Source organism: Agromyces tropicus (assembly GCF_039531345.1).
GTDB classification, from domain to species: domain Bacteria; phylum Actinomycetota; class Actinomycetes; order Actinomycetales; family Microbacteriaceae; genus Agromyces; species Agromyces tropicus.
Map to the genome: position 1 here is coordinate 56,222 of NZ_BAAAPW010000006.1, position 112,710 is coordinate 168,931.

Sequence of the window (112,710 nt, forward strand, 5' to 3'; positions counted from 1 at the left end):
GAGCGCGGCGGCCGACCGGCTGACCCGACTGCTCGACGGGTACCTCGACCTGCTGCGGTGACCGTTCCCGATCCGTCTTCGCGCTGCTCGAACGCGCGAGGATGATGGAGGCATGCCCGCGCCCCACCGTCCCGGCCTCCGAGTCGACGCACGGCTCACGATCCCCGAGTCCGAGCTGTCCTGGCGGTTCTCCCGGTCGTCCGGTCCCGGCGGGCAGGGGGTGAACACGGCCGACTCCCGAGCGGAACTCGTGTGGAGCGTCGAGGACTCGGCCGTGCTCTCGGAGGCCCAGCGGGATCGACTCCTCGACCGCCTGGGCGGCCGCATGGTCGACGGGGCCCTGACGATCACCGCATCCGAGCACCGCTCCCAGTTGCGCAACCGGGACGCGGCGCGCGCACGGCTCGCCGCACTCGTGGCGGACGCGCTGCGTCCGCCGTCGCCGCCGCGGCGACCGACGAGACCGACCCGCGGCGCCGAGGAGCGGCGCCTGCAGGCGAAGAAGCGGCGCACCGACGTCAAGCGCCTGCGCCGCCCACCTGCCGACTAGCACTCCGCGTGCCGTGGGCCGGAGCAACGTCGGCGTGCGTCATCGCGCCCGTCCGGTCAGCGGCGCACCCGATAGCGCAGGTGGAGCACGCGGTCGCCCCGGATCACCTCGTCAGGGTCCTCCAAGAGGTGCTGCGCGTGGACCGACCCGAAGTAGCGCTTGCCGGAACCGAGCACGACGGGTGCGACGTCCATGCGCACCTCGTCGACCAGGCCCGCGGCGAGCGCCTGGCCGCCGACGTCGCCGGCCGCGACCTCGACGATGCGCTCACCCGCCAGTTCCTGCGCCGCGGCCACGGCCGCCTCGACCCCGTCGACGAAGTGGAACGGCGCACCCGGGTCCCATCCCCGGGGTTCCGGGCGATGGGTCACGACGACCACGTGGTCGACGCCGCCGGGCGGCGTCCCGTCCCAGCCGTCGGTCAGGTCGAAGACGTGGCGGCCGACGACGGTCGCCCCGATCCGGTCCCAGTACGGCCTGACGTAGTCGAAGGACGTCTTCGACACGCGCAGCACGCCGCTGTCGTCCAACGGGACGTCACCGCTGGTCAGCCAGTCGAAGAGGGGCCCGGGCTGGTCGTGCTCGTCCGCGATGAAGCCGTCCACCGACACCGAGCCGTACATGACGACGGTTCCCATGAGCGCTCCTCTGCCTCGGGATGCCCCGAATCTAGCGCTGCCGGCAGCCGGCCCGACATCCCGTGTCGTGGGCGACGGGCGGATGCCGCGCCCCGCGACATCCGCCCGCCTCGATGCGATCGCCCGGCCGTCAGGCCCCGTGCCCGTGCCCCGAGCACGTGCACTCGCCCGCCTCGCAGTGGCATCCGCCGGCCGCGGCATCCGTGTGGCACGCCATGCCCATCGCTTCGGACGAGGGCACGTTGAGGGTGGGGTTCCGGCCGAAGAAGCCGTAGGGCTTCAGGGTGAACTTCGCGTAGTCCACGGGCATGACCGGCCAGTCCTCCACGCGCGGGAAGTGCGTGGGCCCGAAGGTGTGCCAGAGCACGATGTCCTCGCCGTCGATCGAGCGGTCGGCCTCGGTGTAGCGCGGGAGGCCGTCGCCGCCCGGGTTCTGGTTCACGAGGTCGCCCGCCGGGTAGCGCTCGTCCTGGTCGTAGCGGGTCACCCAGAGGTGCTTGCGGGTGAATCCGGCGCGCTTCGCGATCACCGACTCCGAGTCGGCGAGCAGCGTCGGCGAGCCCTGCGCGAGCAGCTCGTAGGCGACGGGGCGACCGAGCCGGTTCTGCTGCTCGGTGTTGACGATGTGCCAGGCACGGCCGGCGAGGGGGTCGGCGTCGCGCGCGCCCTCGGCCTCGGTGCGCAGGCGCGTCGTGCGCTTCGTGAAGGCGTTGCCGTACGGGTTGCCCTCCCCCATCGGCACGCGCACCGCGTCGACCTCGTCGACCGCGTTCGCGACGCCGTCGACCATCATGTCGAGCCGCGCGCTGAACAGGTGCTGGTGGTAGGGCGCCCCGAGCCCGGGCGCGACCTCGCTGGCGTGGTCGCCCGCCTCCGGGTCGTACGCCGAGGAGAACAGCACGCCGGTGAGCTTCGCCTCGCACTCGATCGTGCCGTCGAGGTAGAGGTACCAGTAGAAGCCGTAGTCGTAGTTTCCGACCGTGGTGAAGAAGCTGATCACGAGGCGCCGCTGGCGGCGCACCTCGTTCGACCCCGTGTAGATGTCGGTGTGCTTCCAGAGGGTCCCGTAGTCCTCCTCGTGCATGCAGATCGCGTTCGGGATGACGCGGGGGTGGCCGAACTCGTCGGCGATCGTGGCGTCGAAGTAGCGGATCTCGCCGAGGCAGTCGCAGCCGAGCTGGAGCGAGTTCGCGTAGCGGCCGAAGACGTACTCGCCGGTGTCGAAGTAGTTCTGCCAGAACCGGGCGGGCGACGGATCGCCGTAGGGCACGACCATCTCGGCGATCGAGGCGCGGTACACGATGTCGCGCTCGGCGCCGCCCTGGTCGGCGTCGACGTAGCGGATGCGGCGGAGCACGAGCCCCTCGCGCGCGTCGAACGCGAGCGAGAAGCGCCAGTTCGCCCAGCTCACCCGGTCCTCCTCGACGGTGAAGCTCGGCCCCTCGGGCTGGGTGATGCTGATCGGCTTGAGGGTGTCGAGCGGCGCGCCCTGCACCTCGGGGTCGTCGAAGTTCCCCGACTCGGCGGGGATGTCGTAGACCTTGTGGTCGACGAGCTCGAACATGTGACCCTCGATCATGTCGACGTAGGCGCAGAGGCCGTCGATGGGGTGCGCCCAGCAGTGGTCCTGCTCGTCGTGCCGCATGAAGGCGAGCACGCGGATGACGCGGCGCCCCCGCTCGGCCTCGAACCCGTACTCCCCCGCGGAGAGCGGGGCGAGCGCGACCTGCTCGTGCGTGATGCCCCGCTCGGCGAGGGCCTCGTGCCACTCGGGCTCGGCGCCCAGCAGGTCGTAGATCGCCTCGAACTCGACGTCGAGGATGGGGACCTGCCCGTTCGCGCCGTCGATCTCGTCGCGGCGGAGGATCGACCGGTCGCTGATCGAGACCCGGACGTCGGAGGACGCGCCGGTGGCCCGGTCGAGCAGGAGCACGCGTGCGACGCGCGGGAGCTCGACGCCGGCGAGGACGTCGGGCTTCGCGGGCTCGTCGAGCCCGACGTAGACGAAGCGCGTCTGCTCGGTCAGCAGGCCCGCGTCGCCGAGGACGTCGCGCGTGAGGTCGATCTCGTCAGCGGACAGGCCGCGCATGGGGTCTGCGGCGGCGCTCGGCCCGGTGGCGGGCTCCTGCCGGATCTGGTGGGTGGTCGACATCGTCGTCATGCTGCACCTCGTTTTTCTCTACGTTTGTTGAGTAATATAGCCCCACTCACCGGAACAGGGAAGATTCGGGGACGACGGATGGGCGAATTCGCGCACGGGGTCATGCTCGCCGGGGCCGTGGCCGGCACCGGGGCGACGTTCGCGCGCGGACGCGGCGTCCGCGCGCTCGACGCCGCCACGACCGTCGCCATGCTCGCCGCGATGCTCGACGCATTGTTCACACACGCGGTGTCCCCGCTCGCCTGGGCGGTCGTCCTCGTGATCGCGGGCCTCGCGATCGGGGTCCGGGCGCGCCGGGACCGGCATCGCCGCGACTCGCCCGACCGCGCACCCGACCTCCCGCTCGCCGACCTCCACCATGGTCTCGCCCTGATCGCGACCGGCTGGCTGCTGGTCGGCGCGGACCACGGAGGCGGCTCGGTGGCGGCGACCCACGCGCACGCGCTTCCGCTCGCGGCGGCCCACCTCGTCATCGTGCTCCCCGTGCTCGTCCTCGGCGCCTGGGTGAGCGTCCACGCGATCCGCACCGGAACCGAGCGCCTCGGCCACGGCGCCGCGGCGGCGAGCATGACCGTCATGCTCGCCGCCATGGCCGCTCCCGCTCTCGTGACCGCGCGCGGGGGCTAGATGCCGCGGTGCGGCTCGCCCGAGACGGCGGCGGCCTCCGCCTCCTCGATGCCGTGCCCGATGCGCGCGTAGAGCTCGGGGTTCCTGCGACGGATCGCGATGCCCCACACGACGCCGGCGATGCCCGGGACGATGAGCAGCGCGGGCAGCACGAACGTGACCGCGGTGGTCTCGGCCTGGCCGAGCAGCACGTTGAAGTTCGCGAGGATGAGCACGAACACGGCGAAGAGGACGACGACCGAGATCGCCGGCGCGACGAGCGTCTGCCAGGCGCCGAGCCCTCGCCGGTCGCGACGGAAGAACCCGATGACCGCGATCGCGATGATGCCCATCAGCAGCACGAGCCCCATCGCGCCCGTGTTCGTGAGCCAGGTGAACATCGTGAGCACGGGATAGAGGAACTCCACCGGCGCGAAGTCGGCCCTGAGCCCCATGACCTCGCCCGCGACGACGAACCCGAGCGTCACCACGATCGCGATCGCGCTCTGCGCGACCGAGCCCGCCCATGGCGCACGCGAGCGGGCGCGGACCGCCCCCAGGCCCCGGTGCAGCACGCCCTCGCGCCCGAGCGAGAAGAGGTAGCGCGCGACCGCGTTGTGGAAGGACTGGAGTGCGGCGAACAGGCTCGTGAGGAAGAGCACCTGCATGAGGTCGCTCACGATGACCGGCGCGTGCTCGCCCATGAACACGAACATCAGGTCGGGACCGTAGGCGGCCGATGCCTCGACGATCTGCGAGGGCCCGATGCCCACCGTGAACGCCCACGCGCTGAACGCGTAGAAGACGCCGATGATCGCGACGGCCGAGTAGGTCGCACGCGCGACCGTGCGCTTGGGGTCCTTCGACTCCTCGCCGTAGATCGCCGCCGACTCGAAGCCCATGAACGCGGCGACGCCGAACGAGAGCACGGCGCCGACGCCCGGCACGAGGAACTCGGCGGGCTGGAGGCCCGCGGTGCTCACGCCCTCGGGCGCCACGGCGAACGAGACGAGGTCGAACACGAGCACGGCCGCGAACTCGAGGGCCACGAGCGTGCCGAGCACCTTCGCCGAGAGGTCGACGCGGTTCACGCCGAGCGCGGCGACCACGGCGATGCAGGCGAAGATCCAGAGCCACCACGGCGTGGTGATGCCGAACTTCGCCTCGAGGAACATCGACATCTGGAACCCGAAGAGGCCGTAGATGCCGACCTGCATGGCGTTGTAGGCGACGAGCGCCACCAGCGAGGCGCCGACGCCGAAGGGCCGTCCGATGCCCTGGGCGATGTAGGCGTAGAACGCGCCGGCGTTCGTGACGTAGCGGCTCATCGCGGCGTAGCCGACGGCGAACACCGCGAGGGCGGCGGCGAGCACGATGAAGCCGACCGGCACGCCGATCACGCCGGTCACGGCGAAGGTCGTGGTCACGCCGCCCGCGACGACGGTGAGCGGCGCCGAGGCCGCGATGATCATGAGGGTGACGGATGGCACGCCGAGGCGCCGATGGCTGAGCCCATCGGTCGCCGCAGGCGTCGACGTCGTCGTTGAGGTCATGTCTGGGGATCCCTTGTTCGACGGAAGGGCGCGCCACCGCGGCGTCGCCCGGTTCCGGCCCATGGTTCCGTGCGCCGGCCGCAGCGGGCTTGTCCCTGAGCGTACGTCCGTTGTCCGGGACCGCAGGCTCCCCCTGTCGAATTTCACTCAACGAGCGTAGAGTTTCCTCCCGACCCGGACATCGACGTCCATCCCCGAGAGACGAGGTGCATCCCAGTGCCCCAAGGATCCTCCCCCGCCCCCGCCGTCGACACGTCGGAGCTGCCGCTGGACTTCGCGGAGTTCAGCGCCCTCGTCTCCCGCGCGTTCGTGCCCCTGCGGGTGCGTTCCGATCACCCGGACGAGTTCCGCGGTGAGATCCGCGCCGCGGAGGGCGACGACGTGCACCTCTCGGTCGTGACGGCCGCCGGCCACGAGATCCACCGGACCCCCGAACTGGTCGCCCGCTCCGAGCACCGCTGCTTCAAGCTCGGCCTCCAGCTCTCCGGGACCGGGCTGCTCATCCAGGACCGCCGCGAGGCCGTGCTCCGCCCGGGCGACCTGACGATCTACGACACCGACGCGCCCTACACGCTCGTCTTCGAGGAGGCCTTCAGCACCCTCGTGCTCATGGTCCCCCACCGCATGCTCGAGCTGCCGACCGACGCCGTCCGGGGCATGACCGCGGCGACCATCGACGGCGACCACGGCCTCGCGCGCGTGGTCGCCCGCTTCCTCGGCGAGCTCTCCGGCGACCTCGACCAGCTCCGCGGACCCATCGGCTGCCGGCTCGCCCGCAACGCGGTCGACCTCGTCACCACGCTCTACGCCCGCGAGCTCGATGTCGCGCGCGACGCCGATCGACCGCACCGGGCGATGCTGCGCCGGGTGCAGGCGTGGGCCGACGCACGACTCGGCGACCCCGACCTGTCGCCCGCCGCGATCGCGTCGGCGCACTACATCTCCACGCGGCACCTGCACGCGATCTTCCACGAGGAGGGCCTGACGGTGTCGAGCTGGATCCGCTCGCGCCGACTCGACCGCTGCCGACGCGAGCTCGCCGATCCGCTCGCGGCGGGCCGACCGGTCGCCCGGGTCGCCGCACGCTGGGGCTTCGCGGATGCCGCGCACTTCAGCCGCGCGTTCCGCGCCGAGTTCGGCGAGCCGCCGAGCGCGGTCCGGTCGCGCGCCGTCGGCGCCTGAGGACGGCCCGGCGCCGCGGCGCGGCGGGCCGTCGACGTGGGGCGCGGCGCGACGAGGGCGCGACGGGGCCGCTCAGGCCAGGAAGTCGATCGCCGCGTCCTTGAAGGTGCGCGACGTGAGCGTGGAGACGTGGTCGCGGCCCGGGATCGTCACGAGATCGCTCTCCCAGTCGAGCGCGAGCTGCTGCACGCCGGCGGGCACCGGGTCCTCCTCGCCCGCGACGAACAGCACCGGGATGTCGCCCGGGATCGCGAGCGGTGCACCCGAGACCCCGCCGACGCAGGCGAGCAGCGCCTCGCGATCGGCGCCGGCGCGGATGGCTGGACCGAGCACCTGGGCGATGACCGGATTGCGCGGCGCGACGTCGTCGACGAGGTACGCGCGGATGCCGGCGACGTCCCACGTGGCGAACAGCTCGGTCGGCCCCGCCCCGCCGATGACGACGCGCCGGACCCGGTCCGGCGCGAGCTCGCAGAGCGCGGAGACGACGCGATTGCCGAGCGAGTAGCCGATCGCGTCGCAGCGCGCTGCGCCGGCGGAGTCGAGCACCGCGAGCAGGTCGGCGCCGAGCCGGTCGGGAGCGTAGGCGTCGACCGTCACGGGCTTGTCGCTCGCTCCGTGGCCGCGCAGGTCGGCCGTGATCACGCGACGACCCGACTCGACGAGGGCGCGCACCCATCCGGTGCCGTCCCACGTGATCGACGAGTCCGAGGCGAAGCCGTGGACGAGCAGCACGGGCGGCCGCCCGGACTCGGCGTCGTCGCCGTGCACGCGGTAGGCGATCAGCACGCCGTCGGGCGATTCCGCGTGCAGGACGGGGGCCGACGACTCCCGCGGCATCACGCCTGGTCCGCCTCGGCCTGGTCCGCCTCGGGCTCGTCCGCCGCGACATCCGCTTCGGCCTCGACCACCTCGCCCGGCGGCAGCTCCGACGAGTCGACGATGGCCGCGCCGGCGTGCCCGAGCTCCGCGATCGCGGCCTCCGAGGTCTCGGCGGCGACGCCGGCGACGAGGTCCTCGAGCACGCGGACGTGCCGGCCGTGCTCGATCGCGTCGAGCGCGCTCGCGCGGACGCAGTAGTCGGTCGCGATCCCCGCGACATCCACCTCGGTGATGCCGTGCCGGTCGAGGAGCTCGGCGATCGAGGCGCCCTCGTCGTCGGTGCCCTCGAAGATCGAGTAGGCCGGGACCCCCTGGCCCTTGCGGATGTGGAGGTCGATCCGGTCCGTGTCGAGCGCCGGGTGGTACTCGGCGCCCTCCGTCCCGGCCATGCAGTGCTTCGGCCACGTCGTCACGAAGTCGGGCTCGGCGTCGGTCGCGAAGTGCCCGCCGTTGTCGTCATCCGGGTTGTGCCAGTCCCGCGAGGCCACGACGAGGTCGTACCGGTCGGCGTGCTCGGCGAGGTACGCGGTGATGCCCGCGGCCACGGCGGCACCGCCGTCGACGCCGAGCGCGCCGCCCTCGGTGAAGTCGTTCTGGACGTCGATGATGAACAGGGCCCGACTCATGACCGGCTCCTTCGCTCCTCGGGTCTGGGGGCGGGCCGTCTCATCCCGCCGCCTCCATTCTGTCCCGGATCCGGTTCGGTCGCGCGGGCCCTCGGTCACTCGTTCGAGAGGTCGTCGCCGCAGCGGTAGAAGCCCGCGGTCAGGGTGTCGATCGCCTGCTTCGCCCCCTCGGTCACGTCGCCGAGCGCGTAGATCGCGAAGGTCAGCGTCGTGCCGTCCTGCGCGTGGATGATCCCGGCGAGCGTGTACCCGGTGTCGATCCAGCCGGTCTTCGCGAAGACCGCGCCGTCGGCGACCGCGTTGTCGCCCGCGAAGCGATCGGCGTACGAGAGCGAGCCGCGCTGGCCCGCGACCGGGAGCCCGTCGCGGAGCACGCCCAGGTTCCCCTCCCGCGCCTCGACCTTCGCGAAGATCCGGGTGAGGTACGCGGGCGGCACGGTGTTGTCGGGCGAGAGCCCGGATCCGTCGACGACGCGGATGCCGCCGCGCGCGACGCCGTAGGCCGCGAGCGCCTCGCGGATCGCGGGATCGATCGCCTCGAACGTGTTGCCCGTGCCGAGCTCGATCGCGACCTGGCGCGCGAGCATCTCGGCGACCGTGTTGTCGGAGACGATGAGCGCCTTGTCGACGAGCTGGGCCACCGTCGGCGACCAGACCCGGCCGAGCTCGGTCGCCCCGTCGGGGGCCGTGCCGCGCTCGATCGTCGCGATCCCGCCGAGCTCGGCGGCGAACGCATCGCCGGCGCGCCCGACCGCGTCGTACCCGCGGGCCGACGTGTTCGCGTACGGATCCGCGCGATCGCCGTCGACCATGAGCGCGGTGATCTCGGGCATGTACCCGAGGTCGCGCTCGGTGGGCGCCCAGCTCGCGTGCCACGTCTCGCCGCCGAAGTACGACGCGTCGAGCACCAGCTTCGTGAGCGGCGGGTTCGACGGATCGGCGTTCCACGCGTCGCGCACCTGCCGCGCGAGGTCGTCCAGGTGGGCCGCGCCCGGGTAGACCGTGTCGTTCCCGCTCGCGGTGCGCGACAGGGTGAGGTCGCCGCCGCCGACGAGCACGGCCGATCCCGGTTCGGCGCCCTTCACGACCGTCGTCGCGAATCGGTGGTCCGGCTCGAACACCGCGAGCGCGGCGGCGGTCGTCAGCACCTTCATGACGCTCGCCGTGCGCGAGGCCGTCAGCCCCCCGCGGTCGTAGAGGATCTCGCCGGTGGCCGCGTTCATCACCTGCGCCTGGAACTGCGCCAGCCGCGGGTCCGCGGCGAGGGCGGCGACCGAGCACGTCCGCTCACGGGCGACCGGCTCCGGCGTCGGGGTCGGCGTGGGCGTCGGAGTGGGCGTGGGCGTCGCGGTCGGCGTGGGCGTCGGCGACGGGGTCGGCACCGGGTCGCCGCCCGGCATGGTCGCCGCGAACGCGACGGCGGTGCCGAGCAGCGCGACGGCGGCCACGCCCGCGACCGCAGCGAGCACCCGATGCTCGGCGATCAGCGAGCGGATGCCGCGGCGTCGGCCGGGCTCCGGCGCAGCGGGGTCGGCGGAGCCGGCCGCAGCGTCGGGTCGCCCGGGCTCGGACTCCGCGCCCGGGGCATCCGTCTCGTCGCTCATCGGGGCATTCTACGAAGGCCGCCCGAGCGGGACCCGAGTGCGGGGCCTCGCGGCGAGCTCGCCAATCGGGTCCCGCGTGCCCGTCAGTCCGAGGGTCGCGTCGCGGGGTCGCCGCCGCAGAACCCCCGGATGACGCGGCCGAGCACCGCGGCGAGCGTCTCGAGCGACGCGATGTCGACCCATTCCTCGTCGGCGTGGGCACCGCCGCCGGCCGGGCCGAGGAGCACCACCGGGATGCCGGCGTCCTGGATCAGTCCCGCGTCGGTCCACCACGGGTCTCCACGGAGCACGGCCGGCCGGCCGGTGACCTCCTCCAGCGCGGCGACGACCGTCCGGGAGATCGCAGCGTCCGCCTCGGCCGACATCGCGGGGCGCGAGACGAGCGGGACGACCCGAGCGGGCGACGAGGGGGCGAGCACGCGGTCGAGCTCGGCTCCCGGGTCGGGCTCGCCGGGGAGGGTGCGTCGCTCGACGACGAGCACGCAGCGATCGGCGACGGTCGCGGCATCCGTGCCGCCCTCGATGGTCGCGACCCGCACGCTTCCGGTGCCGAGCAGTGGATGCCGCGGCCGAGCCGCGAGCTGCCCGCCGAGTGCTCGCAGCGCGATGAGGCCGTCCAGGGCGCGATCGATCGCGTCGACACCCAGCTCGGGCTGCGAGCCGTGCGCGGCGAGGCCCTCGTACTCGACGCGGTACCAGGCGAAGCCGCGGTGCGCGAGCGTCACCTCGAGGTCGGTCGGCTCGAGCACGACGGCGCCGTCGGGGCGTCGCTCGGGACGATCGGGGCGCGACGCGTCCGAGTCGACCTCGGCGAGGAGTTCCTCCATGCCGAGCGAGCCGTACTCCTCGTCGGCGGCGAAGGCGAGGACGACGTCGCCGGTGAGCTCGGCGGGCGCCGCCGCGACCGCGACCATCGCCGCCGCGAGCCCCCCGGCCATGTCGTACGCGCCGCGCCCGGAGATGCGCCCGGACTCGACGGCGGCGGGCGCGTCCTCCCTCATCCCGGCGCCGCCGACGGTGTCGAGGTGCCCGGCGAGGAGCAGCGTCCGCCCGCCGCCCGTGCCACGGCGTCGCGCGAGGACGCTGGGGCGTGCCGGGTCGGTCCCGATGACCCGCACCTCGAGGCCGCGGTCCGCGAGCCAGTCCGCGACGACCCCCGCGAGTTCGCGCTCACCCGCCCCGCCGTCGACGAGGGACGGGTTCGTCGCGTCGATCGCGACGAGCCGCCGAGCGAGGTCGGCCACCGGCGTGCCGGTCGGCATGGCGACGGTCGCCCGGCCCGCTCAGGCCTCGCCGGGGTACCGCAGGCCGATCTCGCGACGCACCCGGTCGAGCGTGCCCATGATCGCGACCGACTCCGCGGTCGAGAGCACGTCGCCGCCGTCGACCCGGCCCTCGGAAACGAGCCGTTCGAGCGCCTCGGCCTGGTAGTGCATGCCCCGCCCGTTCACGTCGGCGCGGAACTCCTCGATCACGACGTCGTCGTGGCCGACGAGTCGGAGCGTCGTCGGGGTGTACCAGACGCCGTCGAGCTCGGCGCGCGCGTCCGTCCCCATCACGACGGCGCGGTTGGGCCCACGGGCGTCGCTGGCGGAGAAGGTCGAGGCGATCCGACCGTCGGCGTAGCCGAGCTGGACCGCGATCCCGGCGTCTGCTCCGGTGGGCTTGAACACGGCGGTCGACTGGATGACCGCCGGCTCGCCGAAGAGGTCCCACGCGAACGAGATCGGGTAGATGCCGAGGTCGAGCAGGGCGCCTCCGCCGAGTTCGAGCGCGTTGAGCCGGTGGGCCGGGTCGTCGGAGAGCTTCTGGGTGTGGTCGGCCTGCATCGAGCGCACCTCGCCGAGTGCCCCCTCCGCGATGAGCTCCCGGAGCCGCACCATGTGCGGCAGGTATCGGGTCCACATCGCCTCGAGCGCGAGGACGCCGCGATCGCGAGCGGCGTCGGCGACGAGCCGCGCCTCGCCCTGCGTGAGCGTGATCGGCTTCTCGATGAGCACGTGCTTGCCGGCCTCGATCGCGGCGATCGCCGTCTCGGCGTGCCACGGATGCGGCGTGGCGACGTAGATCACGTCGACCTCCGGGTCGGCGTACAGCTCGGCGTAGCTGCCGTACGCGGTCGGGATGCCGAAGTCGGCGGCGAAGGCCCGAGCCGAGTCGATCGAGCGCGAGCCCACGGCTCGGACGTCGAAGCCGTTGTCCACGAGGTCGGAGGTGAAGAGGCGGGCGATGCCGCCGGTCGCGAGGATGCCCCATCGGAGTCGTGCCGTCATGCGCGCCAGCCTATCGGCGCGCCGCGCTCGTCGATCGGCGCCCGATGGGCCCGCGTTCCGGAGAGCACGGTCCAGATGACACCCGTTCGGGGACTGCGGCATCCGCGCATTCGGCGCTACGGTGCGGCCATGTCGGCACGTTCGAACCGAAGGAGCCGCATCGTCGGCTCGACCGCCGGGGCCATCGTCGCCCTCGTCGCCATGCTCTTCGGCGCCACCGCACCCGCCACCGCCGCACAACCCGACCCGATCCAGCGCTACGTCGCCCTCGGTGACTCCTATGCCGCCGGGCAGGGCGCCGGCATCCCGCTCGACGCATGCCTGCGATCGGATGCCGCCTATCCCGTGCTGCTCGACGCCGTGCCGCGTATCAACCTGCTGCGGCAGCCCGCGTGCAGCGGCGCGACGATCTCGGATGTCGCATCCACCCAGCTCTCGCAGGTCAACCGCGGCACGACGCTCGTGACGCTGACGGTCGGCGGCAACGACCTCGGCGCCGGCGAGGTGTTCGCGGTGTGCGCACCCGACCCCGAGTCGTTCGCGTGCGCGACCGCGGTCGCCGAGGCCCAGCAACTGCTGGCCTCCGGCGTCATCGGCCAGGAGCTCGGCGGGCTGCTGCTGGCCATCGCCGAGCGTGCACCGAACGCGCGCATCGTCGTGACCGACTACCCGATCCCGTTCGTGGCGGGATGGAGCACGCTGACCGACACGGTCAATGCCGCGACCGCCGCGTTGGATGCGCAGATCGCCGCCGCGGCCACCGGCGCCGCCGGCGCCGGTGCGAACGTCCACTACACGAGCCTGACCCTCGCCTACCTCGGCCACCAGGTCGGCGACGTCGACCCGTGGCTCGGCAGCGATCAGTTCGACGCGCTGACCTTCCTGCACCCGACCACGACCGGCCAGGGCGTCTACCGCGACGCGATCCTCGTGGCGATCGGCTGAGGTCCGGAGATGACCTCGAACATGCGGCTCGACGCCGCAGGCCCGTCCTTCCCTGCGCGGCGCGCCGCGCTCGTCGCCGCCGCAGTGCTCGCCGCGCTCGGCCTGCTGCTCGGCTCGACGCTCACCGGTCCCGCGGATGCCGCCCATGCGGCGGTCTCCGCGGCCAAACCCGACAAGCCCGGCAAGCCCGGAGGCGGCGGCGGGAACGGCGGTGGCGGCGGCAGCGGCGGCGGCGGCTCGACCGAGCTCGAGTACGCCGCGGTCGGAGACTCGTTCGCCGCGGGCGCCGGTGGGGGGAGCTACCTCGACACCACCTGCTATCGCAGCTCGAAGAGCTACCCGAAGCTGCTCGACGGCGACGCCGACAAGGTACTGGTCGCCTTCCCCGCGTGCTCGGGCGCCGACACTTCCGACGTGATCGCGCAGGCGGCATCCGTGCCGACGACCGCGAAGGTGATCACCGTGACGGTCGGCGGCAACGATGTCGGCTTCGCCGACGTCATGCAGAACTGCTTCGTGTTCGTGACCTCGTCGTGCGCGTCGAAGATCGCGGCCGGCGCGGCGATCGTGGACTCGCAGGAGTTCGCGGACGACATCGCCCTGGTCGTCACGACCCTGCGGCAGCGCGCACCCGACGCGAAGGTCATCGTCGCCGGCTACCCGCTGCTGTTCTGGGAGAACGGCAGCGGCGTGAACCCGAAGTACGCCTGGGCCGACGAGGTCAATGACGAGACGGTCGCGCTGAACGACCGCATCCAAGGGGTCGTCGAGGTGAACGGCGGCGTCTTCGTCGACGTCGAGGATGACTTCGACGGCCACGGCATCGGCAGCTCGGATCCGTGGATCAATGACCGGAACTGGTTGAGCCTCTCGACCAGCTTCCACCCGAACGCCACGGGGTACCTCGCGTACGCCGCGGCGATCCGGGAGGTCCCGCTCCAGTAGCCGCATCGCGGCGAACGGAGGGCCCGGGTGACCGGGCCCTCCGCATGCGGGATCGGAGCACCTCACTGCACCCGCGTTCACGGGCGCCGAGCGATCAGGCCGTCGCGTCGGTCGGGACGGATGCCGGTCCAGGCGTTCGCGCGACCCTGGACTCGAGCACCGTCGTCCACGCGCCCGATCCGCCGCGCAGCACCGCCACCGCGGCGCCCGTGAAGGCGACCAGGCCGAGCACCAGCGACGTGTACGTGACCCACGCACCGTCGAGGAAGTTCGGCAGCACGAACTCGACCACGGTCCAGGCCAGCAGCGCGATCGCCACCCATCGCGGCGCGACGGCGGAGCGCAGCAGGGCGACTGCGATCAGGACGACGCCGAGCACCGTGCCGCCGAGACCCGCGAGCAGGAACGGGACGAAGTCCCCGCCCTGGGTCGCGCCGAGCGCGGCCTGAGCGGCGTCGACGTCGCCCGATTCCACGGCATACCGGGCCATGCCGAGCGTGACGAGGCTCGCGCCGCCGAACGCGGCGTGGCCGAAGGCACCGAGGCCGCTGAACAGCGCGCCGAGCGTGCCGAGCACGGGCGAGCGGTGACTCGCGGCGTGCGCGAGCCCGATCAGGCCGACCGCCCAGAACACCTGCGACCAGAGGAAGAGCTGGAGCCCGATCGCCGCGGTGGCCGAACCGGCGAGGAGCTCGACGTACTCGCTCGGCTCCTCGGGGAACGCGGGGTGGAGCAGGATCCCCACGACCGCGGTGGCGATGGCGACGACGAGCGATCCGGCGACGAGCGCTCGTCGGACGGACGGCAGTGCACTGGACGTGGACATGGGTGGATTCCCCTCGTTCGGCCGCGGCCCTTCCGCGGCGACGGCAGGACGCTACGGGCGCCGCGACGTCGGCGGCATCCCTCCCCGAGCCCGTCCCGATCATCCGGAGTCGACGCGCCGATCACCCGACGGTGATTCCCCCGGCGGCATGCGGACCGCTAGCCTGCGGTCGTGGACCGCCGCGCGCGCTGGCATCTCGCCCAGGACGTCGCCGTCGCCGCCCTCGTCGCGGCGCTCGGCCTCGCCGAGGTGTGGATGCCGTTCGAGTCCGTGCAGGGTGCCGGTTCCCCGGTGCTGAGCACGGTCGCCATCCTCGCCTGCGCAATCCTCCTGGCCCTGCGCCGGCTCGTCCCGCTGGCCCTGGTCGGCGTCCCGCTGACGTGGGTCGCGTGCTTCGTCGCGACGGGCGGTGACACCCAGGTGCTGTTCTTCGGAGGGTTCCTCCCGCTCGCGATCGCGCTCTACTCGGGCGCGCGCCACGGCGGCGTCCGGGTCTCGGCGACCGTCTGCGGTTCGGTGTTCGCGTCCGTCATCCTCGCCGACCTCTTCGTGCCCGAGCTCCAGGGGCCGAGCGAGGTGTTCTTCCACTGGGGTGTGCTCCTCACCGTCTTCCTCATCGGCATCGGCATGCGGGTCTCCGAGCGACGGGCGGTGGATGCCGCCGTGCGAGCCACCGCCGCGGAGGCCGACGCCCGCGAGGCCGCCCTCCGCGCCGTCGCGGAGGAACGCGCGCGGATCGCCCGCGAGCTGCACGACATCCTCGGGCACTCCGTCAGCGTCATGGTCGTGCAGGCGGGGGCGGCGTCCGAGGTCGTCGACGTCGACGCCGTCGCCGCCCGGAAGGCGCTGGAGGCGATCCGGACGACGGGCACCGACGCCCTGGCCGAGGTGCGCCGGGTCGTCGAGCTGCTGCGCGAGGACGACCACGGATCGCTCTCGCCGCAGCCCGGCATCGCCCGCATCCCCGAGCTGATCGAGCAGGCGCGTGGCGCCGGGCTCGCCGTGGACTTCCGGATGGACGACACGAGCGACCTGTCGGCCGGTCGTCAGCTCGCCGTGTACCGGGTCGTGCAGGAGGCGCTGACCAACGTGCGGCGGCACGCAGGGGCGGCCTCGGCATCCGTGCGGATCGATCGCAGCGCCGACCGCGTCGACATCACGGTGTCCGACGACGGCGACACCGCCGGCGCCGTGCGCCCCGCCGGACACGGGCTCATCGGGATGCGCGAGCGTGTCTCGCTCTACGGCGGCACGCTCGAGGCGGGGCCGGGGCCGGGGCCGGAGCCGAGCGGATGGCGCGTGCATGCGTCGTTCCCGACCGGGGCGGGGTCATGACCGCATCGGCCCCGACCCGCGTCCTGCTCGTCGACGACCAGGAGCTCGTCCGCGTCGGGTTCCGGCTCATCCTCGAGCGCGCCGGCCTCCGGGTCGTGGGAGAGGCCGGCGACGGCGCAGCGGGCGTCGCGGCCGCCGCCGAGCTGGACCCCGACGTCGTGCTGATGGACATCCGCATGCCCGTCATGGACGGCATCGAGGCGACGAGGCGCATCCTCGAGGACGACGCCTCGCGTCGCGTGCTCGCGCTCACGACGTTCGACCTCGACGACGTCGTGTTCGCCGCCGTCCGTGCGGGGGCGTCGGGGTTCCTGCTCAAGGACGTGCCGCCCGCGGATCTCGTGCACGCCGTCGGCGTCGTCGCGCGGGGCGAGGCGATGCTCGCGCCGACGCTGACCGCGCGCCTGCTCGAACGCTTCGCCTCGGCCCCCTCCCCCGACTCGGCACTGCCTCCCGGCGTCGAGCTCACGGATCGGGAGGTCGAGATCGTCCGGCTGGTGGCACGGGGCAGGTCGAACGCCGAGATCGGATCGACGCTCTTCCTCAGCGAGTCGACCGTGAAGACCTACGTGTCGCGCCTGCTCTCGAAGCTCGGCGCGCACGACCGCGTGCAGATCGCGATCCTCGCCTACGAGTCCGGGCTCGTGCGGCCGGGCGACCGCACCGGTTGACCGGACGCGGATCGTCCCGGCGCGGGCGGCGCTCGAGGCCGGACCTGCGTCAGACCCGACCCGAGCTCGGCTCAAGCGGACCGCCCTGACGTCCTCAGGCGCATCGAGCGGGTTCCCATGATCGATCATGGGGAGTAGCATGGTGCTACTCATATTAGCGCCATAGCCAGCAAGGGGACGCTCATGTCGGTCTCCACCCCATCCCGTCCGCCCGACGTCGCACCGCCGCCCCAGCGGCCCGATCCGCCGAAGATCGAGCACGAGCCGGAATCCCGGCCACGGCCGATCCGTTCCGCGCCCGCCGGGGGCGCACGAGCTCTCATCGAGGAGGCGTGGCGTCGCACCGGGCGCCGTCGCGTCCTGATCGCGGCGGTGTGGACCGCCGCGGCGGCCGGAGCCATCGCGCTCGCACTCGGGCTCCTCCGTCCGTCCGGACTCCCCGGCGGCTCCGAGTCCTCCGTCAGTCTCAGCGGCCGGCCGGCCGCGGCGGCGACGCCGATCGGACGGAACGGGACCCTGGCCATCGTGGGCACCTCGGCGGCAGGAGCTCGGACCGACATCTACGTCCTCCCGACCGGCGACACGGTGCCGCGGCAGCTGACCTCGACACCCGAGCTGGACGAGTACGCGCCCTCGTGGTCGCCGGACGGCAGCCGCCTCGCGTACATCCGGTCGGATCCGCCGGACCGCGAGCTCTCGGAGCAGCTGATCCGCACCCGCGGTGTCGCGTACGCGGCGTCCTGCGCGACGCTGTGCGAGCTCGTCGTCGCCGACGGGACGTCGGGCGCGACGATGTTCTCGCTCGACATCGGCCACACGTTCCCCGGCCCCGAGCCCGGCTTCGACGGATCGATGGTGCCGGACGCGATCGCGTGGGCACCGGGTGGGACAGCGCTCATCGTCGACCGGAGCTCCTGCGGGATCGGCGGATGCGGCGGCCACGACACCGTCGGGTCGGTCCTCGTGGACGTGGCGAACGCACGGACCGTCGAGGTCGCGCCGGAGATCTCCGTCCTGGGCTGGTCGCCTGACGGACGTTGGCTCACGCTCGCCGAGGAACGACCCGGGTCCCGACGCGCGACGGTGGTGGTTCCCAGCGACTCGCTGGACGAGACCTCCCTCACCGCACCCCTCAGCCGCGACGGATGGATCGTGCTGTCCGAGGCGCCGTCATGGCCCCTCAGCGTCGACTGGGCGGCGGACTCGTCGGCGGTACTGGTCAACGAGGGCATGATCTTCGGGGCAGGCCCCAGCGAACGATGGGAGCCGGCGACGATCGACCTGATCACCGTCCCGGACGGCCGCCGGCGCACCGTCATCGCTGACGGGGCTCAGCCGATGCTGTCCTCCGACGGTCGCCACCTCGCGTATCACACGGGATACGAGCTGGACGGTGACGGCGATATCCTGACCGACGTCTGGATTGCCGACATCGACGGCGCCGACGCGCTCCGGATCGCCGAGAACGCCGTCGCGGACTCCTGGTCACCGGACGGCCGATTCCTGGTCGCCCACGACGACCGAACCTGGTTCACCGTCGCCGCGGACGGCACCGGCCGGGCCGATCTGGCCGTCCGCGCCGTCGGAGACGGCGTGCCGTGGGGCCCGACCGCATCGTGGCAACCGGTCACGGCCGCCGAATGACCGAACGGCGACACCTCCGCGAGCGCTGAGGCCCGGATACGGAGACGCCGAAGGCCCCCTCCGCCGGAGGGGGCCTTCGTGGTGGAGCCGCCTGAGGGAATCGAACCCTCGACCTATTCATTACGAGTGAATCGCTCTGCCGACTGAGCTAAGGCGGCGTGGCATCCGTTGCGTTGCGCACCGTACGGCACGAGAGACCATGTTAGCGGGTTTTCTGAGTGCTCATGACCACTCCCCGCCCCCGGTCAGCACTGCGGGTCGGATGCCGGCACGGTGCCGTCGACGAGGAAGTCCTCGACGGTGTCGTCGATGCACGCGTTCGACTTGCGGTAGGCCGTGTGGCCCTCGCCGTCGTAGCTGACGAGGACGCCGGAGTCGAGCTGGTCGGCGAGAGCCTCGGCCCACTGGTACGGCGTCGCCGGGTCGCCGGTCGTGCCGATCACCATGATCGGGTTCGCCCCGTCGGCCGTGATGGCGGCGCGCTCGGCCCGCGCCGCGTACGGCCACTGCGCGCAGCCGATGTCGCCGTAGCCGAAGTAGGGGCCGATGACGGGCGCCGCCTCCGCGAGCTCCGCCGCGTTCGCCCGCATGAGGTCCACGTCGTCGTCGTACGTGTAGTCGAGGCAGTTGACCGCACGGAACGCCTCGGTGGAGTTGTCGCCGTAGCTGCCGTCCTGCTCGCGGCCGTTGTAGAGGTCGGCGAAGGCGAGCGCGGTGTCGGCCTCGCCGAACATGACGGACTCGAACATGTCGCTGAGGTAGGTCCACGTGTCAGCGCTGTAGAGCGGGAAGATGATCGCGGTGACGAGCGTGTCGGCACCGACCATCCGACCGTCCGAGGCGCGCAGCGGACTCTGCTCGACCGACGCGATCAGGCGGGAGACCTCGTCGACCGCGTCGTCGACCGAACCCGAGAACGGGCAGTCCGCGCCGGCGAGGCAGTCCTCGAGGTAGGCGCGCAGTGCGTCCTCGAAGCCGACCGCCTGGGCGACGTTGACCTCCTGGTTCGACGCGGCCGGGTCGATGGCGCCGTCGAGGACGAGACGCCCGACCTTCTCCGGGTAGAGCCCGGCGTACGTGGCGCCCAGGAAGGTGCCGTACGAGTAGCCGAGGTAGTTCAGCTCGGTGTCGCCGAGGATCGCACGGAGCAGGTCGAGGTCGCGCGCCGCGCTGACGGTGTCGACGTTGGCGAGCAGATCGCCGGTCTCGTCGGCGCACGCCTGCCCGAACTCGCGGTTGGCCTCCGTGACGTCGCCGATCCACTCGTCGCTGCCGCGCTCGGCCGGCACGACGGAGTAGAGGAAGTCGTCCATCCCCGCGGCGTCGAGGCAGCGAACGGGTGTGGATCGTCCGACGCCGCGCGGGTCGAAGCCGACCACGTCGAACCGTTGCTGGAGCCGGGGGCCGACGGCGTAGTCGATCGACTCGGCGATGAAGTCGAAGCCCGATCCTCCGGGACCGCCGGGGTTCACGAGGAGGGAGCCGATCTTCTCGCCCGTCGCCGGCTGGCGCACGAGCGCGAGCTCGATCTCGCCGGCCGCGGGATCGCTCCAGTCGAGCGGAGCGGTCGCGGTGGAGCACTGCAGGTCGCCGCACGACCGCCACTCGAGCACCTGCGCGTAGAACGGCTCGAGCTCGGGCGCGACCGATTCGCCGGTGGGCTCCGAGCGGTCGGGCGGACCGCCGAGGAACGACGGCACCCCGCATCCGGTGAACAGCAGCGTCGCCGCGGCAAGGGTCGCGACGAGCGCGCTCGCGCGCCGGACCCGGCTCATGCCCGTGCTCCCCGGGGTGCGGGCTCGGGCCGGCGGATCGCCGAGACGAGCATCGCCTCGAGGGCGAGCGCGGGCTGGACGTTGGCGTCGATGCGGATGCGGGCCTCCTGGATGGCGTCGAGCGTGGCGAGCGTCTGCGCCGGCGTCGCGGCTGCCGCGGCGCGGGCGATGTGGTCGGCGACCTCCAGGTTGACGAGGTCGACCTGCGCGCCGAGCTGGGTGACGAGGATGTCGCGGAAGAGCGAGGCGAGGTCGACGAGGATGCGGTCGATGCCGTCGCGGAGGCTGCGCGTCGCGCGACGCTTCTGGTCCTCCTCGAGGGCGCGGATCTGGGAGCGCAGTGCCGCGGGGACCGCCTGCCCCGGCGCGACGCCCAGGGAGCGCAGCGCGTGCTCGCGCTCCTCCGCGTCGCGCAGCTCGGTGATCGCCTTCGCGTCGTCACCGGCGATCTCGAGCATGCGGGCCGCGGTCATCACCGCGGTCGGCGTCGAGCGCACGCCGAGCGCGAGCCGCAGGGTCTCGTCGCGCCGCTCTCGGGCCTCGGGGCTCGTCGCGAGCCGGTGCGCCATCCCGATGTGGCTCTGCGCCTCGCGCGCGGCGCGCACCGCCAGTTCGGGCTCGACGCCGTCGCGGCGCACGAGCAGGTCGGCCACCGCCGAGACCCCCGGCACCTGGAGCCGCACCGACCGCACGCGTGAGCGGATCGTCGGGATCAGGTCGGCCTCGCTCGGCGCGCACAGGATCCAGACCGTGCGCTCGGGCGGCTCCTCGAGTTCCTTGAGCAGCACGTTCGAGGTCTGCTCGGTCATGCGGTCGGCGTCCTCGACGACGATCACGCGGTGGTGGCCGACCGACGGGGCGTAGTGCGAGCGCTCGACGATCTTCCGGACGTCGGCCACCTTGATGATGACGCCCTCCGTGGCGAGGACGTGCAGGTCCGGGTGGCTGCGCGCCATCACCTGTGCGTGCACCGAGTCGTCGCCATCCGGATCGCCCGAGAGGAGCGCCTCGGCGAACGCGTAGGCGAGGTTCGACCGCCCGGAACCGGGCGGCCCGGTCAGCAGCCACGAGTGCGTCATGTCGGACGAGCCGCGGGAGTCGGCGGCGGCGGCAGCAGCAGCACGCAGCACGTCGATCGCGGCGTCCTGGCCGGTCAGGTCACTCCAGACGGTCACCGTCACACGCTATCGTCGGCGGCGGACACGGGGCTGTGAGTGCGCACGGAAGCCGGGCTCACGCGATCGCCGCGATCCGCTCCCGGATCCGCTCGGCGATCCCGTCCATGGGCAGCGTCGCATCGACGACGAGGAAGCGCGCCGGCTCGGCCGCGGCGAGCGCGAGGTAGGCGTCGCGCACCCGACCGTGGAACTCGCCGGCCTCGGCCTCGAGGCGGTCGTAGCGCGTGCGCGCGCCGTCGAGGCGCCGCCGCGCGACCTCCCACGGCAGGTCGAGCAGGATCGTGAGGTCGGGGACGAGTCCCTCGGTCGCCCAGTCGGAGATGCCGCGCACCTCCTCCGCGTCGAGCACCCGCCCGGCGCCCTGGTAGGCGACCGACGAGTCGATGTAGCGGTCCTGCACGACGACCTCGCCGCGGGCGAGTGCCGGGCGCACGACGGTGGCGACGTGGTGCGCCCGGTCCGCCGCGTACAGCAGCGCCTCGGCCCGAGGTGCGACGTGGCCGCGGTGGTGGAGGACGATCTCGCGCACCTCGAGGCCGACGTCGGTCCCGCCGGGCTCACGGGTGCGGACGACGGTGCGCCCGCGCGCGACGAGCCACTGCTCCAGCAGTTCCGCCTGAGTCGACTTGCCCGATCCGTCGCCGCCCTCGAGGGTGACGAACAGGCCGCGCGTCACGAGCTCTTCTTCGCCGTGCGCGTGCTCGTGCGCTTCGTCGAGGTCGACTTCGCCGCGCCGCGCTTCGCGCGCGGCGCCGCCGGGCCCTTGTCGCGCTTGACCTGCAGCAGCTCGACGGCGCGCTCGAAGGTGATGTCTTCCACCGACTCGCCGCGCGGGATCGTCGCATTCGTCGTGCCGTCGGTCACGTACGGGCCGAACCGGCCGTCCTTGACCTTGATCGGCTTGCCGCTCACCGGATCCTCGGCGAACTCCTTGAGCGCGCTCGACTGCCGGCGCGCGCCGTACTTGGGCTGGGCGAAGAGTTCCTGCGCTCCGGCGAGGTCGATGTCGAAGATCGCGTCCTCGCTCGGCAGCGTCCGCGTGTCGGCGCCCTTCTTCAGGTACGGGCCGTAGCGGCCGTTCTGCGCGGTGATCTCTTCGCCCGACTCGGCGTCGAGGCCGACGATGCGCGGCAGGTCGAGCAGCTTCAGGGCCGTCGCGAGGTCGACCTCCTCCGGCTGCATGCTCTTGAACAACGATGCGGTGCGCGGCTTGGGCGCCGCGGCCTTCTTCGCGCCGCGCTTCGCCGCCTTCACCGGCTGGTTCTGCGATTCGACGACCTCGCCGGTCGCCGGGTCGACGGATGCCTCGGCCGACTCGGGTTCCGGCTCGAGCTCGGTGACGTACGGGCCGAACCGGCCGTCCTTCACGACGACCTGCTTGCCGGAGTCGGGGTTCAGGCCGAGCACGCGGTCGCCCTGGACGGGTGCGTCGATGAGCTCCTGCGCCTTCTCGGCGGTGAGCTCGTCGGGCGCGAGCCCGTCGGGCAGGTTCACGCGACGCGGCGTCGCATCGGCCGCGGCCTCGGCGTCGGCGACCTCGAGGTACGGACCGTAGCGGCCGATGCGCAGTGTCACGCCGGGCGTGATCTCGATCGAGTTGATCTCGCGCGCGTCGATGTCGCCCAGGTTGTCGACCACCTGTCGCAGCCCCTTGTGACGGTCGCTGCCGAAGTAGAACTCGTTGAGCCAGTCGACGCGGTCGGCCTCGCCGGACGCGATGCGGTCGAGGTCGTCCTCCATCTCGGCGGTGAAGTCGTACTCGACCAGGTCGCCGAAGTGCTCCTCGAGCAGCCGCACGACGGAGAAGGCGACCCAGCTCGGGACGAGGGCCTGCCCGCGCTGCGTCACGTACCCGCGGTCGAGGATCGTCGAGATGATCGAGGCGAACGTCGACGGCCGGCCGATGCCGAGCTCCTCGAGTCGCTTGACGAGGCTCGCCTCGGTGTAGCGCGGCGGCGGGCTCGTCTCGTGGCCCTTCGCCTCGAGCTCGGCGAGCCCGACGGCCTCGCCCTCGGCGAGCTGCGGGAGCTTCGCCTCGCCCGGCGCCTCGTCGACGTTGCGCTCCTCGTCGCGGCTCTCCTCATAGGCGGCGAGGAAGCCGCGGAACGTGATGACCGTGCCGCTGGCGGTGAACTCGGCCGTGGTGCCGGCGACCGGGGCCGTCGGCGACTCCGGCGCGGCGGCGTCCGTCGCGGTCGGTCCGACCTCGATCGTGACCGTGGCGGTCTGGCCCTTCGCGTCGGCCATCTGCGAGGCGACGGTGCGCTTCCAGATCAGGTCGTAGAGCTTGAACTCCGTGCCGCGGAGCACGCTCTGCAGCTCGGAGGGGGTGCGGAACACCTCGCCCGACGGACGGATGGCCTCGTGCGCCTCCTGCGCGTTCTTCGACTTGCCGGAGTAGGCGCGCGGCTTCTCGGGGACGCTGTCGGCGCCGTACAGCTTCACGGCCTGGGTGCGGGCGGCCTGCACGGCCTGCTGCGACAGCGACACCGAGTCGGTGCGCATATAGGTGATGTACCCGTTCTCGTACAGCGACTGCGCGACGCGCATGGTGTCGCGGGCGGAGAGCCGGAGCTTCCGCGCCGACTCCTGCTGCAGGGTGGAGGTGGTGAACGGCGCCGCCGGCCGGCGCGAGTAGGGCTTGGACTCGACGCGGGAGACGCGGCGCGGCACGGCGTCGTCGCGCACGGCCTCGGCGAGCGCGTGCGCGGTCGCCTCGTCGAGCACGACGGCCTTGCCCTTGAGCCGCCCGGCGTCGTCGAAGTCGCGACCGGTCGCGATGCGCTCGCCCCCGACGCGCACGAGACGGGCCTCGAACGACGACGCCTCCTTGGTGAAGCGGCCGATCAGGTCCCAGTACGAGGCCGCGACGAACGCGAGGCGCTCGCGCTCGCGGTCGACCACGAGCCGGGTCGCGGCGGACTGCACGCGTCCGGCCGACAGGCCGGGGCCGACCTTGCGCCAGAGCACGGGCGAGACCTCGTAGCCGTAGAGGCGGTCGAGGATGCGGCGGGTCTCCTGGGCGTCGACGAGCGCGGTGTCGAGCTCGCGCGTCTGGTCCTTCGCCTTGAGGATCGCGTCCTTCGTGATCTCGTGGAAGACCATTCGGCGCACGGGCACCTTGGGCTTGAGCTCCTGCAGCAGGTGCCACGCGATGGCCTCGCCCTCGCGGTCCTCATCGGTGGCGAGCAGGAGTTCGTCGGCGTCCTTGAGCGCCCGCTTGAGCTCGGCGACCGTCTTCTTCTTGGCGTCGGAGACGACGTAGTACGGCTCGAACCCGTTCTCGACGTCGACGGAGAACTTGCCGAGCGAACCCTTCTTGAGCTCGGGCGGCAGGTTCTTCGGCTCGACGAGGTCGCGGATGTGGCCGACCGACGAGAGCACCTCGTAGCCGTCGCCGAGGTACTGGGCGATCGACTTCATCTTGGTCGGCGACTCCACGATCACGAGCTTCTTCGCGCCAGACACCGGACTCCTCTTGCTTGATTCGGGAACGAGAAACGCACAACGTCGCCGCGCCCCCGAGCGGTGTGCCTATCGGTCGGCTGGGTGACCGCCGACAAGGCACACCATACACATACCGGCCGAGAGGATACCCACCGTGACTCCGGACGCGCCGGGACGTCAGGCCCTTGCGGTTGCGGAGGACGGGTGGAGAATGACGGCATGGACACGTCATCGGGCACCTACACCGCCAAGCTCATCGACGGGCCACTCGAGGGGAAGACGGTCTCGACCGGGTTCCTCGACTCCGGCGATCCGCAGCCGAGGATCAGCTTCCCCGGAGACGGCGGCAAGCACTACGTCTACTCCCGCGGAGCCGGGCTCGAATTCGACGCGCCGGGCGACGACCGTCCGTCCGCGGTCGAGTACCGCTTCATCGAGACCGTCTTCGACTGAGGACGCGCAGGGCAGGGCGGCGGCTCGTCACGGTCCGCCCCGCCCGGCGCTCGACGGCGCCGTCGCGATCCGCGACGGCGCCGTCGTCGTGTGCGCGTTCGCTCGCCTACACGTGCCGCTCGCCGACGCCGTCGTAGTGGGACAGCGGCCGGATGAGCGCGTTCGCCGCGGCCTGCTCGATGATGTGCGCCGTCCAGCCCGTCACCCGCGACGCGACGAAGAGCGGCGTGAACGTCTCGGTGTCGTACCCCATGAGGTGGTACGCCGGTCCCGACGGGTAGTCCAGGTTCGGGTGGATGCCCTTGCGCTCGACGAACTCATCCGAGAGCGCGTCGTAGAGCTCGGCGAGGTCGGGCCGGTCGTAGTGCGCCACGAGCGTGTCGAGCGAGGCCTTCATGGTCGGCACGCGCGAGTCGCCGTTCTTGTACACCCGGTGGCCGAAGCCCATGATCTTCCGCTTGCCGGCGAGGGCGTCGTCGAGCCACGGCACCACGTTCGACGCGTCCCCGATCTCGTCGAAGATCCGCATGACCGCCTCGTTCGCGCCGCCGTGCAGCGGACCCTTGAGCGCGCCGATCGCTCCGGTCACGGCCGAGTACAGGTCCGAGAGCGTCGAGGTGATGACCCGCGCGGTGAAGGTCGACGCGTTGAACGAGTGCTCGGCGTACAGGATCATCGAGACGTCGAACGCGTCGACGACGACCTGGTCGGGCACCTCGCCGAACGACATGTGGAGGAAGTTCGCGGAGTAGTCGAGGTCGTCGCGCGGCGGCACGAGGTCCTGCCCCCGGCGGCGACGCTGGTCGTAGGCCACGATCGCGGGCATCGCGGCGAAGAGCGCCGTCGACTTGGCCAGGTTCGCCTCGCGGCTCGCGTCGTCGGTCGTCGGGTCGGAGGCGCCGATGACGCTGACGGCCGTCCGGACGACGTCCATCGGGTGCGCCGTCGTCGGCAGCAGGTCGATCGCCGCCTTCACGTTCGGCTGCAGCGCCCGTCCGGCGCGTTCCTCCGCGCGGAAGGCGGCGAGCTGCTCCGTGTCGGGGAGTTCGCCGTGCCAGAGCAGGTAGGCGACCTCCTCGAAGCGCTTGGTCGCCGCGAGCTCCTGCACCGGGTACCCCCGGTACAGCAGCGAGTTCGTCTCCGGATTGACCTTCGAGATCGCCGTCGTGTCGACCACGACGCCGGCAAGGCCCTTGCGGATCTCGGGCGCGGGCGGCGGCGCGAGGGTGGTGTCGGTCATGTCGGTCTCCTCTCGGGTCGCGCCTCAGCGCGCGACGGTGAAGTTGAAGATGGAGGTGTCGAAGTGGTTGTAGCCCTCGTAGTCGATGAGCTCGTAGAGGTCGGCGCGGTGCTGCATCTGCGGGAGCAGGTCGGTGAGGGCACCGGCATCCGTCAGCTCGTCGAGGCCGCGCTCGGCCGCACCCATCGCCAGGCGCAGGAGCGAGACCGGCCAGATCACGAGGTTCATCCCGACGTCGGCGAGCTGCTGCACGGTGAACAGCTCGCTCTTGCCGAACTCGGTCATGTTCGCCAGCAGCGGCACGTCGACGGCGGCGCGCATGGCCGCGAACTCCTCGAGCGAGCGCATCGCCTCGGGGAAGATCGCGTCGGCGCCCGCGTCGACGAGCGCCTTCGCGCGGTCGATCGCGGCGTCGAGCCCGTCCACGGCCGCGATGTCCGTACGCGCCATGATCAGGAAGTTCGGGTCGCGCCGGGCGTCGACCGCGGCGCGGATGCGCTGGAGCGCGGTGTGCTCGTCGACGACCTGCTTGCCGTCGAGGTGGCCGCAGCGCTTCGGGTTGACCTGGTCCTCGATGTGCAGGCCCGCGAGGCCGGCGTCCTCCATCTCCTGCACGGTCCGCGCGACGTTCATCGGCTCGCCGAAGCCGGTGTCGGCGTCGACGATCGCGGGCAGCTCCGTCATCCGCGCGATCTGCTTCGCACGGCCGGCCACCTCGGTGAGGGTCGTCAGGCCGATGTCGGGCAGGCCGAGGTCGGCGGAGAGCACGGCGCCCGAGATGTAGACGCCGTCGAAGCCCTTGCGCTCGATGAGCCGGGCGGAGAGCGGGTTGAACGCGCCCGGGAAACGGAGCAGTTCGCCGCCCCCGAGGCGCTCGCGGAAGCCGGCGCGCTTGTCGGCCGGGGTGGTCTGGGCGTAGAGCATGGGTCCTCCTAGAAGATGCCGCGGGGCGTCTCGGACTGGGCGAGCACGCCGGGGGCGGCGACGATGGTGAGCAGGCCGAGCTCGTCGGGGCCGAGCCGCGGGAGCCGCTGGGCGAGGTCGAGGAACCGCTCGATCTCGGCCGCCTCGAGCACGCCGTCGGCGAGCGTGCGGAACTTCTCCACGTACTGCTCGCGTCCGAACGGCCGGGCGCCCAGCGGGTGGGCGTCGGCGACGGCGATCTCGTCGACGACCTCGGTGCCGTCGTCGAGCGTGATGACGACGCGGCCGCCGAACGCCTTCTCGGCGATGTCGAGCGAGTGGTAGCGACGCGTCCACTCCGGGTCCTCGACCGTGGTGACCTTGCGCCACAGCTCGACGGTGTCGGGCCGCCCCGCCCGCTCCGGGGCGTACGAGTCGACGTGGTGCCAGGCGCCGTCCTGCAGCGCGACGGTGAAGATGTACGGGATCGAGTGGTCCAGCGTCTCGCGCGAGGCCGTGGGGTCGTACTTCTGCGGGTCGTTCGCCCCGGAGCCGATCACGTAGTGGGTGTGGTGCGAGGTGTGGATGACGACGCTCGCGATGCGCGACGGACCGGCCGCGAGCTCCGGGTGCTCGCGGTGGAGCTTGCGCGCGAGGTCGATCCACGCCTGCGCCTGGTACTCCGCCGAGTGCTCCTTCGTGTAGGTGTCGAGGATGGCGCGCTTGGCCTCGCCCGTCTCGGGCAGGGGCACCTCGTACGCGGCATCAGGCCCGTCGAGGAGCCAGGCGATGACGCCGTCCTCGCCCTCGTAGATCGGGACCGGGCTCGTCTGCCCGCGCATCGCGCGGTCCACCGCCTCGACGGCCATCTTCCCGGCGAAGGCGGGGGCGTGGGCCTTCCACGTGGAGATCTCGCCCTTGCGGGACTGCCGGGTCGCGGTGGTGGTGTGCAGGGCCTGCCCGACGGCCTGGAAGATCGTCTCCCGGTCGAGGCCGAGGAGCGTGCCGATGCCCGCGGCCGCGGAGGGGCCGAGGTGCGCGACGTGGTCGATCTTGTGCCTGTGCAGCGAGATGGCCTTCACGAGGTCGACCTGGATCTCGTAGCCCGTCGCGATGCCGCGCACGACCTCGCGGCCCGTGAGGCCGCGCTGCGACGCGAGGTGCTGCGCGACCGCGACGATCGCGGGGATGTTGTCGCCCGGGTGCGAGTACTCGGCCGCGAGGAACGTGTCGTGGAAGTCGAGTTCGCGGACCGCGACACCGTTCGCCCACGCCGCCCACTCCGGGCTCGTGCGGCGTGCCGGCTCGAGCCCGAACACGGTCGCACCCTCGCCCCCGACCGACACCGGGTGCGCGGTGGCCTGCGAGCGGGCGGCGATGATCGGCCCGCGGGTGAGGGATGCCGCGGCGACGGCGGCGTTGTCGATGACGCGGTTGACGACCATCTCGGCGACCTCGTCGGTCACCTCGACGGGGTCGGCGGCGACCTCGGCGATCTTCCAGGCGAGCTGGTCGGGTCGGGCGAGGTTCTCCTCGCTGCGGTGCATGCGCACGTGGTGGAGCTGCACTTCGTGCCTTTCGTTCGATGGTCTCGGGAGGTCGTGCTGGGCGCGCGATCGCGGTCGTCCGCCGCAGGTCAGGCGACGCGCGGGCCCCCGGCGGGATCGGCGGTCGGGACGGGATCGGCGGTCGGGACGGGATCGGCGGTCGGGACGGGATCGGCGGTCGGGGCGGCCTCGTCGGCCGGGACGGTCGCGAGGGCGTTCGTGAGGCTCATGTGGAGGTGCACGTGCGTCGCGTGGGAGGCGAGCTCCGCATCGCCCGCGAGGATCGCGTCGACGATCAGGAGGTGCTCGCCGGCTGCGGCCCTCAGGCGCTCGTGGTTGTGGCGCGAGAGCCGGCGGATGCGGGCGGAGTGCAGCTGGACACTGCGCAGCGCTGCGCCGAGGAACGCGTTGTCGGCGGCCGCCTCGATCGCGTCGTCGAGGTCGTCGACGATCGCGAAGTACCGGACCAGCCCGGCCTCGCCCTCCGCCAACAGGCTCGGGGCCTCGAGCAGTCGCTCGCGGATCCCGGCGAAGTCGGCCGCGTCGCGGCGCTGCGCCGCGAGCCCGGCGGCCCGGGCCTCGAGCGCTTCGCGGAGCTCGTAGAGCGACACGATGTCGTTGCGCGAGATCGCGGTGACGACGGTGCCGCGGCCGGATGCGGCGACGAGCCCGTCGGCGATGAGCCGGCGCAGCGCCTCGCGCACCGGGGTCCGGCTCACGCCGAGGCGGACCGACTGCTCGACCTCCTGCAACACGCTGCCGGGCTCGAGCACGCCGTCGAGGATCTCGGTGCGGAGGGTGTCGTACGCCCGTTCTCCGGCTCGCATGGCATCCCTCCTTGACCGCATCGGCGACGAGTCATGTATACACGGACTGCACCGAGATCGCAACGAAGGACCACGATTCTGCGGATTTTGGATGATCCCTCGCCTTCCGGCAGCTTCGTGTATACATTGACGCCGTCGGTGGCGACGCCGACCAGTACCGCCCGACGGTGCCGACCGACCCTGGAGGCCGCACTCGACCGGTAGGCCGTCCCGCCGTCCGGGGGACGAAGGCCCCACCTCGCTCGTCGGACCCGTGCCTACGCTCGGCCCATGGAGGGGACGACGACGTCACCGGTCCGATGGGCACCCATCGTGAAGGAGGTCGCGGCGCTCAGACCGCGACCGAACCTCGTGGACTACGAGGGGGAACGCGCCCGGTTCGACTGGGACGAGGCGCGGGCCGAACTCGACGGCCTGCCCGACGGCGGCGTCAACATCGCGCACGAGGCCGTCGACCGCCACGCCGCGGGCGAGCGAGCGGACCGCGTGGCCCTGCGCTTCGTCAGGGCCGACGGCTCGACGCGGTCGCTGACCTACCGGGACCTGGCCGCCGAGATCGCGCGATTCGCGAACGTGCTCGCCGGACTCGGCGTCGGACGCGGCGAGCGCGTGTACTCCCTCCTCGGGCGGATGCCGATGCTCTACGCCGCCGCACTCGGCACGCTGAAGCACGGCGCGGTCTTCTGCCCGCTCTTCTCGGCGTTCGGCCCCGAGCCCGTCCGACAGAGGTTCCGGATCGGTTCGGGCCGCGTGCTCGTCACCACTCGGGCCCTGTACCGCCGCAAGGTCGCCCCGATCCGGGACGAGCTCCCCTCGCTCCGGCACGTGCTGCTGGTCGACGCCGACGGCGACCCGGAACCCGGGACGCTCGACCTCGCGGCGCTGCTCGAGCGCGCGCCGACCACCGCGCCCACGGCGCCGACGGACCGCGAGGACATGGCCCTGCTGCACTTCACGAGCGGCACCACCGGCCGCCCGAAGGGCGCGATCCACGTCCACGACGCGGTCGCCGCCCACTTCGCGACCGGGCGGTACGCGCTCGACCTCCACCCCGACGACGTGTACTGGTGCACCGCCGACCCCGGCTGGGTCACCGGCACCTCCTACGGCATCATCGCGCCGCTCGTGCACGGCGTCACCGTCGTGGTCGACGAGGAGGAGATGGACGTCGAGCGCTGGTACCGCATCCTCGGCGACCAGCGGGTCACCGTCTGGTACACGGCGCCGACCGCCCTTCGCATGCTCATGAAGGCCGGGGCCGACCGCGCCGCCGGCCACGACCTCTCCGCACTCCGATTCGTCGCGAGCGTCGGTGAGCCGCTCAACCCCGAGGTCGTGGTGTGGGGGCGGGAGACCCTCGGCCTGCCGGTGCACGACAACTGGTGGCAGACCGAGACCGGGGGGATCATGATCTCCAACTACCCGGCGATGGACATCCGGCCGGGTTCGATGGGCCGCCCGCTCCCGGGCATCGATGCCGCCGTCGTGGCCCGCGACGAGGCGGGCGCCCCGGTCGTCCGCGACGGCGAGGCGGTGCTGTGCGAGACGGATGCCACGGGCGAGCTCGCGCTCCGGCCGGGCTGGCCCTCGATGTTCCGCGGCTACCTCGACGAGGACGAGCGCTACCGGAAGTGCTTCGCCGGCGGCTGGTACCTGACCGGCGACCTGGCCCGGCGCGACGCCGACGGGTACTTCTGGTTCGTCGGCCGCGGCGACGACGTGATCAAGTCCTCCGGCCACCTCATCGGCCCGTTCGAGGTCGAGAGCTGCCTCATGGAGCACGAGGCGGTCGCCGAGGCCGCCGTCATCGGCGTGCCCGACCCCGTCGCCGGCGAGGTCGTGAAGGCGTTCGTCGAGCTGAAGCCCGGCCGCGAGGCATCCGACGAGCTCCGGCTCGACCTCATCGGATTCGCCCGCAAGCGGCTCGGATCCGCCGTCGCCCCGCGGCGACTCGACTTCGCCGCCTCGCTGCCCAAGACGCGCAGCGGCAAGATCCTGCGCCGCCTGCTGAAGGCGCGCGAACTGGGGCTGCCGGAGGGCGACACCTCCACGTTGGAGGCGGGACGATGAACGACGAGGAACGCGCGAGGGCGATCGAGGCGCAGCCGGAGCGGGCGGTCGACCTGCTGCGGCAGATGATGCGCGTCCGCCGACTCGAGGAGCGCTGCGTCGAGCTGTACTCGGCGACCAAGATCCGCGGCTTCCTGCACGTCTACATCGGCGAGGAGGCCGTCGCCGCCGGGGTGATGTCGGTGCTGGGGCCCGACGACGCCGTCGTCGCGACGTATCGCGAGCACGGCCATGCGCTGCTCCGCGGCGTTTCGGCGCGCGCAATCATGGCCGAGATGTTCGGCCGCGCGGAGGGCTGCTGCCGCGGTCGGGGCGGGTCCATGCACCTGTTCGACGCGGCGAGCCGCTTCTACGGCGGGAACGCGATCGTCGCCGGCGGCCTCCCACTCGCGGTCGGCCTCGCCCTGGCCGACAAGCTCGCCGGGCGGGAGCGGGTGACCGCCTGCTTCTTCGGCGAGGGGGCCATCGCCGAGGGCGAGTTCCACGAGAGCATGAACCTCGCGGCGCTCTGGGACCTCCCGGTGCTGTTCTGCTGCGAGAACAACCTGTACGCCATGGGGACCGCACTCGAGCGCTCCGAGTCGCAGGTCGACCTCGCGCTCAAGGCCGCCTCGTACGAGATCCCCTCCTGGGCCGTCGACGGCATGGACGTGCTCGCCGTCGAGGAGGCCGCGAGACGTGCGGCCTCGGGCGTCCGCGCCGGCGGTGGGCCGCACTTCCTGGAGCTGCGCACGTACCGCTTCCGCGCCCATTCGATGTTCGACCCCGAGCGCTACCGCGACAAGGCCGAGGTCGAGCAGTGGATGGAGCGCGATCCGATCCGCCTCCTCGGCGAGGCGCTCGAGGCGAGCGGCCGCATCGACGCCGAACAGCGCGCGAGGATCGCGGACGAGGTCGAGGCGGAGATCGACGACGCGATCGCGTTCGCCGAGGCCGGGACGCTCGAGCCGATCTCGGAGCTCACGCGGTTCGTCACCTCCGAACGGGCGGGAGCGGGCGCATGAGGACGACGTACCGCGAGGCGATGCGCGCGGCGATGCGCGAGGCGATGCAACGCGACGAGCGCGTGTTCCTGATGGGCGAGGACGTCGGGCGCTACGGCGGCGGGTTCGCCGTGAGCCTCGGGCTGCTCGAGGAGTTCGGCCCGCGCCGCATCCGCGACACCCCGCTCTCGGAGGCCGCGTTCGTCGGCGCCGGCATCGGCGCGGCGCTCGGCGGCATGCGGCCGATCGTCGAGGTCATGACGGTCAACTTCAGCCTGCTCGCGCTCGACCAGATCGTGAACAACGCCGCCACGCTGCTGCACATGTCCGGCGGGCAGTTCAACGTGCCGCTCGTGATCCGCATGACCACGGGCGGCGGCCGCCAGCTCGCCGCCCAGCACTCGCACAGCCTCGAGGGCTGGCTGGCGCATATCCCGGGCCTGCGGATCCTCGCGCCGGCGACGCTCGAGGACGCCCGCGGCATGCTGTGGACCGCACTCGAGGACCCGGATCCCGTGCTGATCTTCGAGCACGGATCGCTGTACAACGTCGAGGGCGACCTGGCCGACGACGCCGGGGCCGTCGACATCGACCGCGCCGTCGTGCGGCGCGCGGGCGCGGACCTCTCGCTCATCACGTACGGCGGCACGCTGTCGACCGCGCTCGACGCCGCCGAGGCCCTCGCCGCCGACGGGATCGACGCCGAGGTGCTCGACCTGCGCTCCCTGCGGCCGCTGGACGATGCCGCGATCCGGGCGACGGTCGCGAAGACGCACCGGGCCGTCGTCGTCGACGAGGGATGGCGCAGCGGCAGCCTCTCGGCCGAGGTCAGCGCACGCATCACGGAATCGGCGTTCTTCGACCTCGACGCGCCGGTCGGACGCGTCTGCAGCCTCGAGGTCCCGATCCCGTACGCGCGCCACCTCGAGGAGGCGGCGCTGCCGTCGGTCGCGCGCGTGGCCGAGGCGGCACGCGAGGCGGTGGGTGCGGGTGCCTGACCTGCGCATGCCCTCGCTCGGGGCCGACATGGAGCGCGGCAAGGTCGTCGAGTGGCTCGTGCGGCCCGGGGACTACGTGCACCGGGGCGACCTCATCGCCGAGGTCGACACCGAGAAGACCGTGATGGAGATCGAGTCGTTCGAGGAGGGCGTGCTCGCCGAGTACCTCGTCGAGCTCGGCCAGACCGTTCCGGTCGGGACGCCGATCGCCAGGGTGACCGGGACCCCGGCGGACGTCCCCGCCGGGCCGCCCGCGACACCGATCGCGACGCCGCCGGACGTCGCCTCGCCCGACGGCGCCGCGGCGACGGCCGCGGCCGAGCGCGCCGTGCCCCCGCCGATCCGGCACCTCGCGCACCGATTGGATGTCGACGTCGACCACATCGACGGCACCGGTCCCGCTGGGGCCGTCACCCGCGCCGACGTCGAAGCCGCGGCGTCGGCCGGGCCTCGGTCCTCGGCGCCGCCGGAGCCGGCCGCGGCCCGACCGCCCCGATCGTCGCCTCGCGCCCGGCGCCTCGCGGACGAGCTCGGGGTCGACCTCGCGCGCCTCACCGGCACCGGTCCGGACGGCGCGGTCATCGGGGACGACGTGCGACGGGCCGCGGAAGGGCGACTCGAGGAGCGGCCGGCCGGCGCCGTGCCCGCTCCGACCGCCGGTGGCGACGGCGCCGACGTACGCGGCGAGCGCGCACGCGCCGCCGAGCGGACCGCGAGCCTCCGTCGCGCGATCGGATCGCTCATGGCGCGGTCGAAGCGCGAGATCCCGCACTACTACCTGAGCACGACGATCGACCTCTCCAGCGCCCTGGAGTGGATGCGGGACGAGAACGCCGACCTGCCGCTCGCCGAGCGACTCGTCCCCGCCGCCCTGCTCCTCGCGGCGAGCGCGCGGGCCGCGAAGCAGGTGCCCGAGATGAACGGACTCTTCGTCGACGGCGCGTTCCGTCCGAGCGACGCGGTGCACCTCGGCGTCGCGGTCGCGCTCCGGGGCGGCGGACTCGTCGCCCCCGCGATCCACGACGCCGAGCGGCTCGCCCCGGGCGAGCTCATGTCGGCACTGCGCGACGTCGTCGCGCGAGCCCGTGCCGGACGGCTCCGGCGCACCGAGATGAGCGACCCGACGATCACCGTGACGAACCTCGGCGACCTCGGCGTCGAATCGGTGTTCGGCGTCATCTACGCGCCACAGGTCGCGCTGGTCGGATTCGGGCGCGTCGTCGAGCGTCCCTGGGCGATCGAGGGGCTCCTCGGCGTGCGCCCGGTCGTCACGGCGACGCTCTCCGCGGACCACCGCGTGAGCGACGGCCTGCGCGGCGGCCGGTTCCTCGCGCTCGTCGACGAACTGCTGCAGAAGCCGGAGGAACTGTGAACGAGACCGATGCCCGTTCGGCGGTGCTCCAGGCACTGCGGGAGGTCGCGCCCGACGTCGAGGCGGAGGACCTCGACCCGGGCGCGCGCCTCCGACAGGACCTCGAACTCGACTCGCTGGACTTCCTCCGCCTGCTCGAGCTGCTCGCGGCGTCGACCGGCGTCGCGGCGCAGGAGGAGGACTACGCGAGCCTCACGACCGTCCAGTCGCTCGTCGACTACGTCGCGGCGCGTGCCTGACCCGAGGCGCGACGCCGCCGGAGCGAGGAGCGATCCGCGCCTCACCCGGCCGGACCGGCGCGCGACGCCGCGGTCGCGGAGATGGCGCCGCGGTCGACGACGACCGACACGAGCGCGTCTGCTCCGGTGACCTCGCACGTGGCGAGCCGAGCACCGTTGCGGCTCGCGACCTCGGCGGCCAGCGCGCACGGCTCCCCGGGCACGGCCCCGGAGACCGCATCCGCCGCGGCGAGCGCGGCGGCGTCGGCCGCGTGCGCCGCCGACTGCGAGGCCAGGGACGCGAGGAGCACGACGACCACCGCCGCGGCCAGCGCGACGACCACGCCGACGAACGACACGGCCACGACGCTGGCGGCGCCGTCCTCCGCGCATGGGCAGGGACGCCGTCGCCCGCGCCCGCCGACGCCGACCCGATCCCCCAGGGTCATCGCCCGCCCCGGAGCGCGCACGACTCCATGCGGAGTTCCACGGCCGCGAGGATCCCCGCGCCGCGGCCGCTGACCGTCGCGCACACGAACGGGTCCTCCACGCTCGTCGACAGTCGGGCTCCCGGCGCGTTGCGCGCGGCGAGGTCGGCGGCGACGCCCTCGGCCTCGCCCCGCCCCAGCGCCCGCGCCGCATCGGCGGCCGCGTCAGCCAGGCGGACCTGCACGGCGGCGAGGTGGATCGATGCCAGGGCGATCGCGAGCACGAGCGCGACCGCGGGCAGCGCGACGGCGAACTCCGCCGTCACGCTGCCCCGCTCGTCCTCAGCCGACCGTGAGCGCATTCCGCACGAGGTCGGTCAGGATGCCGCGCACCTCGTCGCCGCGCAGGATCACGACGAGAAGCCCTGCGAAGCCGACGGCCGCCATGGTCGCCACGGCGTACTCCGCGGTCGCGGCGCCGCGCTCCCGCGCGACGGATCGGACGCGGCGCACGATCGCGCGGCGGAGCCGGCCGTGCCTCAGCTCGGTGGTGGGACGGGCGTGGATCATGGGATACCTCCTTCTCGGAGCCGCCGGAGCGGCGATGGGCGGCACGAGTCGTGGGCCGTCACGCGGCACCGCCGAGGGTGCCCGTGACGACGGAGATCATGAGCGGCGCGACCCCGAGCAGGACGAACGCCGGCAGGACGCAGCAGCCCAGCGGGATCATGAGCCGCACGCCCAGCGCCGCGGCCCTCGCCGCTCCCTCGGACCTCGCGGTGCCGCGCATGCGCGCGGCCTCCGCTCGGAGCAGGTCCGACACCGGTGCCCCCGCCCGTTCCGCCAGCGCGACGACGGGCGAGGCGGGGTCGGACGCCGCGAGTTCGGGCAGGTGCCGCTGGAGGCCCTCGGCGACCATCTCGCGCGCCCGGTCCGGCGACGCGCCGCTCGAGAGCGCGACCGAGAGCAGCTCGAGCCGCAGCCCGGCGGCGGGCGGCGCGGCCGACGCCCGCCGCACGAGTGCCCGACTCCAGCCGGCACCGAGCCAGAGCAGGCCGCCGCCGCCCACCAGGCAGGCGAGGCCGACCGGACCGCCGAGCAGCACCCCGATGGTGTCGAAGCCGAGCAGCATGCCGAAGACCACCGCGATGACGGGGAGCGCGGCCACGAGCCGAGCCGAGGCCGCCGGTCCGGCGAGCATCGCGGCGGCGTCGCGGCGCAGCTGCGCCTCGTCGCGCAGCGCGACGGCGAGGACGACCAGCGTCCGGGCGAGCGGCGCCCCCGCGGCATCCGCCACCGCCCAGGCCGCCGCGAGGACCGACCAAGAGGGGGCGTCGCCGCGGGCCGCCTCGATCGCGTCGGCGACGGAGGCTCCTGCGGCCGCCGCGTCCGCGGCGGCGGCGACGACCGCACGCATCGCCGGGTCCGGTTCGGGATCGTCCGCACCGGGCGCCTCGCGCAGCGCCGCCCAGGCGGCGGCCGGCGCGAGGCCCGCGGCGAGCAGCGCGGCGAGACGTTCCGAGGTGGCGGCGACGTGGTCGAGGGGCGCGGCCGGGTCCGCCCGACGGAGCCGGTGACCGAGCGCACCGACCAGGTCGCGCGGACGCGCCGTCGCCGTCAGCACGGCTCGACCTCCAGGCGGTCGCGCTCCACCCGGAACCGACCGATGCCCGCGACCCGTCGGCGCCCGTCGACGCGTTCGAGGTGGACGACGAGGTCGAAGGCGCTGGCCGCCTGCCGCGCGACCGCGTCGGGCCGCATGCCCGCTGCCGCCCCCAGCGCCTCGAGCCGCGCGGGGACGTCGGCGAGCGAGTTGGCGTGCAGCGTGCCCGCACCGCCGTCGTGGCCCGTGTTCAGCGCGGCGAGCAGTTCGCGCAGTTCCGGCCCACGGCACTCGCCGACGACGAGGCGGTCGGGTCGCATCCGGAGCGCTTCCCTCAGCAGCCGGTCGAGGCCGATGCGCCCGGTGCCCTCGAGGTTCGCCTGGCGCGCCTCGAGGGCGACGACGTGCGGATGGTCCGGCCGAAGCTCCGAGACGTCCTCGAGGAGCACGATCCGGTCGGTCGGCGGCGCCTCGCCGAGGAGGGCCGCGAGCAGCGTGGTCTTGCCCGTGCCCCCCGCGCCGGTCACCAGCAGGTTGCGCCGTTCGAGGACGGCGGCCCGCAACCGCTCCTCGGTCGTCGCATCGAGCATCCCGCCCGCAGCGAGTGCGGACAGCGGCACCCCGGCCGCGCGCGGGAGCCGGATCGACAGCAGCGTGCCGGTGGTGGAGACCGGCGGGATCGCCGCGTGCACCCGGATACCGCGGCCCAGCCGGACGTCGACGGCGGGCGTCGCCTCATCGACGTGGCGCCCGCCGCGCGCGACGAGCCGTACGGCCAGCGCCCTGACCTCCGGTTCGGTCGCGCGCCACGCCGGCTCACGCTCGGCGCCCGCACCGCGGTCCACCCACAGCCCCCGGTCGCCGTTGACGAAGAGGTCGGTGACGCGCGCGTCTGCGGCGAAGGGACCGAGCGGACCGAGCGCGTCGACCGCGTCGGACACCTCCGCATCGTTCCGCGCGGCGTCCGCGGGGACGTCGGGCACCGCGGCCGACCCGGCGGCGCGCCCTGCGTGCGGGCCGGCCGCCCCGCCGACGGCGCGCGACGGCGGCTCGTCCGGCGGCGCCCATTCGAGCGCCGCCTCGGCCTCCCAGGACGGGACGGCGACGAAGGGTGCGGGCATGCCGACGACGCTAGGCGCGCGGTCGTGGCGGGACGGACGCGCAGGCCCCGCGAATGCGGCGAGCCCTCCCCCACGTCGTTGTGGAGGAGGGCTCGTGCCGTGGCATCCGTCTCGGACTGCCGGTTAAAAAGAAGGGGGCGGTACCCATTGGGGGGAACAGGTGCCGCCTCGGCAGCGCGCGGATTGGGGGGAATCGCGAGCGCTGCAGGCCTCGAATCGGATTCGTTCGGGCGGTACCCAGTGTATGGGCTGGAGATCCATGCGCAAGTACTTTTTGTCCTCATTTGTGCCGACGTACAGAAATCTCTGCGAGATCCTCCAGTTCGGCGTCGGACATCCACTGAAATCGAACGCGAAGCGGAGCATCGACCACGGTTTCCGTGGTCGGGGGCGGTGACGATCGTCCCGGCGAATCCCCCGGCTCCGGTCGGCGCTGCGACGCGCCGGGGCCCAGCGTACGCCCGCGCGGCCCCCTCCGCGAACGACACGCGCGGCCCGGCCCCGACGGACGCCCGAGGACACACGCGACGACATCGACGGCCGCGGACGCTAGGGTGCTGTGTGGGGCAGGCGACCCGTCATCCACCACTTCGCGAAGGAGCGATCGCACCACTATGAACGCGCAGATCGATCACGCGCTCGAGGAGATCCGGCGCTTCCGCCCGAGTCCCGAGTTCGCCGCCCAGGCCGTCGCCGACCACGGCCTCTACGACGCCGCTCGTGCCGACCGGCTCGCATTCTGGGCCGACCAGGCCCGCACGCTGCTCCACTGGGAGAAGCCCTTCACCCGCACGCTCGACTGGTCGAACCCGCCGTTCGCGAAGTGGTTCGACGACGGCGAGCTCAACGTCGCCGTGAACTGCCTCGACCGCCACGTCGAGGCCGGCCTCGGCGACCGCGTCGCGCTCCACTGGGAGGGCGAGCCGGGCGACTCCCGCGACATCACGTACGCCGAGCTCACCGAGGAGGTCAAGCGCGCCGCGAACGCCCTCGCCGACCTCGGCGTCCGCTCCGGCGACCGCGTCGCCATCTACCTGCCGATGATCCCCGAGGCCATCGTCTCGATGCTCGCGGTCGCGCGCCTCGGCGCCATCCACTCGGTGGTCTTCGGCGGCTTCAGCGCCGACAGCCTCGCGTCCCGCATCGACGACGCCGAGGCATCCGTCGTCATCACGGCCGACGGCGGGTACCGCAAGGGGCGCGTCTTCCCGCTGAAGCCCGTGGTCGACGAGGCGCTCGGCAAGACCGCCGGATCGGTCCGGCACGTCCTCGTCGTCAAGCGCGGCGAGAACGAGGTCGAGTGGGACGACGCCCGCGACCTGTGGTGGCACGAGACGGTGGCGACCGCCTCCCCCGAGCACGAGGCGCAGGCGTTCGAGGCCGAGCACCCGCTGTTCATCCTCTACACCTCGGGCACCACCGGGAAGCCGAAGGGCATCCTGCACACCTCCGGCGGCTACCTCACGCAGGCGGCGTTCACGCATCGCAACGTGTTCGACCTCCACCCGGAGCGCGACGTCTACTGGTGCACCGCCGACGTGGGCTGGATCACCGGGCACTCCTACGTGGTCTACGGGCCGCTCGCCAACGGCGCGACCCAGGTGATCTACGAGGGCACCCCCGACACGCCGCACCCCGGCCGCTGGTGGGAGATCGTCGAGAAGTACGGCGTCACGATCCTGTACACGGCGCCGACCGCCATCCGCTCGTTCATGAAGCTCGGTCGGCAGATCCCGCACGAGTTCGACCTCCGCACGCTGCGCCTGCTGGGCTCGGTGGGCGAGCCGATCAACCCGGAGGCGTGGATCTGGTACCGCCACGTCATCGGTGGAGGCTCGATCCCCGTGGTCGACACGTGGTGGCAGACCGAGACGGGCGCGATCATGATCTCGGCGCTGCCGGGCGTGACCGACCTCAAGCCGGGCTCGGCGCAGGTGCCGGTCCCCGGCATCTCGATCGACATCCTCGACGACGACGGCGTGGAGGTCGAGGGCGAGGGCGGCGGCCTGCTCGTCGTCACCGAGCCGTGGCCGTCGATGCTGCGCGGAATCTGGGGCGATCCGGAGCGCTTCAAGGAGACGTACTGGGAGAAGTTCGGCGACAAGTACTTCGCCGGCGACGGCGCACGCCGCGACGAGGACGGCGACATCTGGCTGCTCGGCCGCGTCGACGACGTCATGAACGTCTCGGGCCACCGGCTCTCGACCGCCGAGATCGAGTCGTCGCTCGTCGCGCACCCGTGGACGGCCGAGGCCGCCGTCGTGGGCGCGTCCGACGAGACCACGGGCCAGGCGGTCGTCGCCTTCGTCATCCTGAAGTCGAGCCAGGCGGCGCACGTGACCGACCCGGCCGAAGCGAGCGAGGAGCTCCGCCGGCACGTGGCGACGCAGATCGGCGCGATCGCCCGGCCGCGGCAGGTCTTCATCGTCAACGAGCTGCCGAAGACGCGCTCGGGCAAGATCATGCGGCGACTGCTGCGCGACCTCGCCGAGGGCCGCGAGGTCGGCGACACCACGACGCTCGCCGACACCTCGATCATGCAGATCATCAGCGCCCAGGTGCGCTGACCGGCCGAGACGACGGATGCCGCGGCGGGACTCCCGCCGCGGCATCCGCGTGTGCAGGCCGGCTCGGCCGGCCGTCGGCTACTCGAACTCGGCGATCAGCTCCACCTCGACGGGCGCGTCGAGCGGCAGCACCGCCACGCCGACCGCCGACCGCGCGTGCACGCCCGCGTCGCCGAAGACCTCGCCGATGAACTCCGACGCGCCGTTGACGACACCGGGCTGGCCGGTGAAGGCGGGGTCGGAGGCCACGAAGCCGACGACCTTGACGATGCGCGTCACCCGGTCGAGCGAGCCGAGCTGCGACTTCACGGCGGCGAGCGCGTTGAGCGCGCAGAGGCGCGCGTACTCCTTCGCCTCGTCGGCCGGCACCAGGCCGTGGCCGTCGCCGACCTTGCCGGTCGCCGGCAGCGCGCCCGAGACGAAGGGGAGCTGGCCCGACGTGTACACGAGGTTGCCGGTCACGACGGCCGGCACGTAGGCCGCGACGGGCGCGGCGACGCCGGGCACCTCGACCCCGAGCTCGGCGAGCCGGGCCTCGACGGCGCCCATCAGGCGTCCTCCTCGAACTGCTTGGCGGCCTGCGCGGCCGCGGCCTGGCCGGCGGATGCCGCCGAGGAGGCCTGCTCCCCCACGGGTCGCTTCAGGTAGGCGACGAGCCCGCCCTCCGGCCCCTGGACGATCTGGACCAGCTCCCAGCCCTCGGATCCCCAGTTGTTCAGGATCGCGGCGGTGTTGTGGATCAGCAGCGGGGTGGTGATGTACTCCCAGGCGGGCATGGCGACTCCTCGGTGTCGGAACGGGCGGCTATCCTGAGGGTCGAGCCGGCCGTGGGCTCTGCGGCCGTGCGGCATGCCGGATTTTGCCAGCCTTCCTCAGTTAGGCTCCACTCTATGTCTGCCCAAAAACGAACGATGAGCGATGCCGCCGGGGGGGTCCTCGGCTTCGTCGGCATGAGCGCACTCGCCGGCGTGCTGGTCACCGCCGCCGTCACCCCTGCGCTCGCCGTCACGGGCATGGCCGCGAACAACAGCATCACGATGTTCGAGAACCTCCCCGGGTACCTCGACATCGGCGAACTCTCCGAGAAGTCCTCCGTCCTCGCCAAGAACGGCAACGGCGAGTGGGTCGAGCTCGCGTCCTTCTTCGACGAGAACCGCGAGGAGGTGTCGTGGGACTACATGTCGCAGTACCTCAAGGACGCCGCGGTCGCCGGTGAGGACCCGCGGTTCTACTCGCACGGCGGCGTCGACATCCAGGGCACCGTCCGCGGCGCCCTGAGCACCGTCCTCGGCCGCGACACCCAGGGCGGGTCGTCGATCACGCAGCAGTACGTCAAGAACGTGCTCATCAACAACGGCGTGAACGAGGCGACGACCGAGGAGGAGAAGCAGGCCGCGTACGAGGCTGCCACCGAGGTGAGCGCCGAGCGCAAGCTCAAGGAGATGCGCTACGCGATCACCCTCGAGAAGAAGTACTCGAAGGACGACATCCTTCGCGGGTACCTGAACATCGCGGCCTTCGGCGGACGGGTCTACGGTGTGCAGGCGGCCGCGCAGTACTACTTCGGCACCAACGCGCAGGACATCTCGCTCGCACAGGCCGCGAGCCTGATCGCGATCGTCAACCACCCCGAGAAGTTCCGGCTCGACATGCCGGACGACGAGGAGAACGGCGAGGCCAACGGCTACGCCGCGAACAAGGTGCGTCGCGACTACATCCTCGAGCAGATGCACAAGGAGAAGAAGATCACGCAGGAGGAGTACGAGACGGCGATCGCCGAGCCCGTCGCTCCGAACATCTCGCCACCCAGCACCGGCTGCGCATCGGCCAAGGGCCACGCCTTCTTCTGCGACTACGTCGCCTGGGAGATCCGCAACAAGTTCGACGACCCGTCGACGCCCGACGTCAACGAGGGCAAGAAGCTGCTCCAGCAGGGCGGCCTGCAGATCTACACGAGCATCGACCTGTTCGTGCAGGACGAGGCGATCCGCGCCCTCAACGACAACGTGCCGAAGGTCGCCGACGGCGTCGACATCGGCGGCACGGTCGTCAGCGTCGAGGTCGGCACCGGGCGCATCCTCGCCATGGCGCAGAACAAGGACTACTCCGACGATCCGGACGTGCTCGCGTCGGGCAGCAACTACACCGCGGTGAACTACAACACCGACATCGACTACGGCGGCTCGAGCGGCTTCCAGCCGGGTTCGACCTACAAGGTCTTCACGCTCGCCGAGTGGCTCAAGGAGGGCCATGCGCTCAACGAGGCCGTCGACGCGCGCTTCCGCGAGAACTGGGGCAGCTTCAACAACAGCTGCCAGGGCACGATGAGCGGCGACGGCTGGGGTCCGAAGAACGACGACTTCAGCCCCGGCGGGTACTGGACCGCGGTCGAGAACACCGTGAACTCGTACAACACCGGTTTCGTCGCGATGGCCAAGCAGCTCGACCTGTGCGGCATCGCGAAGACGGCCGAGGCGCTCGGCGTCCACCGCGCGGACTACGACCCGCTGTCGCAGTTCCCCTCGGCCGTGCTCGGCACCAACGAGGTCGCGCCGCTGTCGATGGCCACGGCCTTCGCGGGCATCGCGGGCGGCGGCAAGTCGTGCTCGCCGATCGCGATCGACAAGATCACCAAGCAGGACGGCACCGAGATGGAGCCGCCGAAGTCGGAGTGCAAGCAGGCCATCACCCCCGAGGTCGCGGCCGGCACCGCGTACGCGATGCAGAAGACGATCCAGGGCGGCACCGCCGCTCCCTCGGGCTACCGGACCGACCCGTACGTGCCGATGATCGGCAAGACGGGAACGACCGACAACGCCGAGGCGACCTGGATGAGCGGTGCGTCGACGAAGGTCGCGACCGTCGTGGGCGTGTTCAACGTCACGGGCCACGTCAACCTCCGCGACACGTACTTCGACGCCGGCCAGGCGGCCTCGCTGCGACACCAGATCTGGCCGCGGGTCCAGTCCGTCGCGAACTCCCGCTACGGCGGCGACGCCTTCCCGGAGCCCGAGGCCTCGATGCTGAACGCGCCGCAGGTCTCCGTGCCCGACGTGCTCGGTCTCTCGCCCGAGGCCGCGCAGCAGGCGCTCGAGACGGCCGGGTTCGGCTGGCGCATGGACGGCGACGTCGACTCCGACCAGCCGAAGGGCACGATCGGCGCCCAGTCGCCGTCCGGCACGGCCGGCCGCGGCGCGGTGATCAGCCTCCAGGTCAGCCGCGGCAACCTCGCCGGGCTGCCCGACGTCGTCGGCATGTCGGCCGACGAGGCGGAGAGCACGCTGAAGGACGCCGGCTTCAAGGTGAACAAGCAGGAGCAGGACGTCAGCGACCCGTCGCAGGACGGCGTCGTGATCGCGCAGTCGCCGGAGCCCGGCAGCTCCGTGAAGTCCGGTGCGCGCATCCAGATCACGATCGGCAGGCTGCAGAACGGCGGCGGCCCCGACCTTCCGGGCGGCGACGGCGGCGGCGGCAACGCCGACCAGGCCGGCTGATGGGTCGTGGCCTCCCGCCCGTCGCGCGGATCGCCCTGGCGATCGGCGCGGCGGGCGCCGCCGCGTTCGCGTACGGCTCACTCGTCGAGCGCCGGCGCTACACGCTCCGGCGCGTCGACGTCCCGGTGCTGCCGCCGGGCGCGGAGCCGATCCGGGTGCTGCACCTCTCCGACCTGCACATGGCGCCGTGGCAGCGCGACAAGCAGGAGTGGATCGCAGCGCTCGCCCGGCTGCAGCCCGACCTCGTCATCGACACCGGTGACAACCTCGGCCACCGTCGCGGGCTCGAGGGCGTGCGACGCGCGCTCGAGCCCTTCCGGGGCGTCCCCGGCGTGTTCGTGAACGGGTCGAACGACTACTTCGGTCCCGTGCTGAAGAACCCGTTCGGGTACTTCGGCGGGCCGTCGGGCCGCGTCGCACGAGCCGAACGGCTCGACATCGGCGCGCTCCACCGCTTCTTCGACGGCCTCGGCTGGATCGACCTCGACAACGCGGCCGCGTCGCTCGAGGTCCGCGGGACCCACCTCGAGTTCTTCGGCGTCGACGACCCGCACCGCGGGTACGACCGGCTCGAGGTCGTCGCCGCCGCGATCGACGACCTCCGGGCCGACGACCCGTACGGCGACGAGACCTGGCCGGACCCGGCCGACTCCGGGCCGCACGGTCGACGCAGCGTCACGATCGGCGTGGCGCACGCGCCCTACCGCCGCGTGCTCAACTCCTTCGTCAACCACGGCGCACAGCTCCTCGTCGCCGGCCACACGCACGGCGGTCAGGTCTGCGTGCCCGGCTTCGGCGCGCTGGTGACCAACTGCGACATCCCGCGCGAGCAGGCGAGCGGCCTGAGCATCTGGCGACACGGCCTGCGCACCGCCTTCCTCAACGTGTCGGCCGGCCTCGGCACGTCGATCACGGCGCCGGTGCGGTTCGCCTGCCCGCCCGAGGCGACGCTGATGACGCTCGTGCCCACACCCTGACGCGGGGCGGCCGACCCGTCGGCACCGGCCCGGAGGTGGTCAGGAGCACTCGAAATGTCGGCTATGCTTGTTGAGGCCTTCGGGCCCCCGGGGTGTGGCGCAGCTTGGTAGCGCGCTTCGTTCGGGACGAAGAGGTCGCAGGTTCAAATCCTGTCACCCCGACCGGGAACCCGGGCCGCAACGCGACCCGGACGTCGAGCCCCCTCCGATCAGGAGGGGGCTCGACGCGTCTTCAGGAGGACGGCCGGCCGCCCTCGCGCTCGGCCGGCTCGCCCGTCGCCGTCGCCTCGTCGACGCGGCTCCGACCGCTCGCCCACCGGAAGGCGCGCTCGAGCGGTCCACGGCCGAGGAAGCGCCGCCAGACCCACGCGAACACCGCCGACCCCACGACCAGGCTGACGAGCAGCGGCCACGAGTCGTCGCTGACCACACCGTCCGGGCGCACGTACTTCGCGTTCGCGATGACGACGAGATGACCCGTGTAGATCGTCAGCGGCATCGAGCCCATGGCGCTCACGGGTGACAGCACGGCACTCGCGACACGGCGCACGCGCGGGACCGCGAGCGCGGTGAGGGCGGTCGCCGCCGCGACCACGAGCACCCCGATCGCGGTGTTCCCGAGCGTCTCCAAGGAGATCGCGACGGGGATGCTCCAGAGCGTCGCCTCGGGGCTGCTCGCGACGTCCTCCGCGCCGGGGAGGAGCGCGGAGGCCGGCAACGCCACGCATGCGACGACGGCGGCCGCGAGGGCGGCCGGGGCGAGCGTGCTCGCGCGGGCGACGCCGAGGCGGGCCAGGCCGAGCCCGACGAGCATCACCGGCACCCAGATGATCACCGGGTAGGCGCCGACCAGGAACCAGTCGGCCACGAGGCCGAGCACCCCGCCACCGCCTCGGGTGAGGCCCGTGTCACGCTGCGCCACCTCCGCGATCGCAGGCGTGACCGCGAGCAGGACGGAACCGACGACGAGGGCCGCCCGTGCCGGCACGAAGAGCAGCGGCAGCATGACGAGGAACGCCACGCCGTAGACGTCGAGGATGACGAACACCAGTGGGCGCAGCACCGCGACCACGAGGAGGCCGAGGGCGATGAGCAGGAGCGCCCGCACGGCGATCTGACGCCGGAGGAGGCCCCGGGTCGGGCCGTCCACGACCACGCGGCTCCCACCGGTGAGCAGGCCCAGGCCGATGCCCGCCGTGAGCGCGAACAGGAGACGAGGGCGCTCGTCCGCGAAGCCGATCACGGCGGCGACGTCGGGATCGGCCACGGCGGGCGCCACATGGGCGACGAACATGCCGATCAGCGCGAGCCCTCTGGCCGCATCGACGCCGTCGACGCGTCGCGGCCCTCGCCGCGCGGCGTTCGGGACGGGATCGGCCATGCGCCATCTTCGCATCCCGGCCGCCGTCTCGAGGTCAGCGGGGTGCGGCGCAGACCGTGTATCGGCCGGTCGTCAGCTCGACGTCGCAGTCCTCGATGCGCGGCGTCCCGGACCAGATGGTCGGGTCGTCGGCCGTCGCCGCGCCGGCATCCGTGAGCCCGGCGTGGGCGCCGGACAGGACGGCGAGGCTCACGCCGGCACCCCACCACGTGGCGAGCTCGTCATGCCCGAGTGCGGCGACCTCCTCGGCCGCCGCTCGCTGCTCGGGCAGCGTCTCGCCCGAGACGCCCGCACGGCTGCCGACGGTCGCCACGCGACCGACGACGGACCAGGCGAGCGCCACCACCGCGACGAGCGCGAGCCCGGCGACGAGCGTGCGCACGACGAGCGAGCGCAGGCCCTGCCAGGCGACCCTGGTGGCGGGCACGAACCCCGCGGCGAGCACCGGCGCGAAGGCCAGCACGCCCGGAGCCGGGTGCCGGATCCACGCGGGGGTGTGCCGTGAGACCAGCCACCATGCCAGGTACGTCCCCAGCCCCAGGGCCGCGACGAGGAGGACGGTGCCGAACTCCGCGAGTTCCATGCGGCTGCGGCCCCGAGTCGCCAGCAGCCGCGGCGCGCGCCGGAGCCGGCCCCACGCGACCACCGCGATCACGACACCGGCCGCGAGCAGGAGCACGGCGAGCAGGCCGACGAGCTCCGGAGGCAGGTTCCAGGAGGCGAGCATCGTGGCGACCTTGTCGGCCGGCGTCACCTCGTAGCCGCGCTGGCCCCCGGAGAGCAGGAAGTAGGCGAAGTTCCGGAGGTTCGCCCAGTACCCGGCGGGGCCGAGGCTCACGAGCTTCGCCAGTTCGAACACCACTGTCGGCGCGGCCGCTGCGAGCGCGGCGACGAGCACGCGCGGCACCGTCACCCGCAGACGCGCCAGGAGCGGACCGGAGGCGTCGAGCAGCACGGCGACCGCGAACGCGGGCACCGCGAGCAGGGCGATGAACTTGACCTGGATGCCGAGCCCGATGAGCAGCCCCGCGAGCCACGGACGGCGATGGACGAACAGGAGCGCCGCGGCGAGGAAGGCCGCCGCGGTCACCTCGCCCAGGACGTCGGCCGGCGTCTGGATCGGGGACGGCAGCGCGCCGGTCTCGAACGCCAGCGGCACCGCGGCCGCGACCAGTGCGGCCCAGCGGCCGCCGAGCCGCCGCCCGACGAGGACGAGCGCCGCGAGCAGACCGGCATATCCGAGCGTCGCGACGAGTCGTCCGGCGAGCACCGGGTCGACGCCGAGCGCGATCAGGCCGGCGGTCGGCAGCAGGATGACGGGTCCCGTCGAGATGCGCACGTCGAACGGCGTCAGCGTGCTGCCCGAGAGCGTGCCGTCGCTCGCGTAGCCGAGCCCCCGCACCAGGTTGAGCGGGACGGTCAGGTTGAGTGCCTCGTCCTCCCAGAGGCGGACGGACGCGATGCCCGGGACGACGACCGCGAGGTTCGCGACGACGAGTGCGGCGAGCAGGAGCCACCAGGCGACGCCGAGCGCGGTCCGGCGCACGTCGAACGACGGCGTCGCACGATCGGCGGTCGCCTCGGCGGTCACCGCGCGGCCCCCGGACGGAGCGACACCCGCCACAGTTCCGCCGCCGACGCGACCGCGAACTGCCGCAGGCGCTTCGGCGGGAGCTTCGGCGGACGCTCGACGCCCCACATGGTGCCGGTCTGGTTCGATCCGCGTCGCGGAAGGCTCGCGACCTCGACGTAGCGGACCAGGTCGTCGCGGCGCACCTCTGCGAGCGAGAAGTGCACGTGCGGGACGAGTGCGTCCGCCGGCACCCCCTCGAGCAGCGCGGTGAGCGTCGCCGGCCGATAGGCGCGCAACGGCGTGTTCACGTCGGGCACGCGGCGTCCGACGGCCGCGGCGACGACGAGCCCCACGGCGCCCGTGAGGACGCGACGGAACCACGGGTCCTCCCGCCCCCGGCGCACGCCGTGGACGACGTCGGCCCCGGTCGACCCGGACGCCCGCACGACGCGCGCGAGGTCCGCTCCGTGGAACTGGCCGTCGCCGTCGACGTGCAGCACGAGGTCGGGCGAACGCTCGAGCCCGGCGCGGTACGCCGCGAGGGCCGTCGGGCCGTGCCCGCGGTTGACCTCGGCGTCGACCACGACCAGGCCGGGCAGGTCGGCGGCGAGGTCGTGCAACACGCGGCTGGTGTCATCCGTCGACCGGTCGTTGACGACGACGATCTCGAGCCGCTCCGCGAGCGGCGCGAGGTGCTCGTGGATCTCCGCGAGGAAGCCCGGCAGTCCCTCAGCCTCGTTGTAGGCGGGCATCACGACCACCAGATGATCCAGTCGCACTCGGCCTCCCGACGTCGATCGCCGCACGCGGGGGACGCCGGCATGCGTAGTAGCGTAGTCGAGATGTCGCAGCATGCTCGTTGGCGGCGCCTCGCCGGACTCGGGGCCCGATTCCTCACGGTGGGGGCGATCAGCACGCTCATCGAGATCGCGGTGTTCAACCTGCTGTTCTACGTGTTCGGCGTCGACATCGTGGTCGCGAAGATCGCCGCCTCGCTCGTCGCCCTCGTGAACGCGTACCTCGGCAACCGCGAGTGGACGTTCCGCGACCGCGGCGGTCACTCCCGCGCGGTGGAGATCACGCTGTTCGTCATCGTGAACGCGGCGTGCACGGCGCTCGGCGCCCTGATCGTGTGGGCGGGCGTCGAGTCGGCGTCGGCGTTCCTCGGCCGCGAGGCCGGGCCGTTCGCGGTGAACGTCGTCAACCTCGGCAGCATCGCGATCGTCGTCGTCGTCCGGTTCCTGCTGTACCACTTCATCGTGTTCCGCGGCGAGCGCCGGCCGCGGCCGACCGAGACCGTCGACGCGACCTGAGGCCGCGCGCGCCGGACCGACGAGTGCGCGGGGCCGACGTCCGATGCCGCCTGCGCGGAGGCCGCTGCGTCAGTCCGCGGCGTCGCAGCCGGGGGCGTCGACCGTGATCTCCGACGTGCGCACGAGGGGCGTGTGCCGGACCGCGAGCGGGCCGTAGGCCTCATCCGGGGCTCCGGTGAACGTGGCCTCGATGACGCGGGTCGACGCCGGCACGTTGCGGATGTTCACCTTGACCGCCGGCCGGCCGAGGTGCTCGAGCGGCGTCACCGTGACGGGCTTGCCGTCGGCGGTCAGCTGCTGGAACGTCGCACCGACGGGACCGTAGAACACGAGGTCCGTCGAGATGTGGCCGCGCGGGAAGTACTTGCCCGTCGCGACGTACTCCGCCAGCCCGTCGACCTGGTCGGGTTGGACCGTGTTCGTGACCGTCGCGGTCGTCGTGAAGGTGGGTGCCGTGCCGTCCGCCACCGTGCAGGCGTCGGTCGACGCGTCGACGTCGAGCTGGAGGTAGTAGTCCATCTTGCCCTGCGTGACGTCGTTGACGTAGACGCCCACGACGCTCGCGTCGTCGTTGCCGGACGGCAGCGTGCCCGTGATGCGGGACCCGGAGATGTACTCCGCCTCGCCCTCGTCGGACGGCACGTACATGAGGCGGTCCTCGTCGATCGCGCGCGTCAGCGCCTCGATCAGGGCGTCGGTGTCGCCGGAACCGGACGTGAGCACCTTGAAGACGGATGCCGCGGCCGCCGCGAAGAACGCGTCCTGGTCCTCGGGCTCGGAGTACGTGGAGTACACCTCGTTGAGCACCATGCTCGCGGCGTTGTCCTTCGTGAGCTTCTCACCGGTCGGCAGCTGGACGGGGCCGGTGGCGCCGAGCAGGTAGCCGAGCGCGACCGGGTCGAACGAGACGACGCCGTCGACCTGGTCGCCGAACGACTCCGCCCAGAAGGCGCGGATGAGCTCGGACGTCTCCGGGAAGTCGGGCGTGAGCGTGACGTCCATCATGTAGCGGCCGATCTTGTCGCCGTACAGCGCCTCGGTCTGCGGGTCGAGCGCGATGATGGGCTCGGCGCGACCGTTCTGGAAGTCGCTGCTGGAGGCCTGGCGCCCGATGCTGATGCGGCCGTCGGTCACGTTCACGAGGAGCAGCGCGGCCGGGTTGCCGCCGGTGCCGCGCGCCTCCGCGACGTTCTGGAACAGCACGAGGTAGTTTCGCGGGCCGTCGGCGCCGAGCGCGCCCGGCAGGACGGCGAGCGCCTGCTGGGCCGGGCCGATCATCGGCTCGAGTTCGCCCACCGCGCCGTCGAGCTGGTCGATGCCGTCGCGGACCGGGCCGATGAGTGGCTCGCGGTCGACGGTGTCGAGCTCGGCCGACACGTGGCCGATGGTGTCGGCGACGCCGTCGACGGTGTCGGAGAGCTGGGTGAGGGCGGCGAGGTCGATCGCGCCGTCGACCGGCTTCAGTGCCTCGATGCTGAGCGTCGTCGCGGGCTCGACGACGCCGTCGACGAGTTCCTCGACCGACGCCGCCGTGATGCGCACCGCCTGCAGGTTCGCGCCGACGGTGGGCACCCATTCGAACGCGCGCCACGTGGGGTCGTCCGTCAGCTCGCGCGCCGTCGCCGCGTGCGTCCGGAGCTCCGCGACGGTCGCGATCGCCGCCTCCTGGTCACCGGCCAGCACCTGCTGCTGCGCCTGCTTCGCCAGTGGGATCGCCTGCTCGAGCTCGTCCTTCGCCGCGAACCCGCGCTCGGCGATCTGGGCGCCGGCGAACCCGACGCCGACGAGGGCCAGCACGATGACGCCGAGCGTCACCGGAACCCACAGTCGTGCGCTCCGGATCAGCGGCTTCCTCGGCCGGTCGCTCCCTCGTCTACCCACGCCAGCCATCGTATTCGCAGATGGCCGGGAGATCGCCGCGCATCAGTACGCGCCCTGCGCCTGGAGCACCGCCCGCGACGTGCGGTAGAGGATGATGATGTCGCCCGTGAGCGACCAGTTCTCGACGTAGTACAGGTCGAGGCGCACGCTGTCGTCCCACGACAGGTCGGAGCGGCCCTGCGTCTGCCAGAGCCCGGTGATGCCGGGCCGCACGAGCAGGCGGCGGCGGGCCCAGTCGTCGTAGCGCTCGACCTCCGCGGCGAGCGGCGGCCGAGGTCCGACGAGCGACATCTCGCCGCGCAGGACGTTCACGAGCTGCGGGAGCTCGTCGAGGCTGTACCGGCGCAGCACGGCGCCGATGCGCGTCACGCGCGGGTCGGCCCGCATCTTGAAGAGCACCCCGTTGCCGTCGGTGCGGTCGAGCAGCGTGGGCAGCTGCGACTCGGCGTCGACGACCATCGAGCGGAACTTCAGCATGTGGAACCGCTCGCCGTTCAGGCCGACGCGCTCCTGGGCGAAGAAGGCCGGCCCGGAGCTGTCGCGGCGGACGAGGACCGCGATCGCGAGGAACACGGGGCTGAGCACGAGCAGCGCGATCGCCGAGACGACGATGTCGAACGCGCGCTTGGCGGCGTACTTGCGCCCGGCGAACTCCGGGTAGTCGACCTGGATGAGCGGGAGCCCCGCGACGGGCCGGGCGTGGATCCGCGGGCCCGCGACATCCGTCAGCGCGGGGGCGACCACCAGGTTGGTCGACGTCGCCTCGAGCTGCCAGCCGAGCTCGCGCATGCCGCGGGGATCGATCGTGTCCGCCCCGGTGAAGACGACGGTGTCCGCACGGGCCTCGCGGAGCGCACGGTCCAGCGCCTCGTAGTCGCCGAGCACCGGGATGCCCGGGGCGAGCTCACGCGACGATTCGCCGTGCTCGGTCACCGCGCCGACGATGTGGATGCCGGAGATGCCGTCGCGCTGGATCTGCTCGGCCACGTGCGCGGACTTGCCGCGCTCCCCCATCAGGATCGCCCGATGCAGGAAGGTCCCGGCGGCGCGTCGCCGCAGCAGCCACTTGCGCCACGCCCAGCGCCCCCCGATGAGCAGGCTCAGTCCGAACGGCAGCGCGACCAGGACGTAGGCGCGACCGACCTCGGAGCGGAGCAGGAAGGCCAGGATGGCGAGGATCGCGAACACCCTGATGCTGGCGTCGGCGATGCGCCGGTACTCCGCCGTGCCGGCGCCGACGATGTTGCGGTCGCGCGTGGCGAAGATGGCGAGGGAGGTGAACCAGCCGGCCGCGAGGATCGCGGAGACGATGGCGTAGCTGATCAGGATCTCGGGCCGCTCGCCCTCGCCGGGGATGCGGAGGGACGTGCCCGTCGTGCCGAACCGGATGAACTGCGAGCCGTAGACCGCGAAGACGATGACGATGAGGTCGGTGACGAGGAGCCGGCGCGTGTACGCGCGCTGCCATTCCGCGACCACCTCGGCCGGGCTCGCCTGCGTGGATTGCCGCGTGAGGGTCATGCATCACCTCCGCCGGACTCGCATCGGGTTCGGGCCCCCGTGCGCCCGCCGTCGGGCCGACGGGCACCCACAGGCTAACGCGAGGATGTCCCCCTATGTGAGGACTGCTCCGAAAGTGTCCCCCGAAGTGGGGCGCGGACTCCGGATCCGACCGCCCGGACGATCGGGCGGGACAGCGCGTCGGGCGCGCAGGACGCGACGCTAGACGACGCGGCCGGCGAGATGGCCGCCGCTCTCCTGGAGGTAGCAGACGCCGCAGAGCGACTCGTAGGCCACCTCGACGCCGTCGATGGCCACCTGGTCGCCGTCGAAGGTGTAGCGCCCGTCGACCCGGCGGCCGTTGAAGATCGCCTTGCGTCCGCAGCGGCAGATCGTCTTCAGCTCCTCCAGGCTGTGCGCCACCTCGAGCAGCCGGCGGCTGCCGCGGAAGGCGACCGTCTGGAAGTCGGTGCGGATGCCGTATGCGAGGACCGGGATGTCGTCGAGCAGCGCGATCCGCAGCAGGTCGTCGACCTGCTCGCTGGTCAGGAACTGCGCCTCGTCGACGAGCAGGCAGCTGACGTCGCGGCCGTGGGCCTCGATGACGGGGGTGCGATGCTGCTGGAAGACCTCGAGCACGGGGTCGTCCGGGGCGATGGTGAAGTCGACCTGGCGCACCACGCCGAGCCGGGAGACGATGTCGCGGTCCCCCTTGGTGTCGACCGCGGGCTTGGCCAGCAGCACGCGATGACCGCGCTCCTCGTAGTTGAACGCGGCCTGCAGCAGCGCGGTCGACTTGCCCGAGTTCATCGCGCCGTACCGGAAGTAGAGCTTCGCCATCTACTCGAGCAGTCCGTCCTCCGCCGCACGGCGGATCAGTTCGGCACGGCGCCCGGCGGGGCGCCCGGCCTTGGCGTACTTGTCGCGCGAGCGACGGAGGTAGGTCTTCGCCGTCTCGTACCCGACCTCCATCACCTCGGCGACGCGCGCCGTCGAGAGTCCCTGGGCGTAGAGGCCGACCGCGCGCCGCTCGGCGGCGCTGAGGGCCGCGTCGCGCGGGGCGGGGAGGGCGTCCTCCTGCGCCGGCGCCGCGACACCGGCGCCGCGTTCGCCCCGGAGCGCCCGACGGGCGAGGTCGACGACCTCCTCGGTCGAGCGCGTCTTGGAGACGAACGCGTCCGCACCCGCCGCGAGGCATCGCGCACGGGACGCGTCGTCGTCGACCGCGGTGACGACCACCACGGCTGCGCCCGCCGCCCGGCATGCGCGGATCCGCGACTCGATGGAGACCGTGTCGCCGAGCTGCAGGTCCATGAGCACGAGGTCGACGGGGAAGTCCGGGTGCCGGATGAGGTCGAGCCAGCGCGTCGTGCGGATGGCGACGCGCAGGTCGCCCGCGTGCTCCGCGATCCAGGTCGCGAGGCCGTCGACGATGAGGGCGTGATCGTCCAGGATCGCGAGTCGGACCACGTCGTCCGCGTCGGGATCAGGCGTCATAGCGGAACTCCACACCGACATTCTCTCGTGAGATCTCGAGCTCGCTGCGCACGCCCACGGCGCGGGCCACGGCGAGGAAGCGCTCGATCTCCCTCCGGGCCGGCGGCGCGCCGGCGACGTCGGCGCGCACGGAGATCAGGGCGCCGGCGTCGATCGCTCGGACGTCGATGCGGACGGCGGCGGAGCGCTCGGCCGTCGTGAGCCAGGACACCAGCGCCGTGAGGGGCGGGCGCTGGTCGCCGGGCAGCCGCGACGCGGTGCCGGCCGGGTCGTGGACCGTGACCGGAAGCTCGCGAGCCGCGGAGATCGAGGACGCGAGGTCGTCGAGCCAGGTCGACTCGATGCCGGCCTTGAGGGCGCGCCGGAGCATCTCGGCGAGCTCGCGCGCACGGTCGGCATCCGCGACCTCGATGCGCTCGGCCGTCATGACGTGGGCGAGGAACGGCAGGACCTCGCGCCCGAGCACCGACACCCGTCCCTGCTGCACCGACCGCACGATCCCCTCGCGCAGTCCGCCGTCGCGCTCCAGCGCCGTCGCGTTCGCCTGCCGCTGCCAGGCGAGGCTCGCGTTGACGATCGTCGCCGAGTAGGCGGCGGCGGCGGCCGACAGGGCCAGGACCGCGACCGAGTTCACCGCGATGAGCGCCGCTGCCGACGCGTGCACGGCGCTCGTGCCGGCCGAGCCGACCGCGAGGATCGAGAGCACCGCCGCAGCGACCGAGCCCGCGGCGAGCAGCGAGATCCAGGTGCAGTACGGCGCCAGGGAGAGGATGAGCAGCCCGACCACGAGCGCACCGTAGTCGTCGTAGAGGTAGCGGTTCGCGCCGACCGTGCTCACGTACTCGGCGATCGCACCGCCCACCGCGAGCCCGACCGTGAACCAGAGTCGGTCGACCGTGAACGGCGCCCGGCTCGGCAGGGCCGACACGACGGCGACGGCCCCCGCGGCGGCCACGAGCAGGATGCCCCCGACGGCGGCGAGCGGCGACCCGATCTCCGGCCCGTGCCAGGCGGTGAGGACGATGGCGACCGCGACCGAGAGCGCAGCGCCGATCTGGACGAGGCGCGTGGCGGCGATGCCGCCGATCGGGTCGACCTCCTGCTGGGTGAGGCGCAACGTGCCGCTCATGCGCCGCCCTCCGGGACCGAGAGCAGCACGGTCGTGCCGACCCCCGGCCGGGACCAGATCCGGGCGCTCCCGCCCTCCTGCTCGATGCGACCCCGGATCGAGGTGCGCAGGCCGATCCGGTCGTCGGGAACCCGCTCCGGATCGAAGCCGCGCCCGCTGTCCATGATCACGACGGTGACCTCGCCGTCGGCCGGGCCGACCGCCAGTTCGACGTCGTCGACGCCGGCGTGCCGCGCGACGTTCACGAGGCACTGGACGACGGCCGCCTCGAGCGCCTCGCGGCGACGCGGCCCGATGCGGCCGAGGGCGTCGGTCGAGCCCGACACGTTGACGGTGAGCCCCGCGTCCCGTGCGACCTCGAGCGCCCCGCCGAGCCCGTCCGAGGCCGAGGTCCCGCCCCCCGCGGGCGGGGATGCCGGGTCCGGCGTCGCGGAGCCGGCCACGGCCGGCTCGCGTCGTGCCGTCGGCGCCTCCTCCTCGCCGTGCTCGGCGGCCCAGTCGCGTCCCACGATCAGCGTCAGGTCGTGGCGGATGCCGGCACGGAGCCGCTCGTCGACGGGACCCGACCCGGCGGCGGCGACGGCGACGAGGTGGCTGAGCGCGGTGTCGTGCAGGCGCGCGATCGCGCGCAGTTCGTAGTCGTGGCGGATGACGAGCTCCCTCGTCTGCTGGCTCGCCCGGTGCAGCGCCGTCTCGCGACGATCCTCGCTCCGCGTGAGCGAGTCGTAGACGCGCGCGACCACGACGATGCCGAGTGCCGCCGCCGCGGCCGTGCTCGGCGCCCACTGCGCACCGACGACCGCCGCTCCGAGCAGTGCGGCCGCCTCGCCGAGGCCCCAGCCGAGCACGGCCCAGGCGATCGCGATCCTCGACCCGATCCCGGCGCCGCCGACGAGCAGCAACGCGATGCGCGGCATGGCGAGCAGTGCGTTGTTGGTCGACTCGAACCCGTTCCCCGGCGCCATGACGAGCACCGTCAGCCCGAACACCACGCCCGTTCCGCCGAGGAGGTACGCGAGCGTCAACGTCACGCTCGGGTGGAAGGCGACGAGCCCGAGCAGTGCGGCCTGCATCGCGACGAGCACGAGCGCGATGACCGCGGGCTCGCGAGCGGGGACGCCCTCCGGCCCCGGCCCGACGACGGCCGAGGCGAGGGCGATCACGAGTGCGGCCGCGAGGCACACGGCCGCCGCGGCATGCCCCGCACTCGAGAGCGCCCGGCTGAGGGACGCGCGCGCGAGGTGCTCGGGCAGGCCGAGGGTCATACGCGCTCCGATCCGGCCGCCCCGGGGGATGACGGCACTCGCCGGATTATCTCAGCAGAGTCCCGCTCCGGCACAGTCCGGTCGGCGGATCGTCGCACGTCGATCGCGCTTCGTGCTCAGAACAGCATGCTCGGTGCCGCCGCCTCGAGTCCCGCCAGCGCCTGCTCGGAGGGCTCCCCGGGCGACGCCGACCGTCGCGACCGCGACGGGACCGCTCGCGCGCCCCGTGGTCCGGGCACGTCGCGCGCCCGCGCGTCGCCCGCCGAGGAGCGCACCCCGCCGGTCACCACGTCCTCGCGGCCGCGCTCCAGTCGGTGGGCGCGGAGCAGCGGCCGGATCCGTGCGCCGAGCCACTCCCGGTACTCCTTCGGCGAGTAGGCCGCCGCGCCCGGGAACATGGCGCGGTACCGCGGCACGAGCTCGGGGTGCTCGCGCGCGAGCCAGGCGAAGAACCACGGCTTCACGGAGCCGCGCAGGTGCAGCGCGGAGTACACGACGCTCGTCGCTCCGGACTCGGCGATCCGGCGCAGGGCCTCGTCGAGGTGGGCGCGGGTGTCGGTGAGGTACGGGAGCACCGGCATGAGGAACACCGTGCAGTCGAACCCGGCCTCGCGCACCGCCGTCACCGTCGCGAGCCGCGCCGCCGTGCTCGGCGTGCCGGGCTCGATCGAGCGCTGCAGTTCGTCGTCGTACACCGCGATCGACATCGCGAGGTCGACGGGCACGTGCTCGCGCGCGGCGGCGAGCACCGGCAGGTCGCGCCGCAGCAGCGTGCCCTTGGTCAGCACGCTGAACGGGGTGCCGCTGCCGGCGAGCGCCTCGATGATGCCCGGCATGAGGGCGTACCTGCCCTCGGCCCGCTGGTAGGGATCGGTGTTCGTGCCGAGTGCGACGGGGTCGTGCCGCCACGACGCGCGGGCGAGCTCGCGTCGCAGCACGTCGGCGACGTTGACCTTGACGATGAGCTGCCGGTCGAAGTCGTCGCCGGGATCGAGGTCGAGGTACTCGTGGGTCGGCCGGGCGAAGCAGTACACGCAGGCGTGGCTGCACCCGCGGTAGGGGTTGATCGTCCAGCCGAACGGCACGTACGACTGCCCGGGCACGCGGTTGAGGGCCGACTTCGCGAGCACCTCGTGGAACACGACGCCGGCGAAGTCGGGCGTCCGCACCGAGCGCACGAGGTTGTTCAGCCGGGCCAGACCCGGCAGCGTGCCCTGCTGCTCGACGCCGAGCTCCTGGCCGTTCCATCGCATGAGGTGATTCGAACACATGTTCGAACGGACTGCAAGCCGACGCCCCGGAGCCGGTCATCCCGCCGTCATGCGAGCGGGCTACCCTGTGGCGATGTCCCGGACGCCCGAACCAGACCGCCGACCGCCTCGCGCGGCCCCCGACGGCCCGTCGCGGCGCGCGCTCGCATGGCGGCGGGTCGTGCTCGTGGTGGTCGGGATCGGCTACGGCATCGGCCTCGGCGTCGTGCTCTTCTGGCCGGTCCACGTCGACGGCGAGGGCGGCCTGATCCGCGTGGACGGCGCGATCGACCTCCTCGGACGCCTGGGCATGCCCGCCTCCGTGCGCTACCCGCTCGTCCAGTCGTCGCTCAACGCGGTCCTGTTCCTCCCCTTCGGCGCGCTGTGGGCCGGCTGGTTCCGGCGGCAGCGCCTCCACCTCGTCGTCTCCGCGACGATCCTCGCCGCGATGGTGAGCCTCGCGGCCGAGATCATCCAGTACCGGTACCTGCCGGAGCGCACCTTCGACCCGCGCGACGTCGTGGCCAACGCCGTCGGCGCCGGGCTCGGCGCGCTGCTGGTGGTGCTCGCCGCGCGCGCCGCGCCGGCCGTCAGGCCGGGACCGGAGTGACGGCGGATGCCGCGGGCGGCGTCGCACCCGCGGCATCCGTCGCACCTCACACGGCGAACGTGCGGACGCCGAGCGACAGCTCCTCCCCCGCCCACCGTCGACGGAGCCAGCGGTCGTGGCTGGCCACGACCACCGCGCCGGGGAATCCGCCGAGCGCGTCCTCCAACTCGCCCGCGAGCGCGAGCGAGAGGTGGTTGGTCGGCTCGTCGAGCAGGAAGACGTGCGGCGGCGCGGCGATCACCAGCGCGAGCGCGAGGCGGCGCTGCTGGCCGACGGAGAGGCTCCCGACGGGGCGGTCGAGGTCGCGCGCGGCGAAGAGCCCGAGCCCGTCGAGCGGGACCCGCTCGGCGCGACGCTCCCCCAGCGTGCGCTCGTAGATCGCGCGCGGCGAGGCGTGCGGTTCGGCGAACCGCACGTCCTGCTCGAGGAGGCCGACCCGGAGCCCGCGCCGGCGGTGCACGACGCCGTCGTCCGCCTCGAGGCGCCCGGCGAGGACGGCGAGGAGGGTCGACTTGCCCGACCCGTTCGCCCCGGTCACGAGCAGCCGCGTGCCCGGGGCGACCCTGAGCGCGGGCACGTCGAGCCGGCCGCGCACCGAGACGTCCGACAGGTGGAGGAGCATGCCCGACTCCTCCGGGAGGGCGTTCGCCCCCGCAGGGATGCCCGTGAAGGCGAGCGGCGCGGGCGGTCGCGCGACCTGGGTGCGCTCCAGCTCGGCGAGCCGTGCCTCGGCGTTCCGCACGCGACGCGAGACCGCCTGTTCGACGTTCTCGCGCTTGAAGTGCTTCAGGAACTTGTCCCGATCGGTCGGCGCCCGGCCGTGCGCGACCGTGCGGGCCGTGTCGGCCACGGCGTGTCGCAGTCGGCGGAGCTCGGCCTGTTCCACCTCGTGCTGATGCCGCCACCGCTCGCGCTCGTCGGCGCGCACCGCGAGGTACTCGGTGAACGATCCGCCGAACGCGGTGCCGGCGGTGGCCGCGAGCGCCCGGTCGCGACCGCCCGGCACGCGTGCGGACGCACCCGCACGCGCGAGCGCGACCGCGGCGCCCCGGCCGGGGTCGAGGTCGAGCAGGCCGGTCGCGACGCGATCGAGGAACTCGCGATCGTGGCTGGCGAACAGCACTGGGCCGCGCCACGCGCGCAGGCGGTCCTCGAGGAACGTCGCCGCGTCGTCGTCGAGGTGGTTCGTCGGCTCGTCGAGCAGGAGCGCCTCGGGTGCCGAAAGGAGCAGCGCCGCGAGCGCGAAGCGACTGCGCTGCCCGCCGGACAGCTCGCCGATCCGGCGACCGCGGCCGAGTCCGCCGACGCCGAGTCCGTCGAGGAGCTCCTCGCGCGTCCGATCGACGGACCACACGTCCGCGCGTTCGGCGGCCTCGAGGGCCCTCGCGTACCGCTCGGCGGCGACGTCGGGCGGGCTGCCCTCCGACGCGTCGCCGGCGAGCGCAGCGGCCGCGTCGTCGAGTTCGGCCTCGATCGCGCGCACCTCGGCGATCGCCGCCTCGAGCACCTCGTCGATGCGGTCGTCGGGTCGGAACGGCAGTTCCTGCAGGAGCAGCCCCGTGCGCGCCGGGCGGACGATCCGCCCCTGCACGACGGCGCCCGGGAGCTCGGCTCCGGCGAGCAGCCGGAGCAGCGTCGACTTGCCGGCGCCGTTCTCGCCGATGAGCCCGAGGCGGTGGCCGGGGGCGACGGCGAGGCCGAGGTCGGCGACGACGCGGCGGTCGCCGAACGCCACGGAGAGGCCGTCGCCGCGGAGATGGGTGGAATGGGTGACGGTCACTGACATGCGGAAGGATCCCTTCGCGAGGAGGTCCCCGGGCCGCGCCGGACGCCCGCGCGCTCCGATGGGCGCGGACGACGCGTCGGACCGGCCCGACGTCGCACGTGGACGGTCGACGGGGCCCGGGGACGGGTGATGGATCCCGCCGGGCATCTGCCGTCGTCGGGGCGCGCGCGAGCACGGTCGCGATCAGTGCGAGGAACGCACACCCCGGTGTCGACGGCGCCTCGGGCGCGGGACGGTGGGATGTGCTCACTTCATAGCGCCGTCGAGCGTAGCAGACGACGGCGCACGAGGGGAAGGGCGGATGCCGCGGCATCCGCCCCGATCCATCAGGCGGTGAGCTGCAGCGCGGCCGCGGTGCGCGCGAGCGAGGCCGCCGCCGCATCCGGGTCCTGGGACAGCGTCGTGCCGTACGACGGGATCATCTCGCGGATCATCGGCTCCCACTCGTCCATGCGGTCGGGGAAGCACTTCTGCATGACCTCGAGCATGATCGGCACCGCCGTCGAGGCACCGGGCGAGGCGCCGAGCAGGCCCGCGATGCTGCCGTCGGCGCCCGAGATCACCTCGGTGCCGAACTGCAGCACGCCGCCCTTCTCGGGGTCCTTCTTCATGACCTGCACGCGCTGGCCGGCCGTGATGAGCTCCCAGTCCTTCGACTTGGCGGCCGGCATGAACTCGCGGAGCGCGTTCACCTTCTTCTCCCGGGAGGCGAGCAGCTCGGAGACGAGGTAGCGCACGAGGTCGAAGTTGCGCAGGCCGACCTGCAGCATGGGGACGATGTTGTGCAGCCGGATCGAGAACGGCAGGTCGAACCACGTGCTGGTCTTCAGGAACTTCGGCGTGAACCCGGCGTACGGTCCGAAGAGCAGGGAGGTCTCTCCGTCGACCACGCGGGTGTCGAGGTGCGGCACCGACATCGGCGGCGCGCCCACGGCGGCCTTGCCGTAGACCTTGGCCTGGTGCTGCGCGACGATCTTCGGGTCGGTCGTCCGCAGGAACTGGCCGGAGATGGGGAAGCCGCCGTAGCCCTTGATCTCGGGGATGCCCGAGTGCTGGAGCAGCGCGAGCGCACCGCCGCCGGCGCCGACGAACACGAAGCGCGCGCGGACGCTCTCGGGGGTGTTGCCGACGAGGTTGCGGACCTTCAGGCGCCAGGTGCCGTCCTTCAGCCGCTTGAGCGAGGTGACCTGGTGGTCGGTGCGGATCTCGGCGCCGCGGGACTGGATGTCGCGGAGGAGCTGGACGGTCAGGGCGCCGTAGTCGACGTCGGTGCCCGACTCGATGCGGGTCGCGGCGATCTTCGACTTCGGGTTGCGCTTCTTCGCGAGCAGCGGCGCCCACTCGGCGATGGTGTCGAGGTCCTCCGAGTACTCCATGCCCTGGAAGAGCGGCTCGCCCTTGAGCACGTCGACGCGCTTCTTCAGGTAGTCGATGTTGCTCCGGCCGCGCACGAACGTCATGTGCGGCGTCGAGTTGATGAAGCTCCGCGGTTCGGGCAGCGCCCCCGACTCGACGAGGTGCGCCCAGTACTGGCGGCTGACCTGGAACTGCTCGTTGATCGAGACGGCCTTCGCGGCGCTGACGCTGCCGTCGGCCGCCTCGGGCATGTAGTTGAGCTCGCAGAGCGCGGCGTGACCGGTGCCCGCGTTGTTCCATGGGTTCGAGGACTCCTGGGCGACGCGGCCGAGGCGCTCGTAGAGGCGGATGCTCCAATCGGGCTGCAGCCTCGAGATCAGGGAGCCGAGCGTGGCGCTCATGATGCCCCCGCCGATCAGCACGACGTCGACGGTGTCCTCGGATTTCACGCGTTCCAGTGTATGGGCGGTCGGATGTACGCGTTGACCAGCCCACTCGTCGCCGGCCGCCGCCCGGGCGAACGGCGGTCAGGCGGCGGGCGGGCGGGCGGCGGGCGGCGGGCGGGCGGGGTCAGAGCGCGCCGACGCCGCCCGCGATGAGCCCGATGCCCGCCGTGAGGAGTCCCGCGGTGAGCGAGGCGGCTCCGATCCACAGCAGGAGGATGAGGCGGTTCGGCCGCTGGGGGTCGCGCCCGGTGACCGAGAGGAAGAAGCCCGCGGGCATGAGCAGCGCGGCGACCGGGACGCCGAGGCGGCCGAGCCAGAGCCATCCGCCCTCCAGCGCGCTGTACGGCAGGACGGCGAGGATCGCGACGGACAGCACGAGCAGCACTGCGGCATGCGCATGCCCGGCGCGGAAGAACCCCTGCTGGAGCGCGTTGGCCGGCACGTGGCCGCGCACGACGCGGGTCAGGAACCAGCCGCCGGTCTCGACGGTGACGAGGGCGAGCAGGAGCGCCCCGATGAGGATGAGGTCGACGGCGGACGGCATGGCGGGCTCCTCGGAGTCGTACGGCGTGATTGGATAGTGTTGCTCTCCAATACTGGAGAGTAGCAGTATCCAATTCGGAGGGGAACCCGTGATGCGGATGTCCGCCCTCGCCGCCGCGGCCGGGCTGCCGGTCGCGACCGTGAAGTACTACCTCCGGGAGGGGCTCCTCCATCCCGGCGTCGCGACCTCGGCGACGCAGGCGGACTACGACGACGCCCACGTCCGACGCCTCCGGCTCGTGCGCGCGCTCACCGGACCCGTCGGGCTCAGCGTGCAGCAGGCCCGGCGCATCCTCGCGCTCGTCGACGATCCCGGCGACGACCTGTACGAGACCCTCGGCAGCGCCGTCGGCGCGCTTCCGCCCGAGGTGCCGCCGGCCGACCCGGAGGACGACGATCCGTACCCGCGGGCGAGGGCCGCGCTCGAGGCACTGGGCCAGGTCTACGACCCGGCCTTCGCCGCCGTCGCCCAGCTCGAGTCCGCGCTCGCCGCCGCCGAGGCGGCGGGCATGCCCATCAGCGAGGAGCGGCTGCGCGAGTACGGCCTGCGCGCCCACGAGATCGCGGAGTTCGACCTCGAGCGGATGCCGGGCGAGCCCCGGTCGGCGGTCGAGTACACCGTGCTCGGCACGGCGCTCTACGAACCGGTGCTGCTCGCGCTGCGGCGACTCGCGCACCAGGACGTCGCCGCCCGGCGCGACCTCGGGAGCTGAGCCCCGCTCCGCGGTCGGCGCGCACGGTGGTTGCGGCCGGACACGACGACGGCCCGCCCCGCAGCGCGGGACGGGCCGTCGTGACGGGGGTCAGACCGAGGCGGGCAGCTTCGCCGCGACGAGCTCCGCGATCTGCACGGCGTTCAATGCCGCGCCCTTGCGGAGATTGTCGTTCGACACGAAGAGCACGAGGCCCTTCCCGTCGGGCGCCGACTGGTCCTGGCGGATCCGCCCGACATAGCTCGGGTCGTTCCCGGCAGCCTGCAGCGGGGTCGGGATGTCGCTGAGCTCGACGCCCGGTGCCGCGGCGAGCAGCTCGGTCGCGCGCTCGGGCGTGATCTCGTTGGCGAACTCGGCGTGGATCGAGAGCGAGTGGCCGGTGAAGACCGGCACCCGCACGCACGTGCCCGCCACGCGCAGGCCCGGCAGCTCGAGGATCTTGCGGCTCTCGTTCCGGAGCTTCTTCTCCTCGTCGGTCTCGAGGTCGCCGTCGTCGACGATCGAGCCGGCGAGCGGAACGACGTCGAACGCGATGGGCCGCGGGAACTTCACGGGCTCCGGCATCGTGACGGCGCCGCCGTCGTGCACGAGGCCGATGGCATCCTGCGCGACGGCGGCGCGCGCCTGCTCCAGCAGCTCCTCGCCGCCGGCGAGCCCCGCACCCGACACCGCCTGGTACGTCGAGACCATGAGCCGCTCGAGGCCGGCCTCGTCGTGCAGCACCTTCAGCACCGGCATCGCGGCCATCGTGGTGCAGTTCGGGTTCGCGATGATGCCCTTCTTCGCCTCGTCGATGGCGTGCGGGTTCACCTCGCTGACGACGAGCGGGACCTCCGGGTCCATGCGCCATCCGCTGGAGTTGTCGATGACCGTGACGCCCGCGGCGGCGAACCGCGGCGCCTGCGCCTTCGAGAGCGTCGCTCCTGCGGAGAAGATCGCGAGGTCGAGCCCCGTCGGATCGGCCGTCGAGGCGTCCTCGACGACGATCTCCTCGCCCTTCCAGGGCAGCGTCGAGCCGGCCGACCGCGCCGAGGCGAAGTAGCGGATCGACGCGACCGGGAAGTCGCGCTCCTCGAGGAGGCGGCGCACGACCGCGCCGACCTGTCCGGTGGCGCCGACGACGCCGATGTTCACTCCGTGTGCCATGGTGCTTCCTCTCGTGGCATCCATCAAGTATTCAGGAGTCCGCTCGACGCCGCGGCCGAGTGCGGGCGGATGCGCCCGGTTTGGCAGGGTTCCCCCGTCGAGCGGCAGGATCGGTGGGCGGGCGCCTCAGCGACCCGTGCCCGCGTACACGACGGCGTCGTCGTCGCCGTCGAGGTCGAAGGCCGCGTGGACCGCCCGGGCGGCGGCGTTCACGCTGTCGGCGCGCGTGACGACCGAGATGCGGATCTCGCTCGTCGAGATCATCTCGATGTTGATGCCGGCCTCGTAGAGCGCCTCGAACAGGCGCGCCGAGATCCCGGTCGCCGAGCGCATGGCGGCGCCGACGAGCGAGAGCTTGCCGATCTGGTCGTCGTACTGCAGCGACTGGAACCCGAGCGCCTCCTGCGCGGTCGACAGCGCCTGCAGCGCCTTCTCGCCGTCGGACTTGGGCACGGTGAACGAGATGTCGGTGCGGCCGGTGGCGGCCGCCGAGACGTTCTGCACGATCATGTCGACGTTCGCGTTGGTGCCGGCGACGATCTTGAAGATCTTGGCCGCGGCACCCGGGACGTCGGGCACGCCGACGACGGTGATCTTCACCTGCGACAGGTCGATCGCCACACCGGCGATGACGGACTCTTCCACAGCTTCTCCTTCGGGAAGGCGCTCGGGGTCGTAGACGATCGTCCCCTCGCTGTTGTTGAACGACGAGCGCACGTGCAGCGTGACGCCGTGACGGCGCGCGTACTCGACGGCGCGGATGTGCAGCACCTTCGCGCCCGACCCGGCGAGCTCGAGCATCTCCTCGCTCGTGATGCGGTCGAGCTTGCGCGCCCGTGTCACGACGCGCGGGTCCGAGGTGAACACGCCGTCGACGTCGGTGTAGATCTCGCAGACGTCGGCGTCGAGGGCGGCCGCGAGCGCCACCGCGGTGGTGTCGCTGCCCCCGCGACCGAGCGTCGTGATGTCGCGCGACTCGCGACTGAAGCCCTGGAAGCCGGCGACGATCACGATCGCGCCCTCGTCGAGCGCCTCGCGCAGGCGCACGGGCGTGACGTCGACGATGCGGGCCGCGCCGTGCACCGAATCGGTGATCATGCCGGCCTGGCTGCCCGTGAACGAGCGGGCGTCGTGACCGAGCGCCTTGATCGCCATCGCGAGCAGGGCCATCGAGATGCGCTCGCCCGACGAGAGCAGCATGTCGAGCTCGCGCGGCGCCTGGATCGGGGTCACCTCGTCGGCGAGGTCCATGAGCTCGTCGGTCGTGTCGCCCATCGCGGAGACCGCCACCACGACGTCGTTGCCCGCCTTGCGGGACTCGACGATGCGCTTGGCGACCCGCTTGATGCTCTCCGCGTCGGCGACGGACGAACCGCCGTATTTCTGCACGATCAAGCTCACGTGGGCGCTCCCGGGGGTGTCTGGGCCGGGGAAACGGGCACCCGGCGCCGGAAGGTCCATCATACGGCGGCGCGCATACGCGCCCCGCCATGTGACGAGCAGCCGCGCGGCGGCCGAGCGGGGGCCGGACTAGCGGTCGCGCTCCATGTACCACTCGGTGAAGCGCGACGCCCGGCCGTCGGGTGCGAGGCGGATCACCCAGAGGTTGTCGTACAGCTTGGAGGCCGGGTAGTCGGTGCGGCCCTGCACGATCACGAGGTCGTCGTGCTCGTCGAGCACCTCCCAGTCGAACGCCCAGTCCCCCGGCTCGTCGCGCGAGTCGAGCCACCCGGCGATGATCGCCTCGCGACCGCGGAGGGCGTCGGGGTCGTCGGGGCTGAACTCGTAGACGGCGTCCTCGGTGAACAGCGCCGAGATGTCGTCGGCGTCGTTGCTCTCCCATGCCCGCACGTAGCCGGCGACCCAATCGGTTCCTGCACTCATGGCCACCGTTCTATCGGCCGCCGCCGACACGGTCAACGGGTTGCCCGTCCGACGTGCGCGGAGGGTCAGCCGACGACGCGACGCCCCTCGAAGGCGCGACCGAGCGTGACCTCGTCGGCGTACTCGAGGTCCCCCCCGACGGGGAGGCCGGACGCGAGCCGGGTGACGCGGATCTCGAGCGACGTGAGCAGCCGGCTCAGGTACGTGGCGGTCGCCTCGCCCTCGAGGTTCGGGTCGGTCGCGATGATGACCTCGGTCACGCTGCCGTCGGCGAGACGCTGCATGAGCTGGCGGATCCGGAGCTCGTCGGGCCCGATGCCGTCGATCGGGCTGATGGCCCCGCCGAGCACGTGGTACAGCCCGCGGAACTCGCGGGTGCGCTCGATCGCCACCACGTCCTTCGCCTCCTCCACGACGCAGATGAGGCTCGCGTCGCGGCGCGGGTCCCGGCAGATCGAGCACGTGGACTGCTCGGCCACGTTGCCGCAGATCTCGCAGAACTTCACCTTGTCGCGGACCTCTATGAGGATCTCGGCGAGGCGCGAGACGTCGAACTGCTCGGTCTGCACGATGTGGAACGCGATGCGCTGCGCCGACTTCGGCCCGATGCCGGGGAGCCGGCCGAGTTCGTCGATGAGTTCCTGGACGATGCCCTCGTACACGCGTTACCCCCGATCCCCGAATCGTGCGGGCGGCGGCGCCTCGACCTCTTCGAGGAACGTCGCCCCCAGCAGGTCGCGGACGACGGCCTCGCCGTAGCGCTGGATGCCCGGAGCGGCGCCGCCTGCTCGCGCGGGGCGCGGCTCGCGCGGGGCGGCGGCCGGGGCCGCCTCCGTCACCGGATCGGGTCCCGGCGCGAAGTCCGGCTCGTCGTCGGGCGGCGGGGCATCGGCGTCGTCTGGCGGCGGCACGTCGTCGGGCAGGCTGCGCACGGATGCCGCGGGCCGCTCGGCCACGGCCGTGCGCGTGGCGCTCCTCCGCTCGGCCGTCGGCGCCTCGGTCGCCGTCGCGTCGGTCGCCGTCGGGTCGGTCGCCGTCGGGTCGGCGGACGGGATCGCCACCGTCGCCCACGAGTCGACCGGCCCGGTCGGCGCGGATGCCGTGCCGGGGCGGGCGGCCTCGGACGCCCGCACGGCGGCGCGGACGCCGCCCGTGCCCGTGCCCGCGTCGGCACCGGCACCGGCACCGGACGACGCGGGACCTCGCCCGCCGGACGCGTCGGCCGTCACCCGGGCAGGGCCGCCACCGCCGGAGGCCGGTGGGGGCGCGCTGCCGTCACCGCCGCCGGACGGACCGCCCCCGGCCACGCGGCCCAGGAACTTCACGCGGACGCCGAGCACGTCGGTGATCGCCGTGCGCAGGAGGTCGCTCACGCTCTGCCCCGGCACGCCGGAGCGGAAGTTGCCCATGTCGGCCTCGCTCGGGAAGCCGAGCACCAGCACGTCGTCGTCGCGGTACTCGAGCACCTGGGCGGTGAACGCCACCATCCACGCGCTGCGCTTCGTCCGCTGCAGCGACGAGAGGACCTCGGGCCACGCGTCGCGCACCTGCTCGACCGTGACCGGACCGACCGGGCGCGCCCGCGGCGACTCCGGCGCCGCGTCGGCCGCCGGACGAGGCGAGGCGGCAGCCGGCTTCGTCGCGGGCTCGACATCGGGAGACACGACCTCGGTCTCGGGCACCCCTGCCGCGCTCGGCGCGGGCGGGGACGCCGCGGCCGCCGATCCGGTCGCCGGCGCCGGTCGCGCAGCCGGGGCCGGTGCCGGGCGGGTCGTCGCGGCCGAGCGCCCAGGGGCCGATGCCGCTCCCGCCGACGGGGCGGCCGCCCCGTCGGCCGCGGCATCCGTCACGCCCACGCGACGCTCGAGGCGCTCGACGCGGGCCATCGCTCCGCGCTCGGTCTCGTCGCTCGAGGGCACGAGCACGCGCGCGAGCATGAGCTCGAGGTGCAGGCGCGGCGACGTCGCGCCGGTCATCTCGGTGAGCGTCTGGTTCACGAGGTCGGCCACGCGCGAGAGCTCGGCCGCGCCGAAGGCGGACGCCTGGGTCGCCATGCGCGCGAGCTCGTCGGCCGGCACGCCCCGCAGCACCGCGGCCGCCGCCTCCGCGCTCGTCGCGGCCACGACGATGAGGTCGCGCAGCCGCTCGAGCAGGTCCTCGACGAAGCGCCGCGGGTCCTGCCCGGTCTGCATCACGCGGTCGACCGCAGAGAACGCGCGAGCGGCGTCGGCGGCGCCGATCGCCTCGACGACCTCGTCGAGCAGGGCGCCGTGCGTGTAGCCCAGCAGCGCGACCGCCCGCTCGTACCCGACCGTCGACCCCTCGGACCCCGCGATGAGCTGGTCGAGCAGGGAGAGCGTGTCGCGCGGCGACCCGCCGCCCGCACGGACGACGAGCGAGAGCACGCCGGGCTCGACCGACACCCCCTCTTCGTCGCACAGCTTCTGGACGTAGTCGAGCATCGGCGCGGGCGGGACGAGCCGGAACGGGTAGTGGTGCGTGCGCGAGCGGATGGTGCCGAGCACCTTGTCGGGCTCGGTCGTGGCGAAGATGAACTTCACGTGCTCGGGCGGCTCCTCGACGAGCTTGAGCAGCGCGTTGAAGCCCTGCGGCGTCACCATGTGCGCCTCGTCGAGGATGAAGATCTTGTAGCGATCGCGCGCCGGCGCGAAGACCGCGCGCTCGCGGAGGTCGCGCGCGTCGTCGACGCCGTTGTGGCTCGCGGCGTCGATCTCGACGACGTCGAGCGAGCCGCCGCCCGCGCGCGAGAGCTCGACGCAGCTCGCGCACACGCCGCAGGGCGTGTCGGTCGGACCCTCGGCGCAGTTCAGGCAGCGCGCCAGGATGCGCGCGGAGGTCGTCTTGCCGCACCCGCGAGGACCGCTGAAGAGGTAGGCGTGGTTCACCCGATCGGTGCGCAGGGCGGTCATGAGCGGCTCGGTGACCTGCGACTGGCCGATCATCTCGGCGAAGGTCTCGGGCCGGTAGCGGCGATAGAGGGCGGTGACCACGCGTCAATGGTAGTCGCGGCATCCGACACCTCGGCCGGGCGCGTCCTGCCGCCCCGACTGGTCCTGCGCGGCGCGCCGGGCCGTTGGACCCGGCCGCGTCGTCGGCGGGCGGGCATAGGATCGGGAGACCGCACCGGTGCGGTCCGCGGCATCCCATCCGCTCCGGTGCCCGACGACGGAGGTGGTCACGTGACGGGGGTCCGCACAGCCGAGCAGCTCGAACGGTTCAAGGAGCTCCTGCTCGAGGAACGACGTGAGGCTGAGGAACGCCTCGCGGAGCAGAGCGAGGGCATCACGGCCGTCCGGGAGGCGCGATCGGACGTCTCCGTCGACGACGAGCACGACCCCGACGGCCCGACCATGAGCCAGGAGTGGTCGCAGCGCACCGCCGTGCTCCACGACGTCGAGCACGAGCTCGACGACGTCGACCGCGCGCTCGCGCGCATCGAGGACGGCAGCTACGGCGTGTGCGAGCGCTGCGGCGCCAAGATCACGGTCGGCCGGCTCGAGGCGCGGCCGACCGCGACCCTCTGCATCGACTGCGCGCGCCTCGTGCGCTGACCCCGGGTCACGGCCGGGGGTCGGCCGCCGGGACTGCGGTCGCCGGGTCACCGGGCGACCGGGCGTCGATCGCGTCGGGGTCGGCCCCGGCGGGAGCGGCGCTCCGCGCGCCCGACAGCCCGTCGAACGCCCGCAGCACCAGCGGGCTCGCGCCGAGCACCGCGTAGAGCACGGCGGCGCCGGCCGCGACGGGGACCAGGCCGAACGCGTCGACGGCGGCGCCCGCGGCGAACGCGCCGAGCGGCATCGATGCGGCCACGCCCGACGTCATCGCCCCGAAGACCCTCGCCCGCATGCCGTCGGGGACGACGCCGAAGAGCGCCGTCGAGATCATCGGGTTCAGCGCGCCGGCCGCGAGGCCGGAGCCGGCGAGGACGGCGAAGAGCACCCCGGCCGGAGCGCCGAACGCGATCGCCGCGTAGGGCGGCACGCCGGCGAGCAGGAAGCAGGCGGCGAACATCAGGCGCCCGGATCCCCGGTGGCCGACGAGGCCGAAGATGGCCGAGCCGGTCAGCGCCCCGGCGGCGAAGGTGCCGACCATGAAGCCGAGCGACGCCGGATCGCCGAGGACCTGCGATGCGTACACCGGCTTCAGCACCATGATGCCGGCCACGTCGATCGCGTTCGTGAGCGTCACGAGCAGCACGACGGCGAGCGCGAGCGGCGTGCGCACGATGAAGCGGATGCCGGCCACGAATCCGGCCGCGGTCTCGGCGGCCGTCGAGGGACCCGCGTCCTCGGCGGCGGCGTCGAGCACGTCGGCGGAGACCATCCCCGCGAGCCGGGCACGGGTGGGCACGAGGAGGGCGATGAGCAGGGCCGAGACCGCGAAGCCCGCGGCATCCGCGAGCAGCGCCGTCATCGGGCCGGCCAGGGCGACGAGCGCGCCCGCCGTGCCGGCCCCGACCATGGTCGCCGTCCGCTGCACGGCGGACTGCGCGCCGGCCGCGCGGGCGAGCGGGGTGCGGGCGAGGGCGGCGAGCTCGGGCATGAGCACGGTCTTCGCGGTGTCGCCGGGCGGGTCGAGGAGGCCCCCGAGGAAGACGAGGGCGAGCAGCACGCCGAACGAGAGCAGCCCCGCCGCGTCGAGCAGCGGGATCGCGAGCACGGTCGCGCCGCTGGCGACGTCCGCGGCGATGCTCGACGCGCGGTAGCCGAACCGGTCGACGAGCACGCCGCCCAGGGCGCCGCCGATGACGAGCGGCACGGTCGCGAAGATGCCCGCGACGCCGGCGGCGAACGGCGAGCCCGTCTGCTGCAGCACGATGAGCGGCACGGCAACGAGAGCGATCGCGTTGCCGCCGAGCGAGAAGAGCTGCGCGACGAAGAGCGCGACGAGCGGCAGCCGGCGGCGGGTCCCGGGCGCCGCCTCGACGTCCGGCGTCGCCCCGGTCACCGCTCGCCCCGCGGGAAGACGTGGGTGATCCAGCGGACCGAGCGGGTGCCCTCGCGCGGCTCGCGGCCCCGCGCCCACCACTTCTCGCGCACGGCCTCGAGGTCGGCCGAGAGCTCGCGGAACTCCTCGAGCGTGAGCTGCGCCGCGCCGTCCGAGGAGTCGGATGCCTCGACCCACTCCCGCTCGAGCGTCGACTCCGCCGCGAGCGCGGCGAGCAGCTCGGCGTGGTAGCTGTCGAGGACCGTTCGCCGCATGGCCTCGGATGCCGCGTGCCGCGCCGGGTCGTCGAGGAACTCGGCGCTCTCGAACGACGTCATCTCGTGCGCCGCACGCCACCAGCGCTCGCGCCGGTCGCGCGCGAGCTCCGGCGCGGACTCGATGAGACCGTGCTTGGCGAGGGTGGCGACGTGGTAGCTGACCGCGCCGGGCGCCTCCCCCGTGCGCTCGGCGAGCATGCCGACGGTGGCCGGGCCGTCCATGCGCAGCATGCCGAGGATGCGCAGGCGCATCGGGTGCGCGAGCGCGCGCATGGGACCGAGGTCGTGGAGGTGGACCGTCGAGTCGGCGGGAGGTCGTCCGGGATCGCTCATGCCCTGAGGCTATATCCACAAGAGTTCTTGTGCAATGGTTCTTGTCGATCTCCGCCGCCCTGGACGGCGAGCGGGGCGGATGACCGGCGCCGGACGTCAGGCCCCGACGACCTCGAGGGTCTGCCGGGCGATCTCGAGCTCCTCGTTCGTCGGCACCACGAGCACCGCCGTGCGCGAATCGTCCGTCGAGATGCGACGGGCCGCTCGCGATCGGATCGCGTTCCGGTCGGGATCGACCGCGACGCCGAAGCCCCCCAGGCCGGCCAGCGCCATCGCGCGCACGCCCGGCGCGTTCTCCCCCACGCCCGCGGTGAACACGATCGCGTCGACCCGTCCGAGCTGCGCCGCGTAGGCGCCCACGTACGAGCGGATGCGGTGCGCGTAGACGTCGAGGGCCGTGCGCGCGGCCTCGTCGCCCGCCTCCGCCGCCTCGGTCAGGTCGCGCATGTCGCCGTGGCCGCCGAGCCCGAGCATGCCGCTGCGCTTGTTCAGCAGGTCGTCGACCTCGTCGACCCCGAGGCCCGCGCGGCGCTGGAGGTGCAGCACGATCGCGGGGTCGAGGTCGCCCGATCGGGTGCCCATCGCGAGACCCTCGAGCGGTGTCATCCCCATGCTCGTCTCGACCGAACGGCCGCCGTCGACCGCGCAGGCCGATGCGCCGTTGCCGAGGTGGAGCACGATGAGCTTCAGCTCCTCGACCGGACGGTCGAGGAAGGACGCCGCGGCACGCGAGACGTACCGGTGCGACGTGCCGTGGAACCCGTAGCGCCGGATGCGGTGCCGCTCGGCCACGTCGCGGTCGAGCGCATACAGGTACGCGGCCGGCGGCATCGTCTGGTGGAACGCCGTGTCGAAGACCGCGACGTGCGGCACCGACGGGAACGCGCGCTCGGCCGCCACGATGCCGGCGAGGTTCGCCGGGTTGTGCAGCGGCGCGAGCACCGAGAGCTCGTCGATGTTGATCTTCACGAGCTCGGTGATGACGGTCGGCTCGAAGAACCTCGCCCCGCCCTGGACGACGCGGTGCCCGACGGCGACGGGCGCGTGCGACTCGAGCGACGGGCCGTGCTCGGCGAACGCCTGCAGCATCCATGCGAAGGCGGCGTGGTGGTCGGCCACCGAGACCTCGTCGCGCGAGGTCCGGCCCGCGGCATCCGTGTGCGCGGCAGGCCCCGGCCCGGCGCCGATGCGCTCGACGAGCCCGGACGCGAGCGGCGTGCCCGCCCCCACGTCGACGAGCTGGTACTTCAGCGACGACGAGCCCGAGTTGACGACCAGGACGACGCTCACGACGCCGCCTGGATCGCCGTGATCGCGACCGTGTTCACGATGTCCTGCACGAGCGCGCCGCGCGAGAGGTCGTTCACGGGCTTGTTCAGGCCCTGCAGCACCGGCCCGATCGCCACCGCGCCGGCCGAGCGCTGCACCGCCTTGTACGTGTTGTTGCCCGTGTTGAGGTCGGGGAAGATGAACACCGTCGCCCGGCCGGCCACCGACGAGCCCGGCAGCTTCGTGCGGGCGACCGCGGCGTCGGCGGCCGCGTCGTACTGGATCGGCCCCTCGACGGGCAGCTCGGGCGCCCGCTCGCGCACGAGCTCGGTCGCACGCCGCACCTTCTCGACGTCGGCACCCGACCCGGACTCGCCGGTCGAGTACGACAGCATCGCCACGCGCGGCTCGATGCCGAACTGCTCGGCGGTCAGCGCCGACGAGATCGCGATGTCGGCGAGCTGCTCGGCCGTCGGGTCGGGCACGATCGCGCAGTCGCCGTAGACGAGCACGCGGTCGGCGAGCGCCATCAGGAAGACGCTCGACACCACGTCGACCCCGGGCTTGGTCTTGATGATCTCGAACGCGGGCCGGATCGTGTGCGCCGTCGTGTGCATCGCGCCGGAGACCATGCCGTCGGCGAGGCCGAGCTCGACCATCATCGTGCCGAAGTACGAGACGTCCTGGACGGTCTCGCGTGCCCGCTCGAGGGTGACCCCCTTGTGCGCGCGGCGGCGCTGGTACTCGTCCGCGAAGCGATAGACGAGCACGTGGTCGTGGTTGGACAGCACCGTCGCACGGGAGAGGTCGAGGCCCAGGCCGATGGCACGGGAACGGACCTCGATCTCCTCGCCGAGGATCGTGAGGTCGGCGACGTCGCGCGCGAGCAGCGTCGCGGCCGCGCGAAGGATGCGGTCGTCGTACCCCTCCGGGAGCACGATGTGCTTGCGGGCCTCGCGGGCGCGCGCGAGGAGCCCGTACTCGAACATCAGGGGCGTGACGACGTCGGTCCGGGCGACGTCGAGCCGGTCGAGCAGCTCGGATCCGTCGACGTGCTTCTCGAAGAGCGACAGCGCGGTGTCGCGCTTGCGCTGCGACTCGGCCGCGAGCTTGCCGCGCGTCTGGGTGATCGCAAGCGCGGTGTCGTAGCTCGCCAGCTCCGTCTGGACGATCGGCAGCCCCGACTTCAGGCCCTCGATGAGCCGTTCCACCGTCTCGGAGACGGGGAACCCCCCGTTCAGCACGATCCCGGAGATGGACGGGAAGGTCGCCGATGCATGGGCCGTGAGCACGCCGAGCAGCACCTCGCTCCGGTCGCCCGGCACGACGACGACCGCGCCGTCGGCCAGGCGCGCGAGGACGTTCTCCATCGACATGGCGGCGACCACCACGCCGAGCGCCTCGCGCTCGAGCAGCTCGGCGTCGCCGGCGTACAGCGAGCCGCCGACCGCGTGCATGACCGTGCGCATCGACGGCGCGACGAGGTACGCGTCCTCCGGGATCGCCCAGACGGCGACCGGCTCGCGGTCGTCCGCCGTCGCGGAGGCGGCGCGCTGCACGGCCGACCCGCCCGCCGCGGCGCGCAGCGCCGCCGTGATGTCGTCGAGCCGGTCGGGGTCCGCACGGTTGGCCACGACGCCGAGCAGCGACGCGTGCTCGCGCTCGAGCTCCTCGATCGCGAGTTCCGTGACCTGCGCGAGCTCGTCGGGGGTTCGGGCGTCGGTGTACCCGAGTCGTTCGCTCGCGCTGCGCCCCTGCGTGACCCGGCCGCCGATCACGAGCAGCACGGGTGCGCCGAGGTTCGCCGCGATCCGCGCGTTGTAGGCCAGCTCGGTCGGGCTGCCGACGTCGGTGTAGTCGGAGCCGATCACGACGACCACGTCGCAGCGCGATTCGATCGCCTTGAACCGGCGGACGATCGTCGCGAGCGCGCCGTCCGGGTCGGAGTGCACGTCTTCGTAGGTGACGCCGATCGCCTCGTCGTAGCCGAGGTCGATGACCCCGTCGTGCGCGAGCAGCAGGTCGAGCACGTAGTCGCGTTCCTGCGTCGACCTCGCGATGGGACGGAAGACGCCCACCCGGGTCGCCCGTCGGCTCAGCGTGTCCAGCGTCCCGAGAGCGACCGTCGACTTGCCCGTGTTCCCCTCGGCGGAGCAGATGTAGATGCTGTGCGCCACCCCGCCAGCCTATCGAGGCGGCTCCCGGGCCCGCCCGGCCTCGCCGGGCCCGCTGTGGAACCCGAGTGCTGTTCGCTTATGCTGTTCGAGCCCAGCGCCGCGCCGGAACCCGACGGAGCGGCCACGACGCACAGGAACCCTCGCGTGAACCCCATCGCCCTCATCGGAGCGGGCCCGTCCGGCCTCGCCGGCGCCCGCGCGCTCAGCCGCGCCGGCATCCCCTTCACCGTCTTCGAGGCCGGCCCCGACGTCGGCGGCCTCTGGAACATCGACAACCCGCGCTCGACCATGTACGAGTCGGCGCACCTCATCTCGTCGCGCACGACGACCGAGTTCGCCGAGTTCCCGATGGACTCGACGGCCGACTACCCCGGCCATCGCGAGCTCCACCGGTACTTCCGCTCCTACGCCGACGCGTACGGCCTGCGCGAGCACATCCGGTTCGACACGCGCGTCACCGCCGTCGAGCCCGTCGACGGCGACGCGACCGGCGCGAGCGGTTGGCTCGTCACCGCGATCGGCCCCGACGGCGCGGCGTCCACGACCGAGCACCCGGCCGTCGTCCTCGCCAACGGCACGCTCGCCGAGCCCAACGTGCCGACCTTCCCCGGCGAGTTCACCGGCGAGGTCATGCACACGAGCGCCTACAAGTCCCCGAAGGTCTTCGACGGCAAGCGGGTGCTCATCATCGGCGCCGGCAACTCCGGCTGCGACATCGCCGTCGACGCCGTGCACCACGCGGCATCCGTCGACCTGTCCGTGCGCCGCGGCTACTACTTCGTGCCCCGCTACCTCTTCGGCCGCCCGAGCGACACGCTGAACCAGGGCCGGCCGCTGCCGGCGCGGATCAAGCAGTTCGTCGACACGCGCGTGCTGCGCGCGTTCACGGGCGACCCCGTGCGGTTCGGCTTCCCCGAGCCCGACTACCGCATCTACGAGTCGCACCCGATCGTGAACACCCTCATCCTGAACCACCTCGGTCAGGGCGACCTGCGCGTCGTGCGCGACATCGACCGGTTCGACGGGCGCACCGTGCACTTCGCCGACGGGAGCGAGGCCGACTACGACCTCGTGGTCCTCGCGACCGGCTACCGGCTCGACTACCCGTTCGTGGCGCGCGAGCACCTCAACTGGACGAGCGCCGCGCCCGAGCTCTACCTCAACATCTTCCCGCCGAGCTTCAACGGCCTCTTCGTGCTCGGCATGATCGAAGCCTCCGGCATCGGCTGGCAGGGGCGGTACGAACAGGCGGAACTCATCGCCGCCTACCTCGCGGCCCAACGGGACGAGCCGGATGCCGCGTCCCGCTTCCGCGACGCCGCGGCTCGCCCCTGGCCCGACCTCACGGGCGGGTACCACTACCTCGGCCTCGACCGGATGTCGTACTACGTGAACAAGGACGCCTACCGGCGGACCATGAAGCGGATGCTGCGCAGCCTGCCCGCACCGGGGGGCGCCGCCGCTGCGGCATCCGTCCCGGTCGACGCCCCCGTCGACGGAGCGGCCCCCGCCGGCGCCCGGACCGGGAGCCGCACATGAACATCGACGACGTCGTCCTGAACTTCTCGCCCGCCTCGCTGCTGGCGCTGAATATCGTGCTGGGCCTCATCATGTTCGGCATCGCGCTCGACACGGCGCCGTCGGACTTCCGCGCGGTCGCGCGGGCGCCGAAGGCGATGGTCATCGCCCTCATCGCGCAGATCGTGCTGCTTCCGGCGGTCACGTTCGGGCTCACGCTCCTGCTCGACGTACAGGCCTCGATCGCGCTCGGCATGCTGCTCGTGGCCGCGTGCCCGCCGGGCAACGTGTCGCAGGTGCTCACCTATCGTTCCCGCGGCAACGTGGCGCTCTCGGTGTCGATGACCGCGGTCGCGAACGTGCTCTACATCTTCGTGCTGCCGATCAGCATCGCGTTCTGGGGCGGCCTGCACCCGAAGGCGTCCGAGCTCGTGCGGGCCGTCAGCCTCGACGGCTGGCAGATGCTGCTCGACATCTTCCTCATCATCGGACTGCCGTTCCTGGCCGGCCTCGGAATCCGGGCGATGTGGCCGCGCTTCGCGGCACGCGTGCAGCCCACCATGCGCTGGGTCAGCCTCGCGGGCCTCGTCGGCTTCATCGTCGCCGCGCTCGTCGGCAACTGGGCGATCTTCATGGCGTACATCGGCGTGGTGCTCCTCGCCGTGTTCCTGCACGATGCGATCGCGTTGGGCCTCGGCTATGCGAGCGCGCGCCTCGGCGGCCTCGGCGTGCGCGACCGGAAGGCGATCACGTTCGAGGTCGGCATCCGCAACGCGGGCCTCGGCCTCGGCCTCGTCTTCGCCTTCTTCGGCGGGATCGGCGGCATGGCGATCGTCGCCGGCTGGTGGGGCATCTGGGACATCATCGCCGGGCTCACGCTCGCGACGCTCTGGGCCCGCCGCACCCGTGCGAGCGAGGCGAAGGCGAACGCCGCGGGCGCCGCGGACCCGTCCGACACGGCGGACGCTCCCGAATCGTCCGGCCCGGGCGCGCCGGGCTCCGGAGCGACCTCGTGAGGCGCGTCCTCGTCACGGGCGGCAGCGGGTTCCTCGGCTCGAACGCCGTCCGCGCGCTCGCCGCGCACCCGACCGTCGGGCTCGTCGTCTCCGGCGACGTGCGGCCGCCCGCGGCATCCGTCCCCGACGGGGTGCTCGTCGAGCCGTGCGACGTGACGGATGCCGCGGCGGTCGCGGCCGTCGTCGCCCGGCACTCGATCGACACGATCGTGCACCTGGCCGCGATCGTGAACCCCGGCGGGCTGAGCGAGGAGGTCGAGTACCGGGTCGACGTCGAGGGCACGCGCAACGTGCTCGACGCCGCCGTCGCCGGGGGCGTCACCCGGATCGTCGTCTCGTCGTCGGGCGCCGCCTACGGGTACCACGCCGACAACCCCGAGTGGCTGACCGAGGACGACCCCATCCGGGGCAACGACGAGTTCAGCTACTCGCGGCACAAGCGCCTCGTCGAGGAGATGCTCGCGGAGTACCGCCGCACGCATCCGGAGCTGGGACAGGTGGTGCTGCGCATCGGCACGATCCTCGGGCCGAGCGTCGCGAACCAGATCACCGCGCTGTGGGACGGCCGCCGCATCCTCCGCATCGCCGGGTCGGACAGCCCGTTCGTGTTCGCCTGGGTCGACGACGTCGTCGGCGCCATCGTCGCGGGCGCGACGGGCGAGGTCACCGGCGCCTTCAACGTCGCGGGCGACGGCCGTGTCACGGTGACCGAGATCGCGGACGCGCTCGGCAAGCCGACCGTCACCGTGCCGCCCGCCGTGCTCGCCGGAGTGCTGCGCGTCGCGCACGCCCTGCGGCTGACGGTGCACGGGCCGGAGCGGGTCGGCTTCCTGCGGTTCCGGCCGGTGCTCGACAACACCCGGCTCAAGCGCGACCTCGGCTACACGCCGGGCCGCACGAGCCGTGAGGCGTTCGAGGAGTACCTCGCGGTTCGACGCACTCGTTCGCTCGGGTAGACTGTCTCAGGCTCCTCACGTGGCGCCATCCAGGCCAACTCCCCCAGGGCGGAAACGCAGCAAGGGTAACCGGGCTCTGGCGGGTGCGTGAGGAGTCCCAGGAGGATTCGCCTAGTGGCCTATGGCGCACGCTTGGAAAGCGTGTTGGGTGAAAGCCCTCGGGGGTTCGAATCCCCCATCCTCCGCCACGAGAACCCCCGGTCCACGCGACCGGGGGTTCGATCGTTTCCGCCCCCGAACGAGCGTCGCCGTGACGCGCGGATGGCGGGATGATTCCGCCATCCCGAACACGAGTCGCGGCGCAACGCGTCGCGAGCGAGGGGGGAATCATGAATACGATGTCGCGGTCGAGGGTCGGCCGTGTCCTCGGCACGGGCCTCGCCATCGGGTTCGCGGCCTCCGTGGTCATGTCGGTCCCGGCGACGGCGAAGCCGATCGACCGCGGCTCCGACGTGGTGGAGACCACGTTCACCGACACGAACTTCTGCGATGCGGGGGTCACCGTCGAAGTGAACGGCGTCGAGGAGGTCGAGTACCGGTTCAATGCTCGGAAGCCCGGCACCGCACCGTACTGGCATGCCAACGTCTGGGCGCACTGGACCTACGAGAACCTGGATGGCGACGTGGTGCGCGAGACGACCCGGCTGGTCGACAAGGACCTCGCGATCACGGACAACGGCGACGGCACCCTCACGATCCTCGTCCTCGCGACGGGCAACACCACCATCTTCGACGAATCGGGGACGGCGATCGCCCGCAACCCCGGACAGGTGCGCTACGAGGTGCTCATCGACCACAACGGCACGCCGGAGGATCCGTCGGATGACGAGTTCCTCGAGTTCCTCGGCCTCGTCAAGGAGTCCACGGGCCGGACCGACGACTTCTGCGCTGCCGTGCTCCCGGTCCTCGGCTGAGCACGACCTCGGCGACGACCGCAAGTCCTCCTTAATGCCGAATGGCGCCCGCCGCGGTGTCGGAACATCATGGTTCCGATGTCAGTGGCAACGGTGAGAACGGGAATCGGGGACGCAGGGGACTCCCGCACCGGCCAGGCAGGGGGCAGGGGTCTCAGGGTGCTCACCCTGAGACCCCGCCGCACCCTGACCCGATCGATCGGGCTCCCGGTGCTGGCCCTGCTGCTGCCGGTGCTGGCGACCCTCGCGTGGATCATGACGCCGCTCGGCGCGCCCGCCGTCATCGCGACCGCGCTCATCACCCTCCTCCTGGCCGCACTGGGCGTCGCCGCGTGGTTCGGCTACCAGCGCACGGAGGTCACGGTGAGCCGCCACGGCATCGTCGAGCGCGGATTTCTCGGCCGGCTGCAGAGCACCGCACGTCGCGAGCTCGCCGAGATCGTCCGGCTCGAGACCTACCGCGGCGACAGCCTGGAGACCGTCAAGCAGCTCTTCGCCGTCGACGCGGCCGGCCGATGCCGGTTCCGCATGCGGGGCACGTTCTGGGACGACGCCTCGCTCGACCTCGTGGCCGAGGCGCTCGACATGACCGAGACCGTCCGCACCGAGCCCGTCACGATGTCCGAGCTCCGAGAATCCGACCCGGACCTGCTGTACTGGTTCGAGGGCCGGCGCATCGGCGGCTGACGCTCCCGACGTCAGGACGTGGCGATGCCGAGCCTCGGAGCCTCCGGCCGGCTCGACCCGAGCTCGTGGAAGCCGAGCCGGGCGTAGAACTCCCGCGCCCCGACGTTCGCCGCGTCGAGCCCGAGGTGCACGGCGGGCACCCCGCGGGCGGCGAGCGCTGCCCGGAGCGTGTCGATGAGGCGGCGCCCGAGCCCGCGCCCCTGCAGCTCGGGCAGGAGGTCGATGTGCAGGTGCGCCGGGTAGGCGTCGAGTTCCGGGATGCGCATGCGCTCAGGGTCGCCGCCGTCGGCGATGAGCTGCGCCTCGGTGTACGCCGGCCGGTGCTCGGTCGGCGGGCCGGCGACGGGGTGGCGGCGGCGGAAGCCCGGCGCCCACTCACGGGCGTACCAGTCGATGAAGTCCGCGGTGTCGGCGATGCCGAGCACGTACCCGGCGACGCGGCCGTCGAGCTCGACCACGAACGCCAGGTCGGGCGCGTAGTCGACGTACGGCAGCGCGTAGACCTCGGGCATGAGCGCGTCGTCGCGGTACACCCCGCTCGCGTCGGCGCCCGACGCCGCCGTGCGCAGGCACACCTCGGCGACGGCGTCGCGGTCCGACGGGCGGTAGGGCCGGATCACCGGCTCGGCGCCGCTCACTTGCGCTTCGCCATGCCGAAGAGGCCGGTCAGCACCTCGGTGATCGCCCGCTGCGTCGCCGTCGATCCGAGCACCTGCTCCAGCGGCGACCGCTCCGACGACCTCGAACGCGACCCCGAGCGGGACCGCGACGACGTCCGCTTCATGATCCGGTCGTACTCGGCACGCGCCTTCCGGTCGGCCTTCTCCTCCGCGGCGCGGATCTTCGCCTGCATCTTCTCGAACTCCGCGTCGGCCGTCGCCCGCGCCTCGGCGGCCTCCGCCGCCTCGGCCTTCGCCGCGGCATCCGCCATGCGCGTCGCCAGCAGCTCGTGGGCCGACTCCCGGTCGACCGTGGTGCCGTAGTCGGCGAGGAGCGGGGATGCCGCGACAGCGGCGTCGATCGCGGCATCCGGGCTCGGCGACATCGAGGCCCGGGGCGCTCGCAGCCGCGTCCATGCGACGGGGCTCGGCGCGCCCTTCTCGTTCATGACGGTGACGATCGCCTCGCCGGTGCCGAGCACCGTGAGGGTCTCCTCGAGGTCGTAGCCGGAGTTCGGGTAGGTGGAGACGCTGGCTCGGAGCGCCTTCGCGTCGTCCGGCGTGAAGGCGCGCAGCTGGTGCTGCACGCGCGAGCCGAGTTGCGCGAGCACGTCGCCGGGCACGTCCTTCGGCGTCTGCGTGACGAAGAAGACGCCGATGCCCTTGGAGCGGATGAGCCGGACGGTCTGGACGACCTGCGCGAGGAAGTCCTTCGACGCATCGCGGAACAGCAGGTGGGCCTCGTCGAAGAAGAACACGAGCTTGGGCCGATCGAGGTCGCCGACCTCCGGGAGCCCCGAGTACAGGTCGGCGAGGAGCCACATGAGGAACGTCGAGTAGAGCGCGGGCCGGTCGGCGACGCCGGGCACTTCGAGCAGGCTGATCACGCCGCGGCCGTCCTCGGCCGTGCGGAGGAACACGTCGGTGTCGATCTCCGGTTCGCCGAAGAAGGCGTCGGCGCCCTGGTCGGCGAAGGCGATGAGCTCGCGGAGGATGACGCCCACCGTCGCCTTCGAGAGCCCGCCGAGGCCCTCGAGCTCGGCCTTCCCCTCGTCGCCCACGAGGTAGGTGAGCACGGCGCGCAGGTCGGCGAGGTCGAGCAGCGCGAGCCCGTTCGCGTTGGCGTAGTGGAACACGAGCCCGAGGCTGGACTCCTGCGTCTCGTTGAGCCCGAGCACCTTCGACAGCAGCAGGGGCCCGAAGCCCGAGATCGTGGCGCGGATCGGCACGCCCCGTCCCACACCGCCGAGCGAGAAGAACTCGGTCGGGAACGACGCCGGCGTCCAGTCCTGCCCGATGCCGCGCGTGCGCGCGAGGAGCTTCTCGCTGGGCGCGCCCGGCGTGGCGAGCCCGGAGAGGTCGCCCTTGACGTCGGCGGCGAACACTGCGACGCCGGCCGCCGCGAGCTGCTCGGCGAGCAGCTGCAGCGTCCGCGTCTTGCCCGTGCCCGTCGCGCCGGCGACGAGTCCGTGACGGTTGGTCATCGCGATCGGGATGCGCACCGGGACGTCGGGCAGCACGTCTCCGTTGACGAGCGCGCCGAGTTCGAGCGCGGCGCCCTCGACGGCGTACCCGGCCCGGATGCGCGCGACCTCGTCGGCGTCGAGCGGCGCCTCGGGCGCCGGCTCGGAGGGTGCGACGGATGTCGCGGCGGCAGCGGGTGTCGCGGAACCGCCCGGCGTCGCGGGCGGCTCGGCCGCGGCATCCGTCGCCGCCGCCGCGGCGACCCGCGCGAGTTCGGCCGCCGCCTCGGCCCGCCGGACCGCCTCCGCCGCCTCGGCCTGCAGCGCCGCCGCCGCTGCCGCGGCGGTCTCGGCCGCCTCCTGTGCCCGCCTCACCGCGTCGTCCGACATGGGCCCGATCCTAGGCGACGGACCCACCACGCGGTCAGGCGGGGAACGGCAGGGCGCGACCGGTCTCGATCCACGACTTCCAGCTCGACAGCACGTGCGGCCAGGTGCCGACCGAGTGCCCGCGGGCGGGATTGTCGTCGCTCCACCGGTCGTTCGTGAAGGTCAGCCGGGTGAGGCCGTCGCCGGCGGGCTCGAGGTCCCAGGTCATGCGGCTCGTGAGCTCGGCGTGGTCGTCGCGGTACGTCGGCCCGGGATGCTCGGTGACGCGCAGCCGGCGCGGCGCCTCCGCCTCGAGCACCTCGCCGTAGACGTGCACGGTCTCGTCCCCGTCCTCCCCCGGGCCCACGTACTCGATCCGCTCGCCGGGCGCGAGCGTGCCGCGGAGCACGCTGCCCCACATCACGGCACGGTTGCCCTCGTCACCGGTGATCGCCGCCCAGACCCGTTCCGGGTCTGCCGCGAGGTACAGGGTCATGCTGAAGTCGTCCATGGCGCCGACGCTACGGACGGCGCGCCGCCGCCGTCTTGCACGAACGCGACATGCCCGCCGGGATACTGGGCTCGTGGATGCGTACTGGCGGTCCCGGGCCGGCTCGCCGCAGAGCCGGGGCGTCCTCGCGCCGCGGCCCGGCGAACCGGGCGTGGTCGCGGACGCCGGCACCGCCCCGCCCTCCGGCGCAGTGCCCGTGCGGATGACGCGCCGGGTGCCGTCGACGAGCGTCGCGGACCTCGTGCGCCACTACTGGATCCCCCGCTGGAACCTGCCGCCGCGCCGCCGGGCGACGCAGCGCGTGCTCGAGTACCCGTCGGCGAACCTCGTCGTCGAGGAGGGCGCGGCCCGCGTGCACGGGCCGTCCGTCGGACTCGCGACGCGTCGGTTGGAGGGTCGCGGCCAGGCGTTCGGCGCGCTGCTGCAGCCCGGCGTCGCCTCGGCGCTCACGGGGGTCGAGGCCCGCCGGCTGGTGGGCACGTCGGTCCCGGTCGACGACGCTGCGGCGATGGCGAAGGCCGTCGACGCGCTCGTCGCACGCGGCGCGGATGCCGCCGCCGCCGAGGCGTTCGAGGCCTGGCTCGGCGCCCGTCGTCCCGTCCTCGACGAGGAGGCGGGGCGGATCCGGGAGGTGATCGCGGCCGCGGAGCGCGACCGAGCCATCGTGCGGGTCGATCAGCTCGCCGAGGTCGCGGACGTCGGCGTGCGGCAGCTCGAGCGCATGGTGCGCGACCAGCTCGGCCTCACGCCGAAGTGGCTCGTGCGCCGCTACCGGCTGCAGGAGTCGGCGGATCGGCTCGCCGGGCCCGACGCGCCCGCCCTGGCGGAACTGGCCGCCGAGCTCGGGTACGCCGACCAGGCGCACTTCACGCGCGAGTTCCGCGCGGTCATCGGCGTGCCGCCCGGCGCCTACGCGCGCGAGGCCGCGGTTGCCCGCGCAGACGGGCCGGGCGCATGAGCCTGCTCGGACCCGTCGATCCGGGCCACGCCGACGAGGCGGCGTGGCTGACCAAGTGGCACCTGCGGCCGGACGGCGAGGCCCGGACGACGCCCACGAGCCGGATCCTGCCCGTCCGCACGGAGGACGGCCGACCGGCCGTCTTCAAGCTCGCGCACGAGGCGGAGGAGGCGCGCGGGGCGGCGCTGCTGGATGCGCTGGACGGCCGCGGCGCGGCCCGGGTCATGCGGCGCGACGGGCGCGCGCTCCTCCTCGAGCGCGCCGGCGGACCGGGCGACCTCGTCGCGATGGTGCAGCGGGGCGACGACGACGGTGCCAGCCGGATCCTGTGCGACGTCGCCGAGCGGATCCACGCCGAGACCGATCGGGTGCTGGGGCGGGAGGCCCCGCCGGACCTGGTCGGGCTCGAGACCTGGTTCGCGCAGCTGTTCGCGCGGGCCGACGACCTGGGACCCGTGCACCGGGCGGGAGCCGACCTCGCGCGCCGGCGCCTCGACGAGCGCCGCGCGCCGGTCGTGCTGCACGGCGACCTCCACCACGGGAACGTGCTCGACTTCGGCGAGCGCGGCTGGCTCGCGATCGACCCGAAGGCACTGCTCGGCGACGCGGAGTTCGACGTCTGCAACCTGCTCTGCAACCCGTCGCACGAGCGGGCGCTCGCCCCCGGGCGGCTGGCCCGCCAGTTCGGGGTCGTGGTGCGCGCGACGGGGTTCTCGCCGCGGCGGGTGCGCGACTGGCTCATCGCCTGGTGCGCGCTGTCGTCGACGTGGTTCGCGATCGACGACCGTCCGGAGCGGGCGTCGTCGGCCGCCCGGATCGGCGAGGTGGCTGCCGGGCTCCCGGTCGAGTCGTGAGCCCCGGCGACCCGGCTCACTGCACGATCGGCAGCCCCGTGGCATCCGCCGCCTGCTGCATCGAGCCCGCGTCGGTGACGTCGAGGCCCGCACCCTCCATGAGGGTCGTCGCCTGGGCGGAGCGGTTGCCCGACTTGCAGTAGACGACGTACTCGCCCTCGGCGTCGAGGGTCGGGATCTCGGCGGCGAGCTGCCCGGAGGTCAGGTCGAGGTTCACCGCGCCGTCGAGGTGGCCCGCGGCGTACTCGGCGGGCGTTCGGACGTCGACGACGACGGTGTCGGCGCCGACCTCGATCGGCTCGGTGGACGCGCAGCCTGCGAGCGCGAGGGCGCCGGCGACGGCCGAGACGACGAGGGCGCTCCGGAGGCGGCGTGCGGGCCGCGGAGGACGGACGGAGAAGGGGCGGGACGTGGTCTGCATGGGGACGATGATACCCCAGGGGTATCTTCTGCTAGAATCGGGGCATGGCCACCGTGAACATCACCCACGACACGATCGAGTCGACCATCAAGGACAGCGACATCCTGCTCCTCGACTTCTGGGCGGAGTGGTGCGGACCCTGCCGCATGTTCGCCCCCGTCTTCGAGCGCGCGTCCGAGCAGCACTCCGACGTCGTCTTCGGCAAGGTCGACACCGAGGCCGAGCAGGCCCTGGCGGCCGGGTTCCGCATCACGTCCATCCCGACGCTCGTCGTCTTCCGCGAGGGCATCATCGTCTTCGCGCAGCCCGGCGCGCTGAACGCCGCCCAGCTCGAGCAGGTCATCGAGGGCACGAAGGCCCTCGACATGGACGACGTGCGCCGCCAGCTCGCCGAGCAGCAGGCCGCCGCCGCGCAGCAGGCGTGAACCGGCTCGCACGCTCGCTCGCCTCGCGATCCTGCGCGGTGACGCGCGGTGAGCGGATGCTCCGGGGCGTCGTCGCGGTCTTCCTCGGCGCCGTCGCGATGTCGACGCTCGACAACCCCTGGTGCGCGATCCCCGCGGGGGTGTGCGCGACGTTCCTCGCGATCGGCGCGATCACCGGGTGGTGCCCGCCCGACCTGTTCTCCCGTGCCGCGACGACGACCGCGCCGAACGTGCTCGGCTACCCGGAGGCACGGCGCGACCTTCTGGGCTGAACGGCCCACGACGGCGCCGTCGCCGGGCGTACGCTGACCGCATGATGACGGACCAGCCGCTCATCGGCCCCGTCGAGGCCCCCGACCTACACGTAATGTCGTTCAACATCCGGCGACGCATGCCGCGCAACCGCCCGGGCAGCCCCGACCGGTGGGCGACGCGCAGGCCGCTCCTGCGCCGGCTGCTCGCCGCCGAGCGGCCCACGGTGCTCGGCGTGCAGGAGGCCCTCGACGACCAGCTCGAGGTCGTCGGCGAGGCCCTCGGCCCGTCGCACCGCTGGGTCGGCATCGGGCGCGACCCCGGCGGCCACGGCGAGGCGACCCCCGTGTACTACGACGCGGATCGCCTCGAGCTCACCGGATGGCGCCAACGCGCCCTCTCGGCCACGCCCGACGAGCACGGCTCCCGGTCCTGGGGCAACCTCACGCGCCGCGCCCTCGTGAGCGCCGAGTTCACCGACCGCGCGACCGGATCCCGGCTGCACGTGCTCAACACGCACCTCGACCACCTCTCCCGCCGGTCCCGGCTGCAGTCGGCGCTCATGATCGCGCGCATCGCGCGCGACGTGCGGCTCGACGAACCCGAGGCCGCGATCGTCGTGACGGGCGACTTCAACGCGGACGAACGATCCGCGGTGCACCGCCGGCTCACCGGCGACGCCCTGCTCCACGACACGTGGGAGGCGACCCCGGAGCGGCTCACGCCCGCCTGGGGCACGTTCTCGAACTACGGCCCTCGGCGACCCGGCGGCCGGCGCATCGACCTCATCCTCGTGGGCGGACCGGCCGAGGTGGCGAGCGCCGGCATCAACGCGGCGCGCTTCGAGGGACGCGCGGCATCCGACCACGAACCGGTCCAGGCGGTGCTGCGCCATCGACGAGAGGACGGCTGATGCGGGGATTCTGGGCTGGACTGCGGCACCGGGCCGAGGGACCCGGCGAGATCGCGGCGGACGTGGTGCGGCTGATCGCGCTCGCCTGCATCCCCATCGCGGGGATCGGATGGGGCCCGCTCGGCATGGTGAGCCTCGCGTTCGTCGCCGCCGGCATGGTGATCCCCCGTGCGCTGCGGGTCCGGCCGGCGCTCGACATCACCTTCGGCGTCGTCGCGCTCGTGGCCGTGTGGAGCAGCGTCACCGACCTGTACGTGACGGTCCGATGGTGGGACATCCCGATGCACTTCCTCATGAACGGGCTCGTCGCCGTGGTCTGCGTGCTCCTGCTCGTGCGGACGCGAGTGCTCGCCGACCCCCGGCACTCGGCGAGGCCCGTGCTCGCGGCCGTCCTGCTGTCCGCGGCGTTCGGGTCGGGGCTCGCCGTCGTGTGGGAGGTCTTCGAGTGGTTCGGCAAGAACTTCATCGACGAGACCATCTACGTCGACTACCGCGACACCATCGGCGACCTCGTGTGGGGCGTCCTGGGTTCGGCGATCGCGGGATTCGCGTACCCGGCGTTCGCCGAGCGGCCCCAGGAGGCCCGCGTCAGCGGGAGCTGACCGTCACCGGCGGCGCGGCCGCCCAGTCGTGGACGAGCTCCTGACGGACCTCGACGCCCGTGCCCGCGGCATCCGGCACCCGGAGTTGCCCGCGGTGCTCGCCCGTGCCGAGCACGAACGGCTCGGTGAGGTCCTCGGCGAAGTAGCGGCCCGACGCCGAGGTGTCGCCCGGGAGCAGGAAGCCCGGCAGCGCCGCGATCGCGACGTTGGCGGCGCGGCCGACGCCGGTCTCGAGCATGCCGCCGCACCACACCGGCACGTCGCGGTCGCGGCAGGCGTCGTGCACCCGGAGCGCCTCGAGGAACCCGCCCATCCGGCCGGGCTTGATGTTCACGATGCTCGTCGCGCCGCGCTCGATGGCGTCGACCGCGGTCGTGACGTCGAGGATCGACTCGTCGAGGCACACGGGCGTCGTCGAGGCCTGGGCCAGGCGCACGTGCGTCGCGAGGTCCTCCTCCGCGAAGGGCTGCTCGATGAGCAGGAGGTCGAACGGGTCGAGCCCCGCGAGCAGGGGGATGTCGTCGGCCGTGTACGCCGTGTTCGCATCGACCTGGAGCAGCGCGTCGCCCCCGATGAGCTCGCGCACCGCGGCGACGGGCACGAGGTCCCATCCGGGCTTGATCTTGAGCTTGATGCGCTTGTAGCCCTCCTCGAGGTAGCCCGTGACCTCGTCGAGCAACTCCTCGAGGGTCGCCGCGATGCCGACCGACACCCCGCAGTCGACCCAGTCGCGCACCGCGCCGAAGCACTCCCCCATCGAGCGTCCCTGCGCCCGCAGTTCGGCGTCGAGCACGGCCGCCTCGAGCGCGCCCTTCGCCATCCGGTGCCCGGCGACGAACGACAGTGCGGGGCCGACGGATGCCGCGAGCGGCACGCTCGCGATCGACGCCGCCGCACGGCCGGGCACGCCGCCTCCCGCCGCGTCGCCCTGCTCGCGGTCGTCGACCCAGATCCCGGTCGCGTGGGCGGGGTCCTCGATGAGCACGCCGCTCACGTGGCCGTCGTCGACGACGTGCGGCGCCGGCGCGCGCAGCAGTGCGGGCGCGAGGTACCGCTCGATGACGGAGGCCGCGCCGTCGACGTACTCGCCGGAGTAGAACGGGTCGCGCCCGGCGACGCATTCGGCCCAGCCGTCGCCGCGGTCGGTGCGGACGTGGACGAGCAGCACCTCCCGGGCGGTCTCGCGCCCGAACGACGTCTCGAACGGCCGCACGAGCGGCACCTCGAGGCGGTGCAGCTCGACCGCCTCGACACGGGGCGCGGCTGCGGTGCGGGTCGGGGCGTCGGTGCGCGCGTCGTCGGTCATCGATCCTCCATCGGGTCGTCGTGCACGGCGCCTCGGCGCTGCGCCGGTCGCCCACCACGACGGTAGCGCGCGGCGGGCCCGGCGTGGCGGGACCTCCGTACCGGCCGAGCGGCCGCGTCGCGCGACGTCAGCCGAGCGCGATGGCGGTCCACGACACCGGCGGGAGCGTGATCGTGAGCTCGCCGCTCGCGAATGCCGCCGACCCGTTCGGTGCGGTCGCCACGCGCTCGGGATCGTCGAGCGTGTTCTTCGCGTACACGTCGTCGTCCGCGAGCGTGTGGGTCTCGAGGATCGACACGTCGCCGAGGGCGGCCAGGTCGATCGTCAGGTCGACGGGTTCGTCGGTGCTGCGGTTGACGAGGAAGACGGCGCTCCGACCCGTGCCGGCGTCGTGCGTCGCGACCGCATCGACGAGCGGCACCTCACCGTAGGTCGCGGTCCGGTAGGTCGGCGCGTCGAGCTTGAGCTCGAGGGCCTCGCCCCGGGCCAGTCGCGAGGTGATCGAGAACGGGAAGAACGTGGTCTGCCGCCACGCCGGGCCGCCGGGCTCGGTCATGATCGGCGCGATCACGTTGACGAGCTGGGCGAGCGACGCGCTCGTGACCCGGTCGGCGTGCTTGAGCAGCGAGATCATCAGGTTGCCGAACACGACGGCGTCGGCCACCGAGTAGACGTCCTCGAGCAGGCGTGGGGCGACCGGCCAGTTGTCCAGGCCCTCGATCTTGTCGACGCCGTGGAACCGCTCGATGTACCAGACGTTCCACTCGTCGAACGAGATGTCGATGGTCTTCGAGCTCCCGAGCACCGCCTTCACGTGGTCCGCGGTCGCCACCACGGTCTCGATGAAGCCGTCCATGTCGACGGCGGACGCGAGGAAGCTGCCGAGGTCGCCGTCCTTCTCCTCGTAGTACGCATGGCACGAGATGTAGTCGACGTCCTCGTACGCGTGCGTGAGCACGACCCGTTCCCATTCGCCGAACGTCGGCATGTGCGCGCTCGACGAGCCGCAGACGACGAGCTCGACGGAGGGGTCGAGCTGCCGCATCGCCTTCGCGGTCTGCGACGCGATCTTGCCGTAGTCGTCGGCGGAGCGGTGGCCGAGCTGCCACGGGCCGTCCATCTCGTTGCCGAGGCACCACATCTTCACCCCGAACGGTTCGGTGCGGCCGTGGTCGATGCGGCGCTGCGAGATCGCGGTGCCGTTCGGCAGGTTGGCGTACTCCAGCAGGTCGAGGGCCTCGAGCGTGCCGCGCGTACCGAGGTTCACGGCGAGCATCAGGTCGCTGCCGACCTTGTCGAGCCACGACGCGAACTCGTGCAGGCCGACCTCGTTCGTCTCGGTCGAGTGCCATGCCAGGTCGAGGCGCCGCGGGCGCTCCTCGCGCGGTCCGACGGAGTCCTCCCAGCGGAAGCCGGAGACGAAGTTGCCGCCGGGGTACCGGATGGTGGCGACGCCGAGCTCCCTGACGAGCTCGATCACGTCCTGCCGGAAGCCCTCGGCGTCGGCGGTCGGGTGACCGGGCTCGTAGATGCCGTCGTACACGTGCCGGCCGAGGTGCTCGACGAAGCCGCCGAAGACGTTGCGGCGGATGGCGCCGACGGTGAAGTGCGGATCGATGGTCAGGCGTGCGTTGGTCATGTGGTGCTTTCTGTGTGCGAGGTGGTCGTGGTGCATGCGGAGGGGCGGCTGCGGCATCCGCCGATTCCTTCGAGGCGCCCTACTTGACGCTCCCGATCGCCAGGCCGCCCTGCCAGTAGCGCTGGAGGAACAGGAAGGACAGGATGAGCGGCACCACCGAGATGAAGGCGCCGGAGGTGATGAGGTTCCAGACCTGCTCGCCGCCGGCACCGGCGTTCGACAGGGCGGTCCATCGGTTCAGGCCCACCGTCACCGGCAGCAGCTGCGAATCGGTGAGCACGGCGAGCGGCAGGAAGAAGTTGTTCCAGGTGCCGACGATGGAGAGCAGGAGCACCGTCACGATCGCGGGCTTCAGCAGCGGCAGCGCGACCTGGAAGAAGGTGCGCCACTCTCCCGCCCCATCGATCCGCGCGGCCTCGAGCATCTCGTCGGGGACCGCGTCCTGGGTGTAGACCCGCATGAGGTAGACCCCGAACGGGCTGAGCAGCGACGGCAGGATGACCGCCCACGGCGTGTTGATGAGGCCGTACTGGCTGAGCAGCATGAACGTCGGGACGACGAGCGCCGTGAGCGGGACCATGATCGAGCCGAGGATGACGCCGAACACGGCACCGCGGCCGCGGAACCGGTACTTCGCGAAGCCGTAGCCAGCGAGGATGGCGAGGACGGTGGCCCCCGAGCCGCCCACGAAGGCGTAGAGGAACGAGTTGCCGAGCCAGCGCCAGTAGATGCCGCCCTGGTGGGTGAACAGGCCCTGCACGTTGGCGAAGAACTGGGCGGGATCGTCGAACCAGAACGCGGGGCTCGAGAACAGTCCGGATGTGCTCTTGGTCGAGGCGACGAACAGCCACCAGATCGGGACGAGGAAGTAGATCGCCAGGATGACGAGGAACACGTGCGAGCCGATGCGCCGGTCGCGGCGGCGCGAGCGCCCGGCGCTGTGGTCGGCGTGGTCGGGCAGGCCCGTGACGGTCGTCAGGGCGTCGGGGGCGGAGCGGGCTCCGATCGCGGTGGTCATCACTTGAGTCCGCTCTGCTTGCGCGTCAGGAAGAGGAACACGTACGAGCCGGCGAAGACGAGGATGCCGAGCGAGAACGCGATCGTCGAGGCGTAGTTGAACTGGCTGTACGAGAAGGCCAGGGAGAACGCGTACATGTTGGGCGTGTAGGCCGCGTCGATCGCCCCCTGGGCGACGTTGCGCAGCACGACGGGCTCGGTGAAGAACTGCAGCGTGCCGATGAGGGCGAACGTGACGACCATCACCATCGAGGAGGAGATCATCGGCACCTTGATCCGCAGGGCGGTCTGCCAGCCGTTCGCACCGTCGATCCGCGCGGCCTCGTAGATGGCCGGGTCGATCGACCGCAGTGCGGCGTAGATCACGATCATGTAGTACCCCGACCACTGCCACGTGACGATGTTGACGAGGCTGCCGAAGACCGTGTCGGAGGCCAGGAAGTCCGGCGTCGGAAGCCCGACGACGTCGAAGAGCGTGCCTGCCGGGCCGAAGCGGGGGCTGTAGAGGAAGCTCCACATGAGCGCGCCGATGACCACGGGGATGGCGTAGGGCGCGAAGATCAGCAGCCGCGAGAGCTGCGACAGCCGGGTCGCGAGCGTGTCGAGCACGAGGGCCGCGGCGAGGGCGACGATGAGCTGCGCGGGGATCATCACGAGGGCATACGCGGCCACGCGGAGCAGGCCCTCGAGGAAGAGCGGATCGGTGAAGGCCTTCACGTAGTTCGCGGCGCCGGTGAACCGGGTCCCGGTGGCGAGCGTCGACGTGAACAGGCTCATGCCGAACGCGTAGGCGAGCGGGAACACGAGGAATCCCGCGAAGACCACGAGGAAGGGGGTGACGAACAGCCAGCCGATGCGCTGGCGCCTGCGTTCGAGGCTCGCGCCCCTGCGCGGAGGTCGGACGTCCCGCGGCGTCGGTGCCGCGACGGTCGTGGTGGTCATCGTCGGTGCTCCATCGTTGTGGGTCGGAGGTGGATCGATCGGGGTCGGGCGCCGTACGGGCGCTGCGGGTGCGGGGCCGGCCGGGCGGCCGGCCCCGCCGGGCGTCACTGGAGCGTGAAGCCCTGTTCGGTGGCGTACGCCTCGAGCGACGCCTGCAGGTCGTCGAGCGCCTGGTCGGAGCCCTTCTCGCCCTGCACCATCGCATAGAGCTGCTCGGTGAGCTGGTCGTACGCGTAGTTCTGGAACGGGCTGAAGGTGAATCCGGTGTAGCCGGCGGCGGCGTCGAGGAACACGTCCTTGTTGATCTGCTGCCCACCGAAGAACGGGTACTCGAGGTCGCGGAAGTAGTCGGACTCGAGGATCGGCGTCCACAGCGGGAACAGGGCGGCCTCCTCGATGCCGATCTTCCATGCCTCCTCGGTGCCGAAGATCTCCTTGGCGACGGTCGCCGCGGCCTCCTTGTCGTCGGCCTGGCTCGTCACCGCGAAGGTCGAGCCGCCCCAGTTGATCTGGACGGGGTTCGCGGGGTCCCACTGCGGCACGGGCGCCGCCTTCCACTCGGCGTCGGCGTCGGCGTCGGCGAGGCCCTGCAGGTAGCCGGGGCCCCAGGCCGCGGCGACGTAGATCGCGTAGCTGCCGTCGACGAGCTTGGTGTTGTAGTCGGCCGTGAACGCGTCGTCGGTGGCCACCAGACCCCGCTCCACCAGGTCGTTCCAGTACGCGAGCACGTCCTTCGCGCCCTGGTCATCGACCTCGATGCCGATCGACTGCGGGTCGGCACTGTCGTACGCGAACGGCACCGATCCGGCCTGGGCGAAGAGCGCCTGGTTGTACGCGCGCCCGTTGGTCGGGAAGTCGGCCAGGACGCCGGGGGCGCCGGCATCCTTCAGCTCCTGCGCGGCCGTGGCGAACTCCTCCCACGTCGTGGGCACGGCGATGCCGTACTGGTCGAGGATGTCCGTGCGGTAGAGCATGCCCATCGGGCCGCCGTCGACCGGGATCGCGTAGACCGCGTCGCCGCTCGAGACGTCCTTCCACGCACCCTCGGTGTAGTCGCCCTCGACGTCGGCGGCGCCGTACTCGGAGAGGTCGACGAGGGCGTTCCGGATCGTGAAGCTGGACAGCACCTCGGCCTCCAGCATGATGACGTCGGGAGCGCCGGACCCGGACTCGATCGAGGTCGAGAACTTCGTGTACTCGTCGTTGCCCTGGCCCGCGTTGGTCCAGCACACCTGGACGTCGTCGTGGGTCTGGTTGAAGAGGTCGACGACGCCCTCGAATGCGGGGTACCAGGCCCAGACGCTCACCTGGGTGGCGTCGGGGTTGACGATCTCGTTGGTGCAGGAGTCGGCCGCCGGGCCCGTGCTGCACCCGGTGAGCGCGGCCGCCGCGACGGCGACGGCGCCGGCTGCGGAGATGACCTTGGTCTTCATTTCGTGCTTCCTCTCGCGGTGCTGTGGACACCGTTGTCGCTGCGATGGATTCGCGCGGCCGCGGAGGGGGACTCCGCGCCGAGTCGTTTTCTACAACGTTGTAAAGTAAACGTTGTAGAGACATGGTGAACCCTCTCGGGTGCGCTGTCAAGGGCGATGACGCAATCGCTTCCGAACCCGGGCGAAGCGGAGATCGGCATCCGGGCGGCGGGCGACGTCGCACCACCGTGCGCACCGCCTCGGATCGGCGCGGAACGTCGCGGGCTACGACCGACCGGCGAAGCCGACCAGGTCGTCCGACGACGACGACGCCGGCCATGCCGGTGCGGACTCCCGCTCCACGATGCGGAAGTCGGCCAGGTGCAGGCTCGCCGACCCCGCCTCGTCACCCGACGCGATCCTCGCGAGCAGGGTGCGCACCGCCGTCTGCGCAATCCATTCCCGACCGGGATCGACCGTGGTGAGCGACGGGATCGAGTACTCCGCCTCGTCGAGGTCGTCGAAGCCCACGACCGCCACATCGCCGGGGATGCGCACGCCGGCCTCCTGGAGCACGCGCATCGCACCGAGGGCGAGGGTGTCGTTCAGCCCGAAGACCGCGTCGAACTCCACGTCGCGGGCCAGCAGCTCGCGCATGGCCCTCGCGCCGTTGGCGCGATGCCAGAGCGTGGTCGTCGCGATGATCGACTCGTCGAACGCGATGCCGGCGGCGTCGAGCGCCTCGCGGTAGCCGCGCAGGCGCAGCCCAGCGGAGCCGATCACCTCGCCCTCGTGCGCACCGACCACCGCGATGCGTCGGCGTCCCGACGCCAGCAGGTACTCCGTCGCCGCCCGAGCCGCCTCCACGTTGCGCATGGTCACGTGGTCCGTCGGGCCGTCGAAGATCCGTTCGCCGAGCAGCACCAGCGGGTAGGGCACGTCCAGGGCGGCGGCATCCTCCTGCCCCATGCCGAGGGCGCTGAAGATCAGGCCGTCGGTCAGCTTGAGCCGGGGGCTGCGCAGCAGTTCGAGCTCGCGGTCGCGGTCGCCGCCGGTCTGCTCGACGAGCACGACGACGCCCGCGGCCTCGGCGGCCTCGATGACGGATGCCGCGAGCTCGGCGAAGTAGCTCAGCCCGAGGTCGGGCACCGCCAGCGCGATCGCGCCGGTGCGGCCGGAACGGAGGTTCCTCGCGGTCAGGTTCGGGGTGTAGCCGAGCTCGGCGATCGCGCGTTCGACGCGCTCGCGCGTCGCCGGCCGGATGTGCGGGTAGTCGTTGATGACGTTCGAGACCGTCTTGATCGAGACCCCCGCGAGCCTGGCCACGTCGTGCAGTGTCGCTGCCATGCCGCCTCCCTCGTGCCCCAAACTCTACAACGTTGTAGACGAATCCGGCGCCAGATCCGGGTCGTCGGGCGTGAAGACGTAGTCGCCGGCGGCATCCAGCTCGGGCCTGAGGCGGCCGTCGGCGAGCGCCGCGAACGCCCTCCGCGACGCCTCCCGCAGCGCCGCGGCGGCCTCCCGGTCGGCCACGCGGACGGCTTCGAAGTCGGCCACGAGCGGCAGGCCGCCCTCGGCGTGCCAGGCCGGTTGCGGCATCCGCTCGAGGGCCCTCGCCACGCGGGAGGACCCGAGGCGCCAGCGCACCTCGAACCGATCGCTCCGATCGCCCCCGGAGATCGCGTCGCGGAGCTCCCCGTAGAAGTCCGGGCGGTACGCCGCGACCTCGGCGCCGAGGCGCACCAGGTTCATGCGGGCGTTCCGGCGGATCAGTGGGTCGTACGTCCAGCGCACCTCGTCGACGCCGTGGTCGAGGCAGATCGCGCGCTGCCGCAGCTTCAGCGCGACGCCGATGCCCCGCCCTCGCGCAGCCGGATCGACGGCGTTCATGTGCGAGTGCACGTGCAGGCCGCCATCCCAGCCGAGGAAGCCGAGCGCGGCACCGAGCGGCGCGTCGTCCGCAGGGGCGGTGGATGCCGCGGCCGCGACCGCGACCGCGACGAGCACCGTGTTGCCCGCGTGCGCGATCGCCTTCAGGGACGCCAGGTCGACCGTGCGGCCCGCGCCCCAGGTCGCATCGAACCGCGCCAGCGCGCCCGCGAGCTCGTCGGGGCGCGCCTCCCGGGTGACGACGCCGGCGCGTCGGTCCTCCTCGTCGGCGAGCGCGTGCGCGCGGGCGAGGGTCGCGGCATCCGTCATGACCCGGACCCTATCGTGTGCGCGAGCCGCGCGGGCGCCCGCCACCAGCCCGCACCGTTCGAGTGCCGTTTCTGCGATCGAGGCCGGTTTGGATCGGCACTCCACCGCAGAAACGGCACTCGAGCGGATAGCGCGGGGCCGGCCGGGCCGGCCCGACCGGGCGACCCGGGCGCCATCAGCGGGCCAGGCGGTCCTCCATGCCCCACGGCTGGCCGTACCCGCCGTCGGCCTCCGCGCGCGCCATGAGCTCGAGGAACGGCTGCGCGTCGAACGCCTCGGGGCCGAGCACGCCGCGACCCGACCAGGCGCCCGTGGCGAGCAGCTCGAGCGCGACGACCGGGTTCAGCGCGGTCTGCCAGACGACGCACTGCGCCTCGTACTCCCGCATCGTCCACTCGTTGTCGCTGACGTGGTACAGGTACACCTCGCGGGGCTCGCCGTCGGTGCCGCGACCGGTCACCCACAGGCCCGCGCAGGTCTTGCCCGTCATCTTCGGGCCGATCGTGGCGGGGTCGGGCAGCGCCGCGGCGACGACGTCGCGCGGTGCGACCTCGACCGGGCCGTTCGCGCTGCGCACGCGGATCGGCGTCGTCGCGTCGAGGCCGAGCAGGTGCAGCGTCCTCAGCACGTTGATGAACTCGTCGCCGAGGCCGTACTTGAAGGTCACGCGCTTCGCGTCGACCCAGCGCGGCATGAGGAGCACCTCCTCGTGCTCGACGTTCACGCACTCCACCGGGCCGATGCCCTCGGGGAACTCGAACACCTCGGGCTCGCTGAACGGCGGCGTCGTGAACCAGCCGCGGTCACGCTCCCAGACCACCGGGGGGTTCAGGCACTCCTCGATCGTCGTCCAGATGCTGAAGCTCGGGGCGAAGATCTCGTTGCCCTGCTCATCGCGGACGACCAGGTTGGCGCCGTCGCGCGTGCCGAGCTCGTCGATCTCGCTGAACAGGTGGTCCGCCGCGTAGCGCGCGAACACGTCCGAGAGCCCGGGCTCGACGCCCATGCCGACGAGCGCGAGGCGACCCGCGGTCTCCCAGTCGTCGGCCTGGGCGAACTGGTCGTCGCCGAGCTTCACGCCGGGTTCGGCGTACGGGTCGGTCGGGTGCGGCTCCGACAGGCTCATCGCCATGTCGAGGTAGTCGGCGCCGGCGGCGAGCGCGCCGCGGAAGATCGACGGCACGAACTTGGGCTCGACGGCGTTCATCACGTGGGTCGCGCCGTGCTCGCGGGCGACGGATGCCACGACCTCGGGGTCGCTCGCGTCGACCTGCGCGGTGGCGAAGCGCGCCGCCACGTCGTCGCCGTGCCGCGCGGCGATCCAGTCGACCGTGCGACGGGCGCGGGACTCGTCGTAGTCGCTGACGACGAGGAGCTCGAAGAAGTCACGGCGGGCGGCGATCTTGGCGATGGCATCGCCCACGCCCCCCGCACCGATGAGGAGGATTCGCATGCTGGGTACGGTAGCCCGCATCCGCACAATTGTCCAATTGGATAATTCACCGGATGCCGGCCGCGCAGCTGCACCTGCCTCCGACGCCTTCGGGAGGAACTTCCGATTCCTGGGCGGCGCGTCGCGGATGTCGCGCCGGCGTGTCCCCGCGTTCTTCCTCCCGAACGAGTCCCGCGAAGACCGGTCGACGGCAGCGACAGGTGCATGTCGGGCCAGGATGCGGCACGGCCACCCCGAGTCAGTCGAACGCCGGGGGCAGGCCGCGCGAGGCGCGGACGATCGCGGCATCCGCCACAGCGCGCGTGACGGCCGCGATCACCGTCGGCCAGTCCTCGAGCACGTGCCGGGCGCTCGGCCGGACCACGGGAACGCCGAACGCGTGACCGACCAGGGTTCGATCCCGGTCCCGATGGAACTCCTCCGGACCCGAGTGGTGCGCGCGTCCGTCGATCTCGAAGAGGACCACGTCATCGATCAGTCCGTCGAACCGGCCGACGTTCGGGAAGCGCACCTGCGGCCTGACCGAATGGCCCGCATCGACGAGCCTGCGGACGAAGAGGCTCTCCACCCCCGACTCGAGCCGACCCGTGTGCTCGTCGACGAGCACACGGGTCGTCGCGACGCCCGCCAGGACGGCGTCGACCCCGAGCCGGGTCAGCACACGCTCGTGCAGGACCGAGTCGACGGCCGCTCGCGCATGCTCCTCGGGGAGGCATCGCACCGCGCGTGCGAGCGCGGCCTCCGGTGAGACGATCCAGTCGAATGCCCGCTCCGGAGCCGGGTCGGGCGCCCAGTGCACGCGCGGCGCGCCCTCCACAGCGGGACGGACTCCGTCTGCCCGCCGGCGGTGGTGGGCGGCGAGCGGATGCCACACCCTCGGCGCTCCTCCCCGGTCGGACCGCGATGCGGGACGGACGTGCCCCGCGGACGGCGGTGCATGCAGGTGCAGCACGTCGTCCTCGCCGGCCCAGACCCCGAGCCGTCGCAGGGCCGAGACGCAGCCGATCACTGCGCCGCTGGCAACCGCCGCGAGCTGCTCGCCGTCGGCCGACGGGGCGGCGATCCAATCACGCCGAGGCCGGATCACGGCTCCACGTGCGACCTCGCGAGAGATCTGCCGTCGGTCGACACCGCCGGCGATCAGGGTGCTGGCCCGGGCGACGTGGCCGAGTCGGGAGAGCTCGTCGAACAGTCCGGGCATGCGGCGATCCTCGCGAATCCTATGCGCGCGCCCGGGCCGGTCGGTCGGATCCGGGGAGGAGCCGGCCGACGGATGGCTTCGGGAGGAGCGGTTGCGAACGGCCGTGCTCGCACGGGAGGAGGATTCGACCGGCCTGCGGCGTGTCGCCCTGCGACACGCCGACCAGTGGCCGGAAGTTCCTCCCGACGATGGCGCGCGGGGGCTCGCGCGCCGGGGCTCGGCGGGTGGGGCTCGGTGGGTGGGGCGCCGGCGCCGCGGCGATGGCGGGCGGGGCGCCCGCGGCGCGTCAGCAGAAGCCGGCGATGCCGTCCCAGGCCGCGCGCGGGCTCTCCACGCCCTCGCGGACGACGGCGGCCTCGATGAGCCCGTAGGGGCGGTCGGCCGCGAAGAACACCTCGTTGGGATTGTCGAGCCCGAACGGCGCGAGGTCGACCACGAAGTGGTGGTTGTTCGGCATCGAGAACCGGATCTCGGCGATGTCGTCGTGCGCCTCGAGCACCCGCCGCCCCATGGCGAAGAGCGTGGCCTGCAACCCCGGCGAGTACCCCTCGGCGAACGCCTCCAGCAGCAGCGCCCGCACGCTCTCGTACCGGCCGTCGAAGTCCACGTCGGCGCGTGCGTACCGCCACCGGGCCGAGACATCCGTCGCCAGGATGCGGTCGTGGGTCTCCGCCAGCGTCGTGTAGCGATCGTGCGGGTAGTCCTCGAAGCCCGAGCCGGTGGACTTCATGACCGTGAGGTCCCGGAGCCCGGCGATGACGTGCCGTTCGGCGCCGTCGGCGACGACGACGGCCGTGCGCACCTCGTGCCCCGACCGAACGAACGCGTGGTCGTGCGGGGCACCGTCGGCCATGATGCGCTGCCAGGCGAACCGCTCGGCCGCCCAGCGGCCGCCGGTGACCCACTCGAACGACGAGACGAAGTGATCGGCCAGTCGCAGCAGGAACGCCTCGGGCGAGCCGATGCCGTCGCGGGCGAACGCGAAGATCGTGTTCTTCTGGGTGTCGGTCGGCACGACGTGCGCGTTGTCGCCCACGAGGTGGGCGGCGGCGAAGTCGCCGCGCAGCTGCGAGGTCACGTTCAGGTCGTCGATCTCATGACGTGCGCGCTCGCGCGCGACCTTCACGACGCGCACCTCGGCCTTGCCGTACTGGTTGGCGCCGAGCACGATGGCGGGTTCGGACATGGTCAGCTCCCTCGGTAGGTGGAGTAGGCGAACGGGCTGAGCAGGAGCGGCGCGTGCACGTGCCGGCCGTCGTCGGCGACGTGGAACGTGAGCACCACCTCGGGGTAGAACGACGCGACGCCGAGGCCGATGAAGTACGCGGCGGTGTCGAAGCGCAGGCGGTAGTCGCCGGCGGGCAGCTCCTCGGGGCCGAGGCGCGAGACCCGGCCGTCGGCGTCGGTCGTCGCGGCATCCAGGCGGCGCCAGCCGTCCCCGTCCGCGTCGGCGGGCGGCGACGACCGCCCGAACAGTTCGACGGCGACGCCTGCGGCGGGGCGGCCGCTCGTGGCGTCGAGCACGTGGGTCGTGATGCGGGTGGGCGGTCGGTCGGCGGCGCTCATGCGAACAGTCCCCTCAGTCGGAGCACGGCGATCTGGCGGAGCTGGTCCGCGACCACGGGCTCCTCGTCGTCGGGCGTGTGGGCGAGGCGCTCGGTGAGCGCATCGAGGATGTCGCGCGACGAGCGCCCCGCGGCACGGATGAGGAAGACGCGGCCGAACCGCTCCTCGTACGCGCGGTTGCCCTCGGCGAGCGCGGCGGCGACCTGCGCGTCGGCCGGATCGACGCCGGCCTGCTCGGCCCGCGACATCGCCGCCTCGGCGCCGGGGCCCGACGGTCGCTCGCCGATGCGTGGATGGTGCGCGAGCGCGCCCTCGACCTCGGCGTGCGTGAACGGCATCGCGACGACCTCGGCGCGCGCCGCGAGGTCGTCGACCGAGTCGTACGGGCGGCCGTCGGCGAGTTCGGCGCACCAACGATCGACGTCGAGGCACGGCCGCAGCAGGCCGATCGCCGCGTCGCGGTCGGCACCGTTGAACGCATCAAGCTCCATCGCCCGCCCCATCCTCCGATCGTGCCGCGCGCAGCAGCCGCCCGCGCGGCGACGTGCCGTCGACCTCGACGCCGGCGAGCCACGTCGACCTGACGACCCCGACGAGCTCGCGGCCGTCGTACGGCGTGATCGGGTGCCGGTGGTGGAGCGCCGCGGCATCCACGGTGAACGCCTCATCCGGCGCGAAGGCCACCAGGTCGGCGTCCGCACCGGGCGCGATCGCGCCCTTCCCGTCGAGGCCGACGAGCCTCGCGGGCGCGGCCGACATCCACTCCACCACCTGCTCGAGGCGGATGCCGCGGTGGCGCGCCTCGGTCCAGACGATCGGGAGCCCGAGCTGGAGCGAGGCGATGCCGCCCCACGCCGTGGCGAAGTCGCCGTCGGGCGCGAGCTTCATCGCGGCCGGCGCCGGCGAGTGGTCGGAGACGATCGTCCCGATGACCCCCTCCTCGAGCCCGCGCCACAGCGCATCGCGGTTCGCACCCTCCCGGATCGGCGGGCAGCACTTGAAGGCGGTGGCGCCCGTCGGCACGTCCTCGGCGGCCAGCGCGAGGTAGTGCGGGCACGTCTCGACGCTGATCCGGACGCCCGCGGCCCGCGCGCGGGCGATCGCGTCGAGCGGCTCCGCCGAGCTGAGGTGCAGGATGTGCGCCCGCGCGCCGGTGCGCCGGGCGGCGTCGAGCACGGCCGCGATCGCCGTGCCCTCGGCGGCGTCGGGCCGTGAGGCGAGGAAGTCGCCGTACTCGGGGCTGTGCGGGTGCGGCGCCGCGGCGATCACCCCGGCGTCCTCGGCGTGCACGATGAGGAGCGATCCCGCACGCGCCAGCAGCGCCATGGCCCGTTCCATCTCGTCGGCCCCGACGGGCGGGAACTCCGGGACGCCGGAGTCGATGAGGAAGCACTTGAACCCGAAGACCCCGTCCTCGACGAGGGGCAGGAGGTCGCCCTCGTTGCCGGGCACGAGCCCGCCCCAGAACCCGACGTCGACGTACACGCGCCCGGCGGCCGCGGCGCGCTTCACCGCGAGGGCCGCGACCGATGTCGTCGGCGGGATGCTGTTCAGCGGCATGTCGATGATCGTCGTGACGCCGCCGGCGGCGGCCGCGCGGGTCGCGCTGGCGAACCCCTCCCACTCGGTGCGGCCCGGTTCGTCGACGTGCACGTGGGTGTCGACGAGCCCCGGCAGCAGCACCTCGTCGTCGCCGAGCCGCACGTGGCGGGCGCCCCGGAGCCCTTCCCCCGGCCCGGCGACGCGAACGATCCGCCCATCGCGCACGCCGACCTCGGCCGGCGCGAACCCGCCGTCGACCAGCACGCGGTCGCCCGCGAGCACGAGGTCGAATCCGGCGTTCCCGCCGGCGCCATCGACCTCGGCACGGTCGACGCTCACGCGCCCGCCCCCGCACCGGGACCCGTCAGTCGCACCTGTCGGTTCACGTCCTTGTAGAGCAGGTAGCGGAACGGCCCGGGCCCGCCGGCGTAGCAGGCCTGCGGGCAGAACGCCCGGAGCCACATGAAGTCGCCCGCCTCGACCTCGACCCAGTCGCCGTTCAGCCGGTAGACGCCCGTGCCCTCGAGCACGAAGAGCCCGTGCTCCATGACGTGCGTCTCGGCGAACGGGATCTTCCCGCCGGGCCGGAAGGTCACGATGTTCACGTGCATGTCGTGCGCGAGGTCGTCCGGGTCGACGAACCGGGTCGTCGCCCAGGCCCCGTCGGTGTCGGGCATCGGCTGCGGTGCGACATCCGCGTCGCTCGTGACGAACGAGGACGGCGCCGGGACGCCGTCGACGGGCTCGTACGCCTTGCGGATCCAGTGGAACGACGTCGGCTCGTCGCCCTCGTTCGCGATCGACCAGTGCGCACCCGCCGCGAGGTACGCGTATCCGCCCGGCCCGAGCTCGTGCCGCTCGCCGTCGAGGTCGAGCGTCACCGAACCGGACGTGACGAAGACGACGCCCTCGACCCCGGCCTCCGCCTCGGGTCGCTCGGCGCCGCCGCCCGGGCCGACCTCGACGATGAGCTGCGCGAACGTCGTGGCGAAGCCGGCGATCGGCCGGGCGAGGATCCATGCGCGAGTCCCGGTGAACCCGGGCAGGTTGCTCGTGACGATGTCGCGCAGCACGCCCTTCGGGATCACGGTGTACGCCTCGGTCACGATGGCGCGGTCGCTGAGCAACTCGGTCTGCGCGGGCAGGCCGCCCGGCGGGGTGTAGTAGCTCATGGGACCTCCTCGTCCGTGGGCCGTGGTCGTCGTCGATCGCGTCCGCGGCCTCCGCTCAGCCGGATGCACGTCTCGGGCTCGCGAGCATCGCGAGCGCCGCGTCGTCGAGGCCGGTGTCGCGCTCGACCTCGTCGACGGTGATCGCGCCGCACCGCACGCCCCGGTGCACGAACCCGGCGAGCGCCCGCACCGTCGCCGGCTCGTCGAGCACGGCGCCCGAGGTGCGCTCGTGCACGTGCCGCAGGCGCTCCGCCGCCTCGGCCCAGCCGTCGCGGTAGTAGGCGTACGTGGCGATGAACCGGGTCGGCAGCTGCGCCGGGTGCAGGTCCCAGCCCTGCGGGAACCCGCGCTCGAGCGATCGCCGGACGAGCCGGGCGTGCAGCCGCCACGCCTCGGCCGCCCGACCCCCCACCGGCAGCACGTTCGACGACCCGTCGGAGAGGCGGATGCCGGTGCCCGCCACCGCGAGCTGCATGACCTGCTTCGCGTGGTCGGCGGCCGGGTGCTCGAGCGACTGCTGCGACGCGTCGATGCCGAGGGCGGCGCTGTAGTCGTACGTCCCGTAGTGCAGGCCAGCGACGCGTCCGGATGCGGCGTGCGCGACGCGGGCGACGGTGGCGACACCGTCCGCCCCGAGCACGAGCTGCGGGGTCTCGACCTGCACCTCGAACCGGAGTCGCCCGTCGGGCAGCCCGTGCGCGCGTTCGAGGGCGGCCGCGGCATCCGCCATCGCCTCGACCTGGGCGAGCGTCGACACCTTCGGCAGCGTGAGGGCGAGCCCCTCGGGCAGGCCGCCGCGCTCGACCAGCGCGGTCACGAACAGGTCGAGCGTGCGGATGCCGCGGGCTCGCGTGGCCGCCTCGAACGACTTGAACCGGATGCCGAGGAAGGGCGGTGCCGCGCCCTCCGCGCTCGCGTCGGCGACGTGCCCCGCGGCGCGCACGACGTCGGCGTCCTCGACGTCGTCGCCGCGGTCGCCGTAGCCGTCCTCGAAGTCGATGCGGAGGTCCTCGACGGGCTCGTGCGCGAGCTTGCGTTCGACGAGCGGGGCGACGACCGCCGCCACGTCGGCGCCGATCCCCACGTCCACCGCCAACGCCTCCACGCCTCCGGCCGCGTCGGCCGCGGCGAGCGCCGCGCTCCCCCACGCCGCCGGCAGCTCCGGCGTGAACGTGTCGCCCGGCACGTACACGGTGTGCACCGGCTGCCGCGCGCCGTCGTCGCCGGGGTACCCGGTCGCGAGCAACCGGTCGGTCTCCGCCAGGCGGGCATCGATCGACGCCAGCGCAGACGCGGGAAGCGAGGTCCGCACGGCGGTCAGGCCAGCAGCTCGTAGGCGGGCAGCGTCAGGAAGTCGACGTACGCGTCGTCGAGGACGAGGTCGGCCATGAGGCGCGCGGCTGGCTCGTAGTGGGCCGCGAAGGGGGCCGGCGGAGCCTCGGCCCGGAGCGCCGCGACCTCCTCGTCGAGCACCTCGCGCACGAGTTCGCGCGTCATCGTGCGGCCGGTGTCGGCGAGCACCACGTCGTGCTGCAGCTGCTGCCAGACCTGGGAGCGCGAGATCTCGGCCGTGGCGGCGTCCTCCATCAGGCTGTGCAGGGCGACCGCGCCGTTGCCGGCGAGCCACGCGGCCGTGTACGCGACGCCGACCGAGAGATTCGTGCGCAGCCCGGCCTCGGTGACCGCGCCGCCCGTCGATGCGACGTCGAGCAGCTCGGCAGCAGTGACCTCGACCTCCGGCCGCTGCCGGTCGATCTGGTTCGGACGCTCGCCGAGCACGTCGTCGAAGACCTCGCGGCAGACCGGCACCAGGTCGGGGTGTGCGACCCAGGAACCGTCGAACCCGTCCCCCGCCTCGCGGGTCTTGTCGGCCCGCACCTTCTCGAACGCGACCGCGGTGGCCTCGGGGTCGGCGCGGTTCGGCACGAACGCGGCCATGCCGCCCATGGCGACGGCGCCGCGCCGGTGGCAGGTCTTCACGAGCAGCTCGGTGTAGGCGCGCATGAACGGCGCCGTCATCGACACCGAGGCCCGGTCGGGCACGATGAACTCCGGCCCGGCGTCGCGGAACACCTTGATGATGCTGAAGAGGTAGTCCCAACGGCCCGCGTTCAGGCCCGACGCGTGGTCGCGGAGCTCGTAGAGGATCTCGTCCATCTCGAACGCCGCCGGGATCGTCTCGATGAGCACCGTCGCGCGGATGCTCCCGGCCGGCAGCGACACCCGCTCCTCGGCGAACGAGAACACGTCGTTCCAGAGGCGCGCCTCGAGATGGCTCTCGAGCTTGGGCAGGTAGTAGTACGGGCCGGCGTCGTGCTCGAACAGCACGCGTGCGGTGTGCGCGAAGTGCAGCCCGAAGTCGACGAGGGACCCGGACGCCCGCTCGCCGTCGACGAGCACGTGCTTCTCGGGCAGGTGCCATCCGCGGGGGCGCGTGACGACCGTCGGCCGGCGGACGTCGTCGCGGAGCGCGTACGCCTTGCCCTCGGGCGAGGTCCAGGCGAGCGTGCCGTGCGCCGCATCGCGGAGGTTGCGCACGCTGCCGACGACGTTCGCCCACGTCGGACTCGACGCGTCCTCGAGATCGGCGAGCCAGACCCGGGCACCCGAGTTCAGCGCGTTGATCGCCATCTTCGCCGGCGAGGCCGGCCCGGTGATCTCGACGCGTCGGTCGGCGAGCGCCTCGGGCGGCGGCGGCACCCGCCACTCGGCTTCGCGCACGTCGCGCGTCGCAGCTGGGAACTCGAGCGGTTCTCCCTGCGCGATCCGCTTCCGACGCTCGCCGCGCGCGGCGAGCAGTTCGCGTCGTCGCGCGTCGAACCGGAGGTGCAGTTCCTCGACGAACGCGAGCGCGTCCTCGGTGAGGATGTCCTCGTCCGTGACGCCGTCGACTCGGATGATCTCGATGGTCATGCGGCTGCCGCTCCCTTCCGCTCCCTCGCGGGGTGGTGCTCCAGGCCTCGCCCTCATCTTCGCGCAGAAGCGCGCGGGTCGGAACCGGAGCGCGCGCATGAGCGCGACCGGAACCCGGGGCTGCGCGCGGCGTAGACTCCGGAACAGAGGGAGCCAGGCATGGACATCGTCGTCACCGTCAACGGCCGGCCGCGGGATGCCTCGGGCATCGCGGCCCACACCACCGCGCTCGACTGGCTCAGGTCGCTCGGCCTGACCGGCGCGAAGGAAGGCTGCGCCGAGGGTGAGTGCGGCGCGTGCGCCGTGCTGGTCGCGACGCCCGACGGCGACGGCGGCACCGCCTGGACCGCGGTCAACGCCTGCCTCATTCCCGCCGCGGCGCTCGACGGCCAGGAGGTCGTGACCGCCGAAGGCCTCGGCACCCCCGAGCGGATGCATCCGGTGCAGGCCGCACTCGCGGAGGCGGGCGGGTCGCAGTGCGGCTACTGCACGCCCGGCTTCGCCTGCAGCATGGCGGCCGAGTTCTACCGGGCGCGCAACGGCACGGATGCCGCGGCCGCGACGCCCGCGGCCGACGCCGCCGCACCGGCCGCGCACGACGACGCCGGCTTCGACCTGCACGCGCTGAGCGGCAACCTCTGCCGGTGCACGGGGTACCGGCCGATCCGCGACGCCGCGCTCGGACTCGCGGTCGCACCGGCGGATGGCGATCCGCTCGCCGAGCGGCGCGCGGAGCCCGCGCCGGCGCCCAGGCCAACCCGTGTCGCGGGCGACGGCGGACGCTTCGTGCGACCCGAGTCGCTCGACGAGGCGCTCGCCCTGCTCCACGTCGAGTCCGACGCCGTCGCGATCGCCGGCTGCACCGACTGGGGCGTCGAGGCGAACCTCCGCGGCCGCCGCGCTCCGCTCACGGTCGCCATCGACCGGCTCGACGAACTCCGCACCTTCGAGGAGGACGACGCGGGGATCGACCTCGGCGCCGCGCTCACCCTCACCGAGGTCGAGCAGCGACTCGCCGGGCGCGTCCCGCTGCTCGCCGCGCTGTTCCCGCAGTTCGCGTCGCCGCTCATCCGCAACCGGGCCACGCTCGGCGGCAACCTCGGCACCGCCTCCCCCATCGGCGACGCCCCGCCGGCGCTCCTCGCCCTCGAGGCGCGGCTCGTGCTCGCCTCACCCGACGGCGAGCGCGAGGTCGACCTCGCCGACTACTTCACCGGATACCGCGAAACCGTCCGCCGACCGGGCGAGCTGATCCGCACCATCCGGATCCCGCAGCCGACCGCCAACCTGACCGCGTTCCACAAGGTCGCGAAGCGCCGCTACGACGACATCTCCAGCGTCGCCGTCGCGTTCGCGATCGACCTCGACGAGGAGCGCGGCACCGTGGCATCCGCCCGCATCGGGCTCGGCGGGGTCGCCGCGACGCCCATCCGTGCGCGGGCCACCGAGGCCGCGCTCGTCGGACGCGAGTGGACCGCCGACGCCGTCCGCGAGGCGGCATCCGTGCTCGGCGGCGAGGGCACGCCGATGTCGGACCACCGTGCGAGCGCGGGGTACCGATCCGCGATGCTCGCGCAGTCGCTGCTCCGCCTGCACCGGCGGACCGCGCGCGAGGAGGTGCCCGCATGAGCGAGCTCAGCGACCGTCCGGCCGGCGCCGTCGCCGGAAGGCCCGTCGCCCACGAGAGCGCGCGGCAGCACGCGACCGGCACCGCCGTCTACACCGACGACCTCGCCGCCGCCCGTCGCGACGTGCTCACCGCCTGGCCGGTGACCTCCGCCCACGCCCACGCCCGCGTGCGGCTCGACGTGGCCCCCGCCCTCGACGTGCCCGGCGTCGTGCACGTGCTCACCGCCGACGACGTGACGGGCGTCAACGACGGCGGCGCGAAGGGCGACGAGCCGCTGTTCCCCGACGAGGCGCAGTACCACGGGCACGCGCTCGCCTGGGTGCTCGGCGAGACCGCCGAGGCCGCGCGGCTCGGCGCCGCCGCGGTGGTCATCGACGCCGAGGAGCTGCCGTCGATCGTGACCGTCGAGGAGGCGATCGCAGCGGACTCGTTCCAGGGCATCGCGCCGACCGTGCGGCGCGGCGACGCGGCATCCGCCCTCGCCTCGGCCCCGCACGTGTTCGAGGGCGTCAGCGTCGTCGGCGGCCAGGAGCACTTCTACCTCGAGACGCACGCGTCGTTCGCGCACGTCGACTCCGAGGGGCAGGTGTTCGTCGAGTCGAGCACGCAGCACCCGTCCGAGACGCAGGAGATCGTCGCGCACGTGCTCGGCGTGCCGAACCACCGCGTGACCGTGCAGTCGCTGCGCCTCGGCGGCGGGTTCGGCGGCAAGGAGATGCAGCCGCACGGCCTCGCCGCCGTGGCAGCCCTCGGCGCCGTGCGCACGGGCCGGCCCGTCCGGCTCCGGCTGACGCGCGCCCAGGACATGACCATGACCGGCAAGCGGCACCCGTTCCACGCGTCCTGGCGCGCCGGTTTCGACGACGACGGGCGCATCCTCGGGCTCGAGGCGACGCTCACCTCGAACGGCGGCTGGAGCCTGGACCTCTCCGACCCCGTGCTCGGGCGCGCGCTCTGCCACGTCGACAACGCCTACTGGATCCCCGACATCGAGGTGCACGGGCGCATCGCGCGCACCAACATCACCTCGCAGACCGCGTTCCGCGGCTTCGGCGGGCCGCAGGGCATGTTCGTGATCGAGGACATCCTCGGCCGCGTCGCCCCGCTGCTCGGCATCGACCCCGCCGAGCTCCGCGAACGCAACCTGTACCGACCGGGGCAGACGACCCCGTACGGCATGGAGGTGCGGCACGCCGAGCGCCTCGGCGACGCGTGGTCGCGCGTGCTCGACGAGGCCGACGTCGCGCGGCGACGCGAGGAGATCGCGGCGGAGAACGCCGTCGACCCGGACGTCAAGCGCGGGCTCGCGATCACGCCCGTGAAGTTCGGCATCTCGTTCACCTTCACCGCCTACAACCAGGCCGGCGCGCTCGTGCACGTCTACCGCGACGGCTCGGTCCTCGTGAACCACGGCGGCACCGAGCTCGGGCAGGGCCTGCACACCAAGATGCTCCAGGTCGCGGCGACCGCGCTCGGCGTGCCGCTCGCGCAGGTGCGCCTCGCGCCCACCCGCACCGACAAGGTGCCGAACACCTCGGCGACCGCGGCCTCCTCGGGCGCCGACCTCAACGGCGCGGCCGTGAAGCATGCGTGCGACCAGATCATCGCCCGGCTGCGCCCGGTCGCCGCGAACGTGCTCGGCGTCGACGAGGCCGACGTGCGGTTCGAGGACGGCCGCGTGCACGGCGGCGACCCCGACGTCTCCGTGCTCTTCGGCGAACTCGCCGCGACCGCGTACGCCGAGCGCGTGCAGCTCTTCGCCGCCGGCTACTACCGGACCGAGGGGCTCGGCTGGGATCCCTCGACGATGACCGGCACGCCGTTCAAGTACTTCGCCTGCGGCGTCGCCGCGAGCGAGGTCGAGGTCGACGGCTTCACTGGCGCGACCCGGCTGCGGCGCGTCGACATCGTGCACGACGTCGGCGACTCGCTGTCGCCGCTCATCGACCTCGGGCAGGTCGAGGGCGCCTTCATGCAGGGCGTGGGCTGGCTCACGCTCGAGGAGCTGCGCTGGGACGAGACCGACGGCCCCGGCCGGGGGCGCCTGCTCACGCCGTCGGCCAGCACCTACAAGCTGCCGAGCTTCTCGGAGCTGCCCGACGAGCTCAACGTGCACTTCCTCGAGCGCGCGCACGAGGACGGCGCGATCTACGGCTCGAAGGCCGTCGGCGAGCCGCCGCTCATGCTCGCCTTCAGCGTGCGCGAGGCGATCCGCGAGGCCGTCGCGGCCTTCGGGCCGCCCGGGCACTCGGTCGAGCTCGCCGCGCCGTCGACGCCGGAGGCCGTGTTCTGGGCGATCGAGGCGGCGCGGGCGGCGGCGGATGCCGCGACGGGCGTGGCGCCGCGCGCCGACGATTCAGCCGCGCGCGCCACGGCGGATGCCGCGGGCGCGCGCCCGCACGCATCGGTCGACCGCTGACGGGACGCACGTGGACTGGGTCGACGCGGTGCAGCGGCTCCGCGCGGAGCGGACGCCGGGCGTGCTCGTCACGCTGGCCATGGTGCGCGGGCACGCGCCCCGCAACGGCGGGGCGAAGATGGTCGTCGCACCGGACGCCGTGTTCGGAACGGTCGGCGGAGGCAACCTGGAGCAGACCGCGATCGCGCGGGCGCGCGAGCAGCTCGAGGCCGGTGCCGCCGAGCCCGAGTTGCTCACGCTCACCCTGAGCGACCGGGCCGTCGCGGACTACGGCGTGCAGTGCTGCGGAGGAGAGGTCACGATGCTGCTCGAACCCCTGCCGGTCGTGCCGGCCGTCGCGATCTTCGGGCTGGGGCATGTGGGGCTCGAGCTCGCACGGGTCCTGGCGCGGCATCCGCTCGACCTCGACCTCGTCGACTCGCGCGAGGCGATGCTCGGGCCCGACCGCCTCGGGACCCCCGGCGAGACCGGCCCGCTCGCCGACGCGGTCGCGACCGTCCGCGTCCACCTGGCACCGGTGCCCGAGAGCGTGCTCGCCGACCTGCCCGCAGGCGCCCACGCGCTCGTGATGACGCACGACCACGCCGAGGACCTCGCGATCTGCGACGCCGCCCTGCGCACCCCCGGGCTCGGTTCCATCGGCTTGATCGGCTCACGCTCGAAGTGGGCGCGCTTCCGCGGGCAGCTCGCGTCGGCCGGGCACGACGAGGCCGCGCTCGAGCGCATCGAGACGCCGATCGGCATCGACGGCATCCGCTCGAAGGAGCCCGCTGCGATCGCGGTGAGCGTGGCCGCCGAGCTGCTGCAGCGCATCGAGCTCGCCGCCGCGCGCCTCGCGCGCTGAGGCATCCGCCCGCTGCGCCCTCCCCCGCTCCGCCCTACCCGGCTCCGCCCTACCCGGCCCCCACCGCACCGTTCGGGAGGAACTTCCCGGGGTGGGCCGGCGTGTCGGCCCCCGACACGCCGTCGGCGAGACAGGACTTCCTCCCGAAGAAACTGGGCGGCGAGAGGCTGCGCGCCGAGGGCGGCGCGGCGAAGAACGGCGCGGCGCGGCGCGGAACGGCGCGCAGAGGGGCGGCGCGCGGCGGGTCTAGGCGCGGGGCACCGCGGGCGGCGTCACGTGGGACGCCGCGAACGCGCGGTTGTGCTCGGCGATGGCCGCCGCCCGCGCGAGCCGCTCGTGCTCGAGCCGGTGCGCGAAGACCGTCCACACGAGCAGGGCCGCGCCCGCGCCGACGAGCGCGCCGCCGATGGTGTCGGTGATCCAGTGGGCGCCGAGGTAGGTGCGGCTGATCGCCATCAGGATCGTGTAGACGACTCCCCAGAACCACACCCAGGCGCGCGGCACGATGATGCCGAGCGTCACGGCGATCGTCGCCGCGTTGGCGACGTGGCCCGAGGGGAACGAGCCGAAGTCCGACATCACGATCATGTCCTCGGGGCGCGCCCGGCCGAAGAGGTTCTTGAGCAGCTGCACGACGAGCGCGCTCGCGATCGACGCCGAGATGAAGTACAGCGCCGCCCACGGTCGACGCACCGCGAGCAGGATCACCGCGATCGCGATCGGCACGACGAAGACCCCGAGCACGCCCCCGCCGAGCGCGTTCATTCCGTAGGCGAACAGGTCGCCGATCGGCCCCCGGAGCGTGAAGATCTCCTCCGCCCACTCCTCGTCGAGCTCGAACACGGTGCCCGCGCGGAACAGGATCACGATGCCCAGGACGACCGCGATGACCAGCGACGCGATGCCCGCGGCGAACGGCACGAAGCGGCCGACGTGCTCCGTGCGCTCCGCCCGGATGCCGGGGTCGAGGCTGACGTCGGGGGCGCTCACGGGCCCGCGGCCGTCGACCGTGGCGTCC

104 protein-coding genes, 3 tRNA genes and 1 other RNA gene (2 of these 108 only partly in view) are annotated in these 112,710 nt (G+C 72.9%); 39 read left to right on the forward strand and 69 right to left on the reverse strand.

All coding sequences use genetic code 11. The features are described 5' to 3' along the window. Positions 1–61 carry the end of a TetR/AcrR family transcriptional regulator gene (locus tag ABD230_RS16460; protein WP_344377223.1) on the forward strand. 527 nt of this gene lie to the left of the window's left edge, so 61 of the gene's 588 nt are visible here — the last part of the coding sequence; the start codon falls outside the window, past its left edge; it ends in the stop codon at positions 59–61. Between the two features lie 51 nt (positions 62–112). Then, the gene (gene arfB / locus ABD230_RS16465; protein ID WP_344377224.1) at positions 113–550 is read left to right on the forward strand and encodes an alternative ribosome rescue aminoacyl-tRNA hydrolase ArfB; all 438 of its coding nucleotides are present in this window, start codon (positions 113–115) and stop codon (positions 548–550) included. A gap of 56 nt (positions 551–606) precedes the next feature. Here arfB and ABD230_RS16470 read toward each other — a convergent pair whose 3' ends face one another. After that, complete coding sequence (locus tag ABD230_RS16470) at positions 607–1,188, reverse strand: dihydrofolate reductase family protein (RefSeq protein WP_344377226.1); 582 nt, start codon at positions 1,186–1,188, stop codon at positions 607–609. Between the two features lie 130 nt (positions 1,189–1,318). Continuing rightward, positions 1,319–3,340, reverse strand: coding sequence for a primary-amine oxidase (locus tag ABD230_RS16475; RefSeq protein WP_425546255.1), 2,022 nt, complete (start codon positions 3,338–3,340; stop codon positions 1,319–1,321). Positions 3,341–3,427: 87 nt separating this feature from the next. Between ABD230_RS16475 and ABD230_RS16480 the strand changes: the two genes are divergently transcribed. Then, a complete protein-coding gene (locus ABD230_RS16480) occupies positions 3,428–3,976 on the forward strand; it encodes a hypothetical protein (RefSeq protein WP_344377228.1) in 549 nt (182 codons plus the stop codon). On the opposite strand, the gene ABD230_RS16485 is transcribed toward ABD230_RS16480, so the two are convergent. Next, complete coding sequence (locus tag ABD230_RS16485) at positions 3,973–5,508, reverse strand: APC family permease (RefSeq protein ID WP_344377229.1); 1,536 nt, start codon at positions 5,506–5,508, stop codon at positions 3,973–3,975. The genes ABD230_RS16480 and ABD230_RS16485 overlap by 4 nt on opposite strands. Before the next feature lie 216 nt (positions 5,509–5,724). Here ABD230_RS16485 and ABD230_RS16490 point away from each other — a divergent pair, with 216 nt between their 5' ends. After that, positions 5,725–6,690 (forward strand): AraC-like ligand-binding domain-containing protein, encoded by a 966-nt coding sequence (locus tag ABD230_RS16490; protein ID WP_344377230.1) that lies wholly within the window; start codon positions 5,725–5,727, stop codon positions 6,688–6,690. Positions 6,691–6,762: 72 nt separating this feature from the next. Here ABD230_RS16490 and ABD230_RS16495 read toward each other — a convergent pair whose 3' ends face one another. From ABD230_RS16495 to ABD230_RS16515, 5 genes are all read right to left on the reverse strand, one after another. Further along, positions 6,763–7,530: an alpha/beta fold hydrolase gene (locus ABD230_RS16495; RefSeq protein WP_344377232.1), complete on the reverse strand. Its 768-nt coding sequence runs from the start codon at positions 7,528–7,530 to the stop codon at positions 6,763–6,765. Continuing rightward, positions 7,530–8,198, reverse strand: a complete 669-nt coding sequence (locus ABD230_RS16500; protein WP_344377233.1) for an isochorismatase family protein — start codon at positions 8,196–8,198, stop codon at positions 7,530–7,532. The genes ABD230_RS16495 and ABD230_RS16500 overlap by 1 nt, the downstream gene beginning before the upstream one ends. A gap of 95 nt (positions 8,199–8,293) precedes the next feature. Then, complete coding sequence (locus ABD230_RS16505; protein WP_344377240.1) at positions 8,294–9,802, reverse strand: D-alanyl-D-alanine carboxypeptidase/D-alanyl-D-alanine-endopeptidase; 1,509 nt, start codon at positions 9,800–9,802, stop codon at positions 8,294–8,296. An 83-nt stretch (positions 9,803–9,885) separates the two neighbouring features. After that, on the reverse strand, positions 9,886–11,064 hold the full coding sequence (locus tag ABD230_RS16510; protein ID WP_344377246.1) for a M20/M25/M40 family metallo-hydrolase: 1,179 nt from the start codon (positions 11,062–11,064) through the stop codon (positions 9,886–9,888). Positions 11,065–11,085: 21 nt separating this feature from the next. Beyond that, the gene (locus ABD230_RS16515; RefSeq protein ID WP_344377250.1) at positions 11,086–12,075 is read right to left on the reverse strand and encodes a Gfo/Idh/MocA family protein; all 990 of its coding nucleotides are present in this window, start codon (positions 12,073–12,075) and stop codon (positions 11,086–11,088) included. Positions 12,076–12,204: 129 nt separating this feature from the next. Between ABD230_RS16515 and ABD230_RS16520 the strand changes: the two genes are divergently transcribed. Both ABD230_RS16520 and ABD230_RS16525 read left to right on the forward strand, forming a co-directional pair. Further along, complete coding sequence (locus ABD230_RS16520) at positions 12,205–13,020, forward strand: SGNH/GDSL hydrolase family protein (protein WP_344377253.1); 816 nt, start codon at positions 12,205–12,207, stop codon at positions 13,018–13,020. 9 nt (positions 13,021–13,029) lie between these two features. Further along, positions 13,030–13,965 (forward strand): SGNH/GDSL hydrolase family protein, encoded by a 936-nt coding sequence (locus tag ABD230_RS16525; protein ID WP_344377260.1) that lies wholly within the window; start codon positions 13,030–13,032, stop codon positions 13,963–13,965. Between the two features lie 94 nt (positions 13,966–14,059). On the opposite strand, the gene ABD230_RS16530 is transcribed toward ABD230_RS16525, so the two are convergent. Next, a complete protein-coding gene (locus ABD230_RS16530) occupies positions 14,060–14,791 on the reverse strand; it encodes a hypothetical protein (protein WP_344377265.1) in 732 nt (243 codons plus the stop codon). Between the two features lie 171 nt (positions 14,792–14,962). Here ABD230_RS16530 and ABD230_RS16535 point away from each other — a divergent pair, with 171 nt between their 5' ends. Together ABD230_RS16535 and ABD230_RS16540 are read left to right on the forward strand one after the other, a co-directional pair. Beyond that, positions 14,963–16,126, forward strand: a complete 1,164-nt coding sequence (locus ABD230_RS16535; RefSeq protein WP_344377268.1) for a sensor histidine kinase — start codon at positions 14,963–14,965, stop codon at positions 16,124–16,126. Continuing rightward, positions 16,123–16,797 (forward strand): response regulator, encoded by a 675-nt coding sequence (locus tag ABD230_RS16540; protein ID WP_344377271.1) that lies wholly within the window; start codon positions 16,123–16,125, stop codon positions 16,795–16,797. The genes ABD230_RS16535 and ABD230_RS16540 overlap by 4 nt, the downstream gene beginning before the upstream one ends. Before the next feature lie 560 nt (positions 16,798–17,357). Here the strand turns inward: ABD230_RS16540 and ABD230_RS16545 are convergent. Beyond that, positions 17,358–17,696, reverse strand: coding sequence for a hypothetical protein (locus ABD230_RS16545; RefSeq protein WP_344377275.1), 339 nt, complete (start codon positions 17,694–17,696; stop codon positions 17,358–17,360). Between the two features lie 64 nt (positions 17,697–17,760). On the opposite strand from ABD230_RS16545, the gene ABD230_RS16550 reads away from it, so the two are divergent. Then, positions 17,761–18,441 (forward strand): TolB-like translocation protein, encoded by a 681-nt coding sequence (locus ABD230_RS16550; protein ID WP_344377278.1) that lies wholly within the window; start codon positions 17,761–17,763, stop codon positions 18,439–18,441. A gap of 82 nt (positions 18,442–18,523) precedes the next feature. Here the strand turns inward: ABD230_RS16550 and ABD230_RS16555 are convergent. From ABD230_RS16555 to topA, 5 genes are all read right to left on the reverse strand, one after another. Beyond that, positions 18,524–18,599 (reverse strand) — tRNA-Thr (locus ABD230_RS16555). 87 nt (positions 18,600–18,686) lie between these two features. Beyond that, positions 18,687–20,216, reverse strand: a complete 1,530-nt coding sequence (locus ABD230_RS16560) for an alpha/beta hydrolase (protein WP_344377284.1) — start codon at positions 20,214–20,216, stop codon at positions 18,687–18,689. Beyond that, a complete protein-coding gene (locus ABD230_RS16565) occupies positions 20,213–21,391 on the reverse strand; it encodes a DNA polymerase III subunit delta' (protein ID WP_344377287.1) in 1,179 nt (392 codons plus the stop codon). The genes ABD230_RS16560 and ABD230_RS16565 overlap by 4 nt, the downstream gene beginning before the upstream one ends. Positions 21,392–21,449: 58 nt before the next feature. Beyond that, entirely contained in the window at positions 21,450–22,070 is a 621-nt protein-coding gene (gene tmk, locus ABD230_RS16570; RefSeq protein WP_344377290.1) for a dTMP kinase, read from the reverse strand. Then, positions 22,067–24,862, reverse strand: coding sequence for a type I DNA topoisomerase (topA, locus tag ABD230_RS16575; protein WP_344377294.1), 2,796 nt, complete (start codon positions 24,860–24,862; stop codon positions 22,067–22,069). The genes tmk and topA overlap by 4 nt, the downstream gene beginning before the upstream one ends. A 198-nt stretch (positions 24,863–25,060) precedes the next feature. Between topA and ABD230_RS16580 the strand changes: the two genes are divergently transcribed. Continuing rightward, on the forward strand, positions 25,061–25,294 hold the full coding sequence (locus ABD230_RS16580) for a hypothetical protein (protein ID WP_344377297.1): 234 nt from the start codon (positions 25,061–25,063) through the stop codon (positions 25,292–25,294). 106 nt (positions 25,295–25,400) lie between these two features. On the opposite strand, the gene ABD230_RS16585 is transcribed toward ABD230_RS16580, so the two are convergent. The 4 genes from ABD230_RS16585 to ABD230_RS16600 form a co-directional block, all read right to left on the reverse strand. Further along, entirely contained in the window at positions 25,401–26,534 is a 1,134-nt protein-coding gene (locus ABD230_RS16585; protein ID WP_344377298.1) for a bifunctional 2-methylcitrate synthase/citrate synthase, read from the reverse strand. A 24-nt stretch (positions 26,535–26,558) separates the two neighbouring features. Then, the gene (gene prpB, locus ABD230_RS16590; RefSeq protein ID WP_344377300.1) at positions 26,559–27,458 is read right to left on the reverse strand and encodes a methylisocitrate lyase; all 900 of its coding nucleotides are present in this window, start codon (positions 27,456–27,458) and stop codon (positions 26,559–26,561) included. Positions 27,459–27,466: 8 nt separating this feature from the next. After that, complete coding sequence (locus tag ABD230_RS16595) at positions 27,467–28,984, reverse strand: MmgE/PrpD family protein (RefSeq protein WP_425546256.1); 1,518 nt, start codon at positions 28,982–28,984, stop codon at positions 27,467–27,469. 89 nt (positions 28,985–29,073) lie between these two features. Beyond that, a complete protein-coding gene (locus ABD230_RS16600) occupies positions 29,074–29,811 on the reverse strand; it encodes a GntR family transcriptional regulator (RefSeq protein ID WP_344377306.1) in 738 nt (245 codons plus the stop codon). Between the two features lie 270 nt (positions 29,812–30,081). Between ABD230_RS16600 and acsA the strand changes: the two genes are divergently transcribed. Genes acsA through ABD230_RS16625 form a run of 5 tightly spaced genes read left to right on the forward strand, consistent with a single transcriptional unit; the run spans position 30,082 to position 35,473 of the window. Next, entirely contained in the window at positions 30,082–31,881 is a 1,800-nt protein-coding gene (gene acsA, locus ABD230_RS16605; protein WP_344377308.1) for an acetate--CoA ligase, read from the forward strand. Then, positions 31,878–32,885: a pyruvate dehydrogenase (acetyl-transferring) E1 component subunit alpha gene (gene pdhA, locus ABD230_RS16610; RefSeq protein WP_344377309.1), complete on the forward strand. Its 1,008-nt coding sequence runs from the start codon at positions 31,878–31,880 to the stop codon at positions 32,883–32,885. The genes acsA and pdhA overlap by 4 nt, the downstream gene beginning before the upstream one ends. Then, positions 32,882–33,862 carry an alpha-ketoacid dehydrogenase subunit beta gene (locus tag ABD230_RS16615; RefSeq protein WP_344377312.1) on the forward strand — a complete coding sequence of 327 codons (981 nt, stop codon included), beginning with the start codon at positions 32,882–32,884 and terminating at the stop codon, positions 33,860–33,862. Before pdhA ends, ABD230_RS16615 begins: the two co-directional genes overlap by 4 nt. After that, positions 33,855–35,234 carry a 2-oxo acid dehydrogenase subunit E2 gene (locus ABD230_RS16620; RefSeq protein ID WP_344377314.1) on the forward strand — a complete coding sequence of 460 codons (1,380 nt, stop codon included), beginning with the start codon at positions 33,855–33,857 and terminating at the stop codon, positions 35,232–35,234. Before ABD230_RS16615 ends, ABD230_RS16620 begins: the two co-directional genes overlap by 8 nt. Then, positions 35,231–35,473: an acyl carrier protein gene (locus tag ABD230_RS16625; RefSeq protein ID WP_344377318.1), complete on the forward strand. Its 243-nt coding sequence runs from the start codon at positions 35,231–35,233 to the stop codon at positions 35,471–35,473. Before ABD230_RS16620 ends, ABD230_RS16625 begins: the two co-directional genes overlap by 4 nt. Before the next feature lie 41 nt (positions 35,474–35,514). Here ABD230_RS16625 and ABD230_RS16630 read toward each other — a convergent pair whose 3' ends face one another. Genes ABD230_RS16630 through ABD230_RS16650 form a run of 5 tightly spaced genes read right to left on the reverse strand, consistent with a single transcriptional unit; the run spans position 35,515 to position 38,604 of the window. Further along, a complete protein-coding gene (locus ABD230_RS16630) occupies positions 35,515–35,901 on the reverse strand; it encodes an Rv3654c family TadE-like protein (RefSeq protein ID WP_344377321.1) in 387 nt (128 codons plus the stop codon). Next, positions 35,898–36,206 (reverse strand): TadE family type IV pilus minor pilin, encoded by a 309-nt coding sequence (locus ABD230_RS16635; RefSeq protein ID WP_344377325.1) that lies wholly within the window; start codon positions 36,204–36,206, stop codon positions 35,898–35,900. The genes ABD230_RS16630 and ABD230_RS16635 overlap by 4 nt, the downstream gene beginning before the upstream one ends. Before the next feature lie 16 nt (positions 36,207–36,222). After that, complete coding sequence (locus ABD230_RS16640; protein WP_344377330.1) at positions 36,223–36,450, reverse strand: DUF4244 domain-containing protein; 228 nt, start codon at positions 36,448–36,450, stop codon at positions 36,223–36,225. Positions 36,451–36,508: 58 nt separating this feature from the next. After that, entirely contained in the window at positions 36,509–37,504 is a 996-nt protein-coding gene (locus ABD230_RS16645) for a type II secretion system F family protein (protein WP_344377335.1), read from the reverse strand. After that, complete coding sequence (locus ABD230_RS16650) at positions 37,498–38,604, reverse strand: TadA family conjugal transfer-associated ATPase (RefSeq protein WP_344377340.1); 1,107 nt, start codon at positions 38,602–38,604, stop codon at positions 37,498–37,500. Before ABD230_RS16650 ends, ABD230_RS16645 begins: the two co-directional genes overlap by 7 nt. 614 nt (positions 38,605–39,218) lie before the next feature. Between ABD230_RS16650 and acs the strand changes: the two genes are divergently transcribed. After that, entirely contained in the window at positions 39,219–41,171 is a 1,953-nt protein-coding gene (gene acs, locus ABD230_RS16655) for an acetate--CoA ligase (protein WP_344377344.1), read from the forward strand. Positions 41,172–41,249: 78 nt separating this feature from the next. Here acs and ABD230_RS16660 read toward each other — a convergent pair whose 3' ends face one another. Then, the gene (locus ABD230_RS16660) at positions 41,250–41,720 is read right to left on the reverse strand and encodes a RidA family protein (protein ID WP_344377347.1); all 471 of its coding nucleotides are present in this window, start codon (positions 41,718–41,720) and stop codon (positions 41,250–41,252) included. Further along, positions 41,720–41,947, reverse strand: a complete 228-nt coding sequence (gene sp36, locus ABD230_RS16665; RefSeq protein WP_344377348.1) for a Sp36 family protein — start codon at positions 41,945–41,947, stop codon at positions 41,720–41,722. The genes ABD230_RS16660 and sp36 overlap by 1 nt, the downstream gene beginning before the upstream one ends. A 135-nt stretch (positions 41,948–42,082) precedes the next feature. Between sp36 and ABD230_RS16670 the strand changes: the two genes are divergently transcribed. The 3 genes from ABD230_RS16670 to ABD230_RS16680 all read left to right on the forward strand — a co-directional run bounded on the left by ABD230_RS16670 (position 42,083) and on the right by ABD230_RS16680 (position 45,804). After that, positions 42,083–44,665: a transglycosylase domain-containing protein gene (locus tag ABD230_RS16670; RefSeq protein WP_344377351.1), complete on the forward strand. Its 2,583-nt coding sequence runs from the start codon at positions 42,083–42,085 to the stop codon at positions 44,663–44,665. After that, a complete protein-coding gene (locus tag ABD230_RS16675) occupies positions 44,665–45,642 on the forward strand; it encodes a metallophosphoesterase (protein ID WP_344377355.1) in 978 nt (325 codons plus the stop codon). Before ABD230_RS16670 ends, ABD230_RS16675 begins: the two co-directional genes overlap by 1 nt. A gap of 88 nt (positions 45,643–45,730) precedes the next feature. Further along, a tRNA-Pro gene (locus ABD230_RS16680) sits at positions 45,731–45,804 on the forward strand. A 70-nt stretch (positions 45,805–45,874) separates the two neighbouring features. On the opposite strand, the gene ABD230_RS16685 is transcribed toward ABD230_RS16680, so the two are convergent. From ABD230_RS16685 to ABD230_RS16695, 3 genes are read right to left on the reverse strand one after another with little or no spacing between them, the layout of a single operon-like run. Continuing rightward, positions 45,875–47,023: a heparan-alpha-glucosaminide N-acetyltransferase domain-containing protein gene (locus ABD230_RS16685; RefSeq protein ID WP_344377357.1), complete on the reverse strand. Its 1,149-nt coding sequence runs from the start codon at positions 47,021–47,023 to the stop codon at positions 45,875–45,877. 34 nt (positions 47,024–47,057) lie between these two features. Next, positions 47,058–48,614, reverse strand: coding sequence for a hypothetical protein (locus ABD230_RS16690; protein WP_344377360.1), 1,557 nt, complete (start codon positions 48,612–48,614; stop codon positions 47,058–47,060). Further along, a complete protein-coding gene (locus tag ABD230_RS16695; protein WP_344377701.1) occupies positions 48,611–49,348 on the reverse strand; it encodes a glycosyltransferase family 2 protein in 738 nt (245 codons plus the stop codon). The genes ABD230_RS16690 and ABD230_RS16695 overlap by 4 nt, the downstream gene beginning before the upstream one ends. Positions 49,349–49,438: 90 nt before the next feature. On the opposite strand from ABD230_RS16695, the gene ABD230_RS16700 reads away from it, so the two are divergent. Further along, positions 49,439–49,909: a GtrA family protein gene (locus tag ABD230_RS16700; RefSeq protein ID WP_344377366.1), complete on the forward strand. Its 471-nt coding sequence runs from the start codon at positions 49,439–49,441 to the stop codon at positions 49,907–49,909. Between the two features lie 69 nt (positions 49,910–49,978). On the opposite strand, the gene ABD230_RS16705 is transcribed toward ABD230_RS16700, so the two are convergent. The 7 genes from ABD230_RS16705 to ABD230_RS16735 form a co-directional block, all read right to left on the reverse strand. Continuing rightward, the gene (locus ABD230_RS16705) at positions 49,979–51,790 is read right to left on the reverse strand and encodes a DUF4012 domain-containing protein (protein ID WP_344377369.1); all 1,812 of its coding nucleotides are present in this window, start codon (positions 51,788–51,790) and stop codon (positions 49,979–49,981) included. Between the two features lie 42 nt (positions 51,791–51,832). After that, positions 51,833–53,311, reverse strand: coding sequence for a sugar transferase (locus ABD230_RS16710; protein WP_344377372.1), 1,479 nt, complete (start codon positions 53,309–53,311; stop codon positions 51,833–51,835). 201 nt (positions 53,312–53,512) lie between these two features. Continuing rightward, positions 53,513–54,130: a thymidine kinase gene (locus ABD230_RS16715; protein WP_344377375.1), complete on the reverse strand. Its 618-nt coding sequence runs from the start codon at positions 54,128–54,130 to the stop codon at positions 53,513–53,515. Further along, positions 54,131–54,787, reverse strand: a complete 657-nt coding sequence (locus ABD230_RS16720) for a response regulator (protein ID WP_344377379.1) — start codon at positions 54,785–54,787, stop codon at positions 54,131–54,133. After that, a complete protein-coding gene (locus ABD230_RS16725) occupies positions 54,777–55,916 on the reverse strand; it encodes a hypothetical protein (protein WP_344377382.1) in 1,140 nt (379 codons plus the stop codon). Before ABD230_RS16725 ends, ABD230_RS16720 begins: the two co-directional genes overlap by 11 nt. Continuing rightward, entirely contained in the window at positions 55,913–57,181 is a 1,269-nt protein-coding gene (locus ABD230_RS16730; protein WP_344377386.1) for a sensor histidine kinase, read from the reverse strand. Before ABD230_RS16730 ends, ABD230_RS16725 begins: the two co-directional genes overlap by 4 nt. Before the next feature lie 116 nt (positions 57,182–57,297). Continuing rightward, positions 57,298–58,434 carry an Rv2578c family radical SAM protein gene (locus tag ABD230_RS16735; protein ID WP_344377391.1) on the reverse strand — a complete coding sequence of 379 codons (1,137 nt, stop codon included), beginning with the start codon at positions 58,432–58,434 and terminating at the stop codon, positions 57,298–57,300. A 91-nt stretch (positions 58,435–58,525) separates the two neighbouring features. Between ABD230_RS16735 and ABD230_RS16740 the strand changes: the two genes are divergently transcribed. After that, complete coding sequence (locus ABD230_RS16740; protein ID WP_344377396.1) at positions 58,526–59,041, forward strand: VanZ family protein; 516 nt, start codon at positions 58,526–58,528, stop codon at positions 59,039–59,041. Between the two features lie 46 nt (positions 59,042–59,087). On the opposite strand, the gene ABD230_RS16745 is transcribed toward ABD230_RS16740, so the two are convergent. From ABD230_RS16745 to ABD230_RS16755, 3 genes are all read right to left on the reverse strand, one after another. Continuing rightward, complete coding sequence (locus ABD230_RS16745) at positions 59,088–60,827, reverse strand: ATP-binding cassette domain-containing protein (protein ID WP_344377400.1); 1,740 nt, start codon at positions 60,825–60,827, stop codon at positions 59,088–59,090. A gap of 326 nt (positions 60,828–61,153) precedes the next feature. Continuing rightward, entirely contained in the window at positions 61,154–62,632 is a 1,479-nt protein-coding gene (locus ABD230_RS16750) for a malate:quinone oxidoreductase (RefSeq protein ID WP_344377404.1), read from the reverse strand. Positions 62,633–62,753: 121 nt separating this feature from the next. Then, positions 62,754–63,173 carry a hypothetical protein gene (locus tag ABD230_RS16755; RefSeq protein ID WP_344377407.1) on the reverse strand — a complete coding sequence of 140 codons (420 nt, stop codon included), beginning with the start codon at positions 63,171–63,173 and terminating at the stop codon, positions 62,754–62,756. A 91-nt stretch (positions 63,174–63,264) separates the two neighbouring features. On the opposite strand from ABD230_RS16755, the gene ABD230_RS16760 reads away from it, so the two are divergent. Beyond that, positions 63,265–63,885 (forward strand): MerR family transcriptional regulator, encoded by a 621-nt coding sequence (locus ABD230_RS16760; protein WP_344377410.1) that lies wholly within the window; start codon positions 63,265–63,267, stop codon positions 63,883–63,885. Positions 63,886–63,975: 90 nt separating this feature from the next. Here the strand turns inward: ABD230_RS16760 and ABD230_RS16765 are convergent, their stop codons facing one another. The 5 genes from ABD230_RS16765 to ABD230_RS16785 form a co-directional block, all read right to left on the reverse strand. Beyond that, entirely contained in the window at positions 63,976–65,031 is a 1,056-nt protein-coding gene (locus ABD230_RS16765; protein WP_344377419.1) for an aspartate-semialdehyde dehydrogenase, read from the reverse strand. A gap of 126 nt (positions 65,032–65,157) precedes the next feature. After that, on the reverse strand, positions 65,158–66,432 hold the full coding sequence (locus ABD230_RS16770) for an aspartate kinase (RefSeq protein WP_344377425.1): 1,275 nt from the start codon (positions 66,430–66,432) through the stop codon (positions 65,158–65,160). Positions 66,433–66,561: 129 nt separating this feature from the next. Beyond that, positions 66,562–66,915 carry a nuclear transport factor 2 family protein gene (locus ABD230_RS16775; RefSeq protein WP_344377429.1) on the reverse strand — a complete coding sequence of 118 codons (354 nt, stop codon included), beginning with the start codon at positions 66,913–66,915 and terminating at the stop codon, positions 66,562–66,564. A gap of 65 nt (positions 66,916–66,980) precedes the next feature. Next, a complete protein-coding gene (gene recR / locus ABD230_RS16780) occupies positions 66,981–67,577 on the reverse strand; it encodes a recombination mediator RecR (protein ID WP_344377432.1) in 597 nt (198 codons plus the stop codon). A 3-nt stretch (positions 67,578–67,580) separates the two neighbouring features. After that, on the reverse strand, positions 67,581–69,926 hold the full coding sequence (locus ABD230_RS16785; RefSeq protein ID WP_344377435.1) for a DNA polymerase III subunit gamma and tau: 2,346 nt from the start codon (positions 69,924–69,926) through the stop codon (positions 67,581–67,583). Between the two features lie 189 nt (positions 69,927–70,115). Here ABD230_RS16785 and ABD230_RS16790 point away from each other — a divergent pair, with 189 nt between their 5' ends. Next, positions 70,116–70,487, forward strand: a complete 372-nt coding sequence (locus tag ABD230_RS16790; RefSeq protein WP_344377438.1) for a TraR/DksA family transcriptional regulator — start codon at positions 70,116–70,118, stop codon at positions 70,485–70,487. A gap of 7 nt (positions 70,488–70,494) precedes the next feature. Here the strand turns inward: ABD230_RS16790 and ABD230_RS16795 are convergent, their stop codons facing one another. The 4 genes from ABD230_RS16795 to pta form a co-directional block, all read right to left on the reverse strand. After that, entirely contained in the window at positions 70,495–71,883 is a 1,389-nt protein-coding gene (locus ABD230_RS16795) for an MFS transporter (protein ID WP_344377442.1), read from the reverse strand. After that, positions 71,880–72,473 (reverse strand): ArsR/SmtB family transcription factor, encoded by a 594-nt coding sequence (locus tag ABD230_RS16800; protein WP_344377446.1) that lies wholly within the window; start codon positions 72,471–72,473, stop codon positions 71,880–71,882. The genes ABD230_RS16795 and ABD230_RS16800 overlap by 4 nt, the downstream gene beginning before the upstream one ends. A gap of 96 nt (positions 72,474–72,569) precedes the next feature. Then, on the reverse strand, positions 72,570–73,763 hold the full coding sequence (locus tag ABD230_RS16805) for an acetate/propionate family kinase (RefSeq protein ID WP_344377449.1): 1,194 nt from the start codon (positions 73,761–73,763) through the stop codon (positions 72,570–72,572). Next, the gene (gene pta, locus ABD230_RS16810) at positions 73,760–75,919 is read right to left on the reverse strand and encodes a phosphate acetyltransferase (protein WP_344377452.1); all 2,160 of its coding nucleotides are present in this window, start codon (positions 75,917–75,919) and stop codon (positions 73,760–73,762) included. The genes ABD230_RS16805 and pta overlap by 4 nt, the downstream gene beginning before the upstream one ends. A gap of 144 nt (positions 75,920–76,063) precedes the next feature. Here pta and ABD230_RS16815 point away from each other — a divergent pair, with 144 nt between their 5' ends. The 7 genes from ABD230_RS16815 (at position 76,064) to ABD230_RS16845 (ending at position 81,010) form a co-directional block, all read left to right on the forward strand. Then, positions 76,064–77,458, forward strand: coding sequence for a flavin-containing monooxygenase (locus ABD230_RS16815; protein WP_344377454.1), 1,395 nt, complete (start codon positions 76,064–76,066; stop codon positions 77,456–77,458). Next, the gene (locus ABD230_RS16820; protein WP_344377457.1) at positions 77,455–78,453 is read left to right on the forward strand and encodes a bile acid:sodium symporter family protein; all 999 of its coding nucleotides are present in this window, start codon (positions 77,455–77,457) and stop codon (positions 78,451–78,453) included. The genes ABD230_RS16815 and ABD230_RS16820 overlap by 4 nt, the downstream gene beginning before the upstream one ends. Continuing rightward, positions 78,450–79,409: an SDR family oxidoreductase gene (locus ABD230_RS16825; RefSeq protein ID WP_344377460.1), complete on the forward strand. Its 960-nt coding sequence runs from the start codon at positions 78,450–78,452 to the stop codon at positions 79,407–79,409. Before ABD230_RS16820 ends, ABD230_RS16825 begins: the two co-directional genes overlap by 4 nt. A 6-nt stretch (positions 79,410–79,415) precedes the next feature. Beyond that, positions 79,416–79,512: signal recognition particle sRNA small type (gene ffs, locus ABD230_RS16830), an RNA gene on the forward strand. Next, positions 79,510–79,597, forward strand: a tRNA-Ser gene (locus ABD230_RS16835). Before ffs ends, ABD230_RS16835 begins: the two co-directional genes overlap by 3 nt. Before the next feature lie 150 nt (positions 79,598–79,747). After that, a complete protein-coding gene (locus ABD230_RS16840) occupies positions 79,748–80,323 on the forward strand; it encodes a hypothetical protein (protein WP_344377463.1) in 576 nt (191 codons plus the stop codon). Between the two features lie 159 nt (positions 80,324–80,482). Continuing rightward, positions 80,483–81,010, forward strand: coding sequence for a hypothetical protein (locus tag ABD230_RS16845; protein WP_344377467.1), 528 nt, complete (start codon positions 80,483–80,485; stop codon positions 81,008–81,010). Between the two features lie 11 nt (positions 81,011–81,021). Here ABD230_RS16845 and ABD230_RS16850 read toward each other — a convergent pair whose 3' ends face one another. From ABD230_RS16850 to ABD230_RS16860, 3 genes are read right to left on the reverse strand one after another with little or no spacing between them, the layout of a single operon-like run. Beyond that, the gene (locus tag ABD230_RS16850; protein WP_344377472.1) at positions 81,022–81,648 is read right to left on the reverse strand and encodes a GNAT family N-acetyltransferase; all 627 of its coding nucleotides are present in this window, start codon (positions 81,646–81,648) and stop codon (positions 81,022–81,024) included. Continuing rightward, complete coding sequence (locus ABD230_RS16855) at positions 81,645–83,522, reverse strand: helicase HerA-like domain-containing protein (RefSeq protein ID WP_344377475.1); 1,878 nt, start codon at positions 83,520–83,522, stop codon at positions 81,645–81,647. The genes ABD230_RS16850 and ABD230_RS16855 overlap by 4 nt, the downstream gene beginning before the upstream one ends. A 34-nt stretch (positions 83,523–83,556) precedes the next feature. Further along, positions 83,557–84,012, reverse strand: a complete 456-nt coding sequence (locus ABD230_RS16860; RefSeq protein ID WP_344377478.1) for an SRPBCC domain-containing protein — start codon at positions 84,010–84,012, stop codon at positions 83,557–83,559. Positions 84,013–84,085: 73 nt separating this feature from the next. Here ABD230_RS16860 and ABD230_RS16865 point away from each other — a divergent pair, with 73 nt between their 5' ends. Both ABD230_RS16865 and ABD230_RS16870 read left to right on the forward strand, forming a co-directional pair. Continuing rightward, entirely contained in the window at positions 84,086–84,970 is an 885-nt protein-coding gene (locus tag ABD230_RS16865) for a helix-turn-helix domain-containing protein (RefSeq protein WP_344377481.1), read from the forward strand. Then, positions 84,967–85,824, forward strand: a complete 858-nt coding sequence (locus ABD230_RS16870) for an aminoglycoside phosphotransferase family protein (protein WP_344377485.1) — start codon at positions 84,967–84,969, stop codon at positions 85,822–85,824. Before ABD230_RS16865 ends, ABD230_RS16870 begins: the two co-directional genes overlap by 4 nt. Positions 85,825–85,840: 16 nt before the next feature. Here the strand turns inward: ABD230_RS16870 and ABD230_RS16875 are convergent, their stop codons facing one another. After that, on the reverse strand, positions 85,841–86,245 hold the full coding sequence (locus ABD230_RS16875) for a rhodanese-like domain-containing protein (RefSeq protein ID WP_344377488.1): 405 nt from the start codon (positions 86,243–86,245) through the stop codon (positions 85,841–85,843). A gap of 44 nt (positions 86,246–86,289) precedes the next feature. Between ABD230_RS16875 and trxA the strand changes: the two genes are divergently transcribed. The 4 genes from trxA to ABD230_RS16895 are packed head-to-tail and all read left to right on the forward strand — an operon-like array spanning position 86,290 to position 88,437. Beyond that, on the forward strand, positions 86,290–86,670 hold the full coding sequence (gene trxA / locus ABD230_RS16880) for a thioredoxin (RefSeq protein ID WP_344377491.1): 381 nt from the start codon (positions 86,290–86,292) through the stop codon (positions 86,668–86,670). Further along, on the forward strand, positions 86,667–86,942 hold the full coding sequence (locus ABD230_RS16885; RefSeq protein ID WP_344377494.1) for a YgaP-like transmembrane domain: 276 nt from the start codon (positions 86,667–86,669) through the stop codon (positions 86,940–86,942). The genes trxA and ABD230_RS16885 overlap by 4 nt, the downstream gene beginning before the upstream one ends. Before the next feature lie 41 nt (positions 86,943–86,983). Beyond that, the gene (locus ABD230_RS16890; protein ID WP_344377496.1) at positions 86,984–87,835 is read left to right on the forward strand and encodes an endonuclease/exonuclease/phosphatase family protein; all 852 of its coding nucleotides are present in this window, start codon (positions 86,984–86,986) and stop codon (positions 87,833–87,835) included. Next, positions 87,835–88,437, forward strand: coding sequence for a DUF2238 domain-containing protein (locus ABD230_RS16895; protein WP_344377498.1), 603 nt, complete (start codon positions 87,835–87,837; stop codon positions 88,435–88,437). The genes ABD230_RS16890 and ABD230_RS16895 overlap by 1 nt, the downstream gene beginning before the upstream one ends. Here ABD230_RS16895 and menC read toward each other — a convergent pair. From menC to aceB, 16 genes are all read right to left on the reverse strand, one after another. Further along, positions 88,424–89,743 (reverse strand): o-succinylbenzoate synthase, encoded by a 1,320-nt coding sequence (gene menC, locus ABD230_RS16900; protein WP_344377499.1) that lies wholly within the window; start codon positions 89,741–89,743, stop codon positions 88,424–88,426. The genes ABD230_RS16895 and menC overlap by 14 nt on opposite strands. A gap of 127 nt (positions 89,744–89,870) precedes the next feature. Beyond that, positions 89,871–91,382, reverse strand: a complete 1,512-nt coding sequence (gene arfA, locus ABD230_RS16905) for an arabinosylfuranosidase ArfA (protein WP_344377501.1) — start codon at positions 91,380–91,382, stop codon at positions 89,871–89,873. Between the two features lie 79 nt (positions 91,383–91,461). Next, a complete protein-coding gene (locus tag ABD230_RS16910) occupies positions 91,462–92,400 on the reverse strand; it encodes a carbohydrate ABC transporter permease (RefSeq protein ID WP_344377504.1) in 939 nt (312 codons plus the stop codon). Next, positions 92,400–93,341, reverse strand: coding sequence for a carbohydrate ABC transporter permease (locus tag ABD230_RS16915; protein WP_344377507.1), 942 nt, complete (start codon positions 93,339–93,341; stop codon positions 92,400–92,402). The genes ABD230_RS16910 and ABD230_RS16915 overlap by 1 nt, the downstream gene beginning before the upstream one ends. Positions 93,342–93,445: 104 nt before the next feature. Continuing rightward, positions 93,446–94,774 (reverse strand): ABC transporter substrate-binding protein, encoded by a 1,329-nt coding sequence (locus ABD230_RS16920; protein ID WP_344377511.1) that lies wholly within the window; start codon positions 94,772–94,774, stop codon positions 93,446–93,448. A 264-nt stretch (positions 94,775–95,038) separates the two neighbouring features. After that, positions 95,039–96,100 (reverse strand): LacI family DNA-binding transcriptional regulator, encoded by a 1,062-nt coding sequence (locus tag ABD230_RS16925; RefSeq protein ID WP_344377515.1) that lies wholly within the window; start codon positions 96,098–96,100, stop codon positions 95,039–95,041. Between the two features lie 24 nt (positions 96,101–96,124). Next, on the reverse strand, positions 96,125–96,952 hold the full coding sequence (locus tag ABD230_RS16930) for a GNAT family N-acetyltransferase (RefSeq protein WP_344377519.1): 828 nt from the start codon (positions 96,950–96,952) through the stop codon (positions 96,125–96,127). 175 nt (positions 96,953–97,127) lie between these two features. Next, positions 97,128–98,405, reverse strand: a complete 1,278-nt coding sequence (locus ABD230_RS16935) for a saccharopine dehydrogenase family protein (RefSeq protein WP_344377522.1) — start codon at positions 98,403–98,405, stop codon at positions 97,128–97,130. 238 nt (positions 98,406–98,643) lie between these two features. Beyond that, complete coding sequence (locus ABD230_RS16940; RefSeq protein WP_344377526.1) at positions 98,644–99,606, reverse strand: hypothetical protein; 963 nt, start codon at positions 99,604–99,606, stop codon at positions 98,644–98,646. 286 nt (positions 99,607–99,892) lie between these two features. Continuing rightward, positions 99,893–100,792 carry a factor-independent urate hydroxylase gene (gene pucL, locus ABD230_RS16945; protein ID WP_344377529.1) on the reverse strand — a complete coding sequence of 300 codons (900 nt, stop codon included), beginning with the start codon at positions 100,790–100,792 and terminating at the stop codon, positions 99,893–99,895. Between the two features lie 2 nt (positions 100,793–100,794). Continuing rightward, positions 100,795–101,172: a hydroxyisourate hydrolase gene (uraH, locus tag ABD230_RS16950; RefSeq protein WP_344377535.1), complete on the reverse strand. Its 378-nt coding sequence runs from the start codon at positions 101,170–101,172 to the stop codon at positions 100,795–100,797. Further along, positions 101,169–101,663: a 2-oxo-4-hydroxy-4-carboxy-5-ureidoimidazoline decarboxylase gene (gene uraD / locus ABD230_RS16955; protein WP_344377539.1), complete on the reverse strand. Its 495-nt coding sequence runs from the start codon at positions 101,661–101,663 to the stop codon at positions 101,169–101,171. Before uraD ends, uraH begins: the two co-directional genes overlap by 4 nt. Continuing rightward, positions 101,653–103,053: an allantoinase AllB gene (gene allB / locus ABD230_RS16960; protein WP_344377543.1), complete on the reverse strand. Its 1,401-nt coding sequence runs from the start codon at positions 103,051–103,053 to the stop codon at positions 101,653–101,655. The genes uraD and allB overlap by 11 nt, the downstream gene beginning before the upstream one ends. Continuing rightward, positions 103,050–103,886: a bifunctional allantoicase/(S)-ureidoglycine aminohydrolase gene (locus tag ABD230_RS16965; protein ID WP_344377547.1), complete on the reverse strand. Its 837-nt coding sequence runs from the start codon at positions 103,884–103,886 to the stop codon at positions 103,050–103,052. Before ABD230_RS16965 ends, allB begins: the two co-directional genes overlap by 4 nt. Positions 103,887–103,941: 55 nt before the next feature. After that, on the reverse strand, positions 103,942–105,198 hold the full coding sequence (locus ABD230_RS16970; RefSeq protein ID WP_344377550.1) for a DUF6986 family protein: 1,257 nt from the start codon (positions 105,196–105,198) through the stop codon (positions 103,942–103,944). 5 nt (positions 105,199–105,203) lie between these two features. Continuing rightward, on the reverse strand, positions 105,204–106,799 hold the full coding sequence (gene aceB, locus ABD230_RS16975) for a malate synthase A (protein ID WP_344377553.1): 1,596 nt from the start codon (positions 106,797–106,799) through the stop codon (positions 105,204–105,206). 159 nt (positions 106,800–106,958) lie between these two features. On the opposite strand from aceB, the gene ABD230_RS16980 reads away from it, so the two are divergent. The 3 genes from ABD230_RS16980 to xdhC are packed head-to-tail and all read left to right on the forward strand — an operon-like array spanning position 106,959 to position 111,692. Next, positions 106,959–108,428 (forward strand): xanthine dehydrogenase small subunit, encoded by a 1,470-nt coding sequence (locus ABD230_RS16980; RefSeq protein ID WP_344377556.1) that lies wholly within the window; start codon positions 106,959–106,961, stop codon positions 108,426–108,428. Beyond that, positions 108,425–110,848, forward strand: a complete 2,424-nt coding sequence (gene xdhB / locus ABD230_RS16985) for a xanthine dehydrogenase molybdopterin binding subunit (protein ID WP_344377560.1) — start codon at positions 108,425–108,427, stop codon at positions 110,846–110,848. Before ABD230_RS16980 ends, xdhB begins: the two co-directional genes overlap by 4 nt. A 10-nt stretch (positions 110,849–110,858) precedes the next feature. Next, positions 110,859–111,692, forward strand: coding sequence for a xanthine dehydrogenase accessory protein XdhC (xdhC, locus tag ABD230_RS16990; RefSeq protein WP_344377562.1), 834 nt, complete (start codon positions 110,859–110,861; stop codon positions 111,690–111,692). A 246-nt stretch (positions 111,693–111,938) separates the two neighbouring features. Here xdhC and ABD230_RS16995 read toward each other — a convergent pair whose 3' ends face one another. Beyond that, positions 111,939–112,710, reverse strand: partial view of a phosphatase PAP2 family protein gene (locus tag ABD230_RS16995; RefSeq protein WP_344377566.1) — the 3' portion only. The gene runs 32 nt beyond the window's last position; the window shows 772 of its 804 coding nt (coding positions 33–804); the start codon falls outside the window, past its right edge; its stop codon occupies positions 111,939–111,941.

Excerpts from the sequence above, each read along its gene's own strand:
- ABD230_RS16630 (WP_344377321.1), bottom strand. The coding sequence starts at position 35,901 with ATGACCCTGGGGGATCGGGTCGGCGTCGGCGGGCGCGGGCGACGGCGT.
- ABD230_RS16670 (WP_344377351.1), top strand. The coding sequence starts at position 42,083 with ATGAGCGATGCCGCCGGGGGGGTCCTCGGCTTCGTCGGCATGAGCGCA.
- ABD230_RS16840 (WP_344377463.1), top strand. The coding sequence starts at position 79,748 with ATGTCGCGGTCGAGGGTCGGCCGTGTCCTCGGCACGGGCCTCGCCATC.
- trxA (WP_344377491.1), top strand. The coding sequence starts at position 86,290 with ATGGCCACCGTGAACATCACCCACGACACGATCGAGTCGACCATCAAG.
- ABD230_RS16505 (WP_344377240.1), bottom strand. The coding sequence starts at position 9,802 with ATGAGCGACGAGACGGATGCCCCGGGCGCGGAGTCCGAGCCCGGGCGA.
- ABD230_RS16730 (WP_344377386.1), bottom strand. The coding sequence starts at position 57,181 with ATGACCCTCGGCCTGCCCGAGCACCTCGCGCGCGCGTCCCTCAGCCGG.
- ABD230_RS16965 (WP_344377547.1), bottom strand. The coding sequence starts at position 103,886 with ATGAGCTACTACACCCCGCCGGGCGGCCTGCCCGCGCAGACCGAGTTG.
- ABD230_RS16925 (WP_344377515.1), bottom strand. The coding sequence starts at position 96,100 with ATGGCAGCGACACTGCACGACGTGGCCAGGCTCGCGGGGGTCTCGATC.
- acs (WP_344377344.1), top strand. The coding sequence starts at position 39,219 with ATGAACGCGCAGATCGATCACGCGCTCGAGGAGATCCGGCGCTTCCGC.
- ABD230_RS16875 (WP_344377488.1), bottom strand. The coding sequence starts at position 86,245 with ATGCAGACCACGTCCCGCCCCTTCTCCGTCCGTCCTCCGCGGCCCGCA.
- uraD (WP_344377539.1), bottom strand. The coding sequence starts at position 101,663 with ATGGAGCTTGATGCGTTCAACGGTGCCGACCGCGACGCGGCGATCGGC.
- ABD230_RS16715 (WP_344377375.1), bottom strand. The coding sequence starts at position 54,130 with ATGGCGAAGCTCTACTTCCGGTACGGCGCGATGAACTCGGGCAAGTCG.
- ABD230_RS16930 (WP_344377519.1), bottom strand. The coding sequence starts at position 96,952 with ATGACGGATGCCGCGACCCTCGCCCGCGCGCACGCGCTCGCCGACGAG.
- ABD230_RS16720 (WP_344377379.1), bottom strand. The coding sequence starts at position 54,787 with ATGACGCCTGATCCCGACGCGGACGACGTGGTCCGACTCGCGATCCTG.
- ABD230_RS16595 (WP_425546256.1), bottom strand. The coding sequence starts at position 28,984 with ATGCACCGCAGCGAGGAGAACCTCGCCCGACCCGACCAGCTCGCCTGG.
- ABD230_RS16515 (WP_344377250.1), bottom strand. The coding sequence starts at position 12,075 with ATGACGGCACGACTCCGATGGGGCATCCTCGCGACCGGCGGCATCGCC.
- ABD230_RS16480 (WP_344377228.1), top strand. The coding sequence starts at position 3,428 with ATGGGCGAATTCGCGCACGGGGTCATGCTCGCCGGGGCCGTGGCCGGC.
- ABD230_RS16980 (WP_344377556.1), top strand. The coding sequence starts at position 106,959 with ATGGACATCGTCGTCACCGTCAACGGCCGGCCGCGGGATGCCTCGGGC.
- ABD230_RS16585 (WP_344377298.1), bottom strand. The coding sequence starts at position 26,534 with ATGACCGACACCACCCTCGCGCCGCCGCCCGCGCCCGAGATCCGCAAG.
- arfA (WP_344377501.1), bottom strand. The coding sequence starts at position 91,382 with ATGACCAACGCACGCCTGACCATCGATCCGCACTTCACCGTCGGCGCC.
- pucL (WP_344377529.1), bottom strand. The coding sequence starts at position 100,792 with ATGTCCGAACCCGCCATCGTGCTCGGCGCCAACCAGTACGGCAAGGCC.
- aceB (WP_344377553.1), bottom strand. The coding sequence starts at position 106,799 with ATGACCATCGAGATCATCCGAGTCGACGGCGTCACGGACGAGGACATC.
- ABD230_RS16525 (WP_344377260.1), top strand. The coding sequence starts at position 13,030 with ATGACCTCGAACATGCGGCTCGACGCCGCAGGCCCGTCCTTCCCTGCG.
- ABD230_RS16860 (WP_344377478.1), bottom strand. The coding sequence starts at position 84,012 with ATGGACGACTTCAGCATGACCCTGTACCTCGCGGCAGACCCGGAACGG.
- ABD230_RS16895 (WP_344377498.1), top strand. The coding sequence starts at position 87,835 with ATGCGGGGATTCTGGGCTGGACTGCGGCACCGGGCCGAGGGACCCGGC.
- ABD230_RS16560 (WP_344377284.1), bottom strand. The coding sequence starts at position 20,216 with ATGAGCCGGGTCCGGCGCGCGAGCGCGCTCGTCGCGACCCTTGCCGCG.
- ABD230_RS16685 (WP_344377357.1), bottom strand. The coding sequence starts at position 47,023 with ATGGCCGATCCCGTCCCGAACGCCGCGCGGCGAGGGCCGCGACGCGTC.
- uraH (WP_344377535.1), bottom strand. The coding sequence starts at position 101,172 with ATGAGCGCCGCCGACCGACCGCCCACCCGCATCACGACCCACGTGCTC.
- ABD230_RS16935 (WP_344377522.1), bottom strand. The coding sequence starts at position 98,405 with ATGCGAATCCTCCTCATCGGTGCGGGGGGCGTGGGCGATGCCATCGCC.
- ABD230_RS16640 (WP_344377330.1), bottom strand. The coding sequence starts at position 36,450 with ATGATCCACGCCCGTCCCACCACCGAGCTGAGGCACGGCCGGCTCCGC.
- ABD230_RS16510 (WP_344377246.1), bottom strand. The coding sequence starts at position 11,064 with ATGCCGACCGGCACGCCGGTGGCCGACCTCGCTCGGCGGCTCGTCGCG.
- ABD230_RS16545 (WP_344377275.1), bottom strand. The coding sequence starts at position 17,696 with ATGAGCGCTGTCCCACCCGGTGCCCACGCGATCGCGTCCGGCACCATC.
- ABD230_RS16695 (WP_344377701.1), bottom strand. The coding sequence starts at position 49,348 with ATGCCCGCCTACAACGAGGCTGAGGGACTGCCGGGCTTCCTCGCGGAG.
- ABD230_RS16940 (WP_344377526.1), bottom strand. The coding sequence starts at position 99,606 with ATGCCCGGACTGTTCGACGAGCTCTCCCGACTCGGCCACGTCGCCCGG.
- ABD230_RS16735 (WP_344377391.1), bottom strand. The coding sequence starts at position 58,434 with ATGCGATGGAACGGCCAGGAGCTCGGCGTCGAGCAGCAGGGCACGCTG.
- prpB (WP_344377300.1), bottom strand. The coding sequence starts at position 27,458 with ATGCTCTACGCCCAGACCACCCCGGCCGACAAGCGCGCCGGCTTCCGC.
- ABD230_RS16540 (WP_344377271.1), top strand. The coding sequence starts at position 16,123 with ATGACCGCATCGGCCCCGACCCGCGTCCTGCTCGTCGACGACCAGGAG.
- ABD230_RS16890 (WP_344377496.1), top strand. The coding sequence starts at position 86,984 with ATGATGACGGACCAGCCGCTCATCGGCCCCGTCGAGGCCCCCGACCTA.
- ABD230_RS16600 (WP_344377306.1), bottom strand. The coding sequence starts at position 29,811 with ATGCGAGCCGGAGAACGGGCGTACGACACCCTCCGCACCGAGATCCTC.
- ABD230_RS16650 (WP_344377340.1), bottom strand. The coding sequence starts at position 38,604 with ATGCCCGCACCCTTCGTCGCCGTCCCGTCCTGGGAGGCCGAGGCGGCG.
- ABD230_RS16745 (WP_344377400.1), bottom strand. The coding sequence starts at position 60,827 with ATGTCAGTGACCGTCACCCATTCCACCCATCTCCGCGGCGACGGCCTC.
- ABD230_RS16910 (WP_344377504.1), bottom strand. The coding sequence starts at position 92,400 with ATGACCACCGCGATCGGAGCCCGCTCCGCCCCCGACGCCCTGACGACC.
- xdhB (WP_344377560.1), top strand. The coding sequence starts at position 108,425 with ATGAGCGAGCTCAGCGACCGTCCGGCCGGCGCCGTCGCCGGAAGGCCC.
- ABD230_RS16800 (WP_344377446.1), bottom strand. The coding sequence starts at position 72,473 with ATGAGCGATCCCGGACGACCTCCCGCCGACTCGACGGTCCACCTCCAC.
- ABD230_RS16820 (WP_344377457.1), top strand. The coding sequence starts at position 77,455 with ATGAACATCGACGACGTCGTCCTGAACTTCTCGCCCGCCTCGCTGCTG.
- ABD230_RS16765 (WP_344377419.1), bottom strand. The coding sequence starts at position 65,031 with ATGGCACACGGAGTGAACATCGGCGTCGTCGGCGCCACCGGACAGGTC.
- ABD230_RS16760 (WP_344377410.1), top strand. The coding sequence starts at position 63,265 with ATGCGGATGTCCGCCCTCGCCGCCGCGGCCGGGCTGCCGGTCGCGACC.
- ABD230_RS16520 (WP_344377253.1), top strand. The coding sequence starts at position 12,205 with ATGTCGGCACGTTCGAACCGAAGGAGCCGCATCGTCGGCTCGACCGCC.
- acsA (WP_344377308.1), top strand. The coding sequence starts at position 30,082 with ATGGAGGGGACGACGACGTCACCGGTCCGATGGGCACCCATCGTGAAG.
- ABD230_RS16775 (WP_344377429.1), bottom strand. The coding sequence starts at position 66,915 with ATGAGTGCAGGAACCGATTGGGTCGCCGGCTACGTGCGGGCATGGGAG.
- ABD230_RS16710 (WP_344377372.1), bottom strand. The coding sequence starts at position 53,311 with ATGACCCTCACGCGGCAATCCACGCAGGCGAGCCCGGCCGAGGTGGTC.
- ABD230_RS16855 (WP_344377475.1), bottom strand. The coding sequence starts at position 83,522 with ATGTCGGACGACGCGGTGAGGCGGGCACAGGAGGCGGCCGAGACCGCC.
- ABD230_RS16475 (WP_425546255.1), bottom strand. The coding sequence starts at position 3,340 with ATGTCGACCACCCACCAGATCCGGCAGGAGCCCGCCACCGGGCCGAGC.
- ABD230_RS16700 (WP_344377366.1), top strand. The coding sequence starts at position 49,439 with ATGTCGCAGCATGCTCGTTGGCGGCGCCTCGCCGGACTCGGGGCCCGA.
- ABD230_RS16725 (WP_344377382.1), bottom strand. The coding sequence starts at position 55,916 with ATGAGCGGCACGTTGCGCCTCACCCAGCAGGAGGTCGACCCGATCGGC.
- pdhA (WP_344377309.1), top strand. The coding sequence starts at position 31,878 with ATGAACGACGAGGAACGCGCGAGGGCGATCGAGGCGCAGCCGGAGCGG.
- ABD230_RS16615 (WP_344377312.1), top strand. The coding sequence starts at position 32,882 with ATGAGGACGACGTACCGCGAGGCGATGCGCGCGGCGATGCGCGAGGCG.
- ABD230_RS16920 (WP_344377511.1), bottom strand. The coding sequence starts at position 94,774 with ATGAAGACCAAGGTCATCTCCGCAGCCGGCGCCGTCGCCGTCGCGGCG.
- arfB (WP_344377224.1), top strand. The coding sequence starts at position 113 with ATGCCCGCGCCCCACCGTCCCGGCCTCCGAGTCGACGCACGGCTCACG.
- menC (WP_344377499.1), bottom strand. The coding sequence starts at position 89,743 with ATGACCGACGACGCGCGCACCGACGCCCCGACCCGCACCGCAGCCGCG.
- ABD230_RS16675 (WP_344377355.1), top strand. The coding sequence starts at position 44,665 with ATGGGTCGTGGCCTCCCGCCCGTCGCGCGGATCGCCCTGGCGATCGGC.
- ABD230_RS16870 (WP_344377485.1), top strand. The coding sequence starts at position 84,967 with ATGAGCCTGCTCGGACCCGTCGATCCGGGCCACGCCGACGAGGCGGCG.
- ABD230_RS16915 (WP_344377507.1), bottom strand. The coding sequence starts at position 93,341 with ATGACCACCACGACCGTCGCGGCACCGACGCCGCGGGACGTCCGACCT.
- sp36 (WP_344377348.1), bottom strand. The coding sequence starts at position 41,947 with ATGCCCGCCTGGGAGTACATCACCACCCCGCTGCTGATCCACAACACC.
- ABD230_RS16470 (WP_344377226.1), bottom strand. The coding sequence starts at position 1,188 with ATGGGAACCGTCGTCATGTACGGCTCGGTGTCGGTGGACGGCTTCATC.
- ABD230_RS16495 (WP_344377232.1), bottom strand. The coding sequence starts at position 7,530 with ATGCCGCGGGAGTCGTCGGCCCCCGTCCTGCACGCGGAATCGCCCGAC.
- ABD230_RS16485 (WP_344377229.1), bottom strand. The coding sequence starts at position 5,508 with ATGACCTCAACGACGACGTCGACGCCTGCGGCGACCGATGGGCTCAGC.
- ABD230_RS16755 (WP_344377407.1), bottom strand. The coding sequence starts at position 63,173 with ATGCCGTCCGCCGTCGACCTCATCCTCATCGGGGCGCTCCTGCTCGCC.
- ABD230_RS16660 (WP_344377347.1), bottom strand. The coding sequence starts at position 41,720 with ATGGGCGCCGTCGAGGCCCGGCTCGCCGAGCTCGGGGTCGAGGTGCCC.
- ABD230_RS16530 (WP_344377265.1), bottom strand. The coding sequence starts at position 14,791 with ATGTCCACGTCCAGTGCACTGCCGTCCGTCCGACGAGCGCTCGTCGCC.
- ABD230_RS16580 (WP_344377297.1), top strand. The coding sequence starts at position 25,061 with ATGGACACGTCATCGGGCACCTACACCGCCAAGCTCATCGACGGGCCA.
- ABD230_RS16740 (WP_344377396.1), top strand. The coding sequence starts at position 58,526 with ATGTCCCGGACGCCCGAACCAGACCGCCGACCGCCTCGCGCGGCCCCC.
- ABD230_RS16500 (WP_344377233.1), bottom strand. The coding sequence starts at position 8,198 with ATGAGTCGGGCCCTGTTCATCATCGACGTCCAGAACGACTTCACCGAG.